The following is a 114,109-nucleotide window of genomic DNA, read 5'->3' as shown; positions in this document are numbered from 1 at the left end:
CAGGCTGAGGGCCGTCATCACCCCGGCGACGGCGGCGAACACCACCGCCAGCAGGGCCGGGGTGATGAACGGGGAGAGCAGCAGGTAGAGCACCACGGCGCCGACGGGCTCCGCGAGCCCGGTGAGGGCCGCCCATCCGAATGCGCGCGCCCGCGATCCGGTGGCCTGGCGCACCGGGACGGCCACGGCCACGCCCTCCGGCACGTTGTGCACGGCCATCGCGACGGCGAGCGCCACGCCCACGGCCGGGTCCTGCAGCGTGCCGGCGAACGTGACGAACCCCTCGGGGGCGTTGTGCAGGCCGATCGCCCCGGCTGTCATCAGGCCCAGACGGTGCAGCCGCCGGGCGTCGAGGGCCGGGGTGGACGCGTCCGCCCGCGGGGACGCCGCCGGGAGGTCGGCGGGGCAGGGGAGGAGGCGGCTGAGGAGAAGGACCACGCCGGCGCCGGCAAGGACCGCGGCGGCGGCCGCGGGGAAGGCCAGCGGGCCGAGGCTCGGGGCCAGGTCCGCGACGGACACGGGCACCATCTCGAGGGCGGACACGCCGACCATGACGCCCGCGGCCAGCCCCAGCGCGAAGCCGAGCCCACGCCCCGTGGGCGGGCGCCCGACGACGGCGAGCAGGCCTCCCAGCACCGTCGCGGCGCCGGCGAAGCACGTCAGGGCCACAGCGGTCCAGAAGGGATCCACCCGACGATCACCTCCTGCGGACGGGGCCAGCGGCGTGCGACCATCCTACGGAGACCGGGACCGGCGGCCCCGCCGGGAGCCCGGCGCCGCAGTCCGACGACCCGCACCGGAGGTCCCCGTGTCCCACATCGCCCCCACCCTCGGCACCGGCTTCGACCTGCCGGACGTCGACCCCGGCCGCGCAGTGGTGGTCGGCTCCGGCCCCAACGGCCTCACCGCGGCGGCCCTGCTGGCCCGCGCCGGCTGGGAGGTGGACGTCTACGAGCGCAATGCGGCGCCCGGCGGCGCCTCGGCCTCCGCGCCCGTGCTGGGGGAGGGGACCGTGGTGGACCTCGGCGCCGCCGGACATCCGTTCGGCGTGGTGAGCCCGGCCTTCCACGAGCTCGACCTCACGGCGCACGGGCTGCGGTGGGTGCACCCCGCGGTGCCCATGGGCCACCCGCTGCAGGACGGGCCGGCAGCCATCCTCCACCGCGACCTCGACGCCACCGCCGACGGGCTGGGCGAGGACGCGCGGGCCTGGCGGCTCCTCCACCGCGCGGTGGTGGGGCACCCCGCTGAGATCGTGGAGAACGTGCTGGGCCCCATGGTGCGCCCCTGGCCGCACCCCGTGACGATGGCCCGGTTCGGGGTGCGCGCCCCATGGCCCGCGGCCCTGCTGGCCCGGACGGTGTTCCGCACGGAGCAGGCCCGCGCGCTCTACACCGGCTCCTCCGTCCACGCCATGATGCCGCCCGGACGGCCGCTCACGAGCGCGTTCGGTGCCCTGTTCGGGGCCCTCGGCATGAGCACCGGATGGCCGGTGGCGGAGGGGGGCTCCGGCTCCATCGTGGCGGCGCTCGTGAAGGTGCTCGAGGCGCACGGCGGCCGCCTGCACCTGGGCCACGAGGTGACGGACCTGCGCTCCCTGCCCGAGGCCGACGCCGTCCTGCTCGACCTGACGCCCCGTCAGGTGCTGGGAATGCGGGGCGCGGACCTCCCTGCCTCCTACGCGCGCCGCCTTCGCCGGTGGCGCTACGGCGCCGCCGTGTCCAAGGTGGACTTCCTCCTCGACGGGCCCATCCCCTGGCGCGACGCGCGGCTCGGCGGCGCGGGCACCGTCCACCTCGGGGGGACGGCGGAGCAGATCCAGCACGCCGAGGCCGAGGCGGCGGCCGGCCGCATGCCCGAGCGGCCGTTCGTGATGCTGTGCCAGCAGCAGTCCGCCGATCCCTCCCGCGCCACGGGGGCCGCCGAGGGGCGCACGGTGGTGTGGTCCTACGCCCACGTGCCGCACGGCCATCCGGGCGACGTGCGCCCCGTGATCGAGGCGCAGATCGAGCGCCATGCTCCCGGCTTCCGGGACCGGATCCTCCGGGCGCACGCCACGCGTCCGGCGGACCTGGAGGCGTGGAATCCCAACCTCGTGGGCGGGGACATCGCGGGCGGATCCATGGGCGGGGCCCAGTTCCTCGCCCGCCCCACCGCGAGCCTGCGTCCGCACCGCGCGGGACGCCCGGGGCTCTACCTGGCCTCCTCCTCGACCCCGCCCGGGGCCGGCGTGCACGGCATGTCCGGCGCGTGGGCGGTGCGGACGCTCCTCAAAGAGCGTGGGGGTGCGGCGGCGTGAGCAGAGCCATTCCGGCGGGTGCCGAATGACACCCGTGTGACGGTGCTTTCGCATTCCGGCCCGATCCAGCTACAGTGTGGTGCATCTCACGGAGAGGCCCTGACTAGGGCCGGTCCGGAGGCCGTCTCGAACCCTGGAAGCCCCTTGCGGCGCACGAAGGGGGAGGCGCCCATTGCACCTTCTGATGATTGGAAGCCCCTTCCATGAAGTACACCAAGCTCTCCGCCGCCGCGGCCCTCGCCGCCGGCTCCGCCCTGATGCTCTCCGCGTGCGCCCCGGCCGGGCCGGCCGCCTCGGGCGACGGCTCCAAGGCCGCCGGCTCCGGCGACGCCTCCGCGTCCGGCTCCGGCGAGGTCCTGACGGGCGACAAGGGTCAGAAGCTCACCGCCAAGGCCGACGGCCCCTCCATGGCCGACCTCGGCGACGTCAAGACCGAGGACGGCTCGATCGCCTACTCCGTGGGCGCGGACGACTTCCTCTCCTACAACGGCGTGCAGTCCAACACGTACACCACGTACAACTCCGCCGTGGTCGACCGCATGTTCTCCAGCTTCTACTACTTCGGCACGGACGGCTCCATCATCCGCAACGAGGACTTCGGCAAGTACGAGAAGGTCTCGGACGACCCGCTCAAGGTCAAGTACACGATCAACGAGGACGCGAAGTGGTCCGACGGCACTCCTGTCACCGCCGCCGACTTCATCGTGCAGTGGGCCGCGGACAATCCCACCATCACCGATCCGAACGGCGAGAAGGACGAGGAGGGCAACCTGCCCCCGCTGTTCGACTCCATCACGGGTGACCCCGGCACCTACATCCCGGAGGCCCCGGAGGGCGAGGCGGACAGCAAGGAGTTCACTGTCACCTACGCCGAGCCCTACGCGGACTGGGAGATCCTCATCGGCTCCGCCCTGCCGGCCCACGTGATCGCCGAGCAGTCGGGCATGGAGCTCACCGAGCTCGTCGACGCCGCCAAGGCCAAGGACGCCGAGGCCCTCGCGCCGGCCGCCAAGTTCTGGAACGAGAAGTGGGACTTCAACCCCGGCGAGCTCCCGGACCCGGCGCTGACCCCCTCCATGGGCCCCTACAAGTTCAAGGAGAACGGCTGGCAGGCCGGCCAGAGCATCACGCTCGAGGCCAACCCGGAGTACTGGGGCACCCCCGCCGCCACGAAGGAGCTCGTGCTCCGCTTCGCCGACCCGAAGACCCACGTGCAGTCTCTGCAGAACGGCGACCTCGACGTCATCGAGCCGCAGGCCACCGTGGACACCCTGGAACAGCTCAAGGGCCTCGGCGACCAGGTCAACATCCAGACCGGCGACCAGCTGACCTGGGAGCACATCGACTACAACCGCGGCAAGGGCTCCGTGTTCGCGGACAGCCCGGAGCTGCGCGAGGCGTTCGCCCTCTGCGTGCCGCGCCAGGACATCGTGGACAAGCTGATCAAGCCCATCTACCCCGAGGCCAAGGTCATGAACGCCCGCGAGGTGTTCCCCTTCCAGGACACGTACGACGAGGTCATCGCCGAGTCCTACAACACCGAGCTGGACCAGCCGAACATCGAGAAGGCGAAGGAGCTCGTCGAGAAGTCGGGCGTGGACAAGCCGACCGTCCGCCTCGGATACCAGGCCGGCAACCCGCGCCGCACCGAGACCGTCGCGCTCATCAAGTCCTCGTGCGACCAGGCCGGCTTCGACATCCAGGACACGAACAGCACCGTGTTCTTCAAGGAGGTCCTCCCCGCGGGCGACTTCGACGCCGCGCTCTTCGCGTGGTCCGGCTCCGGCCAGAAGGCCTCCGGTGCCAACATCTACAAGACCACCGGCGCCCAGAACCAGATGAACTACTCGAACCCCGAGGTCGACGCCGCGTGGGACAAGCTCGCCTCCTCCCTGGACGAGGCCGAGCAGTACGAGCAGGTCAAGAAGATCGAGAAGCTGCTGTGGGAGGACTTCCAGGCCATCCCGCTGTACGCGCACCCCGGTATCGTGGGCCACAACGCGAACGTCGCCAACGTCCGCGACACCGCCGCCCAGTCGGGCGCGCTGTGGAACGTGGAGCAGTGGAAGCGCGTCCAGTGACGCGCGGCTGACGCCCTGCACGCGTGATGCCCTCCAGTGATGGGCACGCGCCGCAGACCCCGGTGAGAGCCCGGCCGTGACCCGGCCGGGCTCTCTCCGTGAACCGCGGCTCCGCCGCACCTCCTCTATCCTCCGCACGCGCACGGAAGGCCACCCCCTGTTGTGCTGAAATTCATCCTCAAGCGCCTCGGCAGCTCGATCCTCGTGCTGTTCGGCGCCTCGATCCTCCTCTTCTTCCTCACGGTCCACTCCGGTGACCCCCTCGAGGACCTGCGGGAGTCGCAGAGCAACAACCGCGAGAACCTGATCGCCACCCGCACCGCCTTCATGAACCTCGACCAGCCGTGGTACGTCCGCTACTGGGACTGGCTGAAGGGCGTGGGCGGCTGCGTCACGGGCAGCTGCGACCTCGGCACGAACCGCTCCGGCCAGCCGGTCGGCGAGCTGCTCAGCCTGGCCGCCGCCTCCACCCTGCGACTCGTCGTGCTGGCCACCGTGCTCGCCATCATCATCGGCGTCGCGGTGGGCATCATCACCGCCATCCGCCAGTACTCGGGCCTCGACTACGCGGTGACGTTCCTGATCTTCCTCTTCTTCTCCCTGCCCGTCTTCTGGGCCGCGGTGATCCTGAAGGAGTACCTGGGCATCCGGTTCAACGACTGGATCGCGGACCCGACGCTCAGCTGGCCGGCCCTGCTCCTGGCCGCGCTGATCGCCGGCCTGATGCTGCAGGCGGCCATGGCCGGCGACGCCAAGCGCCGGCTCTTCACCTTCGCCACCACCGCGGCCTTCGTGGTCCTGGTCGGCTGGCTGCTGTTCGCGATGGACTTCTGGCGCAACCCCCGGATGGGCCCGATCGTCCAGCTGCTCATCGGCCTGGCCGTCGCCGTCGGGGCCACCATCGTGGTCGCCGGCCTGCGCAACCGCTCGGTGCTCAAGGCGGCGCTCGTCACCGTGGCCCTGGGCATGGTCGGCTACTACGCCACCTACGGCCTGCTGATGACCAACCCCTCCGGGCTGCTGCTCGCGGGCCTCGGGGTGCTCACGATCCTGGTGGCCATCGTCGTGGGACGCCTCCTCGGCGGCTTCTCCAAGGGCTCCGCCGTCGCCGTCTCCATCGTGACGGCGCTCCTGATGGGCGTGGCCATCGTGGCCGAGCACCTGATGAACTACTGGCCGACGCTCCTGCGCATGAAGCCCCGCCCGATCTCCGTGATCGGCTCGGGCACCCCCAACATGGAGGGCCACTTCTGGGTGCTCTTCCTGGACCGCGGCGCGCAGCTCGTCCTGCCGACCATCCTGCTGACCATCATCTCGGTGGCCACGTACTCGCGGTACACGCGCTCCTCCATGCTCGAGGTCTCGCGCCAGGACTACATCCGCACGGCCCGGGCCAAGGGCCTGGGCGAGCGCCAGGTGATCCTGAAGCACGCGTTCCGCAACTCCCTCATCCCCATCACCACCATCATGGCCTTCGACTTCGCGGGCCTGATCGGCGGCGCGGTGATCACGGAGCAGGTGTTCGGCTGGAAGGGCATGGGTGAGCTCTTCGCCACCGGCCTGCGCGAGGTGGACCCCATGCCCGTCATGGCCTTCTTCCTCGTCACCGGCACCGCCGCCGTGCTGATGAACCTCGTGGCGGACGTGCTCTACGCCGTCCTCGACCCCCGAATCCGAGTGTGAGAGCCCCATGACGACTGACAACACCTCCACGCCGGTCTCGAAGACCGAGGCGCAGCAGATCTTCGACCTGGCCGAGGCCGAGGACGCCAAGCTGCGGCAGACCTCCGGCAAGTCCTTCTCGCAGGGCGCGCTGGTCCGGAAGCGCTTCTTCCGTCACAAGGCCGCGATGATCTCCCTCGTGGTGCTCGCGTTCGTGGCGATCATGGCCTTCACCTCCATCGGCTACGGCGGCCTGCCCGGCTGGTGGGACAAGACCTACACCGACGCCGCCCCGATCGTGAACGAGGGGCGCCCCACCATGTCGCTCGTCCCTCAGTTCCTGGGCGGCGAGGGCATCCGATGGGGCGAACACCCCTTCGGCCAGGAGTCGACGGGCAAGGACTACTTCGCCCTCGTGATGCGCGGCACCCAGCAGTCGATGATCATCGCGATCATCGTGGGCCTGCTGTCCACGGTGATCGGCGCGCTCATCGGCGCCGTCTCCGCCTACTTCGGCGGCTGGGTCGACTCGGTGCTGATGCGCCTGACCGACCTGATCATCGTCATCCCGCTGCTCGTCCTCGCGGCCGTGCTCGGCCAGATGGCGGCCGGGCTGAAGATGGGCATCTTCCCCCTCGCGGTGGTGCTCGGGCTCGTCTCCTGGACATCGCTGGCCCGCCTCGTGCGCGGTGAGGTGCTCTCCCTCCGGGAGAAGGAGTACGTGGCCGCGGCCACCGCGATGGGCGCCTCCTCGGGCCGCATCATCCTCAAGCACCTGCTTCCCAACACGATCGGCGTGATCGTGGTGAACGCCACCTTCGCGATCGCCGGCGCTGTGCTGCTGGAGACCTCGCTGTCCTTCCTCGGCTTCGGCGTGCAGCCCCCCGACACCTCCCTGGGCGTGCTCATCAGCCAGTACCAGAACTCCTTCACCACGCGTCCGTGGCTGTTCTGGTGGCCGGGCATGATCATCCTCGCCGTCGCCCTCTCCGTGAACTTCCTCGGCGACGGCCTCCGCGACGCCTTCGACCCGCGCCAGGCCGGCGCCGGGCGCCCCAAGCGCGGCCTCTTCGGCCGACGCGCCGCCGTGACCGAGGCCGGCGCCGTCACCGCCGGCGGCCTGCAGACCGCCCCGACGGCCCGCGCCGCCGAGGACGTCGATGCCGCCGAGGACGTCGCGCCGACCGAGGCCGACGCCCGTCGCGGCCGTGACGGAGGCGGCGCACTGTGAGCTCGAGCGCGAACGACAAGAAAGGCCGTTTCATGTTCGGCAAGAAGAAGAAGGACGTGGCCCCGGCCACCGAGACCGCGCTGACGCAGCCGGCCCCGACCGACGGCCCCGTCACCGCGGCGGACTTCCCCGAGGTGGGACCGCACGGCGTCGACGCCGCCGGGACGCACGGCTCCTCCGCCGTCGACCTCGACGCCGTGGGTGCCGCGGTGCCCGGCTCCTCGGGCACCGCGTCCGCGGATGCGGCAGACGTCCGCCCGGCCGCCCCCGTGGTCGGCGAGCGCACCGTCGTCGAGCCCGCGAGCGAGGGCGTCGTCGCGGGGCCGACCACGAGCGCGATCGGTGTGGTCACCCGCCACGACGACCGCGCCGGCGAGCCCGTGCTCGCGTTCAAGGACGTGGACGTGCAGTTCAGCACCGAGTTCGGCCCGGTCCACGCCGTGAAGGGCGTGACGTTCGACGTCAAGCCCGGCGAGGTCGTGGCGCTCGTGGGCGAGTCCGGCTCGGGCAAGTCCGTGACCAGCTCCACCGCGATGGGCCTGCTGCCCTCGAACGCGGACATCACCGGCTCGGTGCGCCTGGCCGGCCAGGAGATCCTCACGATGTCCCCGGGACGGCTGCGCTCGGTGCGCGGCAAGGACGTGGCCATGGTCTTCCAGGAGCCCATGACCGCCCTGAACCCCGTGCTCACGGTGGGCGACCAGCTCACGGAGGCCCTCGAGCTGCACGGGCTCGCCTTCGGCACGGAGGCGGACAAGCGCGCGATCGAGCTGCTCACCATGGTGGGCATCCCGGACCCGGAGAACCGTCTCAAGCAGTACCCGCATCAGTTCTCCGGCGGCCAGCGCCAGCGCATCGTGATCGCGATGGCCATCAGCTGCTCGCCGAAGATGATCATCGCCGACGAGCCCACCACGGCCCTCGACGTGACCGTCCAGGCGGAGATCCTGGAGCTGCTGCGCTCGCTGAAGAGCAAGATGAACACCGGCATCCTGCTGATCACGCACAACATGGGCGTGGTCGCGGACATGGCGGACCGCGTGTGCGTGATGCTCCACGGCGAGCTCGTGGAGCAGGGCTCCGTGCACCAGGTGCTCCAGCACCCGCAGCACCCCTACACGCAGAAGCTGCTCTCGGCCGTGCCCCGGCTGGGCGCCGCCTACCAGGTGGCCGAGCCGGAGCCCGTCACCTCCACGCAGACGCGGGCCCGGTACGCGATCGAGGCGGAGAACCTCAACCTCGAGTACGACCACCGGGGCAAGAGGAACCGCGTGGTGCACGACGTCAGCTTCACGGTGGCGCCCGGGGAGATCCTGGGCCTCGTGGGCGAGTCCGGCTCGGGCAAGTCCACGATCGCGAAGTCCGTGCTCGGGCTCCTTCCGATCGCCTCGGGTGCCCTGCGCATCCAGGGCGAGGACCTCGCGACGATCCCGAAGGCGCAGCAGAAGGCCCTGCGTCGCCGGATCGGCGTCGTGTTCCAGGACCCGGCGGCCTCGCTGGACCCGCGCTTCCCGATCGGCGACATCATCACCGAGCCCATGGTGGTCCACGGCGTGGGGGACCGGCGCTCGCGCCTGGCCCGCGCCGAGGAGCTCCTGGACGCGGTGAAGCTGCCGCGCAGCGTGGTGAACCGCTTCCCGCACGAGCTCTCCGGCGGCCAGCGCCAGCGCATCTCCATCGCGCGTGCGCTGACCCTGGATCCCGAGGTGCTGATCGCGGACGAGCCCACGTCGGCGCTGGACGTCTCCGTCCAGGCCGCCGTGCTCGACATGTTCGCCGAGCTGCAGCACCGCTACGAGTTCGCGTGCCTCTTCGTGTCCCACGACCTGGCGGTGGTGGACATGCTGGCGCACAAGGTGCTCGTGCTCAAGGACGGCAAGCAGGTGGAGCAGGGTCCCGTGGAGGAGGTGCTGCACCACCCGCGCGAGGAGTACACCCGCCGGCTCCTGGCCGCGGCCCCCGTGCCGGACCCGGACCAGCAGGCCGAGCGGCGTCAGCAGCGCCGCGAGTTCCTCGCCTCCCTCGGCGAGGGCGTGTACTGACGGACCGGACGGTCGCCCCGTCCGTCCCCCGGCCCGACGACGGCGGCCCCGGCGCGTATGATCGCACCGGGGCCGCCGTCGTCGTGCGCCCCGCCTCTTTGACTGCCGAACCGGACAGGACCCCCATGACCTCGACCGAAACCCGCCGCTCCGATCTGCGCAACGTGGCCATCGTGGCCCACGTGGACCACGGCAAGACCACCCTCGTGGACGCCATGCTCCGCCAGACCGGATCCTTCGCCGCGCACGGCGACGTGGCCGAGCGCGTCATGGACTCCGGCGACCTCGAGCGTGAGAAGGGCATCACCATCCTCGCCAAGAACACCACGGTGTTCTACTCCGGCCCGTCGGCCCCCGAGGGCGAGACCGTCACCATCAACGTGATCGACACCCCCGGCCACGCCGACTTCGGCGGCGAGGTGGAGCGCGGCCTGTCCATGGTGGACGGCGTCGTCCTGCTCGTGGACGCGTCCGAGGGCCCGCTGCCCCAGACCCGCTTCGTGCTGCGCAAGGCCCTCGCGGCCAAGCTGCCCGTGGTGCTCGTGGTCAACAAGACCGACCGCCCGGACGCCCGCATCGACGGCGTCGTCTCCGACTCCATGGACCTGCTGCTCGGCCTGGCCTCGGACCTCGCCGAGGAGGACCCGGACCTGGACCTGGACGCCGTGCTGGACGTGCCCGTCGTGTTCGCCTCCGGCAAGGCCGGCCGCGCCTCCGTGAACCAGCCCGAGGACGGCGCCCTGCCGGACGCCGAGGACCTCGAGCCGCTGTTCAAGGTGATCATGTCCAACATCCCCGCCCCCACCTTCACGGAGGGCGAGGTCCTGCAGGCCCACGTGACCAACCTGGACGCCTCCCCGTTCCTGGGCCGCCTCGCGCTGCTGCGCATCTTCAACGGCACCCTCAAGAAGGGGCAGACCGTGGCCTGGGCCCGCCAGGACGGCCAGCTGAAGAACGTCAAGATCACCGAGCTCCTCGCCACCCGCGGCCTCGAGCGGGTCCCCGCGGAGTCCGCCGGCCCGGGCGAGATCGTCGCCGTGGCCGGCATCGAGGACATCATGATCGGCGAGACGCTCACCGACGCCGAGAACCCCAAGCCCCTGCCGCTCATCACGGTGGACGATCCGGCCATCTCCATGACCGTGGGCATCAACACGTCCCCGTTGGCCGGCCGCGTCAAGGGCGCCAAGGTCACCGCGCGCCAGGTGAAGGACCGCCTGGACAAGGAGCTCATCGGCAACGTGTCCCTCAAGGTGCTCCCCACCGAGCGCCCCGACGCGTGGGAGGTCCAGGGCCGCGGCGAGCTCGCCCTGGCCATCCTCGTGGAGCAGATGCGCCGCGAGGGCTTCGAGCTCACCGTCGGCAAGCCCCAGGTGGTCACCAAGACCGTGGACGGCAAGGTCCACGAGCCCATGGAGCGCATGACCATCGACATCCCGGACGAGTTCATGGGCGGCGTCACGCAGCTCATGGCCGCCCGCAAGGGCCGCATGCAGGAGATGTCCAACCACGGCACCGGCTGGATCCGCATGGAGTTCCTCGTGCCCGCCCGCGGCCTGATCGGCTTCCGCACGCGCTTCCTCACGGAGACCCGCGGCGCCGGCATCGCCTCCTCCGAGGCCGCCGGCTACGAGCCGTGGGCCGGGGAGATCGAGTACCGCACCAACGGCTCGCTCATGGCCGACCGCGCGGGCACCGCCACGCCGTTCGCCATGATCAACCTGCAGGAGCGCGGCACCTTCTTCATCAACCCGGGCTCCGAGGTGTACGAGGGCATGATCGTCGGCGAGAACTCGCGCGCGGACGACATGGACGTCAACATCACCAAGGAGAAGAAGCTCACGAACATGCGCTCGGCCTCGGCCGACAACTTCGAGGGCCTCACCCCGCCGCACATCCTCACCCTCGAGGAGTCCCTCGAGTTCGCCCGCGAGGACGAGTGCGTGGAGATCACCCCGGAGTCGATCCGCATCCGCAAGGTGATCCTGGACGCCAACGAGCGCAACAAGGCCGCCCGCCAGCGCGCCCGTGCCTGACGCGTCCGCCGAGCGTCCCACCCCGCCGGCGGCGTCCGTCGTCGGCGGGGTGCTGCTCGGCCTGGGAGTCGGCGCCCTCGGCACCGCCACCCACCTGAACGTGGCCCCGCTCGCGGGCGCCTGGACCCTGCCGTGGGGCGCCGCCCTGGCGCTGCTGCTGGCGGGGTCCGCCCAGTGGTGGTGGATGCGCCGCACCGCCGACGCCGGCGGGCGGGCCCTCCCGGCCGGCGCCGCCGTCGCAGTGGGCGCGTTCACCGCCGCGCTCGCGCTCTGCCGCCTGCCGGCGACGGACCGCCTGGGCCTGCCGTGGACGCCGGACGTGTTCGCGGCGATGCCGGGCGCCGCACTGGCCTCGGTGGCCTGGATCGCGGGCCTGCCCGTGCTCGGCGTGGTGCTGCCGGCCCTCGCCGCCCGAGGCGGGCGCAGGGGCCCGCGTCGGACCGAGAGAGTACCCTGGGCGGAAGCCCCGAACCCCCATCACCGACGAGAGGTGGACGGTCAGTCATGACCTATGTGATCGCATTGCCGTGCGTGGACGTCAAGGACAAGGCGTGCATCGACGAGTGCCCCGTGGACTGCATCTACGAGGGCGAGCGCTCCCTCTACATCCACCCGGACGAGTGCGTCGACTGCGGCGCGTGCGAGCCGGTGTGCCCCGTGGAGGCCATCTACTACGAGGACGACACCCCCGAGGAGTGGGCCGAGTACTACAAGGCCAACGTCGAGTTCTTCGATGACCTCGGCTCCCCGGGCGGCGCGGCCAAGCTGGGCAAGATCGCCAAGGACCACCCCATCATCGCCGCCCTGCCGCCGCAGAACGCGGACGCCTGAGCGCCCATGCTCACCCTCCCGGACTACCCGTGGGACACGCTCGCCCCCTACCGTGAGCGCGCGGCCGCGCATCCTGACGGCACGGTGGACCTGTCCATCGGCACGCCCGTGGACCCCACGCCGGAGCTGATCCGGCGCGCCCTCACCGAGGCCGCCGACGCCCACGGGTACCCCACCACGCACGGGACCGCCGCGCTGCGCGGGGCCGTGGTGGACTGGTTCGCCCGTCGCCGCGGCGTCCCCGGGCTGGACCCGGCCGCCGTCATCCCCTCCGTGGGCTCCAAGGAGTTCATCGCGTGGCTGCCGACGCTGCTGGGCCTCGGTGCGGACGACGTCGTGGTGCACCCGCGCACCGCCTACCCCACGTACGCGATCGGTGCGCAGATCGCCGGAGCGCAGGCCGTGGCGGCGGACGACCTGGAGGAGCTGGACCCGGACGTGCGCGCCCGCGTGCGCCTCGTGTGGACCAACTCGCCGGCCAACCCGACGGGCGCCGTCCTCGCCGCGGACGCGCTGAAGCGGATCGTGGACCAGGGCCGCGCCCTCGGCGCCGTGGTGTGCGGCGACGAGTGCTACGCCGAGCTCGGGTGGGATGCATGGGAGGACACGCAGGTGCCGTGCATCCTGGCCCCCGAGGTCTCCGGCGGGGACCTCACGGGCCTGCTCAGCGTGTACTCGCTCTCCAAGCAGTCCAACCTGGCCGGGTACCGCGCGGCGTTCGCCGCGGGCGATCCCGCGCTCGTGGCCGCCCTGGTGAACACGCGCAAGCACGCGGGCATGATCGTGCCCGCGCCCGTGCAGCACGCGATGGCCGCGGCCCTGGCCGACGACGCGCACGTGGCCGAGCAGAAGGACCGCTACCGGCGCCGCCGCGCGCTCCTCAAGCCCGCGCTGGAGGCGGCCGGCTGCGCCGTGGACCACTCCGAGGCGGGCCTCTACCTGTGGACGCGCCGCGCAGACACCGACCCGTCCGCCGCCACGGAACAGGACTCGTGGGACCTGCTGGGGGCGCTGGCCGACCTCGGCATCGTCGCCGGGCCCGGCGTCTTCTACGGCCCGGCCGGCCAGGGCTACGTGCGCGTGGCGCTCACGGCCTCGGACGACGCCGTCGCCCGCGCCGCCCGCCGGCTCACCGAGCGCGCAGCCGCGCGGGACTGACACCGTCGCCGCCGCGCCGCCCCCGTGCCCCGCCGGGCACGGGAGTTGGTAGCGTGGGCCGCAGACGTCCCCACGTGCGGTGTGCCCCATCCTCGCGTGCTGCGCGGGGCCATCCATGAACCACGACGAGGGAGTTTCCCGTGACTGAGAACGAGTCCGTCCGGCTGAATGTCGGCGAGAAGAGCCTGGAGCTCGGCATCGAGCGCGCCACGGCCGGCAACGACGGCATCAAGATCGCCCCGCTCCTCAAGGAGACCGGCGACGTGACCTACGACCCCGGCTTCATGAACACCGCGAACGCCAAGTCCGCCGTGACCTACATCGACGGCGACCAGGGCATCCTGCGCTACCGCGGCTACGCGATCGAGGACCTCGCGGCGAACTCCTCCTTCATGGAGGTCGCCTACCTCCTGATCTACGGCGAGCTGCCGGAGACCAAGGAGGCGCTCGCCGACTGGGAGACCAACATCCTCCGCCACAACATGGTGCACGAGGACCTGAAGATGTTCTTCAACGGCTTCCCGCGCGACGCGCACCCGATGCCGGTGCTGTCCTCCTCCGTGTCCGCCCTCTCCACGTTCTACGGCGACTCCCTGGACCCGCACGACCCGGACCAGGTGCACATCTCCACCATCCGCCTGCTGGGCAAGCTGCCGGTGCTGGCCTCCTACGCGTTCAAGAAGTCGCTCGGCCAGCCCTTCATGTACCCGCACAACAACCTGAACTACGTGGAGAACTTCCTCCGCCTGTGCTTCGGCGTGCCCGCCGAGGAGTACGAGATCGACCCGGACATGGTCAAGGCGCTCGACCTGCTCCTCATGCTGCACGCGGACCACGAGCAGAACGCCTCCACCTCCACGGTGCGCCTCGTCGGCTCCACCGAGGCGAACCTCTTCGCCTCCGTCTCGGCGGGCGTCAACGCGCTGTACGGCCCGCTGCACGGCGGCGCCAACGAGGCCGTGCTGAACATGCTCCGCAAGATCCAGGCCGAGGGCACGAAGCCCGAGGACTTCATGGAGAAGGTGAAGAACAAGGAGGACGGCGTCCGCCTGATGGGCTTCGGCCACCGCGTGTACAAGAACTACGACCCGCGCGCGAAGATCATCAAGAAGACCGCCGAGGACATCCTCGCCAAGCTCGGCGGCAACGACGAGCTCCTCGAGATCGCGCAGCGCCTCGAGGAGAAGGCCCTGGCCGACGACTACTTCGTGGAGCGCAAGCTCTACCCGAACGTCGACTTCTACACCGGCGTGATCTACAAGGCCATGGGCTTCCCGGAGAAGATGTTCACCGTCCTCTTCGCCCTGGGCCGCCTGCCCGGGTGGATCGCCCAGTGGCGCGAGCTCATGGAGGATCCGGCCACCAAGATCGGCCGTCCCCGCCAGATCTACGTGGGCGAGCCGCTGCGCCAGTACCCGCAGCGCTGAACCGCACGCCCCGCTCGGGGGTCCGCCGGCCCGTCGTCCTCCTCGCGGAGGCGGCGGGCCGGCGTCGTCGTCGGCGCGAACCCGCGCCGCTCAGAAGGTGACGCGCACGCCCTCCACCGGAGTCTGATCGATCCCGGCCTCGGCGCGGCTGACGAACCCGCCGCCGCCCGACCGCTCCCACACGAGGTCCCCGGTCTCCACGGTGCGCACCCCGTGGGCGTCCGCGTTGACCACGGACCAGGCGGCGAGGGAGCGGGCCTCGGCATCGTCCAGGCCGCCCGTGCCGCCCGCGACCGCCACGGTCCTGCCGCTCGGCGAGTCCTCGGGCGGGCGGCTCCATGCGACGGAGGGGTGCTGGCGCGCCGCGGCGGCGAGGAAGCCCTCCGGGTCCGCCTCGCCCGGCGTGTCGAGGCGGCAGCGCAGCTTCTCGGTCCACTCGCCCGTGAGCGCGGCGGCCCAGGCGCGGGCCTCGACCTCGTGGTCCGCGTAGGCGTCCGGGTAGGCCGAGCGCTGCACCGCCTGGGCGGCCTCGGTGACGGCCATGTCCTGATAGTCCGGGGCGATGTCCTCCAGCGCGGCGAAGAACGCGTTCGCCGCGTACACCGGGTCCATGACCTCCTCCTGCGTGCCCCAGCCCTGCGAGGGGCGCTGCTGGAACACGCCGCGCGAGTCGGGGCCGGCCCGGTCCCCGTGGTCGAGGGCCCGCAGGCCCGACTCCTGGATGCCGGTGGCGATCCCGATCGTGGCCGCGCGCGGCGGCATCCCGCGCTCCTGCGCGGTCGCGGCGATCACGCCCGCGACGGCGGCGCGGTCCGGGGAGAGGCGGTGGTGCGCGCCGTCGTCGGTGATCACGAGGCACACCTCCGGGCCGAGCAGCGGGCCGTGGCCGGCCTCCGAGGCCCACCACGCGCCCGCCCCGAGGCCGCCGAGCACGAGCACGCCCGTGGCCGTGACAAGGGCGCGCCGCGCCAGGGACGGCCGGCGGCGCGGAGCGGCAGGGGCGCTCATGGTCAGCCGTTCGCGTGCAGCGCGGCGTTCAGCTCCACCGTGCGCCCGGCGCGCGGCAGGGCCTCGACGGCGCCCGTGCCCGAGTGGCGGCGGAAGAGCAGGTTCGGGACCCCGGAGAGGTCCACGGCCTTCACGACGGCGGGCTCCTCGCCCTCGCGGAGCACCGTGACGCGCGTGCCGGCCGTGACGTAGAGACCGGCCTCCACCACGCAGTCGTCGCCGATCGAGATGCCGACGCCCGAGTTCGCGCCGAGCAGCACGTGCTCACCGATCACGATCCTCTGGGTGCCGCCGCCGGAGAGGGTGCCCATGATGGAGACGCCGCCGCCGAGGTCGGAGCCGTCGCCGACCACGACGCCGGCCGAGATGCGGCCCTCGACCATGGAGTGGCCCAGCGTGCCGGCGTTGAAGTTCACGAAGCCCTCGTGCATGACGGTGGTGCCCTCGGCGAGGTGCGCGCCGAGGCGGACGCGGTCGGCGTCGCCGATGCGCACGCCGCTGGGCACGACGTAGTCCGTCATGCGGGGGAACTTGTCCACGCCGTGCACGGTGACGGAGCCGCGGGCGCGCAGCTTCGCGCGGGTCAGCTCGAAGCCGTCCACGGCGCACGGGCCGTGGTTGGTCCACACGACGTTGGCCAGCAGGCCGAACACGCCGTCGAGGTTGAGCTCGTTCGGGCGGACGAGGCGGTGGGAGAGCGCATGCAGGCGCAGCCACGCGTCCTCGGGGGAGGCGGGGGCGGCGTCCAGGTCGACCTCGAGGGCGACGACGGACTGCGTGGTGCCGCGGTCGGCGTCGTCCGTGGCGAGGCCGTCCAGCATGCCGCCGACGGAGGCGTCCGCCGACGCGAGCGGCCCGGCGACGGGCGCGGGGAACCACACGTCCAGCACCGTGCCGTCAGCGGCACGGGTGGCCAGGCCATGGCCGGCCACGAGGCGGGCGGAGCCGGAGGGGGCGGTCGAGGCGGTCGAGGCGGTCGAGGCGGGGGACGGGTGTGCGGCGGTCTCGGTCATGGGCCCAGCCTACCGATCGGGCCCCGCCGGACCCGGGGCGGGGGCCGACCGCGTCCGTAGACTGGACGCCATGACAGCCCTCGACGCCGCCCCCGCACTCCCGGATCTCACCGCCGCCGACCTGGACGTCGCGGAGCTGACCGCCACCCTGCTGGACATCCGCTCGGTCTCGGGGGAGGAGCGGCCGCTCGCCGACGCGGTGGAGACCGCCCTGCGCGGGCTCGGAGGCCTCGACGTGCGCCGCCTCGGTGACACCGTCGTCGCCCGCACCGAGCTGGGCCGGGACACCCGCGTGATCCTCGCCGGACACCTGGACACGGTGCCGTTGCCGACCGTCCCGGGTTCGCGCGGCACCGTGCCGAGCGCGTGGGACGGGGACACGCTCTACGGCCGCGGTGCGGTGGACATGAAGTCCGGGGTGGCGGTGCAGCTCGCCCTCGCCGGCCGCTTCGGCGGCGCCACGGACGCGCCGGGCGCACAGGCCCCCGTGCACGACGTGACCTGGGTGTTCTACGACAACGAGGAGGTCGCCTCGCATCTCTCCGGCCTCGGCCGCGTGGTCCGCGAGGCCCCCGAGCTGCTCGAGGGCGACTTCGCGGTCCTGCTGGAGCCCACCGACGGCGTCGTGGAGGGCGGCTGCAACGGCACGTGCCGCTACCGCGTCTCCTACGCCGGGGTGGCCGCCCACTCCGGCCGAGCCTGGCGCGGGGAGAACGCGATCCACAAGGCCGGCCCCCTGCTGGGTGCCCTCGCCGCGTACGACCCCGCCACGGTGACCGTGGAGGGCCTGGACTACCGGGAGGGCCTCAACGCCATCCGGATCGCCGGCGGCGTGGCCGGCAACGTCATCCCGGACGCGGCGCACGTGGACGTCAACTACCGCTTCGCCCCGGACAAGACCCTCGAGGAGGCGCACGCCCACGTGCGTCAGGTGTTCGAGCGTGCCGGGGTGGACTGGACGGCGCAGGTGGAGGTCATGGACGCCTCCGCCGCCGCCCGGCCCGGCCTGGACCGGCCCGCGGCGGCCGCGTTCGTGGCCGCCGTGGGCGGGGAGCCCAAGCCCAAGTACGGCTGGACCGATGTGGCCCGCTTCTCCGCCCTCGGCGTGCCCGCCGTGAACTTCGGCCCCGGCGACGCCCTGCTGGCCCACACCGACGACGAGCACGTGGACCGCGCCGCCGTGCACGCCTGCCTGGACGCGCTCTCGGGGTGGCTGGCGGGCTGACCTCGGCGGCCCCCTCCCCGACGACGACGGCCGGCCTCCCTGCCCGCGCGGGGCGGAGATGAGGCCGGCCGTCGCAGGGCGGATCAGTGCTTCGCGTGCACCGGGATGGCGACGGCCGAGGACCCCGCGGCGGGGTTGGTCCGGCCCGCGGTGCGCGAGGACAGCAGCCCGGAGAGACGGGACGCCACCCAGGTGAGCAGGACGTTGATCGCGATGAAGATGAGCGCGGCCACCACCAGTGACTGCAGGATGTTCCCCTGACCCGAGCCGAGCTGCCGGGCGTACTGGAGCAGCTCGAAGAAGCCGATCAGGTAGCCGAGCGCGGAGTCCTTGAGGATCACCACGAACTGGCTGAGGAGCGAGGGCAGCATGGCGACGAGGGCCTGGGGGACCTCCACGAGGCGCAGGGACTGGTTGGACGTCATGCCGATCGCCGCCGCCGCCTCGCGCTGGCCCTTGGGCAGGGACTTGACGCCGGAGCGCACCAGCTCGGCGATCACGGAGCCGTTGTACAGGGTGAGCCCGAGGATGACGGCGTAGTAGGGGCCGTCCTGGGCGGAGAGCACGCCGCTGCGCGCTGCGAGGGCGAAGGCCTGGTAGAAGAACACCATCATCAGGAGCACCGGCACGGCGCGGAAGAACTCGACCACCACGGCGGCCGCCGCCCGGACCGGCGCGAAGGGCGCCAGTCGGAGGAAGCCGAACACGAGGCCGAAGGCCACCGAGGTGACCACCGCGATCGCGGCCACCTGCAGGGTGAACTGCAGTCCGGGCACGTAGTAGTTGGACCACGCGTTCGCGTCGAGTGCCGCGCTCCAGCGGCGGGGTTCCAGCTGCCCGCGCTCGGCCATGCGGACGAGGACCAGCGCGGCCACCGCCACCACGGCCGCCAGCGCCACGAGGTTGAGGACCAGGACGCGCCGCCGGGCCACGGGGCCCGGGGCGTCGAAGAGGATGGAGGCCTGGGCGCTCATCGGCTCACCGCCCACTTGTCAGAGGCCCACGTGGTGAGCAGGCCGATCGGGATGACGATCAGGCAGAAGCCGATCGCGAAGGTCAGGAAGATGGCCACCATCATGTCCGGGCGGAACTCGATCATCGTCTTCATGAGCCCGGAGGCCTCGGCGACCGAGGCGGCCGCGGCGACGGTGGTGTTCTTCGTCAGGGCGATCACGGTGTTGCCGATCGGGGTGATGGCCCCGCGCAGGGCCTGGGGGAGGATGACGTGGCGCGCCGCTGGAAGGAAGCCCAGGCCGATCGCCCGGGCCGCCTCCGCCTGCCCGAGTGGGACCGTGTTCACGCCGGAGCGGATGGCCTCGCACATGAAGGCCGCGTGGTACAGGGAGAGCGCGATCACCGCATAGATGAAGAAGTTCAGGGTGAAGTCGCTCGCGAAGGTGACCTTCAGCTGGCCCCACACCGCCAGGACTCCCAGCAGCATGATGATGGTCAACGGGGTGTTGCGCACGATGTGGACATAGCCGGCGCCGAGCGCTCGCAGGGAGGGGACGGGGGAGATGCGGCACAGGGCGAGGACGACGCCCAAGACGAACGAGGCCAGCGTGGCCAGGACGGCCAGCCGGATGTTCATCCAGAACGCGAGCGGCACGGCCGAGCCGTACTGCTCCATGAGAGTGGACAGTGGTTCCATGGGTCTTCCGATGCCGTCTCTTCCGGGGGTGGAGGGGGCCGTGGCCTGACCGCCCCGGCCGCACACGCCCGGGTGGGCGGTGCCGCCGAGGCGGTCGGGTCAGGGGGTGATCAGGCGCAGGGCTCGAGCTCGGCGTCCTTGCCCGAGTTCAGCTCCTTGTCGTACTCGTAGCCGGTGCCCTCGGTGTTCTTCGTGAGCGACTTCTCCCACTCGCCGGAGTCCTTCATCTCCTTGACGGCGGTGTTGATCTCCTCGCAGCGGTCGGAGTCCTTCGCGATGCCGACGCCGTAGCGCTCGGTGGTGAACGGATTGCCCACCACCTTGAACTTGCCCTTGTTCGCGTCCGTGGCGGCGAGGCCGGCGAGGATGATGTCGTCCGTCGTGACGGCGTCCACCTGGCCGGACTCGAGGTAGGTCACGCACTCGGCGTAGCCGCCCTGTTCCACGAGGTTCACCCCGGAGGCGAACGTGTCCTTGATCTTCTGGGCGGAGGTGGAGCCGGTGACGGAGCAGAGGTTCTTGCCGTCGAGGTCGTCCGGGCCGGTGATGCCGGTCTCGTCGGTGCGGACCAGCAGGTCCTGGCCGGCCACGAAGTACGGCCCCGCGAAGTCGACGCGCTCCTTGCGGGCGTCGGTGATCGAGTAGGTGGCGAGGATCATGTCCACCTCGCCGTTCTCCAGAGCGTTCTCGCGGTTGGCGGAGGGGGTCTGCACCCACTCGATCTTGTCCTCGTCCACGCCCAGCTTCTGGGCCACGTAGCGGGCCACATCCGTGTCGAAGCCGGTGGGGGCGTTCGAACCCTCACGGAAGCCGAGGCCCGGCTGGTCGAACTTGATGCCGATGCGCAGCGAGTCGGAGGACCCCGCGGAGGCGCTGCCCGAGGCGGAGCCGGACGCGGAGGCGCCGGAGTCGCTCGACGCAGACGGGGAGCAGGCGGTCAGGGAGAGGGCGGCGGCCGCGGCGACGGCGGTGATGGAGGCGAGCTTCTTGGTGATCATGGTGTCTCCTGGGATCAGGTGCGGGTGGGGGAGGACGGGGAGGGCCAGGCGGCGTGGCGGGACCGCGGGTCGTCAGTGGGTGAGGATCTTGCCGAGGAAGTCCTTCGCCCGCTCGTGCTGCGGAGCCGTGAAGAAGGACTCGGGGTCGGTGTCCTCGAGGACGGCGCCGTCGGCCATGAAGATGACGCGGTCGCCGGCCTTTCGGGCGAAGCCCATCTCATGGGTCACGACCACCATGGTCATGCCCTCCTGGGCGAGCTGGACCATGACGTCCAGGACCTCCTGCACCATCTCCGGGTCCAGGGCCGAGGTGGGCTCGTCGAACAGCAGGGCCTGCGGCTCCATCGCCAGGGCGCGGGCGATGGCCACGCGCTGCTGCTGGCCGCCGGAGAGCTGGGCGGGCATCTTCTTGGCCTGAGGGGCCACGCCCACGCGCTCCAGGAGCTCCATCGCATGCCGTTCCGCCTCGGCCTTCTTCTTGCCCTTGACCCGGATCGGCCCGAGGGTCACGTTCTCGAGGATCGACTTGTGGGCGAAGAGGTTGAAGGACTGGAACACCATGCCGACCTCGGCCCGCAGACGGGCCAGCCCCTTGCCCTCGGTGGGCAGCGGCTGGCCGCCGATGAGGATGCGGCCGCCGTCGTCGTCGATGGTCTCGAGGCGGTTGATGGTGCGGCAGAGGGTGGACTTTCCGGAGCCCGAGGGGCCCAGGACGATCGCCACCTGACCGCGCGGAATGGCGAGGTCGATGTCCTTGAGCGCCTGGAACTCGCCGAAGTGCTTGTTGACGTGTTCGAGGCGGATGAGCGCCTCGGACGGTGCGCCGAAGGCCACCGTGCCGACGGCATGGGCGCCGTGGGCGGTGTCCGGGGTGTGGTGGGTCATGCAGAGAATATAGTCCATGTCACAGGACGCCGTGCGGCGCATCACGCTCCTGGCGGGCTGACGGCCTCGATCCCCGCCCGTCAGCTCACTGGGCGCCCTGCGCGGGGGAGCTGTCGCAGCGGTCGGGATCCGGGAGGGCGGCGAGCCGCAGCTGTGGAGACAGCGGCACCCCGCTGGCGCGCTCGAGAGCCTCGGCGGACCGGGCCCAGCCGCCGTCGGCGCGGTGCGAGGCGAGGGCCGCTGTGACGTCGTCGCACAGCGTGGAGTCCTCCGGCAGGCCGACGCCGTACTGGGCGGCCCCGAGGTCGGCGTCGAGCAGGCGCGCCTCCGGCGCCTCGTCCGCCCGGCTCAGCGCGCCCAGCAGAGGCTCGTCGCCCGCGATCGCATCCACCCGCCCCGTGCGCAGCGCCGGGAGGCACTCGGCGGCGCCGCCCTGCACGAGCAGCTCCACCTCACCGGGGACCTCGGCGCGGAGGGCGGCCGCGGCGGGGGAGCCGGACTCCACACAGACCGTGCCGCCCTCCAGGTCTGCCGGCTCCGCGACGGACGAGTCCGCCGGCACGAGCACGCCCAGGCGGGCGGACAGGTACGGGCCGGCCACGTCCATGGGCTCGTCCGGTGCCGGCGTCAGGGGCACCCCGCCGACCGCCAGATCGACGATCCCGGCGGAGAGGGCGTCGGCGGGGGCGCGCGTCCCGAGCCAGACCCACTGGACCTGACGCTCCTCGTAGCCGAGGAACATGGCCGTGGCGCGGGCGGCGTCGGCGTCGAACCCGTCCGGGGTGTCGTCCCTCTCGCCCGTGCTCAGGCCGGGCCGGTCGCCGGGCAGGGCGATCCGCAGCACGCCGTCCGCGCGCGGCCGGGGCGTGGGCGCGGCGGAGGCGCCGTCGGTGGCGTCCGTGGTGCTCGTCGTCCGGGCCGGCGTGGCGGAGCGCGGTGAGGAGGAGGTCTCGACGGGCGTCCCTGGCCCGGCAGGAGGCGTGGGGGCCACCGGCGCGGTGGTCTCGGGCCCCGCCGCCTCGGGCGGCTGCGGGGCCTCGGGCGCGGCCGGCGCGGAGCATCCGGACACCAGCGCCACCGTGGCGGCCAGGGCGGCCGTCGCCGCTGCCCGCCGGGCACGGGCGAGGCGGTGGCGGTCGGGGGACGCAGCGGACGGCACGGGGTCTCCTGGGGGTCGACGGCGCGCCGCGCTGGGCGGCGGATGTCACCGCAGGATATCTCCCGGGTGCGCGGGGAGCGCAGGCCTGCGCCACGGGGGCGACCAGAGGGCCCGACTGGCTAGGGTGGGGGCCATGGCCGACCAGACACACCCGTCCCAGCCCGCGGACCCCGATCGAGGGCCCGTGCGCCGCGGCGGGCAGATCCTGAGCGGCGCCGCGGCTGCCGCCCCCACCTTCGACCAGCTCCTGCTGGACACCCGCCAGTCGGGCATGACGGCGCCGCCGGTCTCGGACGTGGCCTCCACGACGTCGGACGCGTGGCGCGTGCTGCGCATCCAGGCGGAGTTCGTGGAGGGCTTCGGGACGCTGGCGCAGCTCGGCCCCGCCGTCTCCGTGTTCGGCTCCGCCCGAACGGGGGAGGGCACCGACGAGTACGCGCTCGCCCGCGAGGTGGGGCGTCGCCTCGCCGAGGCCGGCTTCGCCGTCATCACGGGCGGCGGTCCGGGGGCCATGGAGGCCGCCAACCGCGGCGCGCACGACGTGGGCGGCGTGTCCGTGGGCCTCGGCATCGAGCTCCCCTTCGAGACCGGGCTGAACCCCTACGTGGGGATCGGCGTGGACTTCCGGTACTTCTTCGCCCGGAAGGTCATGTTCCTGAAGTACGCGCAGGGCTTCATCGTGCTGCCCGGCGGCTTCGGCACCCTGGACGAGCTGTTCGAGGCGCTCACCCTCGTGCAGACCGGCACCGTGAGCCGCTTCCCCGTGGTGCTGGTGGACCGTGCGTTCTGGGGTCCCCTGGTGGACTGGATCCGCGGGGCCCTCGAGGCGCGCGGGATGATCTCGCCCGGCGACGTCGACCTGCTCTCCGTGGTGGACACCGCGGAGGAGGCCGTGGCGCTCATGGCCGCGGTCCAGCAGGGGGGCCGGGCATGAGCCAGCCGATCTGGATCGCCCTCGTCCTCGCCCTCGTGGTGGCCGTGGCCGCCCTCGTGGCGGCGGCGACGGGCCGCGCGACCCTGCGCGCGGACGCGCCCGCCGGCGTCGAGCACCGCCACCCCGTGCTCCTGCCCGCGGACCCCCGGGCCCAGGACGTGGACCACGTGCGCCTCGCCGTGGCAGTGCCGGGCTACCAGCGGGACCAAGTGGACGCGGTGGTGGCCGCACTGCAGGAGACCCTCGCCCGGCGCGAGCGCCGGATCGCCGAGCTCGAGGAGGAGCGTGCCGCCGCCGCTCCCGCCGGCTCGTGTGGCGACAGCCAGCGCGATCCGCGATAATGGGCGTGTGACCGGTCACGCCACGCCTCGCGTGCGGGGGCCGAAGGCACCGGGCCCGTCTGCGACATCCGCCGGCGGCGCCGACACGGGAACACCATCAGAAGGGAAGTCGCAATGGCCGCCATGAAGCCTCGCACCGGGGACGGTCCCATGGAAGTGACCAAGGAGGGACGCAGCCTGATCATGCGCGTGCCGATCGACGGCGGCGGGCGCCTCGTCCTGGAGATCAACGCCGAGGAGGCGCAGGAGCTCAAGGAGTGCCTGCAGGGCGTCACCCAGGGCTGACCGCCCCGAACGCCGCACGCCCCGCGCACCGCTGACCGGTGCGCGGGGCGTCGTGCTTCTCCGGGCTCCTCGGCAGGCGTCAGCGGCGCACGGCCAGCAGCATGCCCGTGCCCGTGGGGACCACGGCGGAGATCCACCGCTCGTCCTCGGCGATGCCGCGGTCCACGGCGCGGGCGGACACCGTGGAGGGCTCGCGCACCGCCGGACGCGGCACGCGGTCCTGGTCCAGGGCGTCGAGGACCACCAGCAGCCCGCCGGGGGCCAGCATGCGGGCGGCCTGGTCCACGTCGAACGCGCGGGAGGCCGGATCGCCGTCCACCACGACCATCTCGTAGGCGCCCGTGGTCAGGCGCGGCAGCACGAGGCGGGAGCGCCCCGTGATCATGCGGGTGCGGCCGTTCGGCAGGTGCGCCTCGGAGAAGGCCTCCCGCGCCGCATGCTGCACGTCCGCCTCCGGGTCCACGGTGGTCAGGACGGTGCGCTCGGGCAGCCCGCGCATCAGAGCGAGGCCCGAGACCCCCGCGCCGGTGCCGATCTCCACGACGGCGCCCGGCGCGCGCGTGGCCGCCAGCACGGTGAGCAGCGCCGCCGCGCCCTCGCTGACCGGCGCCACCCCGAGCTCGGCCGAGCGCTCCCGTGCCCGCAGCAGCACCGCGTCCTCCTCCAGCCGGGTCTCCGCGTACGTCCACGAGGCGTGCTTGGCGGTCGGCTGGGGGTGCAGGGCGGTCATGGGCGCTCTCTCCGGGGGTGGGCGGGGTGGTCCGGCGACGGCGGCGCCGCGGGCTTCCGCGGACGGCCGGCACCGGGCCGGATGCCGCCCCAGTGTACGGAAGAACCGGGGGGGACGATTCAGACTTCTCTCAGACGTGCCGTCCATGATGGGCGGACTGGACCGGCGTCGGCGTGGTCCCCGGCCCTCCGGTCCGGGAGTCGGCGCACCAGGAGGAGGTGGGGCGGGATGAGCCCTCATCACTCGCTGCGCCACCTGGACGCCTACCTCGAGGGCGTGCTCTCGCGCCCGGCGGGCCGCCGGCTGGCGGCCCATCTCTCCCGCTGCCCGGACTGCGCCCGGACCGCCCGTGAGCGGGCCCGCGTCCTGGACGCCGCGCGCTCCGTGGACGCCCGCCCCGCGGCCGTGACCCATCCCGTGCTCCCCGTGCGCGGCGTGTCCGGCCGCCTCGTCGTGCTGGCGCTGGCCATGGTCGTCCTGCTGGGCGGGCTCCTCGCGGCCGTGTGGGTGGCCGGCGCGCCGCGTGGCGTGGCCCGGGCGCAGGCCGGTCCGACGGACGCGCTGGGGGTCGTCCAGCGCCAGTCCGCCGCCGCGTCCTCCCCGGGGGCCACCGTGGAGGAGCTCCGCGGCCTCGGCTGGACCGTGCCGTCCCTGACCGGCGCAGGCCTGCAGCCCCTCGAGGTGCGCGGCGAGCAGGCGGCGGACCTGCTGGAGGTCGCGGTGGTCTGGGGGCGCGCCGAGCCGGCGGTCACGGTGCACGAGTGCCGCTCGCGCTCCGCGACCGCTGTGCCCCGCGGCTGTGCGTCGGGGCGCGAGGACGCCGCAATGCCGGGGAGGCGGCTCCCCGGCGGTGTCGCCTACCGGCTGACGGACGACCCGTCCGGAGAGGGGTGGATCGCGGACCTCGCGACGGCGCAGGCGGCCTACCGCGTGGAGTCCACGCTGCCACGCGAGCAGGCGGAGCCCCTTCTCACCCTCCTCGTGGTCTCGGACCGGTCCGGCCTCACCGAGCTGCGGCGCGACGACGCCGTGACGGACCGCCTCGAGCGCGGCCTCGAGCGGATCGTCGAGGCCGTTCCGAGCATGGGCCGGGTGGCCGGCATCCTCGCGGTGGGGCGTCGGTGAGCCTCTAGTAGAGTCTCCACCGTGGCAGGAATCAACGGATCCGAGTTCATCGTCCTCCTGGTGCTCGCCGTGATCATCCTCGGTCCGGAGAAGCTCCCGGAGTACACCCGCGCCTTCACCCAGTGGCTCCGCCGGATGCGGGACATGGCCGAGGGCGCCAAGACGCAGTTCAAGGAGGAGACGGGGACGGACTTCGACGAGGTCAACTGGCGCAAGTACGACCCCCGTCAGTACGATCCCCGCCGCATCATCCGCGAGGCCCTCACCGAGCCGGTGGGCGGCAGCGGCTCCTCCACCGCCGCGCACCGGGCCCAGGCGCTCACGGGCGTGGCCCCCGAGGACCTCCACGGCGGGCTGACCCGCCAGGACATCGCGGACATGGACCCCCGCTCCCTCTTCCGCCGCCCGGGCGGCACGGGCAGCAGCGCCGCCGAGGCCACCGACGTCGAGTCCACCGCCGTCGCGTCCGCCACGGGCTCCGCCGCCCCCGACGCCGAGCTCACCCCCGTGGCCGCCGCCGTCGTCCCGGGTGCCGGGACCGCCGTCGTGGGAGGCGCGGCCGTCGCCCTCATGGCCTCCGGCCGCGCCGAGGCCATGGTGGCCGAGGGGCGCCCGGCTCCGGTCCCGGCAGCCGCGAGCCCGGATCCGCTCGAGCTGCTCGGCCTGGCGCCCGCACCCTTCGACGTCGACGCCACCTGATCGCCGCGGTGATCCCGGCGCTCAGCGCGGGCTGAACGGCAGCCGGCGCCCGGCCAGGCTGCGGGGGCGCACCGCGAGCCGCTCGGCGATCGCCAGCAGGGCGCGCGCCGCTGGGCTCTGCGGTGCCGAGGCCACCACGGGGGCGCCGGTGTCCCCGCCCACGCGCAGGGCCGGATCCAGCGGCACCGAGCCCAGCAGGGGGACGTCCGCACCGAGCGCGCCGGTGAGCCGCTCTGCCACCTCGGCGCCGCCGCCCGTGCCGAACACGTCCAGCACCGTGCCGTCCGGCAGGGCCATGGGGCCCATGTTCTCCACCACGCCTGCCACGCGCTGGCCGGTCTGCTGCGCGAGCTGACCCGCGCGCGCGGCCACCTGGGCGGCGGCGTGCTGGGGGGTCGTCACCACCACGAGCTCGGAGTCCGGCAGCAGCTGGGCCGCGGAGATCGCGATGTCGCCCGTGCCCGGCGGCAGGTCCACGAGCAGCACGTCGAGGTCGCCCCAGTGCACGTCCGTCACGAACTGCTCCAGCGCCCGGTGCAGCATGGGGCCGCGCCACGCGACCGGTCGGTCCGCGTCCAGGAACATCCCGATCGAGATGACCTTCACGCCGCGGGCCACGGGCGGCAGGATCAGCTGCTCGAGACGGGTCGGGGAGGCATCCACGCCCAGGAGCCCGGGGATGGAGAAGCCGTGCACGTCGGCGTCGATCAGCCCGACCGCCAGGCCCCGCTCGGCGAGGGCGACGGCGAGGTTGGCGGTGACCGTGGACTTGCCCACGCCGCCCTTGCCCGAGGCGACGGCCAGGACGCGGGTGAGCGAGCCCGCGGCGAACGGGTTGGCGGGGCGCGCGCCGCGCAGCGAGTCCTGCAGGGCGCGGCGCTGCTCGGGGGTCATGACGCCCACGCGCACCGCCACGGACCGGCAGCCGGGCACCGCGGCGGCGGCCGCCGTGACGTCGGCCTCGATGGTCCCGCGCAGGGGGCAGCCCGTGATGGTCAGCAGCACCGCCACCTCGACCTCGCCCGGGGCGGTCTCGCGGACGGACTCCACCATGCCGAGCTCCGTGACGGGGCGGCGGATCTCCGGGTCGACGACGTCGGCCAGGGCCGCGAGCACGGCCCGCTCGAGCTCGGTGCGCACGGCGGGCAGCGGGAGGCCGGCGTCGGCCTGCGGGGACTCGGTCATCGCCGTCCGTCCGCCGCGCTCGATCCGGTGGCGCTCGGGCCGGTCGCGTCCGGGCCGGGGGCGGCGTCGCCCTCCCGGACGCGAGCGGCGGCCTCCTCGGCGGCCTCCTGGGCCGCGATGATCGCGAGCGTGGTGGTCTGGGCGTCGTCGGCGTCCCCGCCGGGCCGCGCGCCGCCGTCGCGGTCCCGGGACTTCTTCTTCGCCTTCTTCACGGAGCCGCCGGCGTCCCCGCCGTCCGAGGCGGGGGAGAGCAGGTCCGCGCGCATCTCGGCGCGGAGCTCTTCGCGGAGGGACTCGCGCAGCTCGCCGATCAGGTCCTCGTGCACGCCGCGCAGCTCGCCCCGCACGAAGTCGCGGGTGGCCACGTCCTGCAGCGCGATGCGCAGGCCCGAGATCTCCCGCGTGAGGTACTCCGTGTCCGCGAGGTTCCGCTCGGCCCGGTCGCGGTCCTCGCGCATGGACACCTTGTCCCGGTCGTCCTGGCGGTTCTGGGCGAGGAGGAGGAGAGGGGCCGCGTACGAGGCCTGGAGCGAGAGCATGAGGGTCAGCGCGGTGAAGCCCAGGGCCGCGGAGTCGAAGCGCAGGCCCTCGGGCCCGTAGCTGTTCCAGCCGACCCACAGGAGGCAGAACAGGGTCATCCACACGAGGAACTGCGGCGTGCCCATGAACCGGGCGATGCCCTCGGTGGCCTCCCCGAAGGCGTCCGGGTTGGGGCTGAAGCGGGGCACTCGGCGTCGACGCGCGCTCAGCGGCGTGTCCAGGCCCGTGCCTCGGGTCTCGCGAGGCTCCCTCGTGGTCTGCGACATGCTCACTCCTTCGGTGCGGTCCGTGCGGTCGATGCGGTTCGGGGGGTGGTGCGGGAGGGGTCAGCCGGCGGCGGCCGGATGGTCGTCCGGGTCCATCGCGCGCCAGTCGTCCGGGAGGATGTGGTCGAGGACGTCGTCCACGCTCACGGCGCCCACCACGCGGTGCTGGGCGTTGACCACGGGGATGGACGTCAGGTTGTACGTGGCCAGCTCGCGGGTGACGTGGGCCAGTGGGGCCAGGTCGGAGACCGGCTCGAGGTCCTTGTCCATGATGTTGCCGATCGCCTCGGGCGGCGGGTACCGCAGCAGGCGCTGGAAGTGCACGACGCCCAGGAACCGTCCCGTGGGCGTCTCCAGCGGCGGGCGGGCCACGATCACGAGGGAGGCGAGCGCGGGGGAGATCTCGTGCTGCCGGATGGTGGCCATGGCCTCGGCCACGGTCGCCTCGGGCGGGAGGATCACGGGCACGGGCGTCATGACGGAGCCCGCCGTGTCCTCCTCGTACTCGAGCAGGCGGCGCACGTCCTCGGCGTCCTCGGGCTCCATGAGCTCCAGGAGCAGCTCCTGCTGGGAGTCGGGCAGCTCGTGGAGGAGGTCCGCGGCGTCGTCGGGGTCCATCTCCTCGAGGACGTCCGCGGCGCGCTCGATGTCCAGGTGGGAGAGGATCTGGACCTGGTCGTCATCGGGCAGCTCCTGGAGGACGTCCGCGAGGCGCTCGTCCTGGAGCTCGTTGGCGACCTCCACGCGGCGCTTCTCCGGCATCTCGTGCATCATGTCCGCGAGGTCCGCGGCCTTGAGGTCCTCGTGGGCGGCCACGAAGCTCGTGGCCCCCTGCGGCTCGGCCTGCCCGGCCCAGCGGGCCTCGTCCCACGTGAGGAGCAGGTGCTCTCCCCGCGGGCGGCCGAAGGCGCCGCGGCCCGTGGGGCGCAGGACGTACATGTCCGAGACGAGCCAGTCGCCGTTGCGCTGCTGCTCCAGCCCGATGTCCTCGAGGACGGCCTCGCCCGAGCCGTCCGTGAGGCGCACGCGCCGGTCGAAGAGGTCGCCCGCGACGGTCTGCTCCCCGCCGCGGCGGGAGAAGCGGCGCAGGTTGATGAGGCCCGTGGTGATGATCTGGCCCGAGTCCATGGAGGTCACACGGGTCATGGGCACGAAGACGCGCTTCTTGCCGGGGACCTCGATCACCAGGCCGGTGGCCACGGGGGTGGCGACCCCGCCCCGGTCCAGGACCACGACGTCGCGCAGCCGGCCCAGACGGTCGCCCAGCGGGTCGAACACGTCCAGGCCCAGCAGGCGGGCCACGAAGATCTTGGGGGAGTTCACCGGGCCAGCCTAGTGGGTCCTCTCCGCGCCCGCCCGGTGGGGCGGGTGTCCGCAATGGGCGGACTCCCGGGCCTCCGCGCCCGCGGCCAGGCACAATGGGGACATGTCCTTCATGATGTCCAGCCCCGCCCCCGGATCCGGCGACACGGGCCTGCCCCGCGGAGAGCTCGTGGCCACCTACTCCACGTACACCGAGGCGCGCGAGCAGGTGGACCGGCTGGCCGCCACGGACTTCCCGGTCAGCGCCGTCTCCATCGTCGGCAAGGACCTGCGCGTGGTGGAGCGGGTGCGCGGCCGCCTCAACTACGCGCAGGTGGCGCTCGGGGCGGGCGTGCGGGGCCTGATGTTCGGCGCCCTGATCGGCGCGTTCCTCCTCCTGCTGGACCCGTCGGGAGGGCCGCTCCAGATCCTCACCTCGGCGCTGCTGGGCCTGGCCGTGTGGCTGCTGTTCGGGGTGATCGGGTTCGCGCTGCGCAAGGGCCGGCACGGCTTCGCCTCCTCGCAGGCCGTGGTGCCCGCCGGCTACGACCTCGTGATCGCCTTCGAGCACGCCGCGCGCGCCCGCCAGGAGCTCGGCCTCACCGCCCGCCCGGCCCCGGCGGCCCCCGCGCCGGCGGCTCCGGCCCCCATCACGGCGGCCCCGGACCAGGCCGCTCCCGCGGACCACGACGCCGGCGCGCCCGCTCCGTCGGCCCCGGCCGGCGCGCCCGCGGCCCCGGCCGGCCTCGATCGCTCCTACGGCGTGAGCCTGCCCCCCGAGGAGGTCGCGCGCCTCATCGAGGCACGCGGCGGCCGCCCCGGGCCGCAGCCTCCGGCCGAGGGCGGCTCCCACCGCGCCTGACGCGCCGCCCCGCACACCGCGGCCCGGTCCCCCCGAGGGGCCGGGCCGTCGTCGTCGGGGGACCGCCGTCCCGTTCAGAGGCTCCAGGACTCCAGCCGCCGCAGCATGTCCCCCTTCTTGCGGGTGTGAGCGCCCATGCGGGCGAGGATGTCGCCCAGCGAGGTGATCGCGTCCTCGATGTAGGGGCCCTTGTTCAGCATCGCGGCCTCCGCGCGCTGGGCCATCGCGGCGTCGGTGATCTCGGCGCGCGAGGGCAGGCCCTTCTTGGCCAGCGACTCGAGGATCTGCGTGGCCCAGATCGCGGGCACGTGGGCGGCCTCGCAGAGCCACAGGATCTCCTCCTGGAGCTCGGCCATGCGCTCGAATCCGGCCTCCACCGCGAGGTCGCCGCGGGCGACCATCACGCCCACGTCGTTCCACCGCATGGCCTCCAGGAGCATGAGCGGCAGCTGCTCGAACGCGGCCACCGTCTCGATCTTGAGGGTGACGTCCACGTCCTTCGCGTCCTGCTCCTCGAGCGCCTCGATGAGGCGGGCGACGTCGGCGGCCGAGCGCACGAACGACATGTTGACCATGTCCGCGTGGGAGGCCACGAACGGGATGTGGGAGAGGTCCTCCGCCGTGAGCGCGGGGATCTCGAGGGCGGTGTCGGGGAAGTTGATCCCCTTCTCGGCCTTCAGCTTGGCGCCCGCCGGCCCGGCGTTCGTGACCGTCAGGGTGATCTCCTCGCCGTCGTTGGCGGTCACCTCGCCGCCGATCCGGCCGTCGTCGATCCACACCCGCTCGCCCACGGAGACGTCCCGGAAGGCCTGCTCGAGGGAGCAGCCGATGCGGTAGGGCGGGGCGGCGACGGCGGGGCGCGCCTGCATCGAGCGGGTGAGCACCACGTCCTCGCCCACCTGCACCCGCATGCTCTGCTCGAGCGGGGGCAGCTCGCCGACCGTGAGGGACCCGTGCGGGGTGTCCACCCGCATGCCGGTCTCCCAGTACACGGTGCGGACCGTGCTCACGAGCAGTCCGGCGCCGCTCACGCGCTCCACCATCAGCGTGCGGCGGGATCCGCGCGCGTCCTTCAGGTCCACCTCGTCGCCCGGCTCGAGGGCGGCCAGCACCTGCACGTCCGGGTCCTGCAGGGGCACGACGACGCCGTCCCCCGCCGGGTGCTCCCCGGCCCCGTCCGGAGCGGCGCCGAGCCACACCCGGGACGGCTCCAGGACCTGGCCGCCGTCGTCGCGCGAGGGCTTCACCTTGAGCACCCGCGGCCCCGGCTCGAGCGGGCCCGTGCGCAGCTTGGGCCCGGCCAGGTCCATCGCGACGCGCGGTGCGGGGCGCTCATCCGAGCCGAGGCCGCGCAGCGTGTCGATCATGGCGGCCCACGCGTCCTCCCCGTCGTGGGCGCAGTTCACGCGGGCCAGGTCCATGCCCGCCGCCGCCATGCCGCGCACCAGCTCCGGGTCGGTGGCGGCCTCGCTCGGCATGGTGACCATCACGCGGGTCTGCCGGTCCTGGCGCATCGGGCCCAGCAGGGCGTTCGCGTTGCGCTCGAGGATCTCCCGCCCCACGGCGGGGGTGAGCGCGGACGGCGCGCCGTCGTCGGGCTCGGCTGCAGGCGCGCCGTCCAGCGCGCGGACCGCGCGGAGCACCGCGTCCAGGTGGCCGAGCACCCCCGCCTCCATGCGCCCGAGGGAGGAGAGCCCCACCTCGCTGAGCGAGTCCTGGAGGGGGCGCAGGTCCGTGCCGCGCAGGGCCACGTAGTGCACGAGGTTGCGGGCGGAGGGCCGGTGGCGCTCGCGCACACGCTCGATGAGGGCGGCGTGCTCGGCCTCGGCGTCGAGGAGGCGTTCCCGCAGGTCGGTGAGCTCGGAGACGAGGTGGGCGGTCATGCCCGCGAGCCTAGCCAGAGCCCCCCGCGCCGATCACCCCTGGAGGCGCGCCATCCAGGCCTCCACGTCCTCGGGGGCGCGGGGCAGGGCGGCGGAGAGGTTCTCCGCGCCGTCCTGCGTGACGAGGACGTCGTCCTCGATCCGCACGCCGATCCCGCGGTACTCCTCCGGGATCGCGAGGTCCTCGGCCTTGAAGTACAGCCCCGGCTCGATCGTGAACACCATGCCCGGCTCGAGCACGCCGTCGAGGTAGAGCTCCCGCTTGGCCTGCGCGCAGTCGTGCACGTCCAGGCCGAGGTGGTGGGAGGTGCCGTGCGGCATCCAGCGGCGGTGGTGCTGGCCCTCCTCGGACAGCGCCTCCTCGGCGGAGACCGGCAGCAGGCCCCACGCGGAGAGGCGATCCACGAGGACGCGCATGGCCTCCGCGTGGATCTCGCGGAAGCGGATGCCCGGCTTCACGATGGCGAACGCGGCGTCGGCGGCGTCCAGCACGGCCTGGTACACGCGGCGCTGCACCTCCGTGTAGGCCCCGTTCACCGGGAGGGTGCGGGTGATGTCCGCGGTGTAGAGGGAGTCGTCCTCCACGCCCGCGTCCAGGAGCAGGAGGTCGCCGTCGCGGACCTCCCCGGTGTTGCGGATCCAGTGGAGCACGGTGGCGTTGTTCCCGGCGGCGGCGATCGTGTCGTAGCCGAGGTCGTTGCCCTCCTCGCGGGCGCGGGCGAAGAAGGCGCCCTCCACGACGCGCTCTCCGCGGCGGTGGCCCACCGCGCGCGGCAGGGCGCGGACGACGTCCTCGAAGCCGGCGATCGTGGCGGCCACCGAGGCGCGCATGCGGTCGACCTCCCACTCGTCCTTCACGAGGCGCAGCTCGGAGCAGAACTCGGCGAGCTCGACGTCGGCGGCCTGGGCGGCCGCGAGGTCCTGGCCGGCCTCGGTGCGGGCGGCGGCCACTTGGGCGTCCACGTCGAGGTCGGACTCTGCCAGCAGGCGGACCTGCCCCTGCCCGGCGTCCTTGGTCAGGGCCGACTCGAGCTCCTCGAGGCCGGCGGTGCGCAGCCCGGTGCGGGCGGCCATCTCCGCCAGGGTGGGCCGGGGTCCGATCCAGAACTCGCCCGCGCGGGGGTCGGCGTAGAACTGCTCCGAGTCGCGCCCCGCGAGGGGGCGGAAGTACAGGGTGGCCTCGTGGTCGGCCCCGTCGTCGCCCACCCCGGGGTCCGTGGGCTCGAGGATGAGCACGGCATCCGGCTCGTGGTCCACGCCCAGGCCCGTGAGGTGCGCGAACGCGGAGTGTGCCCGGAAGCGGTAGTCGGTGTCGTTGGAGCGGACCTTGAGCCGGCCCGCGGGCACCACGAGGCGCTCGCCGGGGAAGCGGGCGGAGAGTGCGGCGCGGCGGCGCGCGGCGTGGGGGGCCACGGCGTCGGCGGCGGGCAGCTCCTGTGAGGCGGGCGCCCAGCCCGAGGCCATGAAGGCGCGGAAGGCGTCCGAGCTGGGGCGCTGGGAGCGGTTCTCCACTCGCTCGGCCAGGGGCTGGGGGGCCGGGCTGGTCTCGGCGGCGGGACCGCCCTCGGGAGCAGGGTCGGCGGGGTGCTGTGCGGAGTCGGTCATGCCCACCATCATGGCACCGCCTACGCTGGGGACTCATGGCGCGCTATGACCTGCACACCCACTCCACGGAGTCCGACGGCACCCAGCCGCCCGCCGACGTGGTGCGGGCCGCGGCCCGTGCAGGCCTGGACGGACTGGCCCTCACCGATCATGACACGGCCTCCGGCTGGGCCGAGGCCGCGCAGGCGGCGCTCGAGGAGGGACTCACGTTCGTCCCCGGGATGGAGATGTCCTGCATGGCCGCCGACGGCACGAGCGTGCACCTGCTCGCCTACCTCCACGACCCCGAGGACCCGACCCTGCTGCGCGAGCTCACGGCCGCGCGCTCGGCGCGCCTCACGCGGGCGCAGGAGATGGCTGCACGGCTGGGGGAGGACTACCCCCTCACGTGGGAGCTCGTGCAGGAGCACGCGGCGGAGGGCGCCACGATCGGCCGCCCCCACCTGGCCGACGCCCTCGTCACCCTCGGCGTGGTTCCGGACCGCTCCGCGGCGTTCGCCACGATCCTGACCGGCCGCTCCAAGTACTACGTGCCGCACCACGCCCCGGACCCGGCGGTCGCCGTCGAGCTCATCCGAGGTGCGGGCGGCGTGCCCGTGTTCGCCCACCCGCGGGCGACGATGCGCGGCCGGGTGGTGGGCGTGGAGGTCATCGAGTCCATGATCGAGGCGGGCCTGGCCGGCCTCGAGGCCGACCACCGGGACAACCCCGAGCCGGAGCGCGCGAGGCTGCGGGAGCTCGCGGACCGCCACGGCCTCATCGTCACGGGCTCCTCGGACTACCACGGGGCCGGCAAGCCCAACCTGATCGGCGAGTTCACCACCGGCGAGGACGTCCTCGCCGAGATCGAGCGGCAGGGGACCGGCGCCGCCGTCGTGCGGGGGTGAGCCCGACCGTCCCTTCTCACTCCCGGGGCCCCGGCCGCACCCGTGATCGACCCTGGAGCCGCAGCGACCCCTCCGCGCGCCGGATCGGCCGTCGGAGGGGTCGCGGGGGCGCCACGAGCGCTGCGGCGCCGGGCGGGGAGGCTCAGCGCGTGGTGCCGCGCTTGCGGGCCTCCATGCGGGCGCGGCTGCGCTCGCGGCGGCGGGCGTGACGGTCGCTCGTGCCCTCCGCGCGCCGCTCGGCGCGCTCCGTGCGCGGGGCACGCTCCGTGCCCGCGGAACGGGGAGCCGCGGCCTCCGCCGCGGGGCGCTCCGCACGGCCCTCGGACCGCGACTCGGCCCGGTGGCCGGTGCCCTCCGTGCGCGGGGCGCGCTCGGACCGCTCAGCACGAGCGGGGCTCTCGGCGCGCTCGGCGCGGGGCGCACGATCCGCGGAGCGCGAGGCCTTCTGCTCCGCCTGCTCGGGGCGGGGGCGCTCGTCCGCGCGGCCCTCGGCGGGGCGCCCGTTCACCGCGGCTCCCGCGGAGGGACGCCCGCCCCGACCGCGTCCTCGACCACGGCCGCCGTCGCGGGAGCCCTCCCGCTCGGCGTCACGGCCACCACGCTCGCCGTCCCGGCCGCCGCGGTTGCGGTCCTCGTCCCGGGCGCCACGGCCTCGACCGCCCTCGCGGGCGCCGTCGCGTCCGCCGCGCTCGCGGTCCCCGCCGCGGCCCGCGCGGGGCGTGGACTCAGGACCGCCGAGGTCCTCGAGGCGCTCGCCGCTCAGGCCCTCGAGGGTGCGCTTGTCCTTGGGCAGGCGGCCCTTGGTGCCCTTGGGGATGTCGAGGTCCTCGAACAGCCACGGGGAGGAGGAGTAGGTCTCCGGCGGCTCGGGCTGGCCCAGGCCCAGGGCCTTGTCGATCAGCTTCCAGCGCGGCAGGTCGTCCCAGTCCACGAGGGTCACGGCGATGCCCTTGTGCCCTGCACGGCCGGTGCGGCCCACGCGGTGCACGTAGGTCTTCTCGTCCTCGGGGGCCTGGAAGTTGAACACGTGGGTCACGTCGTCCACGTCGATGCCGCGCGCGGCGACGTCGGTGGCCACGAGGATGTCCACCTTGCCGTTGCGGAATGCGCGCAGCGCCTGCTCGCGGGCGCCCTGGCCCAGGTCGCCGTGCAGCGGGCCGGCGGCGAAGCCGCGGGAGACCAGCTCGTCCGCCACGCGGGCGGCGGTGCGCTTGGTGCGCGTGAAGATGATGGTGCGGCCGCGGCCGTTCGCCTGCAGCGCGCGGGCCACGAGCTCGTCCTTGTCCATGTGGTGCGCGCGGTAGACGAGCTGGCGGATGTCCTTCTTCGTCAGGCCCTCGTCCTCGCCGTCGGAGGCGCGGATGTGGGTCGGCTGCGTCATGTAGCGGCGCGCCATGGCGACGACGGGGCCGGGCATGGTGGCCGAGAACAGCATGGTCTGGCGCTTGCCCGGGACCGCGGAGAGCAGGGTCTCGACGTCCGGGAGGAAGCCGAGGTCCAGCATCTCGTCCGCCTCGTCCAGCACCACCGTGTTCACGTGGTCCAGGCGCAGGTGCTTCTGGCGCAGCAGGTCGATCAGGCGGCCGGGGGTGCCGACGACGACCTCGACGCCGCGCTGCAGCTCCTCGATCTGCGGCTCGTAGGCGCGGCCGCCGTAGATGGTGGCGATGCGCACGGGCCGCTTCGACGCGGCGAACACGAGGTCTCCGGCCACCTGGACGGCGAGCTCGCGGGTGGGGGCCACGATCAGAGCCTGCGGGGCGCCGGCGGTGCCCGCGGCCTCCAGCCTGTCCCAACCGGGCTCGCCCGGGCCGATGGCGCGCTGCAGCGCCGGCAGGCCGAAGCCCAGGGTCTTGCCCGTGCCGGTCTTGGCCTGGCCGATGATGTCGTGGCCGCCGAGGGCCACGGGCAGGGTCATCGACTGGATGGGGAAGGGGTGCACGATCCCCTTGCCCTCGAGGGCCTCCACCATGGCGGGGTGCACGCCGAAGTCGGCGAAGGTCTGCTCGGGGGCCGCCGGGACGGCGTCCTCGGTGAGCGTCTCGCGGGCGATCTCGGCGACCGCGGGGTCGACGTCGTCCGCGGCGGTCTGGGCGGTGTCAGGGGTGGTGTTCTCGGTCATGGTGACTCGCGATCGTCTCGTGCGTCGCAGCGACGGGCGGGTGGGCCCGGCCACGCCGTGCGCGCGGTGGTGGAGCCGATCGCGGAAGGGCGGGGGCGATGCCCCCTGGACTCGGTCTCGACCGCGCCGTGCGAAGGCGGGCCATGCCGGATCCGGCAGGTCGGTCACCCGCCGAGGAGCCTCGGACACGAGGGACCGTGGAGCGCTGCGGCGAGTGGGGTTCGTGGGTGATCAGATGCGACCGGTCATCCCAGGGGTCAGCGTGAGCTGTGGGGCCAGTCTACCCCGGTGGCCGTGACCTTCCCGGAGGCCACGTCCACCGCGTCGATCCGGATCCGCACGCGGGTGCCGGGCTCCGCCGCGGCCGGCACGCGCACGGCCACGGGGGGCTGGGCGAGCTGCACGTCCGCGGACTCCCCGCCGGAGCGCACGACGACGCCCTCCAGCTCGGCGCCGACGTGCTCCGAGAGCTCGGCCGCCTCCACGAGGTCGCCGGCCGCGCGGTCCGCGGCCGAGGCGCGCCGGCCGGCGTCCTGCATCAGGGCGGGGAGCTCGGGCAGCGCCCGGCGGGCCCACGCAGGCACCGGCGCGCCGCTCACGAGGGCGTGGCACACGGCCAGCACGAAGCGGTCCACGAGGCGCCGCAGGGGTGCGGTGGCGTGCGCGTAGGGCGCGGCCAGGGCGGCCTGCTCGGGATCCGCGGGGAGGGCGCGCAGGGCGGGATCCTCGGCCTCGGCGTCGAAGGCGGTGTACCCGGCTCCGCGGAACAGGGACGTGGCGGCGTGGAGGACGGCGAGGTGGCGCGGCTCGCGGGGGTCGACGGTGCGCAGGTAGGCCCCGTAGTCGGCGCCCTCCTCCCACGGATGCCCCAGCGCGCGGGTGCGGGCGCGGAACGCGGCGACCGCCTCGGTGTCCGGGGCGGGCATGGTGCGCAGGACGCCGACGCCGCCGTCGAGCATGATGCGGGCCGCCTCCATGCCCGTCATCAGGGAGAGCTGGGCATTGTGGTCCTCGGCCGGCAGCGGGATGCGCTGGCTGATCTCGTACCGGCCGTCCACCACGTGGATCTCCTGGTCCGGCATGTTCAGGGACGCGCCGCCGCGGGCGACCTCCTGCGCGGTGCGCCGTCGCCCGACCTCCGGCAGCAGGGCGATCGACGCGCGGAGCTCCTCCGGCCAGGCCGCCGCCTCGGGCGCGTCCGGGGAGTCCAGGAAGGCCTGCACCTGCTCGTACGTGAGCTGGGCCCGCGATCGCACGCGGGAGCGCACCAGCGCGGTGCGCTCCACGGCCCCGTCCACGGCGAGCGTGAACGTCCACACGAACGCGGGACGGTCGACGTCGGGCAGCAGCGACGCGGCGTCCTCGCTCAGCACCTCTGGGTGCAGGGGGACGCGGCCGTCCGGCAGGTACACGGTCTGGCCACGACGCCGGGCCTCGCGGTCCACCTCGCCCTCGGGCGCGACGAAGGCGGGCACGTCGGCGATCGCGTAGCGCACCGTGAGCCGACCGCCCTCGGCGGCCGCGATGTGCAGCGCCTGGTCGAGGTCCGTGGACCCGGATGGGTCCACGGTGACGAAGGGGACGGCCGTGAGGTCGTCCCGCTCCGCGTCCGAGCCGAGGGAGGCGAGCACCGCGGCGGCGGACTCCTCGGCCTCGGCGAGCACGGGCGCGGCGAAGCCGCCCGGCAGGTCGAGCTCGACCCGGAGGGCGGCCAGACGCTCGGTCAGCGCGGCGTCCTCAGACCCGCGCACCTCGACGGCGTGGTGGGGCATGGCGGCGCGGCCCGCAGATCAGGAGGCCGCGAAGCCCAGGGGGCCGGACTTCTTGGCGCCGATCTCCACGAACCCGATGTTCGAGCCCGGGACCACGACCTGGCGGCCCTTGACGTCCGTCAGGCTCAGGAGGGAGCCGGCGGCGAGGGCGGCGTCCACGAGGGCGCGCACCTCCTCGGCGGTCTGCTCGCTCTCCAGGACGACCTCACGGCCGACGTGCTGCACTCCGATGCGGATCTCCATGGGTGGACCTCACTCTTCCCTCGTGCGTGGACTCCTCGCTGCGCGGACACGCGTCCGCGCAGCGGATGTGCGGTCAGCCTACGGGACGGCCCTGTCGCCTCATGCGGCGGGGGCGGGGTTCACGCGCGTGGCGTAACCGGGCGGCATCCGCGGAGGCGGCGGCGCCCTCCCCGTCAGGCGGCGCGTCCGGTGGGCAGGTGGGAGAGCCCGGTCCACAGCAGGGCGTCCACGATCGCGGCCGTCCGCGCGGCGTCCGGGCGGCGACCCGCTTCGAGCCGGTCCGCCCAGTGGCGAGCGGCGCCGAGCACGTACGCCACGAGGCCGCGGGAGAGGATCTCCGCCTCGGCGTCGCCCACGCGCGTGTCCTCGGCGAGGATGCGGCTCACCTGGGAGGCCACGGCGCGCTCGACCGCCTCGACGCGTGCGCGCACCTCGGGGTCGTGCTCGGCGCCGGAGTCGAAGAGCAGCCGGTGGGAGCGCCCGGGGGATCCCATGTAGGCGAAGACCGCCTCCACCGTGGCGTGCACGCGGTGACGGTTGTCGCCGGGGGAGGACATGGCCGCCGTGAGGCGGCCCGTGAGGTCGGCCACCTCGGTGTCCAGCAGCTCGAGGAAGAGCTCGTGCTTGCCGAGGAAGTGCTGGTAGAGCACGGGCTTGGAGACGGCGGCCGCCTCCGCGATCTGGTCCATGGCCGTGCCGGCGTAGCCGTGCTCCACGAACACGCCGCGTGCGCACCCGAGGAGCTGGCGGCGCCGCTGGGCGCGCGGCATCCGCACGGTCCGCTCGCGCGGGCCCGCCCCCTCACCGGGGTGCACGCTCATGCGGTGCGGGCCGCGCCCGGCCCGTCCTCCGCGGCGCGGTGGGCCGGGCAGGCCTCCTCGGCGGGGGCCGGGGCGGGCGCGGCCGAGGGCGGGGCGATGTCGAACAGCACCTCGAGGGCGCGCTCGTACTCCTCGAGCCTGCCCTGGGCGGCGAGCTCCTTGGCCCGCACGCTCGGTCCGTGGAGGAACTGGTTCACCATGCGGCGCAGGGCGAACTCCACCTCCTCGGACGCGGCGGTGCACCCGTGGCGCGCCCGGACCCGCTCCATCTCGTGGTCGAGGGCTGTGAGGGTGTGGCGCCGCAGGGCCTTGATCGCGGCGTCCGCGCTGCGGCTGCGCTGGGCGGCCGAGTACTCGGCGACGGCGCCGTCCACGAGGGAGCGCGCCTCGTCCACGGCGGCGCGCGCCTGCTCGGGCGCGGCCAGGCGGACGGACTCGAGGGTGATCAGGTCCACGCCCTCCACCTCGGCGACCGCGGGGTCGAAGTCTCGGGACAGGGCCAGGTCCACCACCGTGAGGGGGTGCGCGGAGTCCTCGCGCAGCTGGGCGAGGCGCTCGGGGCTGATCTGCCGGTCCCCGCCGGAGGAGCCGATGATCACGTCGGCCTCGGCGACGGCCCCGGCCACGTTCTCCCCGCCGAGCGGGAGCGCCCAGCCGCCGCGGTCCGCCACGAACTGCTCGGCGCGCCCGGACGCGGAGTGCACGCCGACGGCGACGGCGCCGCGGTCGGCCAGCTGGGCCAGGGTCGTCCCGGCGTAGGCGCCGGTGCCGATCAGCAGGACGGAGGCATCGGCCCAGAAGGCGTCGCGCGCGTCGGCGTCGTGCAGGCCGCGCAGCTCCTCGGTGAGGTCCAGGGCCACGGAGACCACGGAGCGGCCGGTGGCGCCGAGCGCCGTCTGGGAGCCCACGTCCTTGGCGGTGCGCGTGGCGGCCTCGAAGAGGCGGACGAGCGAGCCGGAGGCCGTGCCCTTCTCTCGGGCGTCCAGGAGCGCGCGGCGCACCTGGCCGGCGATCTCCCGCTCGCCCACCACGGCGGAGTCCAGTCCCGCGCCGACCTCGAAGAGGTGGCGGGCCGTGGCATCGGCGCCGAGCACGCGGAACGCGCCGCGCACGGAGTCGTCCGGCAGGCTGCTGCTCTCGGCGATGGCGGCCACGAGGTGCTCCCGCGCCTCCTCCACCCGCCCCTCGGAGGCCTCCGCATAGACCTCCACGCGGTTGCAGGTGGCCAGCACCACCGCCCCCGCCGTGGCGGGGGAGGGCAGGGCGGAGCAGACGCCGGTGGTCCCCGCGCTCAAGCGGGCCACCGTGTCCAGGTCGAGGTCGTGGTGCGAGGCCACCAGGGAGAAGACAGTCACAGCGCCAGCCATCCTACGCGCCGGCGGCCGGATCGGCAGGGAACGCGGCCCGCGTCACAGCCGTCGCGATATGCCTGCGGGCGGAGCCGGTGCGAGGATGGGGTCATGTCCACTGATCCTCTGACTCCCGAGGGCGGCACGCCGGACGCCGGCGTCCCCGCCCCCGCGCTCCCCGCCGGGCACCCGCTCCGCACGGGCGACACCGCTCGCTCCACCGCGGCCAGCCCGCTCATCCGGGCGCTGCGCGGCCAGCAGCCCTCCCGCCGCCCCGTGTGGTTCATGCGCCAGGCCGGCCGATCGCTGCCGGAGTACAAGAAGGTCCGTGAGGGCGTCGGCATGCTCGAGTCCTGCCTCATGCCCGAGCTCGTCCGGGAGATCACCCTCCAGCCCGTGCGGCGCCACGACGTGGACGCGGCCATCTTCTTCTCCGACATCGTGGTGCCGTTGAAGCTCGCCGGCGTGGACGTCGAGATCCAGCCCGGTGTGGGCCCCGTGCTGGGCGCCCCCGTGCGCACCGCCCGGGACGCCGCGGCGCTGCCGGACCTCGAGGACTCCGCCCTGGACGTGATCCGCGAGGCCGTCGCCGCCACCGTCGCCGAGCTCGGGGACCGGCCGCTCATCGGCTTCGCGGGCGCCCCCTTCACGCTGGCCGCCTACATGGTGGAGGGCCGTCCCTCCCGAGACCACTTCGGGCCGCGCCGCATGATGCACGGCGATCCGCAGGCGTGGGCGGCGCTGGCCGGCTGGGCCGCGCGGGTCTCCGGCCAGTTCCTCCGTGCGCAGCTCGAGGCCGGCGCTTCGGCGGCCCAGCTGTTCGACTCGTGGGCCGGCTCGCTCTCCGCGGACGACTACCTCGAGCACGTCCAGGCGCACTCGGCCGCGGCCCTCGCCCACGTGGGCGACATGGCCGGCCCGGGCGTGCCCGGGGGCGCGCCGCTGCTGCACTTCGGCACCGGCACGGGCGACTTCCTCCACCACATGCGCGACGCCGGCGCCTCCGCCGTCGGCGTCGACCACCGCCTCACGCTCACCGAGGCCGATCGCCGCCTCCGCGCGAATCCGGGCGCCGACGGGCGCGGTGCGGTCCCGTTGCAGGGCAACGTCGACCCGGCCCTCCTCGCCGCCCCGTGGCCCGTGCTCGAGGCGCACGTGCGCGGCGTCGTCGCCTCCGGCGCGGCGGCCCCCGGCCACGTGGTGAACCTGGCCCACGGGGTGCCGCCCGAGACCGACCCGGACGTGCTCACCCGCGTGGTCGAGCTCGTGCACTCGATCCCCGCGACCCCGGGGGGGCGCGCGTGAGCGGGACGGCCCTCGTGGTGGGCGGCGGCATCGCCGGCCTGCTCTCCGCCCGCCGGCTGCACCAGGCGGGCTGGGACGTCACCCTCGCCGAGGCCACCTCGGTGCTCGGCGGCGCGCTGTCCTCCCGCTTCCTCGACGTCCCCTCGATCTCGCAGTCCGGGACGGGATGCACCCAGGCCCTGGAGCTCGACGGCGGCGCGGAGTCGTTCGCGGTGCGCGGAACCGCCGTGCGGGCCCTCCTGGAGGAGCTTGGGCTCGGCGGCCGCATCGTCGCGCCCGCCCCGCTGGGCTCGTGGCTCCACGGCCCGGAGGCCACGGTGCCGGCCCCCCGCCTGGGCCTCCTGGGCATCCCCGGCGACCTCGACGCCGACGACCTCGCCCGGGCCCTGAGCCCCGCGGGGCTCGAGCGCGCCCGGGCCGACGCGCACGCGCCGATGGACCGGTGGACCGAGGCCCTCGCCGCGGGCCGCCCCGTCACCGTCGCCGAACTGGTCGCCGACCGGATGGGGGAGGAGGTGCTCACGCGCCTCGTGGGCCCCGTGGTCGGCGGCGTGCACTCCGCCGACCCCGCCGTGGTGGACGTGGAGCGCGTGGCGCCAGGCCTGCTCGCGGCCGCGGTCGCCCAGGGCGGCCTCGCCGCCGGCGTCGCGGCCCTGCGCGGGGGCGCCACGCCCGGCGCCGCCGTCGCCGGCCTCGAGGGCGGCATGAACCGCCTGACGACACGCCTCGTGGAGTCCCTCCGCGAGGACGGGGTCGCCGTGCTCCGCGGCGTGCGCGTGGCCGCCCTCTCCCGCGTGGGTGAGGGGTGGTGGGCCCAGATCTCCGACCGCGACGACGAGGTGGTGCGCGGGCTCGACGTGGACCGCGTGGTCCTCGCCGTGGACGGGTCCACCGCATGGGACCTGCTCTCCCCGCTCTCCCACGGCGTGCTCGGCGAGGCTGACGGGCCGGCACTGTCCGACGGCGTCGCGCTCGCCACCTTCGTGGTCGACGCCCCCGGGCTCGACGCCGCCCCGCGCGGCACGGGCGTGCTCGTGGCCGAGGGCACCGATGTGGCGGCGAAGGCCCTCACCCACGCGACCGTCAAGTGGGACTGGCTGCGCGACGTCGTGGCCCGTCCCGGCGCCGACGGCGAGCCGCGCCACCCGCACCGGCACGTGCTGCGTCTCTCCTACGGGCGCCACGGCGGCGGGGACGAGCAGCTCGGCCCCCGCTCCGGGGATGAGGAGCTCCTCACCCAGGGCCTCGCCGATGCCGCCGCCCTCACCGGGGTGCCGCTGGCCGAGCAGGACGTGGTGGCCCGCGCCGTCACGCGCTGGCGCCACTCCATCCCGCCCCAGGCCGGGCCCGATCGGGAGGCTACCGACGCGCTGCTCGCATGGGCCGCGCCCGTGCCGGGCCTGGACGCGGTGGGAAGCTGGGTGCACGGGACCGGCCTGGCCGCCATCGTGGCCGGGGTGGAGGCCGTGTTCGCGGCCGACGGTGCCCGAGCCGATCTGGACGCAACGACGAAGAACGACGAGATGAACGAGGACGGAACACCATGACCCAGGACGCGACCACCACTCCTGCCGCCGCCGGCAAGGACTGGTTCACCACCTATACGATGTTCGCCCGCCCGCAGGGTGAGCCGGGCTGGCTGGACCTGTCCGGCAAGGAGGCGCGCAAGGCGGTCAAGGAGTTCGACGCCGTCGTCGAGGGCCTCGCCGGCCGCGGCGTGACCGTGCGCGGCACCTACGACATCTCCGGCATGCGCGAGGCCGGCGACGTCATGGTGTGGATGTACTCGCAGACCCCCGAGGACCTGCAGTCCGGCATCCGCGCCCTGCGCCGCACCCGCCTCCTGGAGCGCACCACCACGGTGATGTCCGCGATGGGTGCGGACCGGATGGCGGAGTTCAACAAGGAGCACGTGCCGGCCTTCGCGATGGGCCGCAAGCCGCTGGACTGGCTGTGCTTCTACCCGTTCGTCCGCTCGTACGACTGGTACCTGCTCGACCCCAAGGAGCGCGCCCGCATGCTGCGCGAGCACGGCAAGCTGGGCCAGGACTTCCCGCAGGTGTGGGCCAACACCACGAGCGCGTTCGGCCTCAACGACTGGGAGTGGCTGCTGGGCCTGGAGGCTCCGGAGCTGAAGGACCTCGTGGACATGATGCGCCACCTGCGCAACAACGAGACGCGCATGCACGTGCGCGAGGAGGTCCCGTTCTACACGGGCCGCCGTGTGGAGACCGCCGAGCTGCTGGAGGTGCTGGCCTGATGAGCGGACAGAACGCCGCGGGGGGCGCCCCCGCCGAGACGATCCCGTCCGGACCGATCGAGGTCGAGCGGGCCGAGCCGGGCCTCGACTACGACGCCGCGGGCGCCATGGCGCCCAAGGAGTACGACGCGCTGCTGCTCGCCTCCTTCGGCGGGCCCGAGGGCCAGGAGGACGTGATCCCGTTCCTGCGCAACGTCACGCGCGGCCGCGGGATCCCTGACGAGCGCCTCGAGGAGGTGGCCACCCACTACCGCGCCAACGGCGGGGTCAGCCCCATCAACGGGCAGAACCGGGTGCTGAAGGCCGCGATCGAGGCCGAGCTGGCCTCCCGTGGCATGGACCTGCCCGTCTACTGGGGCAACCGCAACTGGGAGCCGTACGTCCCGGACGCGCTGCGCCAGATGCACGAGGACGGCCATCGCCGGATCCTCACCGTCACCACCTCGGCCTACTCCTGCTACTCCTCGTGCCGCCAGTACCGCGAGGACATGGGCATGGCGATGGAGAAGACCGGCCTGGAGGGGAAGGTGGACCTGGACAAGACGCGCCAGTACTTCAACCACCCCGGTTTCATCGCCCCCTTCCGCGAGGGTCTCGCCGCCGACCTGGCGTCCCTGCGCGCGGAGCTCGGCGAGGACGCCCGGATCCACGTGCTGTTCGCCACCCACTCGATCCCCGTCTCCGACGCCGCCGCGGCCGGGCCGCGCGGCACCGCCGCCGCGCTCCGCGAGGCCGCCGGCGGCGAGCCGGGCGAGGTCGAGGGCGCGGACGTCTACTCCGCGCAGCACCTGGACGTGGCCCGCGAGATCCTCGCGGGCGTGCCGGGTGGCGAGGACGTCGACTGGTCCCTGGTGTACCAGTCCCGCTCCGGCCCGCCGTCGGTGCCGTGGCTCGAGCCGGACATCAACGACGCCATGGAGAACCTGGCCGGCCCCGAGGCGCCGGTGGACGAGACGGGCCGCGCGGTGGCGGGCTTCGTGGTCGTGCCGCTGGGCTTCGTGTCGGACCACATGGAGGTCGTGTGGGACCTCGACACCGAGGCGAAGGACACCGCGGCCGAGCTGGGCGTCGGCTTCCGCCGCACCCCGACCCCGGGGGCGGACCCGCGCTTCGTGGCCGGGCTCGTGGACATCGTGGAGGAGCGCCTGGGCCGCCGCGAGGGCCGCGCCGCCCAGGGCTGCTTCCCGGCCTGGTACGACGTGTGCCGTCCGGACTGCTGCTCCAAGGTGATGCGGGACGGCTCGGTGCGCCCCACGACGTCGGCCGTGGACGCGCCGGTGCGAGGGCTCGCCGAGCACCAGGCGGGGTCCGACGGCACCGCCGCTGACGCCGCCGTCGAGCCCCCGGAGGCCTGAGCCGTCATGGAGGCACTGCGCATCGGCACGCGTGGCTCGGCCCTGGCCACCACGCAGACCCGGCAGACGGCGGAGGCCGTGTCGGAGCGCGCCGGGCTGTCCCATGAGCTCGTGGTGATCCGCACGGAGGGCGACGTGACCACCGGATCGCTCGCCTCGCTGGGGGGCACCGGGGTGTTCGCGTCGGCCCTGCGCGCGGCGATCCTCGACGGCGCGGTGGACGCCGCCGTCCACTCCCTCAAGGACCTGCCGGCCGCCCAGCCGACGGGCCTGGAGATCGCGGCGGTGCCCGCGCGCGCGGACGTGCGCGACGCCCTGTGCGCGCGGGACGGCCTGACCCTGGAGACCCTGCCCGAGGGTGCGCGGGTGGGCACGGGCTCGCCCCGCCGGGTGGCCCAGCTCAAGGCGCTGCGGCCCGACCTCGAGCTCGTGGACATCCGCGGCAACGTGCAGACGCGCCTGGCGCGCGTGCCGGGGCTCGAGCAGCACGACGACGGCGCCCCCGCCGCGGCCGGAGCCCCCCGCGGCGACCTCGACGCCGTGATCCTCGCGTGCGCCGGGCTGGACCGGCTCGGCATGGGCGAGGTCATCACCGAGCGCATCGACCCGGACGTCCTCGTCCCGGCGCCGGGCCAGGGGGCCCTGGCCGTGGAGATCCGCGCCGACGAGCGGCCCCTGCTCGACGAGTCCCTGATGGACGGCCCGGCCGGGGGGCTCGCGGGCCTCGATCCGGACTCGGACGAGGCCGTCCTGCGGAGTGCCCTCGAGCTGGTGGACGACCTGCCCACGCATGTGGCCGTGACCGCCGAGCGGGCGCTGCTGCGCCGCCTCGAAGCCGGCTGTGCCGCGCCGATCGGGGCGCTCGCCACCGTGGAGGACCTCGACTCCGGGGCGCCTCGCATCGAGATGCGGGCGATGGTGGCCGCCGTCGACGGCTCCCAGGTGCTGCGCCGCACCTCCTCCGTGCAGCTGGACCCCGTGCCGGACGACGTCGCCGCCGACCCGGCCGAGGCCGCCGAGTGGATCGAGGACACCCTGTTCCTCGCCGCCGAGGCCCTCGGGGTGCACTTGGCGGAGCTGTTCATCGCGGAGGGCGCGGACCTGCTGCCCGGCACCGTGCGCGGCGTGAAGGAGTCCGCCGAGGACGTCTACGAGGGCGGCACCCCCGCCGACGTCGACGCCACCGGCACCGACACCGAGGCCTGACGTGCGCGTCCTGCTCACCCGGCAGCCCGCTCAGGCCGGAGCCCTGGAGGCCCGGCTGTCGGGCGCCGTCGTGGGCGGGGAGGCCGTGGAGGTCGCGTTCCTGCCGCTCGTGGACTTCGTGCTGACCGGCGGCGCGGAGGCGGACGCCCTCGGCAGGATGTCCATGCAGCTCATCGCCCCGGGTGCGCGCGGCGTGCTCGTGGTGACGAGCCCCAACGCCGTGCGGGCGCTGCGAGGACACGACTTCGGAGGCGTCGACGAGGGCGTGCGGGCGGTCGCCACCGGCCCCGGGACGGCGCACGTGCTGGTCGCCGCCTCGCCCGGCATCCGCGTCTGGACGCCCCCCGAGGACCGGTCGGCCCGGGGCATCCTGGCCGGGATGACCGGACCGACGGCGGCCCCGGAGGTCGTCGAGGGCCTCTGGCCCCCCGCGGCGGGGCATGCCGTGCCGATCGCGTGGCTGCCCCAGTCCGACCTCGCCCGGCCCGCGCTGGCCGACGGGCTCCGCGCGGCGGGCTGGGACGTGCGCACCGCCGTCGCCTACCGCACCGTGCCGTATCCCGGGACGCCGCCGTGGCGACGGCTGCTCGCCGAGGGAGAGGGATCCGTGGCCGCCTCGGACCCGGTCGTCGCGGAGGCGTGCACGGCAGCTCCCGACGCGCCCGTCGTGACGCCTGCCCAGCTGTCCGAGGCCGAGCCGGGCACGGTGGTGCTCCTCACGAGCTCCTCGTCCGCCGAGCAGTTCGCCGAACGGGGCCTGGGGCCGGCGGCGGGGGAGCGGGTGCGCCTGCTGGCCATCGGCGAGCCGACGCGCGCCACGTGCGTGCGCCTCGGCCTGCCGCTCGCGGGGACGTGCGCCACGCCCGACGCCGCGGGCTTGCTGGCCGCTCTCGCCGGGCTGGGCTGACGGAGCGCCGAGGCGTCAGAGGGTGCCGTCGCCGTTCTCGTCCTCCGGGCGCTCGCCCAGAGAGCCCAGGATGTCCACGCGGGGCTCGCGCAGGATGGCCACGGCGACGTTGGCGAAGCCCGTGTTGGACAGCAGCGTCGAGGCCTCCTCATCCGAGAGGTCATAGGCGTGTGCCAGCATGCGGACGTTCTCGGTGTAGAAGGCGTGCAGGCGGTCGACGCCGCGCAGGAACTCCAGGGTGTTGGCCATTCGACCATCTTAGAGGCGTTCGGGGACCGTCCGGTGGATCCGGGGTGAACACAAGGCGACGGCGGGCGGGCGGTGAGCCTGCCCACCGCTCGCCCGCCGTCCCCTGTCCGCGCCGCGGGGTGGGGGCGCTCAGCCCTCCGCGCGGCGGCTGCGGCGCTTGAGGCTGACCTCGATCGAGCGGCCCTCCGTGCGGGTCTGCAGGTAGGGCTGGTCCGCCACGAGCGTGGAGAGCTTCTGGTGACCGAAGTCGCGGGGGTCGAAGTCCACGTGGGTGCGGCTCAGGTGCTGGCCGATCAGGCCCATCGAGGCCCAGCCGTCGTCGGAGCTCGTGGCGGTCACGGCCTTGACGAGCGCGGACTGCAGGTTGATGCGCGGTGCGACGTCGTGGTCGGCGTCCGGCTCCGCGTCCACCGGCACCTCCGGCGGCGTGGGATCCTCGGCGATGGCCGCCTCCGATCCCGACGACGACGCACGGCGGCTGCGGCGACCGCGCGCGGCGGCCTTCGGCTCTGCGGGTGCGTCGGCCTGCTCGGCGGCGGACTCGTCGGTTCCGCCCGCGGCGGCCCCGGTGTCGGAGGTCTGGTCGACCGAGGCGGCGTCGTCGTCCTTCGCGTCCTTGTCCTCGGCGGAGCGGCCCCGACCCCGGCCGCGTCCGCGGCCTCGGCCTGAGCGCGAGGGCTTCTCGGCGCCCGACTCGTCGGACGCCTCGGAGGCGTCGTCGTCGGTCTCGACGTCGACGTCGTGGTCGTCCTCGGCGCCGAGCAGCTCGAGGTAGATGAACTGGTCCACGGCGTTGCGCAGCGAGGCCGGCGTCTTGCGGGCGCCGAGGCCGATCACGCGCTTGCCCGACTCGCGCAGACGGGTGGCGAGGCGGGTGAAGTCGGAGTCGGAGGAGACGAGCGCGAACGCGTCCACGTTGCCCATCCAGAGCAGGTCCATCGCGTCGATGATGAGCGCGGAGTCCGAGGAGTTCTTGCCCACGGTGTAGGCGAACTGCTGCACGGGCTGGATGGCGTGGTGGTTCAGCGCCTTCTTCCATCCGTTGAGGTTGGTGGTGGTCCAGTCCCCGTAGGCGCGCTTGATCGTGGGCGTGCCGTAGGTGGCGAGCTCCTCGAGGATCAGCGGGGCGTACTTGGGGGAGACGTTGTCACTGTCCATGAGGACGGCGATGCGCAGGGAGGCTGCGGTGGGTTCAGGCATGACTCCAGGGTAGCCGGGGGATCGTGGTGGGGAGGGGCGACTGCGGCGGCCCCGGGTGTGGGTGGTCAGCACGCGCCATGAACGGTGAGGCGGCGGAGGTTGTGGCGAGGTGGTTGTGGCGACGGTTGTGGCGTGTCCAGAGAGCTACGAGCACGCTATTCGGAGTCTCGTGGTGAGGACGCCACAAACGACCGAATGAGGCCGGTGGCCTCAATGGCTTCTGGGGCGTCCCAGGGAGCGAAGTACTCTGGCGGTCTCCTGCAGGTCTACTGACGTCGACGTCCTAGGTAGGGGCATCGTCCCTTGATCCTCTCGATGACGGGGGATCACCTGCAGATGAAGGTGTGGGATGTCTTGTCCAGCTTCTGCCCCGTCGGAGAGCGACAGGTTCACCGCTGGGGCGAGGGAGGCCCGGATATAGCCGCAGATGCTCGTGGCCAGGGCGAACATCGGGACTGCTGAAGGTTCGGTTGACACTTCGGGTGTGGTGGTTCAGGCCGCTTTCGTCGGCCAGTAGATGGTCTCAAACTCGACCGGTGTCGTCTTTCCGAGGGCGCGCTGCCGGCGTCGGCGGTGGTAGGTCCGTTCGATCCAGGTGACGATCGCCAGCCGCAGCTCAGCGCGGCTGCTCCACCGGCGGCTGTTCAGGACGTTCTTCTGCAGGAGGGCGAAGAAGGACTCCATCGCGGCGTTGTCCGCGCTGGAGGCCACCCGTCCCATCGACCCGACCAGTCCGGCCCGGTGCAAGGCGGTGACGTAGGGCCGAGCACGGAACTGGCTGCCCCTATCGGCGTGCACCACGCAGCCGGTGACCTCGCCCGGGCCGCGGCGGGCGACGGCCATCTCGAGGGCGTCAACCGCGAGGGCGGCCGGCATCCGGTCGCCGAGCGAGTAGCCGATGATCCGGCGCGACCACACGTCCTTGACCGCGCACAGGTACAGCTTCCCCTCGGCGGTGGCGTGCTCGGTGATGTCGGTCAGCCACAACCGGTTCGGGCCTGTCGCGGTGAAGTCCCGCTCGACGAGGTCTTCGTGCACGGGCGGGCCCGGTTTCTTCCACCGGCCACGAGTGCGGGCGTGGGCGGAGACGATCTGTGCTTGGGAGCAGATCTTCCACACCCGCCGCTCCGAGATCTCGTGCCCGGCCGCGGCGAGCTCGTCGGCGATGAACCGGTACCCGAACCCAGGGTCGTCACGGTGGACCTCGAACGCGGCGTTCATCGCGGAGGCGTCGACCAGGTCCCGCTCGCTGACCGGGCCGGCGCACCAGGCATAGAACGCCTGGGTCGAGAACTTCAGCACCCGGCAGGTCACCGTCACGGGGATCCCGTCGACGGCAAGGTCACGGACCAGCGGGTAGGTCATTTTGGGCTCTGACCCAGCCTCAAGTTCGCCTGCGACAGGTACGCCGCGGCGCGGCGCAGGACCTCGTTCTCCTGCTCCAGCAAGCGGATCTTCTTCCGCGCCTCGCGTAGCTCCTCGTTCTCGGCCTTGGTCACGCCGGGACGGTGGCCGTCCTCGACATCGGCCTGATGGAGCCAGTTGCGTAGGCAGGACTCGGAGATCCCGAAGTCCTTGGCGAGCTGAGCGATCGGGGCCTCGCCACGACGGGCGACCGCGACCACGTCGTCACGGAACTCCTTGGGGTGTGCTGCAGGCATGCCGACATCCTTCCAGCGGGGACCTCATGTCCCCACAGATCAGGTGTCAACCGAACCTTCAGCAGTCCCGAATGAGCTCGCTCGACGTACGGTGAAGGATCCCCTTACGGGCATGCGATCTGGGCTGACGCCTGTGACCGAGTGTTCAGTTCGCGCTGTATAGTTCAGTCCATGCTGACTATTGCTTCGCGTCTCGACGTGATGAACCGCCTGGGTCGTGCACTGGCCGACCCCACTCGATCCCGGATCATCTTGACCCTGCTCGACCATCCCGCTTACCCGGCGGAACTGGCCCGAGATCTGGACCTGACACGCCCGAACGTGTCCAACCACCTGGCATGCCTGCGCGATTGCGGGATCGTCGTCTCCGAGCCTGAGGGTCGTCGGACACGATATGAGATCGCCGATTCGCACCTGGCGCAGGCGCTGACGGCACTGGTCGATGCCACCCTGGCAGTGGACGAAGACGCCCCGTGCATCGATCCCGCCTGCTCGCTTCCCGGATGCGACGCAGCTGGGGAGGGCGCATGATCCTCACCTCGGTCTTGCAGGCGATGGGCCTGTTCGCAGCGACCAACATCGACGACATCATCGTGCTCTCCCTCTTCTTCGCGCGAGGGGCAGGCCAGCGCGGCACTACCGCCCGCATTCTGGCCGGCCAGTACCTCGGATTCGCCGGCATCCTCGGTGCCGCGGTCCTGGTGACCATCGGCGCCGGAGCATTCCTGCCCTCGGCAGCCATCCCGTACTTCGGTCTCATCCCTCTGGGCCTCGGCCTCTGGGCCGCATGGCAGGCCTGGCGCGGAGACGATGACGAGGATGACGACGAGGCCAAGGTTGCCGGCAAGAAGGTCGGCGTGTGGACAGTCGCAGGCGTCACCCTTGCCAACGGCGGCGACAACATCGGCGTCTACACCCCTGTCTTCCTCAGCGTGGAACCTCTCGCAGTAGTCGCCTACTGCATCGTCTTCCTCGCGCTCGTCGCGGTCCTGGTGGCCCTGGCAAAGTTCGTCGCCACCCGCCCCCCGATCGCCGAAGTGCTCGAACGCTGGGAGCACGTCCTCTTCCCCATCGTTCTCATCGGCCTCGGCATCGTGATCCTCGTCAGCGGCGGAGCCTTCGGACTCTGACGTAGCGGCAGCGATCCAAACGGCCCCGACCGGGCGCACCCCTCTCGGTTCAGACCGCGACACCTACCTGCAGCCAGTCCTGCGTGATCGCGGCAACAAGACCGCCACGGAGCGCTGCAAAAACCCCGCCACCAAGCGAACGAAGCCACACCAAACCGGGTCGTTAGACAGAAGTGTCGGAGGGTCTAAGACGTGGTTGGACAGACGGTGGCCTATGTGCGGGTGAGCTCGGCCGAGCAGAACCTGGACCGCCAGCTCGAGGCGGTGGGGGAGTGCGACCGGGTCTTCGAGGACAAGATCTCCGGCAGCTCCCGAGCCAAGCGCGCCGGATTGGCCGAGCTGATGAAGTACGTGCGGGAGGGGGACCTGGTGAAGGTCGCCTCGATGGACCGGCTCGGTCGGGACACCCGCGACTTGTACGCGATCGTGGATGAGCTCACGGACAAGGGGTGCGCGGTGCAGTTCGTGTCCGAGCGGATCACCGTGGACAAGTCCGGCACCTCTCCGGTGGACGGGCTGATGCTGGGCATCCTGGCCGCGTTCGCTGAGTTCGAGCGTCGAAGGATCAAGGGGCGCCAGGCTGAGGGCATCGCGTTGGCCAAGGCGAGGGGCAAGTATGTGCAGGCCCCGAAGATGTCGGACTTCGACGTGGAGCAGGCGCGGGTGATGATTCAGATGGGGATCCCGAAGGCCGAGGTGGCGCGTACGTTCGGGGTGAGCCGGCAGACGCTGTACACCTCGCTGGGTCGTGTCGCGCCGTAGTGACTGCCGCACGTGTCATCAACAACCATCTCAGTTGGGTCGCCGTGTGGCATGTGCGGGAAGCTGCGTATGCAATTTCTGGTCTGCCAATCGGGAAGTGGTACGTGTGCTTGCCTCGAGAACAGTCCCCAGCCTCGGAGGCGGGGGATTTTTCATACTGCTCAACGGGCGATGTTCGAGACGATCTTCTTAGACTTCTTAGACTTCTTAGACTTCTTAGACCTCTTAAACCTGTTAGTACCGTAGGCCCGGAGGGGTGCACCCTTCACCCGCGTCCACGGAGTGATTTCGAAAGGCTGAAGTGTGACCGGTCGTACACCAGACGAGGCGCGTGGCTGGGCTGCCCGGATGCTTCTGGCCGAGGATGCCCGCTGGGTTGGGGACGTTGTTCTCTCTGCCGCAGCAGACGAGCAGTCGCAGGCCTATCCTGCCTTACTGCTCGGGCATCATTTCGTCCGAATCGTCTATGAGGGAAGCTTAGCCCTCCAGTCGGCGAAGCCCGAGGTTGGATGGCCGCCCCTTGCAGGCAGACTGCAGCGCCAGTTCGCGGCGGTTACATCCCGGGCACGCCACGTGACGAAGTTGCTTGACGATAAGAAAAAATCCAAAGACCAGGTCATGGCCGAAATGATCAATGCAAAGGAGACTGCCCACAGAGCGCTGACGGGGAACGCGCACCCGTGGTTTCGGTGGGCGGAGAGCGACCTCGGCCTCTACCAGATTGGGTCCAGTGTCGTTGGAGCATCGATCCCGATGGCCTACCGGCTCGGCCTTGACCCAGGGGACCTGGACCGCATGGCAGGAGAGGATCTTCACGCGGTCGCGCACGAATGGGGCTCCACAGTTGCCGTGCTTGCCGGGGCCGCCCTGGATGCTTCGGAAATGCGGCCCACACTTGCGCTGGACGCACACATCAAGTACAAGGACAGGCTCGCGAGTCGCTACCTGAAGAACCGGTACGAGCCTGAGTTCGAAGATGGAGAGAAGCTGCTTCTACTAATGATTGAGGGAGATCTCAACACCAACCGCCTCTACCTTCCTCGCACTCAGTCCGGTCACGAGGGCCCCTGTTTACGTGCGCGTATCGTCACGACCTATCATTCCCTCAGGGCGCTGGATTACATTCTGAAGAGGCATTCTGGCCTCGATACGGCCGGTGCCCGAAGTATTCGCGGAATCCTCGCAGATCCGGTCGCGAAGCGGATCTGCTCCCGTGACGGCGAGATGCTTAGAAACCGGAGTGTCCACTACCAGATGGACGATCCGTCCATTATCCCGGACTTCAGCAAGCCCATGTTCGGGATTATCGAAGCCGTGGCGCCGATCTTCACCTGGGAAACTCTCAATACCGACCTTCGATTGGTCGAAGACCAGCTAGCGGATGCGCTCGGGCCATGGAGTCCAGGGAGCAAGTAGTCCCAGGGCGTGTTGTTTCCTTCCAAGGGGCGCTGTCGATGGCCCTTCCGTATCCGCTCTAGTGGAGTGCGGGCTCTAGTTGTAAGAGGTCATGACGTTGTTGACTCGCGCCGGGGCCAGTGAGGCCGGCGGGGCGTCCCCGCAGGAGGTATGAGGCCGATGGTAGTTGTAGTGGTTCACCCACACCGCCAGGGCCTCACGCCGGGCCGTCTCTGAGGAGTACGGGCGGGCGTAGAGGACCTCATCGACCATCAGCCGGTTGTAGCGTTCGACCTTCCCGTTATGGCGCGGGGTGTAGGGCCGGATCCGGTGGTGCCGACCCCCGAGCGAGACCACCTTCCGGGTGAAGTCCACGGCCCGGTAGTTGTTCCCGTTGTCCGTGACCACCCGGTCCACGGTGATGCCGTGGGCGGCGAAGAACGCCCGCGCCCGGCAGAAGAACCCGATCGTGGTCACCGTCCGCTCATCCTCCAACGCCTCGGTGTAGGCCAGGCGGGTGAACCCGTCGATCGCCGAGTGCAGGTACGTGTACCCGACCCGTCGGCCAGGCCCGCGCTTGGCCGCTCGCGCGTTCTCGGAGTCCCGTCCGTGAGCACGCCAGCCTCCCCCGTCAGGGATCTTCCCGATCTTCTTCACGTCCAGGTGCACCATGTGCCCCGGCCCCCGCGCGGTGATCCTCTGGGCCGGCTGCTGGCGCAGGTCTTCCCCGGCCGGGGTCAGGTCCCGTAGCCGGGAGAGCCCGGCCCGGTGCAGCCACCGTCCCACGGTACGAAGACACACCCGGTGGCCCTCGGAGACGAGGTGGTGATGGATCCGGCGGGCCGACCACTTCTCCCTGCGACGCAGGGTCTGGATCTGAGCCACCACCTCGGGGTCGAGCTGGGCAGGTGAACGGCGCGGACGGCTGGGCCGGTCGAGCAGCCCGGCCTCGCCCTCGGCGCGGTAGCGGGCTACCCAGGTGGCCACCGTGGGGCGGCTGACGCGGAACTCGGCGGCCACGTGCGCTTGGGGGATGCCGTCGTTCAGGTGGCGTTGGACCATCCTGAGACGGCCGGTGGGAGTCAGGGGTGCATTAGCGTGAGTCATGAGTGGGTCTCTTTGCGCGGATGGGTGGTGTAGGAACTTCCATCCTGCGGGAGAGGCCCACTCGTCTCATCTCAGCCCGGCCCTCGTGCCAAGAACCTCATGACCCACAACATCTAGTGAAAGGGCCAGGCGCTCTGGGCGGTCGGCATGGCAGGTCCTCGGGGTTGGGGTCCAGCGAACATGTATGAATACGTCCGTCTCCGGTACTCTTCTTGCATGACGCTTCTGACAGTGGGGGAGGCCGCCGAGCGCCTCGGGGTCTCTGACCGGCATGTGCGGCGCCTCGCCGAGGAGGGCGATATGCCGGCCCGCCGGCTTGGGGAATCCTGGTTCATCGATGAGCGCGCCCTGACCCGTCGTGTCCGCAGGGCACCGGGTACAGGCCGCACCTGGGCTCCGCAGACCGCCTGGGCCGCCGTCGACCTCCTCACCGGAGGAAACGGACGTGCCCTCCTCGACCAGCCGCGGATCTCCCGTCTGCGCTCCCGTCTGCGAACGCTCACCGCCCCCGAGATGCACCGACTGGCTGAGAACAGGGCCCAGCCCCACCGGTTCCACGCCTCGCCTCGAGCCCGGGTCAAGCTCGCAGACGTTCTCGTGGCCTCAGGGGTGTCCGCCCTGGAGCAACAGGACCTCGCTCGCCGCTTCGGGCTCGCCCCTGTCGAAGGGAGCCAGCGAGTGGAGGGCTACCTGCTCGGCGACTTCGAGGCTCTCCAGTCCCGGCTCCGCCTCGACCCCTCAGCGGAGGGGGAAGTGGTGATCCGCCACGTGCCCGTCCACGTGGATCCCTCCGCGCTGCTGGGCACGGAGACGGTCGTGGCGCTGGACCTCATGGACTCCGACGACGTCCGTGAGCGGGCCGCTGGGCGAGAAGTCCTCGATCGATTGCTGCATCGTGTCTGAGCCGCGCCACCTGAGCGTGGATGGCAGCCAGTGGACCGACCCGTGGCCGGCAGTCTTCGAACTGGCCCGGGCGGTCAGCTCCGATCACTGGGTGCTGATCGGCGGACTGATGGTTCAGCTCCACCATCGCCTCCACGACGAAGTGCCCACCCGCGCCACCCGGGACATCGACACTCTGGCACGTGTGGAGGTCACGTGGCGCCAACACCTCACGGCCCTGCGCAGCGGTCTTCATGCTCTGGGGTATGAGGACAAGGACTCGATCGACGCCTCGGCGCCGTTGCACCACATGACCCGCGCGGATGGTGCCGGGGACATGCAGGTGGACTTCCTCATCGCTGACCATGTGCCCCCGCCTGCCGAGCAAGAGCTGCCCCAGCCGCTGCCCGTGCAGGCACCAGGTGGCCGCAACGCGCTGGAGCGGCTCCTCTATGTCGAGGTTCTCACGACGCAGGGCCCTGTGGTCATCGCTGTCCCGGATCTGATCGGGGCATTGGAACTGAAGATCGAGGCCTACCGTGCGGACTCCCGTGACCGGGAGAGACACCTACAGGACGCCGTGGCATTGGCAGGCCTGCTTGACGATGCCGCACCGGACCCACCCCTGCACGGGTCCGCCGGAACTCGACTTCGCCGGTTCCTGGGGTGGATGGGCAACGATCACCGGCTGTCAGATGCCGGAATCAGCCGTGACGAGGCGACGGACGCGGCACTCGCCGTGGAGGACCTTCTGGGATATGAGGCGGGCCTCGATGCTGGAGATGGCCTGGGAGTGGCTAGCACGCGTGCAGCTTCCTACCGTCTCTTCCCCAGCTCCTGACCCTGCGTGTACGCCGTACGTGTAAGGGGATCGTGTCGTAGATGGCGCCTGGGTCGAAGTTATCTTCTACATGGACTTTGACGGCCTGTGCCCTGCCTGGGGGCGTGTGGTCGTCTTCGTGGGAGACTGTCAAGAGATAGACCGTTTGAGGCAAACAGCGTTCAGAAAGTGACTGTTACTCTGAACGTGCTGTGCATCACAGCGCAAGACCTGTGAGAGTGGAAGGGGTATTCCATGTGGGTAGGTGTGATCGGAGGTATCGGCCTTCTTGGGACGGCGGTAATGGTGTGGCTGGTGACGAGAGCGGCCGCTACAGGTGACCTGGCAAATAACAGCGCCATCGGCATCCGAACGGCAGCTACGACAGCATCCGAAGAGGCGTGGCGTCGGGGGCACCACGCTGCCCTGCCGGCGACGCGTTTTGTCTGCGCCGTGAGCACAGTTGCGGCGGCTGCCATGTTCGTCGCCGGGATTCTGTCGGGTTCCGACGAGCCGAGCCTGCTGGTGTTGGTGCTGTTCAGCGCGGGGTATGTATTCCTGCTCGGGGGAGTCTTCTGGATTGCGCGAGTGGCGAGTCGAGGCGCGCGTTTGACGGCGTGACCAAGTAGAGCGTGTGTGGAGTGTGGCCCGTTCTCCGTGCCCGCAGCGTCGTGCACATCACGAGGCCACGCACACCTGCACGACGGAGCCGAGACGCCACGGGCCATTCAAGGTCCGCGCCCGTTGTTCGTCCTCAGCCATCGCGTGTGACTCGCACCGATCAATCTCCGCCATCTCGGTGGGATCAACGCCCGGCGCGCGGCCAGGCACTAGACGAACTGACCGGGGCTGTCGCTCAGGCGGGATCAGTGGTCTGCGCGAGCAGGTCCCGGGTGATCTCCAGGTGCCCAAGATGCTGGGCCAGCTCCTCGATCACGTGCAGCAACACCGCCCGGCAATCTGCCAACTGGTACGCCGGCCGAGGCCCCTGCGGCAGGTCCGCAGGTGCAGCATCAAGGTCGGTGGCTTCCACGTCCCGGATGAAGGCCTCTCGCACCCGCGCGGCCTCGGCCAGCAGCGTGGGGAGCAAGCCACGGGCACGGAACTCCGCAGCGCGGTCCCGCGGAACCGGTCGGCCCAGATTCACCGTGCTCGACCAGCGGCGCATCATCCCCAGGCAGTGAGTCAGGATCACGTATGGGCTGTTCGAGCCGGCAACCGGCAACGCGGTGTTCGCGGTCTCATCATCCATCTGGCTGAGGATGGCCACGATGGTGTCGAACTTCTCCAACGCGTATCCCAGGATCACTTCGTACTGGCTCAACTGGCTCATGCACGCAGTGTGGCATGCGGTTCGCTCACCTCATGGAGCACTCTGTCCGACCAGGCCCGACCTCTTTGTGTCCCCCCGGGCGCACGTGCGGGCCGGCGCGCCCCGGAATGCGAGTGGTGGAGTAGCCACTGCCGGAAGTGGTGACGAGGGTTGTGGCGTGGATTCCGTTAGCCACAAACGACCGGTTGTGCCGCATCTGCCTAGCTGCTCTGTATGTGCAGCCCAATCCGTAGCGCCGTTACGGTTGCTTCCGGGCTTGTCGGGGTCGAGGACGGGGGCAGGTGGATCGACACCTGATCGTCGCGGTGGCGAGGGATCACGTGCGGGTGAGCATGGGGCACGTCCTGTTCGGCTTCAACGCCGTCTGATAGGTGCAGGTTCACCGCGGGAGCCAGGGTCCTACGGATGACGCCGGCCACTCGCGTGGCGAGGGTGAACATCTCGGCGCCTTCCTCGGGTCGGAGGTCGGAGAGTGTGGGGACATGGCGCCGAGGGGTGATGAGGCAGTGACCGTCTGCGACCGGATAGAGGTCAAGGAAGACGAGCGAAAGCGCAGCTTCGGTGACCACATGGGCGGGGGTGCGCCGCTCGGCGGCTTCGCAGAAGGGGCAGGAGATTCCCATCGCCCGACTATAGGAGGGCCTGCACCGCCGGGAGGAGAGATGCGTGAGCTGGCGAGCCAACTGGCATGGATCTCGCCCGCAGCAAACGACCGTTCGCGGCTGCGCTTCCACGAGCGCGAGACCAGCCCCTCACACTCCGAGCGTCTCGCCCTATCTCCACTGCGCCTCTGCACTGCTATCTTCCTAGCCATGTTCACTCTCTGACGGCATCGCGCTGAACACCCCACCATCACGAGAGGAACAACTGTGCCCACTGACCTTCTGACTCTTCACTTGCCGCAGCTCTACCCTGCTGGCCAGCTCCCTGGAGGACTCGACTTTCGAGGATTGGACGCTGGGATGGCCGACGATCTGGCCCAGTGCTATCTCATGAGCTACCCACCCGACGTCGCCGCCTCCGATCTAGACGAGGCGTGCGAGGAGATGAACGCGACCTTCCGCGGTGACTACGGTGGATACGGAAGTCTCGTCCGACACCGCTTGTAGGCGAGTTCGAGCACCGACGTGGATCCATCGAGTCAGCATGTTGGCGAGAGTCGACACCACCGGACGCCAGCCCAGATGCCTGGCCGTGCACGCCGCGACCTAGCCAGGGTGCCGCGCATGTTTCCCAACGGCTCGCGTGATCCGGTCCAGGTCACCGCTGAGGCGTTCCCAGTCGAGCTCGCCGACCGTGGCGACCACTTCCGCGACCCACGCGCGGTGAGCGCTCTGGATCGCCGCGAGTGCGCTTTTTCCGGCTGCCGTCGTGACGAGGAGTCGGGACCGCTGGTGGCGTGGGTTGTCCTCGTAGCGCGCAAGACCGTCTGCTACGAGCTCGTCGGCGACGCGCTGGACGCTCTGCCGCTGGAGCCCGAGCCGGCGGGCGATGTCCGGAACGGTCGCGCGGTCGCCGGCGGCCTGGAGGACCATGCGCCGGGAATGCGTTTGACTTGCCGCCGCGGACACTTGCTCCCCGGCGTCGCGCAGGAGCCGGTTCACCTCGAAGATGGCATGCAGTGCCGAGTCGGCGTCGGCGTTCACACTTCTATGCTTTGACAGCACGCTGTCATACTCCTAGGGTGGCGATGTGACAGCATGCTACCAACTTCTCGTGGGTGCACTCGGGGCTCCCGAAGCGGGCTTCGAGTCGCTCCGAAGCCGCTTGAGTCAGACGCGGTGGCCGGTGCTGCCCTCGTCGGAGGCGGGGGTGCGCGGTCTCGCGCCGTCGATCGTGGAGCAGTATGCGGCTGAGTGGGACCAGTGGCTTCAACAGGAGAGCCGCGATGGATTGGGTGAGCACGTCGACCTCAGGATCGGGGGTGCCCGCGTCCATGCCGTCAGGTTTCGCGGATCAGGGCGCGTGCCGATGCTGCTCCTGCACGGCTGGCCCACCTCGTTCCTGGCCTTCCATCGCGTGATCGAGCCCCTCCAGGCCTTGGCCTCCGAGATCGTGCTGGCGTCCCTTCCCGGATTCGGCACCTCGACGCTGCCACCAGGTTCATGGTCGATCACCGACTCAGCGCGCCTACTGGCTGAGGCCATGTGGGCGATGGGCCACGACCGGTTCCTCGTCCATGGACAGGACTGGGGTTCCGTCGTCGCTCGAGCCATCGCCGCAGTCGAACCTGGGCGAGTCATCGGTGTCCACGTGAGCGCAGGGCTACGAGGCTTCATGGCCGAGAGCGCGGACGACCAGCCTGCTTGGAGCAGGCTGAGGGGGTTCGCCGTCGACGGCGGCGGATACCTTCAGCTGCAGAGTCGTCGGCCAGACTCGCTGGCGTTCGCGTTGTCGGACTCGCCGGTGGGACTGCTCGCCTGGCAGCTCGACAAGTACCAGCTGTGGCAGGCCGCACTCGGGACTGACTTCGGCCTGGGAACCGACTTCATCGTGGCCAACGCGACCCTCTACTGGCTGACAGCGAGTGCAGGCACCAGCATGCGGATCTACTCGATGGACGCTCCCGACCTGGATGCCGCTGCTGGCGGCGTGCCGACCGCAGTGAGCGCCTTCGGCCACGGGGACTACGCCGCCCGCTCGGTGTCGTCCCGAGAGAACAACCTCGTTGCCTGGTGCCCGCATGACAGCGGCGGCCATGTCGCCTCACTCGATTCGCCCGCCGAGCTTGTCGACGACCTGACCGACTTTATCGACCGCATAGGAGCAGACACATGACCGCGAGCAGCCCCATCGTCCTTATCGGAGGTAGCGGACTTGGCCCTTGGGCCTGGGAACGCGTCACACCGATCCTGCACGACCACGGATTCCACACCATGACCCCGCAGCTGCGCACGACGGGTGACGACGCGACGCCCGCGGCCGCCGTCGGGCTGGATGACTGGGTCGAGGACGTCCACGAATCCCTCACGGACCAGGCGGATGCCACTCTCGTCGCTCACTCATTCGCTGGCTACGTCGCCGCGGCAGTACTCGAAAGACGATCGCACAGCATTCGCCGACTCATCCTCATCGACGCCGCTCTGCCGCAGCCGGGCAGGTCGTGGTTCGACGTGATGGGGGCCGACGTCGCCGCGTTCATGACGAGCCTCGCCAACGACGGGGCGATCCCGTGGTTCTCCCGAGAGCAGCTCGACCAGCTCTACCCGGGCAACGGCATCGGCGACGCCGACTTCGCGTGGATGCAGCAGCACCTGACCGCGCAGCCGATCGGCACCTACATGCAACCTGCGATCAACGAGCCGCTGAGCGCAGCGGGCGTGCCCGTAGCCTACGTCCGCTGCCTCCGGACCAGCCCTCCAGCCGTCGAGGTGTCGGCGGAGCACCTCGGATGGAGCTACCGCACGCTCGATGCCGGCCACTGGCCGATGATCACCCGGCCGGCGGAGACGGCGCGCGTCATCGTGGAGCTGGCCACTTCATGATCACCGTCGCCTTGTTCCGCAACCTCAACCTCGGCCACCCAGGCAGTCCCACTGGTGACGAGCTCGTCGACGCGTTCGGCGGTCCGGCGGCCGCCCGCAGCTTCCAAAGCAACGGAACGGTCGCTTTCGAGTCTATCGATCCGGAGAAGACATCGGCCGAGGCGATCCTCAAACTGCGGGCCACGGGATATCAGCAACCTGTCGTCATCCGGGCGCTGGAGCAGATTCGAAGTGCGGTCGAGGATGTGCCTCCGGTAGATCCCGGCGAAGGCGTCTACCGCTCGATGATTTCGTTCTATGACGTGCGCCAGCTCCCGGCTGTCCGCTTGCCGTTCCGCAGCCCAGATGGTCTCGTAGAGATCCGCGCCCTGGAGCCCGACTACGCCCACAGCGTCTGCTGGAAGCCGCGCCAGACCGCAGGCAACGTCACCGGGGGCCTCGAGCAACTGCTGTCCGTGCCGGTCACGACGCGGACCTTGGCGACGATTCAGCGACTTCTCGGGACAATTTCGGCCGGCATCCACTGAAGCCGCCATAGCGGATGCCGGGCAGTGAATCGAATCGAGCTGTACGCGGCGATTCGGCGCGACGCCCGCGCGGGGATTTCGAATCGTGCGCTGCAACGCAAGCACGGCGTCGGCTACCGGACCGTGGTCGCCGCTCTGGAGTCGGCCTGGCCGAAGGAGCGGAAGCCTCCCCCGAAGCGCGGGTCACGGCTGGACCGATACCGAGGAGTCATCGACGACTGGCTGCGTGCCGACCTAGACGCACCCCGCAAGCAGCGGCACACCGCGAAGCGGATCTTCGACCGGCTCCTGGATGAGCACCACGCCACCGATGTGTCGTACTGGATGGTGCGCGAGTACGTCGCTACCCGAGGCCGGGAGATCCGGGTCGAAGCGGGTCGGGAACCCGCGAACACCTTCATCCCGCAGGAGCACCTGCCCGGCCGCGAGGCCGAGGTCGACTTCGGCGAGGTCGCGATCCGGCTCCGTGGCGAACTCGTCACCTGCACATTGTTCAGCCTGCGGCTGTCCCACTCCGGCAAGGCCGTGCATCGCATCAGTACGTCCGCCGGGCAGGAAGCCTTCTTCGAGGGTCATGCGCACGCGTTTCGGGTTCTAGGGGGCGTCCCGGCCGGGAAGGTCCGCTACGACAACCTCAAGGCCGCCGTCGCCGGCGTGATCGGGTTCTCCCGCCAGCGAGTCGAGGCAGACAGGTGGACCGCGTTCCGCTCCCACTACGGCATCGAGGCCTTCTACTGCCAGCCCGGCATCCAAGGTGCGCACGAGAAGGACGGAGTCGAGGGGCAGATCGGCTGGTTCCGCCGCAACCACCTCGTACCCATCCCAGAAGTCGACTCCATCGCCGAACTCAACGCCATGGTCGACGCCTGGGACGACGCCGACGACACTCGGCGGATCGGATCCCGCGCCCGCACCGTCGGGGACCACTTCGCCACCGAGCAGCCACTCCTCGCGCCCCTGCCCAACGAGCCGTTCGAGACCGGCCGCTGGTTCACCCCACGCGTGGACAGATGGGTCTGCCGTGAGTTTGGTTGACATCTGATCTGTGGTCCCGGGAGGGACTGCTGGAAGGACGTCCCCATGCCCGCTGCATACCCCCGAGAGTTCCGCCAGGACGTGGTCGCGATCGCCCGTAAGGGTCAGATTCCGATCGCGCAGGTCGCGAAGGACTTCGGAGTCACCGCCTCCTGCCTGCGTCGCTGGCTGGCCCAGGACGATGTCGAGGCCGGGATCCGGCCCGGCGTCACCAAGGCTGAGAACGAGGAGCTGAAGGCGCTCAAGCGCCGCAACCGTGAATTGGAGATGGAGAACGAGGTCTTACGCCGCGCCGCCGCGTATCTGTCGCAGGCGAACCTGAAATTGGGCCAGTCCCCGAAATGACCTATCCCGTCGTGAAGGACCTGGCCCGCGACGGGATCCCCGTGAAACTCTCCTGCCGGGTCCTCGGGTTCTCCCGTCAGGCCTACTACCAGTGGCTGGCCGAACCTGTCAGCGCGCGGGAATGGTCCGACGCGCATGCCGCCAATGCCGTCCTCGATGCCCATGCTGATGACCCGGAGTTCGGATACCGGTTCCTGGCTGAGAAGCTCCGCGGCCGTGGCTTGTCCGTATCGGACCATCAGGTGTTGAAGGCCTGTCGGCTCGTGAAGGTCCGCTGCTGCCACTGGTTCCGTCGCGGCTCGGGCAAGCGTCCTGGCCCTGCCGTTCATGATGATCTGGTTCGTCGTGAGTTCCGCGCTGAGAAGCCGAACCAGTTGTGGCTCACGGACATCTCAGAGCATTGGGCCGGGGACTTGCAAGCTCTATCTCTGCGCGGTCACGGACGTGCTCTCGAACCGGATCGTGGGCTACTCGATCGACCGGCGGATGAGTTCGAAGCTGGCCGTGGACGCCCTGCAGATGGCTCTGGCCCGGCGCGGAGGCAAGGCCGGAGTCCAGGGCTGCCGGGTGCATTCGGATCGTGGGTCGCACTTTCGGGCCAGGCGATTCGTGGAGACGCTGCGGGTCAACGGCTTGGTCGGGTCGATGGGCCGGGTCGGTGCTGCTGGGGACAACGCGGCGATGGAATCCTTCTTCGCGCTGTTGCAGAAGAACGTGCTGGACCGGCGTCGCTGGCAGTCCTTTGCCCAGCTCCGGCTCTCGATCGTGAGCTGGATCGAGCGGACCTATCACCGGCGTCGTAGGCAGGCCCGTCTCGGGAGACTCACCCCCGTCGAGTTCGAGATGGTTCAATCAGTCCAGGCGGCTGCCGCCGCCTGATAACTCGTGTCAACCAAACTCACGGCAGACCCGCCCTAAGGGATGGCCCTCCTGTCGTCGAAGCAGGGGCCGGCCTCACCCAGGGCGGCCCATCATCCGCTGACGGCACCACACCTCCAAGGACGGCCCGTCCACCGAACGGGCCCTCCTTGGGATTGTGGTGCGGCGATGCCGGTCAGGTCGCGGGCAGCTCCTGAAGCATCTGTTCCATCTCGGTGATCTCGGCCTGCTGGTCCGCGACGACCTTTTCGGCCAGGGCCACGGCCTGCGGGGTCTGCCCGCCCTCGACCTCGTCCTGGGCCATCTCGATGGCGCCCTGGTGGTGGGCGGTCATCTGCTCCAGGTACAACCGGGCGGCCTCGGTGCCCTGGGCCTGCTCCAGGGCGGCCATGTCCTCCTCGGACATCATCCCGGACATCCCGCCGTGGTCCATGCCCTCCATACCGCCCATGTCTCCCATGTCCACGGGGTCTTCACCCCAGGCGGTGAGCATGGCGTTCATGCGCTCGATCTCCGGGCCCTGGGCGTCGATGACCTTCTGGGCGAACTCGGCCACCTCGGCCGGGATCTCATCCTTGGCCAGCAGCATCTCGCTCATCTCCACCGCCTGCTGGTGATGCGGGATCATCATCTGAGCGAACATCACGTCCGCGTCATTGTGCTCGGCGGAGACCTCCTCGGCCGAACCGGTGGCCGAGCTAGTAGCCGATTCCGTGGCGGACGGTGTCGCGGTGTCCGTGGCCGCAGGGGTGGCGGCGGGGGCGGAGCCGGTCGCGGTGGCCGAGGCCTCAGCGCCGGCGTTCTCGTCCTGGGCCCCGGTGCCGCAGGCGGTCAAGGTCAGGGCGGAGGCCAGGGTCAGGGCGGTCAGCGTCATGGTGCGTTTCATGGTGGGTCCTTTCATGGTGGGTTGAGGGTTCACATCAGGGTTCACGCCAAGGGGCGAGATCAGGAAACCGCAGCCGGCTGAAGGGCAGCCTGCGACCGGGGGTGCTCGAGAGGAGCCAGGTGCTCCGGGTCCAGGTCGGTGCGGCGCAGCAGCTGGGCGTTGAGGGCCACCACGATGGTGGAGACGGACATCAGGATCGCGCCCACCGCGGGGGAGAGCACGAAGCCGATCGGGGCCAGCACGCCGGCGGCCAGCGGGACGGCGAGCACGTTGTATCCGGTGGCCCAGACCAGGTTCTGGATCATCTTGGTGTAACTGGCCTTGGACAGGTGGATCATGGATAGCACGGCACGGGGGTCATTGCCGGCCAGCACCACGCCGGCCGATTCCATGGCCACGTCGGTGCCGGCGCCGATGGCGATGCCGACCTCGGCCCGGGCCAGGGCCGGGGCGTCGTTCACGCCGTCCCCGACCATGGCCACGGACAGGCCCCGGGCCTGCAGTTCGGTGACCTTGGTGTCCTTGTCCTGGGGAAGGACCTCGGCGAAGACCTCGTCGATGCCCAGATCCCGCGCCACGGCCTCGGCGACCTGGCGGGCGTCGCCGGTGATCATCGCGACCTTGACCCCCCGGGCGTGCAGGGCGGCCACGGCGGCCCGGGACTCGGGGCGGATCTTGTCCTCCACGGCGACCGCGCCGATAACGGACCCGTCGCGGACCACATGCAGCACCCCGGCCCCCCGATCCGTCCAGGCCCGGACATCGGCGGCCAGTGCCTCGGGGGTGTCCAGGGTGAGCTCGCGCAGCATGTTCGGCCCGCCGACGAGGACCTCGGCCCCGGCCACGGTGGCCGTGACCCCGCGGCCGGTGGCGGCCTGGAATCCGGTGCCGCGCAGGCCCAACCGGGCGGCCTCGGCATGACTGGTGGCGGCGGTGACGATGGCCCGGGCCACCGGGTGCTCGCTGTCGGCCTCGGCCGCGGCGGCGTAGGCCAACAGCTCGGCCTCGGAAATGCCGGGCGCCGCGGCGACACCGGTGACGGCGTGGGCGCCCTCGGTCAGGGTGCCGGTCTTGTCAAAGAGCACCACGTCGATGGTCCGCATCTTCTCCAGGGCCATCCGGTCCTTGATCAGCAGCCCGGCCTTGGCGGCGCGTTCGGTGGAGATCGCGATCACCAGCGGGATGGCCAGGCCCAGGGCGTGCGGGCAGGCGATCACCAGCACGGTCACGGTGCGGGTGACCGCATCGGTGGGCTGACCGATCACGGTCCACACGATCGCGGTGATGATCGCCGCCCCCAGGGCGAACCAGAACAGCAACGCGGCGGCCCGGTCCGCCAACGCCTGGGCCCGGGAGGAGGACTCCTGGGCGTCGGCGACCATCCGCTGGATCCCGGCCAGAGCGGTGTCGGCGCCGACGGCCTCGATGCGCACCCGCACGGTGTTGTCGGTGGCCACGGTCCCGGCCACCACCCGCTCCCCGACGGTGCGGGCCACGGCCCGGGATTCGCCGGTGATCATCGACTCGTCGAACTCCGCGGCGCCTTCCAGGATGGTCCCGTCGGCCGGCACGCGGGCCCCGGAGCGCACCAACACGGTGTCCCCGACCGCCAGCTCGCCGACGGGCACGGTCACGGTGTCTCCGTCCACGATCTTCTCGGCCTTCTCCGGCAGCAGCGCGGCCAGGGCGTCCAGGGCGGAGGATGCCGCGCCGAGGGCGCGCATCTCCATCCAGTGCCCGAGCAGCATGATGGTCACCAGCAGGGCCAGTTCCCACCAGAAGTCCAGCATCAGGTCCCCGATGCCCAGGGAGGTGATCCAGGAGGCGACGAAGGCCACGGTGATGGCCATCGCGATCAGCAGCATCATCCCCGGCTGGCGGGAGCGCACCTCGGTGAGTCCGCCCTTGAGGAAGGGGGCGCCGCCGTAGAGGTAGATCACGGTGCCCAGCACCGGGGCGATCCACGCCGAACCGGGGAACTCAGGGACGTGGTAGCCCAGCAGTTGTCCGACCATGTGGCTGAAGAACACCACCGGGAGTGACAGCACCAGCGAGACCCAGAACCGGTTCTTGAACATCGCGGTGGAATGCCCGGCGTGCTTGCCGTGGTCATGGACCTGGTGCTCCTCGTCCAGGGCCGAGTGGGCGTGGCCCTGGGGCATGGCCTGCCCGTGGGTGGCCGCGTCCGCGGGGTGGTGGGCGGCATGGTCGGTGTGGTTGGCGTGGCCGGCGTGGGGGTTCGGGTCTGGGTGTTCGGCGGTCTGGTCGGTGGGGTGATCGTGGTGGTGCGGGGTGCTCATGGTGTTCCTTCTGCTCGGCGGTCTGTTCGGCGACCGGCTCGGCGGTGGGGCGCCGACCTCGAGGGGATGTGTCGGTTAGATCCGGACGCGGTAGCCGGCCGCTTCGATGGCCGTCCGCACGGAGTCCGCGGAGGCGGGCCCGGTCACGGTGACGGGGGAGGCCCCGCCGGCGACCAGTTCGACCCGGACATCGTCCACCCCGTCCAGGGCGCTCACGGCCTCGGTGACGGAGCCCACGCAGTGTCCGTAGGTCATGCCCTCCACCTGGTAGGTCGCGTCGCCGGCGCTCGTCCCGGTTGAGTCGGCACTCTGGCGCCCGGCGGGGGCGGTGGCGTCGGCGGCTGGGGCGCAGCACGAGCAGCCGTTGGTGGCCCCCGGCAGCGGGGTGCGGGCGGATTCGGTCATGACGGTCTCCTTCAGGTCTGAGGGCGGCGCCGGACGGCGCCTCTCCTCTTGGTATATACCCCCCGGGGGTATTATTCAAGGGGTGGAGCGCCGGTGTTCACGGTGGATAAACGGGTGCGCCGGTAGGTGGGCTGGTCGGGGGGCTGCTTGGTGGGCAGGTCGATGGTGAACGTCGCCCCGTCCGTGGTGGAGGTGGCGCTCAGGGTGCCGCCGTGGGCCTGGATGAGAGCTCGGGAGATGGCCAGGCCGACCCCGGAGCCGCCGTGGTCACGGTCGCGGGCGGTGTCCCCGCGGTAGAAGCGTTCGAAGACGTGCGGCAGGTGCTCGGGAGAGATCCCCTCCCCGGTGTCGGTGACGCTGAGCGTGACCCCGGACGGGCTTTGTCGGGCCTCGAGGGTGACCCGGCCCCCGGCCGGGGTGTGGCGCAGGGCGTTGGTGAGCAGGTTGCCCAGGACCTGGCCCATGCGCTGGCGGTCCACGTCCACGGCCAGGCCCGGATCGGCGTCCATGGTCAGGGCCACGCCCTTGGTGGCGTAGGCCTCCTTGTGGGCCTCGGTCGCGGCATGCAGCAGCCCGCTGACCCCTTGGGGGCTGCGGTCCAGTTCGATCCGGCCCTCCTCGGCGCGGGAGACGTCGTTGATGTCCTCCACCAGCCGGGTCAACCGGGCCAGCTGCTCGCCCATCAGCTCACCGGTGGGCTCGTCCCAGTGGGACACCCCGTCTTGCAGGGCCTCGTGGTAGACGGTCAGCACGGAGACGGGGGTGCGCAGCTCGTGGGCCAGGTCCGAGAGCATCCGTCGACGGGTGTCCTCGGTGCGCTGAAGCCGTGCGGCCATGGTGTTGAAAGACCCTGCCAGCTCCTCCACCTCGGTGCCGGCGCCCATGGCCGGCACGCGGGTGTCGTACCGTCCACCGGCCATGGCCTTGGCCGCCTGGGTCAGGGCGTTGATCGGACTCTGGATCCGGCGGGCGACATGCCAGGTCAATGCCAGACAACAGATCAAGGCCGTGGCCAGGGCCACGCCCAGGGTCCAGAAGTTGGCGTCCCGGTAGGCCTGCTCCACGTGCAGCACCTGGGCTGCATCGTGTCCGGCCCCGGCCTGTTCCAGGTGCTCGTGGAACAGTGGTGGGCCGGCCAGGGAGGCCACCACCACCGCGGCCAGCACGCTGGCCCCCACCACCAGCAGCTGGGCGAAAAAGAACCGGGCCGCTAATCCTTGGTAGCGCCGCCGGCCGGTCATTGCTCCGCCATCCGGTAGCCGACCCCGCGGACGGTGTCGATATAGCGGGCCGGGTCCGCGTCGAGCTTGCGGCGCAGGTTCTTGATGTGCACGTCCACGAGCCGTTCATCGCCCACCCAGGCCGGGTCCCAGACGATATCGATCATCTGGCGCCGGGAGACGGCCTGGTGCGGGCGCCCCGACAAGGCGGCCAGCAGGTCGAACTCCGTGCGCGTTAGTTGCACCACCTGGCCCGACACGCGGGCCTCGTGGGCGGCCAGGTCGATGACCAGGTCACCGCAGACCCGTTCCGGTTCGGGGGCTGACACCGTTGTGCGCGGCCGGCGCATGACCGCCCCCACCCGGGCGACCAGCTCCCGGACGCTGAAGGGTTTGGTGATGTAGTCATCGGCCCCCACCGCCAATCCCTCCAACCGGTGGTGCTCATCGCCGCGGGCGGTGAGCATCAGCACATAGCACTCGGAGAAGGCCCGCACCCGCCGGCACACCTCGATCCCGTCCAGCCCGGGCAGGCCCAGGTCCAGGACCATCACGTCGGGCTCGTGAACCCGGGCGGCCTGCACTGCGGCCGGGCCGGTGTGGGTGAGGGCCACCTCGTAGCCGGCCCGCTCCAGGTAGGTGGCCACCATGCGCGCCAGCGGCTTCTCGTCATCGACCACCAACACCCGGCCGGCCGCCGGACCAGTCCCAGTGTCAGTCCCAGTGCCAGTGCCAGAGTTCATGGGTCCAGTCTCGCTCTGTCTCGCGCCCCGGCGGCTCAGAACGGTGCCGGGGCGGGGAATCTTCATCGAATCTTCAAGGCAAACCGCCCCATCCCGGCGCGTCACCGGCCGACAATGGTAGAAGCCCCGCCTTTTGGCCCGGGGCGGAAAGGCTCCATGACCCCCCTGACCCGCAGAACCCTGATCGCCGGCGGGCTGACCCTGCTCGGCGCTGGCACCCTCACCGCCTGCGCCGCGCCGAACCCCGCGACATCCCCGGCGGCCGGCACCGGCACGCAGGGCACCGGCACGGCCATCACCCACGTCCATGCCCTCACCCGGGACCCCGAGTCCGGTGAGGTGCTGCTGGCCACCCACCAGGGCCTGTTCCGGCTCCAGGACGGGGAGCTGACCCAGGTCGGTCCGGTCGTGGACTTCATGGGTTTCACCCTGACTCCCGAGGGCCGCTACCTGGCCTCGGGTCACCCCGCGCCGCGCACCGGCCTGCCCGAGCCGCTGGGCCTGGCCGAGTCCACCGACCGGGGCCAGAGCTGGACGGTGCTCTCCCGCGGCGGCGCATCCGATTTCCACGCCCTGGCCGCCGGCCCGAACGGGGTCCTCGGCTTCGATGGGCAACTGCGCGCCAGCACCGACGGCCTCACCTGGCAGAGCCTTGAGATCCCCGTCGCCCCGGCATCGCTGGCGATCTCCCCCCAAACCGGGACCGTGCTGGCCACCACCGAAACCGGCATGTTGCGCTCGACCGACCACGGCGCGACCTGGACCACCCTGGACACCCCCCAGCTGATGCACCTGGTCGCCTGGGCCGATGACACCACCGCCGTGGGCGCCGGCACCGAAGGACACCTGCTGACCAGCACCGACGCCGGCGACACCTGGACCGCCAGCGACCGCCCGGTCGGCACGGCCACCGCCCTGGGAACGGGCATCACCGACGACGGGCAGACCGAAGCACTGCTGGTCGTCGGCTCGACCGTGCTGTCCACCACGGACGGCGGGAACACCACCGAATCGCTGCTGTGACCTCCTCCCGCCGCCCCCTGTCCGGCTGGCCCGCCCTTCGAACCGTTCTGGGCACCCTCGTGTTGATCCTGGGCCTGCTCGGGATGCACGCTGGTACGGGCACCAGCGCGGCTTGGGCCGCCACCGGTACGGCCGCCGCCACAACTGTTCATCACCTCGGGCCGGGGGCCATCGGTCCGGCCGGCATGGTGCCCGAGGTCGTGCTCCCGGCCGAGCCTGCCGGGGATGAGGCAGCCGACCCCGGGCTGCCGGTCTGTGCCCTGGAGGCCGTGGACGATACCTGCGCCTCGGCCCTGACCAAGGCACCTGTCGTGTCCCACTTGGCCTCCCGGGCCCTCCTGCCTAGCCCCGGTGGGGGACTGACCGCACCACCCCTGCCCTGGGTTGCCCATTTCCGGCCCCTGAAGCGCCCTGGGTTTCGTTCCGATCCCAACGAAGGAGAATCGGAACATGCCCAAGAAGTTCAGCCCCGAGCTGCGTGAGCGCGCGGTCAGGATGGTCCTGGAACGCCAAGCCGCCCAGGGAGGGCCCCGTTCACATTCCATCCGGGCGGTAGCCCCGCAGCTCGATGTCAGCGAAGAGACCTTGCGGATGTGGTGCCAACGCCACGGCCACGAAGTAGCCCAGGCACCGGCCTCAGAGACCCCCGCGGAGGAGATCCGCAGGCTCAAACGCGAGCTCGCCGAGGCACGGCGCGCGAACGAGATCCTCAAAGCCGCCTCGGCTTTTTTCGCAGCGGAACTCGACCGCCCCACGACGAGATGATCGCGTTCATCGACGAACACCGCGATCAGTTCGGGGTCGAGGCCATCTGCCGCACCCTTCGTGCGACGGAATGTGGGTTCATCACCTCGACGTGAGCTACCGCGCCGCGAAGACACGACCCAGGTCTTCGAGAACGCTGCGGGACTCAACTGAGGTCTTTGCCGAGCAGCTACGCTCGCTCACGACGAACGGTGTTGCAACGACCGGTTGAACCCGCCCAGTACGTCAGCTTGGCCTACTCGGATGCGCTCATCACGGCGGGGGTGAGCGCCTCGGTGGGCACCGTGGGCGACTCCTACGACAACGCTCTGGCTGAAACCGTGAACGGGCTCTACAAGGTAAGAGCTCATCCACTCCCAGCGGATCTGGGAGTCCGTCGAGGCGGTCGAGCTGGCCACCATGGGGTGGGTGCACTGGTGGAACACCGCCCGCATCCACGAGGCCCTCGGCTACCGCACTCCCGCAGAGGTCGAGGCCGCCTACACTCACGATCAGGATTCAGCGCCCGTTGCGTCCTGACCTCGGAACGAAACCCAGGGCGCTTCATCCATTGCCGCGTTGTCCCCAGCAGCACCGACCCGGCCCATCGACCCGACCAAGCCGTTGACCCGCAGCGTCTCCACGAACCGCCTGGCTCGAAATTGCGATCCTCGATCCGAATGCACCCGGCAACCCTGCACCTCGGCCTTGCCTCCACGCCGGGCCAGAGCCATCTGCAGGGCATCCACAGCCAGCTGCGAGCTCATCCGCCGATCGATCGAGTAGCCCACGATCCGGTTCGAGAACACGTCCTTGACCGCGCAGAGATAGAGCTTGGAATCCCCGGCCCAATGCTCTGAGATGTCCGTGAGCCACAACTGGTTCGGCTTCTCAGCGCGGAACTCACGACGAACCAGATCATCATGAACGGCAGGGCCAGGACGCTTGCCCGAGCCGCGACGGATCGAGTGGCAGCAGCGGACCTTCACGAGCCGACAGGCCTTCAACACCTGATGGTCCGATACGGACAAGCCACGGCCGCGGAGCTTCTCAGCCAGGAACCGGTATCCGAACTCCGGGTCATCAGCATGGGCATCGAGGACGGCATTGGCGGCATGCGCGTCGGACCATTCCCGCGCGCTGACAGGTTCGGCCAGCCACTGGTAGTAGGCCTGACGGGAGAACCCGAGGACCCGGCAGGAGAGTTTCACGGGGATCCCGTCGCGGGCCAGGTCCTTCACGACGGGATAGGTCATTTCGGGGACTGACCCAATTTCAGGTTCGCCTGCGACAGATACGCGGCGGCGCGGCGTAAGACCTCGTTCTCCATCTCCAATTCACGGTTGCGGCGCTTGAGCGCCTTCAGCTCCTCGTTCTCAGCCTTGGTGATGGCCGGCCGGATCCCGGCCTCGACATCGTCTTGGGCCAGCCAGCGACGCAGGCAGGACTCGGCGATGCCGAAGTCCTTCGCGACCTGCGCGATCGGCATCTGGCCCTTGCGGGCGATGCTGACCACGTCCTGGCGGAACTCTCGGGGGTATGCAGCGGGCATGAGGACATCCTTCCAGCAGCCCCTCTCGGGACCACAGATCAGATGTCAACCAAACTCACGGCAGACCCTCGCCGCGAGTCAAAGGTGAGCACATCCAGCGCGAGCCGAGCGCGACAGACAAGACCGTTTCGGGCCGAGGCGACACTGTGGTTCCAGCACGACGGGGCCACGGGGGCGGAGGTGGCCCTCGACGAGTCGTGGGGGTCGGGGGAGGATGGTCCGATGGAAGCGAGCACACAGGCACTGCTGGCCGGTCCGCGGGGGCGGCGCCCGTCTCGTGTGGGCTGTCCACGAGGGCCGCCGCGTCCCGGTCTCGCCTCCGACGGTATCCCCGGACGAGGTGGCAGGGGCCCTGACCGGTCTCGACCTCTCGGGCCTCTCGGACGACGTGGTCCAGTCGGCTCTGGTCAGCGCCGTGGAATCGGCCAGGTACTGGCAGGAGCCCGACGGGGAGGACGTGCTGGCTGGGCAGTCGGTCATCCGCGCCGCCCTGGCACCCGTGGCCGCCGCCGTCGTGGCCTCACCCGCGTCCCGGCCCTGGGGACGTCCACGCCAGCCGGTGCAGTGGGTCGCCGACTGGCGGGATTTCGAGGATCCGACCCGGCTGACCCGTCACCCGGGTCGCGTCCTGTCGGAATGGGCCCAGGAGGAGCGGTTGCAGGAGGCTCGCGCCACCGTCGAACGCCCGGCCGACCCCACGGCGAACTGGTCCGGGAGCTGGTGGTCGATCCCTCAGGGAGTCACTGCTGGCTTCGGGCAGATCCCCACCGGGTTGGACCTCGTCGAGGACGCTCTCGGCGCGGAGGCGGCCACGGTGATCCCGGTGCAGGGGGCGGGGAGGACGTATGAGATCCACGCCCCCGGTGACTGGGTGCGGCTGTGCCGGGAGTTCCCTCTGGAGGTGAGTGCCTCACGCCGGCACGACTGGTACCGGGTGACGGGCCGGTCCGGCCGTTGGGTCATACCGGACTGGGAGCAGGTCGCCTCGGAGTGGGACGCGGTGCATCTGACCACCATGGGCTATCTCAGCTCAGCCACCCGGGCGCTGTCCGTAGACGCTGATGCGGCCACGGTCCTCGCCGGGTGGGGCCCGGACACCACCGTATGGCTCACCGACACGGTGCGCGAGTCGGACGAGCCCAGGCAAAGCTGGCACCGTGGGCCCGGCGGCGGATGGATCCGCCGCGCGACTGCCGCTGATATCGGCTCCGCGGGGCCGGCACGGGCGGGTGACCGTACTCAGAAGGGGGAGAGGTGAGCACCCGCAGGCCGTCCTCTTCCGGATCGATGCCCTCTATGGAGGCGGTGTGCAGGCTTGTCGTCGAGCTGGAGCGGCGGCACTTCAGCCGAAACCGCTGTGCGTGGCTCCTGGATGCTGACGTGATCGCGGGGGTCCTCACGGTGGTGCCCTGGCAGGGGCGGCCGCCACCGGCGGACCCGGGACGGGTGACCGGGCAGCGGACGGACCTGAGCCGACTGCTTACGAGATGCCCGGGCGATCTTGAGGCGGTGCTCATGGACGTGTTGCGAGGCCAGGTCCATGAGTCGAGCGCGCCGGGCAGGACGGCGTCCGGCGCAGAGCCGGCGTGGCTGCTGGAGCGATAACCGGGAGCCACCTGGTACGGGTGAACGCTCGGCGCCGCACGCAGGGCGCCAGGGGTCGGCGGCGAGGGCGCTCGGGATGCCCACGCGCTCCGTCTCGATGCCCAGCGTCATGGCGCGAAGCGGCTCGGCCAGGAATGACCGGCTTCCCCCTGCCGAACGGGTCGGAATCCGAGCCGCCGATAGATCCCCATGGCCGCTTTGGAGGTGCCTTCGCCGAAGCGCAGGCTGAGGGCGGGGTCGCCGGCGGCGGAGCAGGCGTCGACGGCGTGCTGTACCAGGGCGCGCCCGACCCCCTTCCCGCGCGCGGCGGGATCGGTGAAGAGGTCGATGATGAACGGCCCCGCGAGGTCCGCGTCCCAGATCGAGTGCGTGACGACCATGACCGCCCCGGCCCGGCGGCCCTCCACCCACGCTGAGGCGCTCGCCTCGGCGCGCAGCTCCCCGTAGTCGCCGCGTAAGGTCGCGTCCATCTCCTCGCGCGCCTCGGCCAGGTCGGAGGCGGCGACGCCCGGTGGGTAGCTGGCGAAGTAGCACCGGGCCAGCTCGTCAGCCGTTTCGACCTCCAGGCCTCGCAGCTCGAGGCCGCCGGGCACGTGCTCGCCAGGCCGCGCCGGCGACAGGTGGAGGGTTAGCAGGTCGGTGGGCACGGGGTTCCTCTCCTCATGGCCGGGACGGCCCCGTCCGCGACGGCGACGGGTCCCTCCCAGCGCTGCTCGCCGTCGACGAGGTGTCCGGTGGGGCGCAGGCCGAGCCGCCGTGCCACGGCGGCCGAGGCAGCGTGGTCGGGGTGGATGTCGGCCACGACCTCGGGGACCCCGCGCCGGGCGAGCTCGTCGAGCAGCAGGCGCGCCGCGGCGGTCGCATGGCCCCGGCCCTGCCAGGGGACGCCGATCACCCACGCGATCTCGGCGGGCCCGCCCGAGACGGGCACGGTGGCCTGCACGTAGCCGACGGCTTCCCCGGTGTCGTCGAGTACCACCAGGTGGTTGAGCCACGTCTCGCTGCGGTCGTCGGAGTGGCCGCGGGCTTGGACGGCGTACTGGCGGGAGAGGCCCTCCCGGGCGGGAGGCTCGCCGCCCGTGAACGTGTACAGGGCCGGATCCGAGAGGACGACGACCATCTCGTCGGCGTCGTCCGGGCGGAGGGGGCGCAGGTGGATCGGGGGAGTCATGGGCCCCACGGGATCGGGTCGGCGTGCGGATGTCAACACCGCCCCGGCGGGTCGGCGGGCGCGCCGGCGTCGTCACCGGCACCATGGGCCCCATGGCAACGGTGATCGAGGGAGGCGACCGGCCCTGGCTGTGCGTGCTCGCCGGACGCGCCGGGACGGGCAAGACCACGCTGGCCCAGGCGCTCGCGCGGGCGACAGGCGCCTGCTGTCTGCGGGTGGACGCCGTCGAGACCGCACTGGGACGGGTCCAGGACCACGTGGGCGCTGCGGGCTACGCCGTCGTGCACGAGCTCGCGGTCTCCAACCTGCTGCTGGGCCACGACGTCGTCGTCGACGCCGTCCATCCCGTCCCCGCCTCCCGGGCCGGCTGGGCGGGGACCGCGTCGCGGGCGGGCGCGCGGCTGGTGGTCCTGGAGACGGTCCTGCCTGACGAACGGGAGCATCGCCGCCGGGTCGAGACGCGCGCGGCCGACATCCCCGGACACCGGGTCCCGACCTGGGATGACGTCCAGGCGGACGGCTGGGTGGCGTGGGACGTCGACCGCGACGGTCCCCGGACCGTGATCGACACGACCACCCGCGCGGCCGCGCTGCGCGACGCGCTGGCGGCCCTGCCCCGCCGGTGACGCGCGCCCTCGCCGTCGGCGGCCCGGGCGGCGTCCTGAGGGGGACCGCGCACCCGTGCCGCGTCCGGCCCACGGCCTAGACTCGAGGCCATGTCGTTCCCCCACCAGCGCCCCCGCCGTCTGCGCCAGTCCGCCACCATGCGCCGCCTGGTCGCCGAAACCCGCCTCCACCCGGCCGAGCTGATCCTGCCGGCCTTCATCAAGGAGGGCGTGGCCGAGCCGCAGCCCATCGCGTCCATGCCGGGCGTGGTGCAGCACACCACCGACTCGCTCAAGGCGGCCGCGGCCGAGGCCGCCGAGCTGGGCCTGGGCGGCATCATGCTGTTCGGCGTCCCGGCCACGCGCGACGCGACCGGCTCCGCCTCCCTGCACCCTGAGGGCGTGCTCAACGCCGCCATCCGCGACGTGAAGGCCGAGGTGGGGGACGCGCTCGTCGTCATGTCCGACCTCTGCCTGGACGAGTTCACCGACCACGGCCACTGCGGCGTGCTCCGCGAGGACGGCGCCGTGGACAACGACGCCACCCTGGAGATCTACGGGCGTATGGGCGTCGCGCAGGCCGAGGCGGGCGCCGACGTCGTGGGCCCCTCCGGCATGATGGACGGCCAGGTGCGCGTCATCCGCGAGGCCCTGGACGACGCCGGCCACGAGGACACCGCGATCCTCGCGTACGCCGCGAAGTACTCCTCCGCGTTCTACGGCCCCTTCCGCGACGCCGTCGACTCCGCCCTGCAGGGCGACCGCAAGACCTACCAGATGGACGCGGCGAACCGCACCGAGGCCATGCTGGAGGTGGCGCTCGACCTCGAGGAGGGCGCGGACATGGTCATGGTGAAGCCCGCCATGAGCTACCTGGACATCGTGCGCGATGTCGCCGAGATGGCCGACGTGCCGGTCTCCGCGTACCAGATCTCCGGCGAGTACGCGATGATCGAGGCCGCCGCCGCGAACGGCTGGATCGACCGCCGCGCCGCGATCACCGAGTCCGTGCTCTCCATCCGGCGCGCCGGCGCCGACACCGTGCTGACCTACTGGGCGGCCGAGCTCGGCCGCTGGATGAAGGAGGGCTCCCTGTGAGCACCCGCACCCCCCGCACCACCAACGCCGCCGCGTTCGCCGCGGCCCAGACCGTCATCCCCGGCGGCGTCGACTCGCCGGTGCGCGCGTTCGGCTCCGTCGGCGGCACGCCCCGCTTCATGGAGCGCGCGCAGGGGCCGTACCTCTACGACGTCGAGGGCCGCGAGTACGTGGACCTCGTCTGCTCGTGGGGTCCCATGCTGCTCGGCCACGGCCACCCGGCCGTGCTGGAGGCCGTGCACGCCGCCGTGGACCGCGGCCTCAGCTTCGGCACCTCCACCGAGTCGGAGACCGCGCTCGCCGAGCTGATCGCCTCGAAGGTCCCCGTGGAGCGCGTGCGCTTCGTGTCCACCGGCACGGAGGCCACCATGACCGCCCTGCGCCTCGCGCGCGGGGTGACCGGCCGCAACCTCATCGTGAAGTTCGCCGGCTGCTACCACGGCCACTCCGACGGCCTGCTGGCCGCCGCCGGCTCCGGCGTCGCGACGGCGGCACTGCCCGGCTCGGCCGGCGTCACCGAGGCCGCCGCCTCCGAGACCCTCGTGGTCACGTACAACTCCCGCGAGGAGCTGGAGAAGGCGTTCGCCGAGCGCGGGTCCGAGATCGCCGCCGTGATCACCGAGGCCGTGCCGTGCAACATGGGCGTGGTGGAGCCGCAGGACGGCTTCAACGCGTTCCTGCGCGAGATCACGCAGCGTCACGGTGCGCTGCTGATCTGGGACGAGGTCCTCACCGGCTTCCGCGCCACGAGCCGCGGCGCGTGGGGCCTCAGCGGGGAGCCCGAGGGCTGGACCCCGGACATCTGGTGCTTCGGCAAGGTGATCGGCGGCGGCATGCCCGTCGCCGCGCTCGCCGGCTCGGCCGCGATCATGGACCACCTGGCCCCGCTCGGCCCGGTGTACCAGGCGGGCACGCTCTCCGGGAACCCGGTGGCGATGGCCGCCGGGTACGCGACGCTGAGCAGCGCCGACGACGCCGTGTACGCCGCCGTGCAGCGCGCCTCCGACGCGGTCCGCGAGGGCCTCGTGGCCGCGCTCGACGCGGAGGGCGTGGACCACTCGATCCAGCGCGCCGGGACGCTCTTCTCCGTGGCGTTCGGGACGTCGAAGGGCGGCGTGAAGGACTACGCCGACGCGCAGGGCCAGGAGGTGTTCCGCTACGCCCCGTTCTTCCAGTCGATGCTGGAGTCGGGCGTGTACCTGCCGCCGTCGGTCTTCGAGGCCTGGTTCGTCTCGGCGGCGCACGACGACGCCGCGATCGGCACGGTCCTCGAGGCCCTTCCCGGCGCGGTGAGGGCGGCCGCGGCCGCGACGCCGCAGGGCTGAAAGCGGTCCGAGCTCCGAGGGTCAGGTGCCGGGCTCGACCGGCCACTCCCGCGAGACCGTGGCCGCCGGATCCTTCCGGCGCAGGTACTCCTCGAAGCTGGCGGCCTGCTCGGCCTTCCACTGGGCCTGCCTCGCGTGCAGCTCCGACAGCTCGATCTGGACTGCGGGGTACTTGCGGGCCAGGTGGTCCGCGACCTGGACGGCGGCGAGCGCGTCCGCGGCCGAGGTGTGCGCGTCCTCCAGCTGCACGCCGTAGTGCTCCGAGACGGCGGTGAGAGTGCGCTTGCCCTTGCGGTAGCGGTCCAGCTGCTTGTCCAGCACGTAGGGGTCGATCACGGGTGCGGCGTCGAGCGGGGTCAGGCCGTGCCGCCGCGCCTCACGGTCCATGACCGTGAAGTCGTACACCCCGTTGAACGCGATCACCGGGATGCCGGCAGCGAAGAGGTCCCGCAGCGTCTCCGTGATCTCGATGACCCCCTGCGCCGCGGGCATGCCCTCGGCGCGGGCCCGCTCCGTGGTGACACCGTGCACCTGCGCCGCCTCGTCCGGGATCGGGACGCCCGGGTCCAGGAGCCACTCGGCGGCGGACGCGGCCGCGCCCGAGGCGTCCACCATCACGATGGTGGCCGTCACGATCAACGCCTGCTGGGGGTCTCTGCCCGTGGTCTCGAGGTCGAACCCGGCTCGGATCTGCTCATGCCAATTCACGTCCGCCACGCTACCGCCGGAGCCGGACGCGCGAAGCACCCTCAGGCGGGCGGGCAGGATGGGCTCGTGTCCTCCGCCGCCGTCCCGCGCCCCGCTCCGCCGCGCCGCGCTCCTCCCCTCCCTGCCGCGCCACCCGAGGGTCCGCTGACGGTGGCGGAGGCGCTCGCCGCCGTCGCGTGCCTCGTGCCCCCGGGGCGTGCCGTGTCCTATGGGGCGCTCGCGCGGATCCTGGGCCGCGGCGGCGCGCGACTGGCCGGACGCGCGATGGCCGAGGCGGATCCGGGTACCCCGTGGTGGCGCGTCGTGCGGGCCGACGGGTCCCTGCCCGGGGACCTCGCCGCCCGCGCCGCGCCCGAGCGCGATCGCGAGGGCACGCCGCTGCGCCCGGCCGCCGGCGGGCTGCCGCGTGTGGACCTGGCCCGTGCCGCCTGGGATCCCCACGACGACGGCGACGGCCCCGCGCTCGCGGCGATCGCCGACCTCGCGGCGCGCGTGGACCACGGCCGCGGGAGCATCAGCCCGGCAAGCGGGCGCACCCCTTAACCTGTCCCGCGCCGATGGGAGGATGACCCCATGAGCGCACACGAGCACGCCGCAGCCGCCCCGGACGGGGCGCTCGAGGAGGCCGCGATCCTCGCGGCGGACGAGGCCGAGGAGCCCGTTGCGCCGCCCGTGCACGCCCTCCTCGTCCGCGAAGGGCGGCAGCGGGCGGAGACGGTCGAGCTCACCCCCGCGCAGGAGGCCGTGGCGGGCCTCGCCCCCGGGCACGGGGCCGTCCTCGTGCTCGGTGCGCCCGGCACGGGGCGGAGCACCGCGGCCGTGGAGTACGCCGCGCGGCGGCTCGAGGCGGGGACGGATGCCGAGTCCCTCCTGGTCCTCGCGCCGAGCCGGGACGCCGCGGCCCGTCTGCGCGACGCCCTGACCGAGCGCCTCGAGGCCACGGGGCACGGCACGCGCGCCGTCACGCCGGTGCGCACGTGGGCGTCCTACGCGTTCGACCTGCTCCGCCGCGCCCGCGTCACGGGCCCCCTCCGGCACCTGGCGAACGCCCCGCGGCTGCTGTCCGGCGCCGAGCAGGACACGGTGATCGCCGAGCTCCTGGAGGGCTATGCCCAGGGCCACGCGGCAGGTCCGGAGTGGCCGGCCGACGTCGTCCCCGCTGTGGGCACGCGGGGGTTCCGCCGTGAGGTGCGCGAGCTGGTGGACCGCATGAGCGAGTTCGGGGTGGAGCCCGGCCGCCTGCAGGAGCTGGGCGAGGTGCACCGGCGGCCGGCGTGGGAGGCGGCGGCCGTCCTCGTCCAGGACTACCGGGACCGCCTGGACCTGGGCATGGCGGAGGCCTTCGACCCCGCCGGCCTCATCCGCGCCGCCGTGCTCGTCCTGACGGAGCGGTTCCCGGAGGACCCGGAGCGGGACCGTGCCGGCGTCGAGTTCGCCCGGGCGGAACGCGCCCGGCTGAGCGCCCTCGTGGTGGACGACCTCCAGGAGGCCACCCCCGCCGTGCACGATCTCCTCCGCGTCCTCGGCGTCGGCAGGGACGTCCTCCTCACGGCGACCCCCGACACCACGGTCGAGGGATTCCGCGGCGCCCGCCCGGACCTCGTCCGCGAGTACCCCACCGCCCTGGACCCGGCTCCCGTGCCGGGCGCCCCGGCGTCGCCGACGCCGGGGGAGCGGACCGTCGTCCTGGCCCAGGGGCACCGCATGGCGGCCGGCGTGCTCGAGGGATACCTGCGGGTGGCCCGGCGGGTCCGGCAGCGGCACGAGCCGGTCGAGCGGGCCCGGCGCACGGCGCTGCCGGCACAGGAGGGCGGCGAGGTGCGCGGCCACGTCGTGCGCTCGCGGGCGGACGAGGACCAGTTCGTCCTCGAGCGGGTCCTGCGGGTGCATCACGAGGAGTCCGTGCCGCTGGACCGGCTCCTCGTGGTGGCCCGCTCCGGCTCCCGCGTCGCGGCGCTCGCCCGGCATCTCGAGGCGGAGGGCGTGCCGGTCACCCGCGACGCGTCGGGCACCGTGCTCAAGGAGGAGCCGGCGGTGGCCCCGCTGCTGACCCTCCTGGGCGCCTGCGCCACCCTGGCGGGGGACCCCCAGACCGACGTCGTCTCCGTGCTGGACCCTGAGGAGCTCGTCGGCCTGCTGACCGGGCGCTACGGAGCGGCCACGGCGCTGCACGTGCGGCGGCTGCGCCAGGACCTGCTGCGGGCTGAGCGGGCGCGCGGCGGGCGGCGCTCGTCGGACGAGCTGCTCGTGGCCGCCCTCGCGGATCCGGCGCTCGCGGGAGAGGAGGCCGGGCGGCATCGTGCCCTGCGGCGCGTGGCGTGGATGTTCCGCGCCGGCCTCGAGGCGGCCGCCGCTCCCGGGGCGACGGCCGAGACCGTGCTCTGGGCCCTGTGGTCGGCCTCCGGCCGGGCCGACCGCTGGCGCTCGATCGCCCTCGGGCGGGTGGACGGGGCGGACACCCGCCGGGACGCGCGGCGGGCGGACGCAGACCTGGACGCCGTCGTGGCGCTGTTCCAGGTGGCGGAGCGCTTCGTGGACCAGTTCCCCGGATCCTCGCCCGAGGACTTCCGCGGGTACATGGAGTCCCAGGACCTGCCGATGGACACCCTCGCGCGCCGCGCGGAGACCGGGGACGCCGTCCACGTGCTGACCCCTGCCTCCGCCGTCGCCGCCGGTCGCGACTGGGACACCGTGATCGTCGTGGGCCTGCAGGACGGCGTCTGGCCCAACACGCGGCTGCGCGGCCAGCTGCTCGGCGCCACGGACCTCGCGGACCTGCTGCTCGCGCCCGACCCCTCCGCGTGGCCGACGGACCACCGCACCCGGTTGCAGGAGACGCGGCAGGACGAGCTGCGCATGCTGGCGGCGGCGGTCTCCCGGGCGCGCCGCCGCGTCCTCGCCACCGCCGTGCGGAACGAGGACGAAATGCCCTCCGACTTCCTCGACCTCCTGGCCCCCGCGGAACCCGGCGACGATGAGAGCGGCGTCCGCCCCCTCACGGAGGTGGCGCCGCCGCTGACGGCCGGCGCGCTCGTCGCGCGGCTCCGCCGCGCCCTCGAGCAGGGGGAGGAAGGCGCCGGGGCCGTGGATCCGGCGGCGGCCGCCGCGGCCCTCGCCCGGCTGGCCGCGGACGGCGTGGAGACCGCAGACCCCGCGCACTGGTGGGGCCTCGCGCCGCTGTCCACAGAGGAGGCCCTCACGGACGTGGCCCACCACCCGGTCCGCCTCTCGCCGTCCCGCGTGGAGACTGCTCTGACCAATCCCCTCAACTGGCTGCTCTACCACGTGGGGTCCCAGGCTGGAGCGACGCTGGCGCAGTCCGTGGGCACCCTCGTCCACTCCGTGGCCGAGCACCACCCGGACGGCCCGCCCGAGGCCGTGCGCGCCGAGCTCGAGCGTCGCCTGCCGGAGCTGGGCCTGCCCGGGGGGTGGGTCAGCGAGCTCGAGCACGCCCGGGCCCGCGAGCTGGCGAAGGCCTACCTCGGCTACCTCTCCGTCGTGCGGGCCGCGGGGCGGCGCGCCCTGGCCCAGGAGGTGCCCATGCGGGCCGAACTCACGTGGGCGGGACTGACGGTGCTGATCAACGGCGTCATCGACCGGCTCGAGGTGGACGCGGCCGGACGCCCGTACATCGTCGACCTCAAGACGGGCCGCCGCGCGCCGTCGGCGGCCGAGCTGCCCCGCCAGCCGCAGCTCGCCGCCTACCAGGTCGCCCTGCGCGCGCACGGGGTGGCGGTGCTGCGGGATGACCCGGAGGCCGACCCGGCGCTGCGGGCCGCCCTCGCGCAGCTGGCGGAGCCGTCCGCCCCGGCCGGGGCCGCGCTCGTCCAGCTCGGCGCGGGCACCCAGAAGACGAAGGTGCAGGAGCAGGCCGCGCTGACCGACGAGGACCGCTGGGCCCTCGACCAGGTCTTCACGGCCGCCCGCCGGACCGTCGGGCCCCGCTTCCTCGCCCTCCACGACGGGTCCGCCGGCTGCGCCCTGCCGTCCGTCTGTCCCCTCTGCGCCGAAGGAAGGCAGGTCACCGAATGGAACCGCTGAACATGGACGTCCCCGCCGCGGTCCACGCGCCGGAGGACATCGCCGCCCGCCTGAAGGTGCATCCGCCCACGGACGAGCAGGCCGAGGTCATCACCGCTCCGCTCACGCCCCGGCTCGTCATGGCCGGCGCCGGCTCCGGCAAGACCGCCACGATGTCCGACCGCGTGGTCTGGCTCGTGGCCAACGGCCACGCGCGGCCCGACCAGATCCTCGGCGTCACGTTCACGCGCAAGGCCGCCGGCGAGCTGGCCCACCGCATCAACGACAAGGTGGACGCCCTGCTGCGCTCCGGGCTCGTGATCCCCGGGTTCGACGGCGAGCCGGAGGACCTCGGCCGCGCCGCCGTGTCCACGTACCACTCCTACGCGGGCGCGCTCGTGCGCGACCACGGGCTGCGCATCGGCGTGGAGCCCGAGGCTGTGCTGCTCGGCGAGGCCGACGCGCACCGGATCATGGCCGGCGTCGTGGAGTCCCATCCGATCGTGGCGGACCGCCTCGGCGTCCGGCCCTCCACGCTGATCTCCCAGGCGCTGCGCCTCGCGGGGGACATGGCGGAGCACCTCGTGGCCCCCGAGGACGTCCGTGCGCACCTGGAGGCGCTCGTCGCCCAGGGCCGGGGGCTCCCGCTCCCGGCCCGCATGAAGGAGCCCTCCGGCGTGATCCTCGAGCTGATCGGGGCGTTCGAGGACCGGGCCCTCATGGCCGACCTCGTGGCCCGCTACGACGAGGCCAAGCAGGAGCGCGACGCGATGGACTTCGGCGACCTGCTGAGCCACGCCGCGCGGATCGCCCGGGAGGTGCCCTGTGCGGGGGAGCAGGAGCGCGGTCGCTTCCCCGTCGTCCTGCTGGACGAGTTCCAGGACACCTCACACGCCCAGATGCAGATCTTCGCCGGGCTCTTCGGCCCCACCGGCCCCGAGGCGGACGCGCCCGGGCTCGGGCACTGCGTCACGGCCGTCGGCGACCCCCACCAGTCCATCTACGGCTTCCGCGGCGCCTCCGCCGGCCAGCTCTTCGCCTTCCCGGGCACCTTCCCGCGGGTCCAGGCGCTCCCCGACGGCGGAGCTCGGCGCGTCAACGCGGACGTCTCCCACCTGACCGTCGCGTGGCGCAACGACGAGGCGGTGCTGGAGGCGGCCAACACAGTGGCGGCTCCGCTCGTCGTCCATGCGGAGGCGGGGGCAGGCTCGCCCATCGAGCTGCGACCCCTCCGCCCCCGCCCCGGAGCGGGCGAGGGGGAGGTGCGCATCGACCGGCACGTCACCCAGGACGAGGAGGCGAGGGCGCTCGCGGAGCGGCTGGCGGCGCTGCCGGACGTCGCGCCCGACGGCCGGACCCGCCTCACGCGGGCGGTCCTGTGCCGCACGCGCGCGCAGTTCGTCCCGGTGCTCGCGGCCCTCGACGAGGCGGGCCTGCCCTACGAGGTCCTCGGCCTCTCGGGACTGCTCTCCCTTCCCGAGGTCTCCGAGGCGCTCGCCGTCCTCCACGTCCTCGCCGACCCCTCCCGCAACGACCACGTGGTCCGCATGCTCACCGGCCCCCGGTGGCGCATCGGCCCCGCGGACCTCGAGGTGCTCCACGAACGCGCCCGCTTCGTCTCCCGCCTGCGGGCCGCCGGAGCCGAGGGGGCGGCGGACGTCGAGGCCGCGGACGTGAGCCCCGAGGAGGACACCGACGCCCCCGCCCTGCTGGAGGCCCTCGACTCGCTGCCACGGGAGGGCTTCGACTGGACTGGCTCCCGCGGGCGCGGCTTCTCGGACGAGGGCCTGCGCCGCCTGCGCGAGGCCAACCGCCTCCTGCGGCGCCTCTCCGCTCGTGCGGACGCGGAGCCCGCCGAGCTCATCGCCGAGGTCGAGCGGGAGATCGGCCTGGACGTGGAGGTGGCCCTGCGCCCCGACGCGTCCGGGGCCTCCGCCCGCCGCCACCTCAACGCGTTCCAGGACGCGGCACGCGGCTTCGCCGCCGGCACGACGGCGGCGGCGGGCCTCTCCGCGTTCCTCGCCTGGACGGCGTCGGTGGAGGAGCACGAGAAGGGCCTCGGCATCGAGGCCGGGGAGCCCGCCCCCGGGGTGGTCCAGGTGCTCACGACCCACGCGTCCAAGGGACTGGAGTGGGACGTCGTCGCGGTGCCGGGGCTCATGGAGGGCTCGTTCCCCTCGGCTCGGTCCGACCGCTGGACCGCGCCCGCGAACGGCGCGCTGCCGTGGGCCCTGCGCGGTGACGCGGCCTCACTGCCGCAGTGGGACGCCGGATGGGCTGAGAACATGCGCGACTGGGCGCAGTCGGCCGGCAGGACCTACACGTCCAAGGATGCCGAGGGGCTGCCCGAGCCCTACCAGATCGCCGTGGACGCCCACGGGAGGCGGGAGGAGCGGCGGCTCGCGTATGTCGCGTTCACCCGCGCGCGGAGCCGGCTGTGGCTGAGCACCACCCGCTGGAAGGGGACGAACAAGAACCCCGCGGCGCCGTCCGAGTTCCTTGAGGAGGTCGCCGCGCTCGCCGGCTCGTTCCCCGGGATCGAGATCGGCCACGAGCCGGACCCCTTCGAGCTGACGGAGGAGAACCCCGTGGCCGGCCGCCTGCTCGCCGCCTGGTGGCCGTTCGACCCGCTGACGGGGCCGGAGGTCGCCGTCGCTGACCCGGAGGACCCCGAGGACGAGGACCGCTGGGAGAAGCTCCCGTCCCGCTCCCGGCCGCGGCGCGCCGCGGTCGAGTCCGCGGCCGCGCGCGTCCGAGGCGCGGCCCCCGAGGACCTCGAGGCGGACCCGGAGATCGCCCGGGAGCTCGCCTGGGTGCTGCTGCGGCGCCGGGACATCGCCGGGACCGGGGGCCAGGTGGCGCTGCCGAGCCACGTCTCCGTCTCGCTCTACGGTGAGCTGGCGGCGGACCCGCAGGCGGTGGCCGAGCAGCTGCGCCGGCCCATGCCGCGTCCGCCCGCCCACGCGGCGCGCCGCGGCACGGCGTTCCACGCCTGGCTCGAGGACCGGTTCGGCGCGACGGGCATGCTGGACATCGAGGACCCCTCGGACGCCGCCGACCAGTGGGTGGACGACGCCCTGGACCTCGCCCCGATGCAGGAGTGGTTCCGGTCCTCGCGCTGGGCGGACCGGACCCCCGCGTTCGTGGAGGCGGCGGTGGAGACCACGGTCGCCGGGATCACCCTGCGCGGGCGCGTGGACGCCATCTACTGCTCGGGAGCTCGCGAGGGGATGCCCCTCGATCCCGAGGCCGGGTGGGAGCTGGTGGACTGGAAGACGGGCGCGGTGCCGTCGGACCGCGACCTCGAGGTCAAGGGCCTGCAGCTGGCGGTCTACCGGCTCGCGTGGTCACGCCTGCACGGGATCCCGCTCGAGAACATCAGGGCGAGCTTCGTCTACGTCGCGCACGGCGTCGAGCGCTCGCTCGCCCACCTGCCGGGGGAGGATGAGCTCGAGCGCATCGTCACCGAGGCGCTGAACCGCCCGTGATCCCGTCGCCGGGGCTCTGCGCCCGGCGAGCACCCCGGGCGGCGGCCCGGTCCGCTTCCCGGCCCGGAGCCGGCACCACGGTGAGGGCGGCGGTCTGGTCGTCGGCCTCGTCCGGCTCGCGCTCGCGGCCCGCGTCGTCACCGTCGGCGTCCTCGTCGTCGGCATCCATCGCGTCGCCCGCCGGCTCGCCGTCGGCCGCCTCGCCGTCGGCGTGCTCCGGTGCGCTCCCGTGCGTGCGGCCCCGGACGGCGTCGGCCAGCTCGGCCAGCATGTCCTCCGCCTCGGCGATCATGTCCGCGTCGTGGCGGTCCACGCCACGCACCAGCCACTGGGCCAGCGCGAACTCCGCGAGGAGGGAGGCGCGGCGCATCAGGTGCTCGTCCCCGTCGTCACCGGCTCCGGCGTCGGCGCGCCGCCCGCGGTAGGCGTCCAGCACGCGCTCGGCGAAGTCGGGGTCCTCGGCGGCGGCCAGCCACGCGAGGTCCACGGCGGGATCGCCCACGTGCAGGTCGGTCCAGCCGGTCACCCCGACCACCCGGCCGCGCTCCACGAGCAGGTTGTCCTCGTGCAGGTCTCCGTGCACCGGCACCGGGGAGAACGACCACAGGGCCTCCTCCTCCATGGCCTCCTCCCAGCGGCGCAGCAGCACCGGGGGGATGCGACCCGTGGTGGCGGCCTGGTCCAGCTCATGCAGCCGGCGGTTGCGCACCTCCTCCGCCGTGTAGACCGGCAGGTCCGCGAGGTCCACCACGGAGGAGGGCAGGGTGTGCACGGCCGCGATGACGCGGCCGACGTCCTGCACCGCGGGCTCGCCGAGCGGGACGAGGTCCTCGAGGGGGAGGGGACGGCCCGGCATGTCCTGGTACACGAAGGTGCGCAGGCCACCCAGGCGCACCGCGCCGGCTACGGAGGGCGTGCGGAAGGGCAGGGCCGCGCGCACGCGCGGGGTGAGCGCGGCGAGCACCTGCAGCTCGGTCTCCAGGCGGATCCCCGCCTCCGGGGTGCGCGGGGAGCGCACGCGCCACCACTGGCGCTGGGCGTCCACGACGACGGCGGCGGAGAAGTCCGCGGGGTCGTCCGGGCTGGCGACCACCGAGACCGGGGTCAGGCCGGGGACGGCCGCGGCGGCCAGGGCTGCGAGGTGGAGGGACTGACGGTGCACGGGGTCCACCCTATGCGCGCCCACGCCCGAGCGCGGTGGGGCGCACCGGCGTCCGCGGGTTGGTACGGTGGGACGTCGCCGGACGCGCAGACCCTGGACACCGAGGAGGACTCGTCCCGCATGAGCACTCCCGATGAGATCCTCCGCGGGCTCGACGCCGAGCAGCGGCAGGCCGCCACCGCCCTCCGGGGCCCCGTGTGCATCCTGGCCGGTGCCGGCACGGGCAAGACCCGCGCCATCACCCACCGCATCGCCTACGGCGTCGCCTCCGGGGTGTTCGACCCCCACCGCACCCTCGCGCTGACGTTCACTGCGCGCGCGGCCGCGGAGATGCGCACGCGCCTGCGCGACCTCGGGGTGGACGGCGTCCAGGCCCGCACGTTCCACTCCGCCGCGCTGCGCCAGCTGCAGTACTTCTGGCCGCAGGCCGTCGGCGGTCCGATGCCCACGCTCGTGGAGAACAAGGTGCGCCTGCTCACCCAGGTGGCCCAGGGCATGCGCATGAGCGTGGACCGCGCCGGGCTGCGCGACCTCGCCGGCGAGATCGAGTGGGCCAAGGTCTCCCTCCACGCTCCCGAGGGATACGCCGAGGCGGCCAAGGAGCGGGAGATGCCCTCGGGCTGGACCGCCACCACCGTGGCACGCCTCTACACGGGGTACGAGGAGGCCAAGACCGCCCGCAACATGATCGACTTCGAGGACGTGCTGCTCATCCTCGTGGGCATCCTCTCCACGGAGCCGCGCATCGCGGCCACGATCCGGGACCAGTACCGCGTCTTCGTGGTGGACGAGTACCAGGACGTCTCCCCGCTGCAGCACCGCCTCCTGGACCTCTGGCTCGGGGACCGCGCGGACCTGTGCGTGGTGGGTGACTCCTCCCAGACGATCTACTCGTTCACGGGCGCGACCTCCCGCTTCCTCACAGGCTTCCGCGAGCGCCACCAGGAGGCCACCGTCGTCAAGCTCGTGCGCGACTACCGCTCGAGCCCCCAGATCGTGGAGGCCGCCAACCGGCTCCTCGCGGCGCGCACGGCGGAGGGGCAGCGCGACCGCCGGCTCCCGCACTGGCCCGAGCCGCTCCAGCTCACCTCGCAGCGCCCCGCGGGGCCCGACGTCGTCTTCGCCGAGTGCACGGACGACGAGGCCGAGGCGGGCTGGGTGGCCCAGCGGATCCGCGAGCTCGTGGACGGGGGCACTCCGCCCGCCGAGATCGCGGTCCTCTTCCGCACGAACGGCCAGTCGGAGGCGTTCGAGACCGCTCTGTCCGCGGCGGGACTGGGCTACCAGCTGCGGGGCGGCGAGCGCTTCTTCTCCCGCCGCGAGGTGCGCGACGGCATCCTGCAGCTGCGCGCCGCGGCACGCGCCGACCCGGGCCTCACAGGGGAGGAGGTGACCGCCCGTGCACGGGACGTCCTGGCCTCCCTCGGGTACTCGGCCGAGCCGCCCGCCGCCACGGGCGCGGCGCGCGAGCGCTGGGAGTCGCTGCACGCGCTCGTGAACCTCGCCGACCAGCTGGCCGCCGCCCGCGGGGCCGAGTTCACGCTCACCGAGCTGGTGGCCGAGCTCGACGAGCGCGCCCAGCACCAGCACGCCCCCACGGTGCAGGGCGTCACGCTCGCCTCCCTGCACTCGGCCAAGGGCCTCGAGTGGGACGCGGTCTTCCTGGTGGGGCTGTCCGAGGGGCTCATGCCCATCTCCTTCGCGGACACGCCCGCCGAGATCGACGAGGAGCGCCGCCTGCTCTACGTGGGCATCACGCGCGCCCGCCAGCATCTGTCGCTGACGTGGACGCTCTCCCGCGGCACCGGCGGGCGCGCCTCGCGGCGGGCCTCCCGCTTCCTGCGGGACATCGACCCGACCCTCGGCGGCACCCGCGAGCACGCCCCCGCCGCCGCGTCCGGGGCAGGCGCACCCCGCGGTCGGCGGCGCGGCGCCACCGTGGCCACGTGCCGCACGTGCGGCAAGGCCCTCGAGACGGGCGCCGAGCGCAAGGTCGGCCGCTGCCTGGACTGCCCGGCCACCTACGACGAGGCCGTTCTCGACACCCTGCGGGACTGGCGCGCCAGCACCGCCCGCGCGGGGAAGGTGCCCGCGTTCGTGGTGTTCACGGACGCGACCCTCGTGGCGATCGCGGAGGCCATGCCGGCCACCCCCCTCGACCTCATCAAGGTCCCGGGCGTGGGCAAGGCCAAGCTGGACCGCTACGGCCCGGACGTGCTCGAGCTGCTCCACGGCACCGCGCCCGCCTGAGTCACCAGGTCCGCCTGAGGCACCATGCCCGCCCGAGATGCCGGGGGGTCGGATCACGCGCCCGGGTCAGACCCCCGACGAAGGCTCCCCGAGGTCCGGCGGCCCGCCGAAGCCGGGCAGCACCCCGAACTCCTGGTGCAGCTCCCCGCTCAGCTCCCGGGTGAGCGCGGCCAGGTCCGCCGCCATCCCGTCCGGGTCGCACGGGCACCCGTGCCGCGGGCGGACGCCCTCGGTGGTCTCGTCCAGCGCATAGGCCCAGCTGCGCACGACGCCCTGCCATGCGGGGGAGGAGGAGCCCGCGACCAGCAGGTCGTGGACGAGGACGGCGGTGCGCAGTGCCCCGAGCACACTCTCCGGATCCTCCTCGCCCGGCCCGTCCTCCCACGCCGCGTCGCGGCTGCGGCCGGTGGCGGCCTCCTCCGCCGGGCGGCGGACGTGCTCGCACAGGGCGCACCCGGGGGATCCGGCGATCGTCCAGGGCCCGACGGCCGACTCCTCGTCCACGACCACCGGCAGGAGCGGGTGCTCGGCGGCCAGCGCCCGCGCCACGAGCGATTCGTCGATCCGTCCGCGCGTCACCGAGACGGTGGCCGTCCCCATGAGCACGGCCTCCGGCCCATGGTGGGCGAACACCTGCTCGCGCGGGTGGAGTTCGCGGATCCGCCGCTCGGCCGCGACGGCACGGGGCCGGCCGAGGTCCGCCGGCCGGTAGCCCGTGCCGAGGTCCGACGCCCCCACGGGCGTGGGATCCCACAGGGCGAGCGGGCCCATGCCCCGGCTTGCCAGGAGCAGGGCGATCGCCAGCCCGGTGCGGCCGAGCCCCGTGACGTGGACGCCGTCGGGGAAGTCCACGGGCGGGCCGTGAGGAGGAGCGGAGGAGGTGGGACGGCCTTCGCCGTCGGGAAGCGGGAGGGGGCGGGGCATGGAGGTCTCCGATCGCTCGACGTGGCCCCACGGTGTCACGAGGGAGGCGCCGCGGGGGCCTCATCCACAGGGATCCGCGGAGCCGTCGCGCACAATGGAGTGATGCCGCCGCGTCGCCCCGCCTCCCGCCCGGTCCGCGAGACCGTCGACCTGGACTGGGAGGGCACGCCGGTGCGGCTCGTGCGCTCCACCGCGCGCACGCGCACCGTGTCCGCCGTGTGGCGCGAGGGCCGCCTGCAGGTCTCCGTCCCCGCCCGGCTCTCCCGCGCCGAGGAGCGGGAATGGATCTCCCGCATGGTCGAGCGCGCGGGCGCGGCCCCGGCGCCCGCGGGTCCCACGCCGCCGACCGACGGAGGCGCCGGGCCTGATCCGAGCCGTCCCCGCACGTCCACGCCCGGGGCGTCCTCGCCCGCCACGCCCGACCCCGGGGCCTCCGCCCCGGGCGACGCCGCCCTGCTGGCCTGGGCGCGCCGCGTCTCGGCCGAGCACTACGGGGGCGAGGCGGATCCGGTGAGCGTCACGTGGTCCACGCGGCAGCGGCACCGCTGGGGATCGTGCACCCCGGCTCGGCGCACCATCCGGCTCTCGGCGCAGCTGCACGGCATGCCCGACTGGGTGGTGGAGGCCGTCCTGGTGCACGAGGTGGCCCACCTGCTCGAGTCCGGCCACGGGCCCCGCTTCCAGAGGCTCGTCGCCCGCCACCCCCGCTACGCCGAGGCCATGGCGTTCCTCGCCGGCGTCACCTACGCGCAGGGCCGCGGCCTCGCCGCCGGGCCCGCTTCCGCAGACGACGACGTCGCCGCCCCGGGCTGGAGCGACGACGTCGAGGGGGGCTGAGGCAGGCGCGGGGCTCAGCCCTCCTTGGGGGCCTCGCCGAAGCCGCCGTCGAGTAGCCGCTGCAGCTCGTCGTCGAGGGCGTCCGTGGAGGCGTCCGCGGCCGTGCGGCGCTCCGCGTAGCCCGTGGGGTCGTCGAGGTCCTCGCCCGTGGGCTGGCGCTCGGGATGGCGCCAGATCGCCTCGCGGTACTCCTTGCCCTGCTCGGCCGTGACGTGCTCCCAGAACGCGGCCGCCTCGCGCAGGCGGCGCGGGCGCAGCTCGAGGCCCACGAGGGCGGCGAACGCCTGCTCGGCGGGTCCCCCGGAGGCGCGCCGACGGTTCATGGTCTCGCGCAGCGCGCTCGCGGACTCCAGCGGCGTGGCCGCCTCGGCGACGACGACGTCGACCCAGCCCTCCACGAGGGCGATGAGCAGCTCGAGCTGCTCGAGGGCGGCGCGCTGGGTGGCATCCGGCTCGGCGATGAACGAGGCGCCGTCGAACACGGCCTGCATGGACTCCGGGTGCATGGGGTCCACGGACTCCGCGGCCCGCTCGATCCCGCTCACGTCCAGACGGATGCCGGCCGCGTACTGCTCGATCGCGGCGAACAGGTCCCGCTCGAGCCACGGGGAGTGCAGGAAGAGGCGCATGCGGGCCACCTCGCGCAGCGCGAGGTACAGGCGCACCTGGTCGTCCGGGACGCTGAGTCCGTCGCCGAACTCCTCGATGTTCACGGGGATCATGGCCAGGCGGTGGCCGGCGATCGGCAGGCCGATGTCCGTTCCCGAGAGCACGTCCTTGCCGAGCGCGCCCACGGCGCCGCCGAGCTGGAGGCCGAACATGGTGCCGCCCATGTTCTTGAGCATGGGCTGCAGGCCGCCCAGCATCGAGGGGTCCATGCCCTCGGGCAGCTGGCCGGGCAGCTGCTGCTCGATGGCGGCGGACATCGCGTTCGCGAGCGAGACGGCCACGGGGCCGGTCATCCGTTGCCAGTTCTCCATGGTGGCCTCGACCCACTCGGCGCGGGACCACGCGGCCCCCATCTGCCCCGTGGACTCCGTGTCCGTCACGCCGTCCAGCCAGAGCTCGGCCAGGCGCAGGGCCTCGTCCACCTCGCGGCGAGCGAAGGAGCCCACGGCGGGGTCCTCGCCCGCGACCGCCTGGCGCGCGGCCTGCTTGGCCAGGGTCCAGTTGACCGGGCCCTCGGAGCCCGCGCCCGGGTTCATCATGGCCTGGAACTGCGCCATGGCCTGCTGCATCATGGCGGGGTCCAGCCGGGAGGGGTCGAAGGGCATGCCGCCGGTCCCGCCCATGCCCTGCATGGCGCGGCGGATCTCCTCGACGTCCGGGGCCTGCCCGCCGAACATCTGCCGGAGCATGTCCTCCAGGGGGTCGCGGCCGTCGTCGGATCCGGGGGTCTGCGGGTGGTCAGTCATGCCGAACAGCGTATCCGCGGGCCTCGCGCCAGGCCCACGGATGGACGGCGCGGCGCCGCGGTTCGCGCAGGGCGCACGACGGCGCTCCGGCCCGGCCCCGGCCGCGGCGGCCCCGTAGACTGGTGCGACCGTCCCCCCGCCAGCGCGTCCGCGCCTGCGGCGACGGCCCCTGATCCAGGACCACGGCAGGAAAGTCGGTGTCGCGTGCCCGCAGTGCCCCGCGCAAGGAGCCGCCGCGGCGCCGCGCGCCCGTCGGTCTCCGCATGGATCGCCGCCGCCTCGGCGGCCACCGCCCTCGCGCTGCCCGCGCCGTACCTGCTGGAGGGGCCCGGCCCGGCCATCGACGTGCTGGGGGAGGCCGACGGCCACCCCGTCCTCACCGTCGACGGCGCCTCCCGGGCAGACCCGGGGGAGGGCGCCCTGGACATGACCACCGTGATGGTCTCCGGCCCGCCGACGGGCTCCACCTCCGTCCTCGAGCTTGCGAGCGCGCTCGTGGACCCGAGACGCGACACCACGCCGCGCGAGCTGGTCTACCCCACGGGCGTGTCCGCGGACCAGGTGAGCGAGTCCAACGCGGGGGCCATGACCGCCTCCCAGGACCTGGCGACGGCGGCCGCCCTGCACGAGCTCGGCCGCGACTACGGCCGCGGGCTCGCCGTGCGGGAGTTCGCCCCGGACAGCCCGGCCCGCGACGTGCTGCGTGCCGGCGACGAGGTGCTCGCGGCGGGCGGGACGCCCGTGGACGACGTCGCCGCCCTGCGCTCGGCGGTCGACGCCGCCGGCCCCGGGCCGGTCGCCCTGCGTGTGCTCCGGGACGGCGTCGAGACGGACGTGGAGGTCCCCGTGCGCGCCGCGCCGGAGGGCGCGGGCCAGGCGTGGCAGATCGGCGTGTTCCTCGAGACCGTGTACGACTTCCCGGTGGACGTGGAGATCAGCCTCGAGGACATCGGCGGTCCCTCCGCGGGCACCATGTTCGCCCTCGCCGTCCTGGAGCGCCTCACGCCCGGCGCGATGACGGGCGGCGCGCACATCGCGGGCACCGGCACCATCACCGAGGAAGGCCAGGTCGGTCCCATCGGCGGCATCGCCCAGAAGGTGCGCGGCGCCGCCGACGCCGGAGCGGCCGTGTTCCTGGCCCCGGCCGCCAACTGCGCGGACCTCGACGGCCGAGTGCCCGAGGGCATCGCCGTCTACGCCGTGGACACCCTCACGACCGCACGTGGCGTGGTCGAGGCCGTGGGCCGCGGCGAGACCCTCGACGGGGTGCCCACCTGTGGGTGATCCCCCCGCCCTTCGACATCCCGCGCGTCCCCTCCGTGGCCGCGGCGGACGACCCCGGACCCCAGACGCCCGTGCCGCCCGGCACGGCGCCGACCGCAGACCCCGCCCCCGGCGGGGAGAGGAGAGACAGTGAGCTTCGGACAGGGAAGCGGCGGGCCCTTCGGCGGCCCGCCCCGTGACGGCGGCGGATCCGCCGGCGCGGGGGGCTCCGGCCCCTTCGGCGGCTTCGGCCCCTTCGGCGGCGCCCCCATGGGCCCGGGCGACGGCGGGCCCGCGAGCCCCGGCAGCGGCGGTCCCAGCGGGCCCGGCGACGGCAACGGCAGCTCGGCGGCCGGCCGGCCCCGGCCGGCGACCCCCGGCCGCCCCAGTGCGCTCGTGCTCACGATCGTCTCCGTGGCGATCCTGGTGGGCCTGTTCGTGCTGTTCACCAACGTGTACACGGACGTGCTCTGGTTCTCCCAGGTGGGCTACGAGGACGTCTTCTGGACCGAGGTCCTCACCAAGGCGGCCCTGTTCCTGATCGGCGCGCTCCTGATGGGCTCCGCCGTGTGGCTGGCGATGCGGCTCGCGTGGCGCCATCGCCGGCAGGACGCCCCCGCCGACGCGCGTGACTCGCTCAGCCAGGCCCAGCGCCAGCTCGAGCCCATGCGCCGCCTCGTGTTCCTCGCGGTGCCGGTCATCCTGGGCCTCTTCGCGGGCTCGGCGGCCATGAACGGCTGGACGACCGTCCAGCTGTTCCTCCACCAGGTGCCCTACGGCCAGACGGACCCCGAGTTCGGCCTGGACCTCATGTTCTTCCTGGCCACGCTCCCGTTCCTCACCCTCGTGGTCGGGTACCTCGTCTCCGTGGTGCTCGTGGCGGGGATCGCCGGCCTGATCATCCACTACCTGTACGGCTCCGTGCGGGTGGAGGACTCCGGGGGACTGTCCGTCACGCCCTCCGCGCGGGTCCACATCGCGGTGACGCTGGCGCTGTTCCTGCTCCTCCAGGCCGTCACGTTCTGGCTCAACCGGTACCGCGCCACGCAGTCGCAGACCGGCTCGTGGGCGGGCGCCATGTACACGGACGTCAACGCCGTGATCCCCACCTCCGCGATCCTCGCGGTCACCGCCCTGATCGTGGCCGCGCTGTTCGTGTGGACCGTGTTCTCCGGACAGTGGCGCCTGCCGCTGGTGGGCACCGCCGTGCTGGTCATCACCGCCCTCGTGGTGGGCACGGCCTACCCGTACCTGGTGCAGCAGTATCAGGTGCAACCCTCCGAGCGCACGCTCGAGGCCGAGTACATCGATCGCAACATCCGGATGACCCGTGAGGCCTACGGCCTCGACGACGTGCAGGTCACCACCTACGAGGGCAGCGTCGAGGCGCAGGAGGGAGCCCTCGCCGGCGAGGAGGCCAACACGGCCAACGTGCGCCTCATGGACCCGAACCTCATCTCGCAGACCTTCGGGCAGCTCCAGCAGTTCCGCCCCTACTACTCGTTCCCCGGCACGCTGCACGTGGACCGCTACGAGGTGGACGGCGAGTCCCGGGACACCATCCTCGCCGCGCGCGACGTGAACGTGGAGGACTCCCAGTCCTGGGTGAACCGCCACGCCATCTACACGCACGGCTACGGCATGGTCATGGCTGACGCCTCCGAGGTGGCGGCCGGCGGCCGTCCCTCGTTCCTGCTCTCCGAGATCCCCTCGCGGGGCCCGCTCACCGACGACTCCCAGTACGAGCCGCGCATCTACTTCGGGCTCAACTCGCCCGAGTACTCCGTGGTGGGCGCGCCGGAGGGTGCCCCCGCCGTCGAGCGCGACCGCCCCCAGACGGCGGACTCCGGGGAGGACACGGCCTACACCTTCGCCGGCGACGGCGGCCCGGCCGTGGGCGGGCTCTTCAACAAGCTCGCCTACGCCGTGAAGTTCGGCTCGCCCGAGCTCCTGCTCTCCTCGGATGTGAACAGCGCCTCGCAGATCCTCTACGACCGCCATCCGGAGGAGCGGGTCCGCAAGGTGGCCCCGTACCTGACGGTGGACACCAACGCCTACCCGGCGATCGTGAACGGGCGCGTGAAGTGGATCGTGGACGCCTACACGACGTCCGACCAGTTCCCCTACTCCACGTCGCAGCGCCTCGGCGACGCCACACAGGACGCGCTGAACCGCGACCAGCGGGCGCTGCTGACCGGCCAGGTGAACTACATCCGCAACTCCGTGAAGGCCACCGTGGACGCCTACGACGGCTCCGTGGAGCTCTACGCCTGGGACGAGGAGGACCCGCTGCTGAAGGCGTGGCAGGGCGTGTACCCGTCCTCGCTCAAGCCCTACTCGGAGATGAGCGCCGCCCTCCTGGACCACGTGCGCTACCCGGAGGACATGTTCAAGGTGCAGCGCGAGCTGCTGGGCCGCTACCACGTGACCGACGCGGACGACTTCTACGAGAACAACGACGCCTGGTCCGTGCCCGCCGACCCCACGCAGGACGACCCGAACGTCAAGCAGCCCCCGTACTACATGACCCTGCAGGTGCCCGGCCAGGACGAGCCCGCGTACTCGCTGACCACCACCTACATCCCGCAGATCACCGAAGGCTCGCAGCAGCGCAACGTCCTCTACGGGTTCCTCTCGGCCAGCGGCGACGCCGGCACGGGCAGGGACGGTGAGCGGGCCGAGGGCTACGGCACGCTCCGTCTGCTGGAGCTGCCGCGCCAAACCACGGTCCCCGGGCCGGGCCAGGCGCAGGCCAACTTCGACTCCAACGCCGGCGTCTCCCAGGAGCTGAACCTGCTGCGCCAGGGCGCCTCCGAGGTGCTCAACGGCAACATGATCACGCTCCCGGTGGCGGGCGGCATCCTCTACGTGCAGCCCGTGTACGTGCGCTCCTCGGGCGCCACGTCCTACCCCACCCTGCGCAAGGTGCTGGTCTCCTTCGGGGACAAGGTGGGCTTCGCCGACACCCTCCAGGAGGCCCTGGACCAGGTCTTCGGCGGCGACTCCGGGGCCGTGACCCCGGAGGAGAACCAGGGCGACGGCGAGGGCGAGCCCGGCCAGGGTGAGCCCGGGGAGCCGAAGCCCGCGGACCAGGAGCTGAGCGCCGCGCTCGCGGAGGCGCAGGACGCCATCGCGCGCGGCCAGGAGGCCATGGCGGCGGGCGACTGGGCCGCCTACGGCGAGCAGCAGAAGCGCCTCGACGAGGCGTTGAAGCGGGCGACGGCGGCCGACGACGCCCTGCGCGGGACCCCGCCCGCGGACGGGGCGGAGGAGGCCCCCGAGCCCCAGCCCGCGGGCTGATCCGACCACGCCCCCGCCGTCTCGGATGGCGGGGGCGTGGCCGTCAGGTGACGGGCGGCTGTCCTCGATTTGAACGCACTGCTCCGGGTGTGTATAGTCATACGAGTCGCCGCGGGGTGGAGCAGTTCGGTAGCTCGCCGGGCTCATAACCCGGAGGTCGCAGGTTCAAATCCTGCCCCCGCAACGAGAGAAGGCCCCCAGCATCTGCTGGGGGCCTTCGTGCGTGTCCGGGAGGACCCCGGCTGAGACGACGGCGGCGTCGGGCGGACCTCCACCGCTCGTGGTGGGGGACCGCTCGACGCCGCCGTCGGAGTGCGGGAGGCTCAGGCCTTCACGGCCGCCCGGCGCGCCGGATCCGTGCGCCGCAGCCAGATGGAGACGAGGATCGCGGCGACGGCGATCGCGCCCCAGATGCCCACCACCGACCAGGCCAGGCCCGCGATCAGCAGCAGCGGCACGAAGGAGACGGCGGCGATCTCGACGGGCACCACGGGAATGTAGGCCACGCCGAACTGCTCCATGGTCCCGGACTTCAGCTTGGGGTCCACGATGCGCAGCATGGCCACGCCGGTGGCGACCGCGCCGGTGGCCCAGCCCCACGTGAACAGCTGCTTCTCGAACCACGAGTCGGTCATGACGCGCGGGGCCACGAAGGTGCCGAGCGCCAGCGCGAGGGCCAGGCCCACGACGAAGAGCACGAGCAGGGGCTGCCAGTACTCGACCACCACGGTGGGGGCGATCGAGGCGATGCCGCACACGATGAGGATGTCCGTGGCGGTGCCCGAGACCGAGTTGAGCGAGGCGGAGTCCAGGAACTTCGCGGTCCGCGTGGCCTGGAACAGCACGCGCGCGACCAGGCCCATGATGAACGCGATCGCGAACGCCGGGATGATCAGCTGGGGCCCGCCCTCGCCCACGACCTGCGGCCACACAGCGGTGATCCACGTGACGACGCCGTGGGCGGCGGCGGCGATCATGGCGACGATGCCGACCTGGAATGCGAGGGACTCCACGGAGGCGGCGGAGAAGGTGTGGCGGCCGATCACGGGGCGCTCCTCCACCTGGTTGAGCACGCCGGTGCGCAGCTCGTCCGGGATGGACGTCAGGCCGGCGAACTCCTGGGCGTGCCCGCGCTGGGCGCCGATCTTCGCCTGGATGATGCCGCCCACCACGCCCACGATCATGCCGACGGTGGCGGAGGTGTACGCCAGGGACGTCACGGTCGCGTCCCCGTTCGCGGCGTATGCCTGGCCCACGGCCGCGGCCGAGCCGAAGCCGCCGGCCCAGCCGGCGAACAGCAGGGCGGCGAAGGAGTCCGGGGTGCCGAACAGCGGCTTGAGCACCACGAGCGCCACGAGCGCGCCGAGGGCCACCTGGGACGCGTAGATCAGCACGCCGTAGGCCGCGAACGAACCCACGGGACGGCCGATCTTGCGCACGTCGAAGTCGTCCGTCAGCGCGATGCAGACGAAGACGATGACGATGAGGATCGACCCGTAGGTGCCCAGCTGCGAGCTGAAGGGCAGCCATCCGGCGCCGTTCGGGCCCAGGGCCAGCCCCAGGATGCCGGCGATCACCGAGGCGGGGATCATCAGGGTCTGGAGGGGCTTGATGAGGGCGCGGCCGAGCGTGCCGACGGCGAGCAGCGCGCCGATCAGGCCCGCGTCCACCAGGACGGACCACGCCGTGAACTGGTCTTGCATGTGGAGGTACCCCTGTCGGGTGCGAGGGAGGAACGAGGATCCCCCGAGGGATGCGGGGGACTGGGGGACCCTAGCAATCCGCCCCCGCAGACGCGAAAACGGCGACGCCGGGCACCCGGGAGGGGTGCTCGACGTCGCCGTCGTCGAGGGGCGGACGCGGCCGCGGCGCGGCCAGCGTCGTCCCGCAGGCGATCAGGCCTGGGCCTGGGTGGCCGTCTCGTCCTCGGCGTAGTCCAGCTGGAGGTTCTGGCCCTCGGCGGCGGAGGACTCGATCTGGGCGGGCGACTGGCCGGCCTTGAGGGCAGCGAGGCGCGCCTCGACCTCGGTCTGCTCGCCGAGGTCCTCGAGGGACTCGAACTGGGCGTCCAGGGAGGAGGAGGCGAGCTCCTGCTGGCCGCGCACGCGGGCCTCCTCACGGCGGACCTTCTCCTCGAAGCGGTTGACCTCGGAGGTGGGGTCCAGCAGGTCGATGGACTTCACGGCGTCGGCCACGGCGGACTGGGCGTGGGCGGACTTCGCGCGGGCCGTGAGCTCGTCCCGCTTGGAGACCAGCTGCTGGCGCTTGACCTTCATCTGGTCGAGGCCGGTCTTGAGGCGCTCCACGATGTCGCGCTGGGAGGTGATGGTCGGCTCGGCCGACTTCATCTGGCGCTCGGCGTCCATCTGGCGCTCGATGGCGACCTTGGCGAGGTTGTCGAACTTGTCCGCGGAGGCGGTGTCGCCGCTGCTGCGGAAGTCGTCGGCCTTCTGCGAGGCGGCGAGGGCCTTCTGGCCCCAGCTGCGGGACGCGTCCTGGTCCTCGCGGTAGTCGTCCTCGATCATGCGCAGGTTGCCGATGGTCTGGGCGACGGCGGCCTCGGCCTCCGCGATGTTGTTCGTGTAGTCCCGGACCATCTGGTCCAGCATCTTCTGGGGATCCTCCGCCTTGTCGAGCATGGCGTTGATGTTGGCCTTGGCCAGGGTGCTGATGCGACCGAGGATGGACTGCTTGACCATGATGTCTGCCTTTCGTCGGTGTTCCACTTCCCGCGGGCCGGCGGCCCGCGGTGGTTCGTGCGTCCCGGCCGGCCCGAGGGCGGACGGGTCCCGTGCCGGTCAGGACCGGGCCGGGGCCGGCGCGTCGACGCCGGAGTCGTGGGCGATCAGAAGCCTCCGCCGCTGATGTCGCCGAAGCCGCCGAAGTCGCCGCCGCCGAGCCCGCCGCCGTCGAATCCGCCGAAGCCGCCGCCGCCCCACGAGTCGTGGTGGCCGCCGCCGAGCATCGAGTTCATGAGGATGCCGCCGAGCAGCGCGCCGCCGAGTCCGCCCGCGAAGCCGCCGCCGACGCCGCTGCGCTGGTAGCCCATGCCGGGGCCGTAGCCCATGGTGCCCATGCCGCCGCCGTAGCCGAAGCCGCTCACGTCCTCCTGCGCGAGCTCGCTCGCGCGGTCGGCCAGCTGGGAGGCGCGCTGCGCGTGCTGCAGGGCCGTCACGGGGTCGGAGCCGCCCAGCTGCATGGCGGTCTGGAGGGCGCGGTCCGCCTCCGCGAGCCGGGTGCGCGCCTCGGATCCCACGGCGCCGCGGCGAGCGCCGATGAAGGAGGCCGTCCCGTCGATCTGCGCCTGGGCCTGGACGATCGCCGCCTGGAGCATCTGCGCGGCCTGGCGGGCCTGCTCGCGGCCGTCGCGCACGCTGGAGAGCGGCACGTCGAGCTGTCGGTGCGCGGCCTCGAGACGGCGCAGGAGGTCCAGCGGGTCAGGTCGTCCGGAGGCGAGGGAGGAGCGGACCGTGGTGAGGGTCTGCTTCATGCCGGCCACGGGACCGGCGAGGTCGGAATGGGCGCCGGAGCGGACCACGGCCTCGGCCTCGGCCACGTCCTGTTCGGACTGGGCGATGCCGGTGTGCACGTTCTGCAGCATCGTCCGCAGGGACTGGTCCGCACCGTCGACGGCCGCGGTGAGCGTGTCCACCTGGGCGAGGGACTCCTCTGCGGCGCGCACGGCCAGGGCGGCGGTGGAGCGATCCCCGGAGTTCCAGGCCTCCTTCGCCTTCGCCTCCGCGGTGCGGACGAACTCGATGCGCTGGCGTGCCTGGGCGGCGTTGTCCTTGACCTCGGCGAGGGCGGACTCGGCGTATGAGCCGTGCAGGGCGACGAGCGCGGACTCCGCCCGCCGGACGCGCTCCTCGGCCGCCGGGACCTTGGCGGCGATGCCCTCGAGCGCCTCGGGCACGCGGTTCTCGAGGTCCCGCAGGGAGTTGAACTCCTTCTCGTGGGCGGCCAGCGCCGCGCCGACCTCGTCGCAGCGCGCGATGATCTCCTTGAGCCACGAGCGCTGGTCGGCCTCGGTGTCCGGGATCTCGTCGTCGAGCTGGTGCTGGAGCTGGAAGGAGGCGCGCATGTGCTCCTTCGCCTTGTCCAGGTCCTCGCGGAACGTCCCCACGGACTTCTCCCCGTAGGAGGCCATCGCGAACCCGAGCTCCTGCTCGGAGGAGCGGATCGCGTCGTCCGCGGCCACCAGCTTGGAGCCGGCCTTCGTGCGCAGCTCCTCCACCGGGAGCGCGTCCAGGGGGTCGCGCGGGGCAGCGGGACCGGCCGCGACCTCGCGGCCGCGGGCCTCGCCCCCGTCCTTGCGCTTGCGGCCCCGGGCCACCGCGACGCCGCCGGCCACCGCGGCGGCCACCGCGCCGGCGCCGAGCAGGCCGGTCAGCGGGCCGCCCGCGCCGTCGGAGGGGGCGGCGTCCTGCTGCCCGGAGTCCTGCCGGGCGGCGCCGCCGGCCCCGGCGCCCGCGGGGAGCGGGCCGCCCGGATCGAGCTGCGCGCCGCTGGCCCCCCGGCCGTCGAGCGCGCCGTCGGCGGCGTCGTCCACGCCCGCGATCGCGGCCTCGGCCGGGGCGAGCCAGTCGGCCGGGTCCGACGTCGGCAGGGCGGGACCGATGTACGCCGAGGTGATGTCCCCCTGCATCCGGTTGAGGGCGCTGCCGGCGTCGAAGCCGTAGAGGCCCTCCTCCACCGCGATCGCCAGCACCTGGTCATTCGAGCCCAGGGGGCGGGACGCATTGACGTCCTCCACCACTCCCTGGGAGCCCCCGGCGCCGAACTGGTCCACGTACACCACGTAGAGGTTCTGACCGGTCTCGCGGCGCATCTGCTGGATGTCCTGCGTGAGGCGCTGCTCCTCGGAGGAGGAGAGGACGCCCGCCTCGTCCACCACCTGCACGCCCGGCGGCACGGCCACCACGGCGTGGGCGGCGGGGGCCGCCAGCGCGGCGAGGCCGAGGCCCACGCCTCCCGCGGTCACGGCGCGGCTGAGCCGGCCGACGTGCGTGGTGGGGGCGGGGATGGCCATGCAGGCGCTCCTTCGGTGGGCGTGCGGAGCGGACGCCGCCAGGAGGGCGGCGCCCGGGGGAACCTGCGCTCGAGTGTAGGGGCCGCCCGGCGGGGGAACCAGGGGTCCCGTCCGCCCCGCCCTGCTTCGTCCCGCATGTGGAGGGGACGTCCAGGACACGTCCAGGCGGAGGGGGAACGATGGGGGCGCCGCCGGGGCAGGACCGACGCGCGGAGGGCCCGGGTCCGCTCGCAGAGCGTGGCCCGCACCGGGCCTCCAGGCAACGAGCAGCAGAGGCAGGACGCCGTGGACGAGACCACGCGGGGGCCGCAGACCGCCCCCCTCCAGGACGCGACCCTCCACCAGGGCGCCACCCCCCATCATGAGCCTGAAGCCGGCACGCGCTCCGGCGCGGCGGCCGTGCGTCCGGCGCGCCGCGTGGGCATGGGTGCGTTCGCCGCGGCCGTGCTGGCCGCCGGGCTCGTGGGCGGCGGCGTGGGCGCCGGCGTGAGCCGCCTCGCGGACGACGCCCCGGCCGCCGTCGCCGGCACCGCCCAGGAGGGCCAGGGCGGTGCGGGGCAGGGAGAGCAGGCCCAGGCCGGCGCGACGCCCGTCGACTCCGTCCCGCCCACGGGGGCCACCGCGGTGGGGCAGGCCGCCGGGAAGGCGCTGCCCTCCGTCGTGACGATCTCCGCGACCTCGCCCCAGGGCTCCGGGTCCGGCTCCGGCTCGATCCTCGACGCCGAGGGCCACATCCTGACCAACACCCACGTGGTGACCCTGGGCGGGCAGGCGGCCGACCCGTCCCTCACGGTCCGCACCTCGGACGGCACGGTGTACGCCGCCACGGTGGTGGGGACGGACCCGCTCTCCGACCTCGCGGTGCTGAAGATCGACGCCGAGGGGCTCACCCCCATCGAGCTCGGCTCCTCGAAGGACCTGAAGGTGGGCGACGACGCGATCGCGATCGGCGCGCCCCTGGGCCTGCCGAACACGGTGACGGACGGCATCATCTCCACGCTGGACCGCACGATCGCGGTCGCCTCCTCGGAGGCCCCGAAGCAGGACGCCGCCGCCGGCGCACCCGGCTCGGAGCGCTTCCAGTTCGAGCTGCCGAACTCCGCGCAGCAGGCCCAGAACGGCGAGGTGTACATCAACGTGGTGCAGACCGACGCGGCCATCAACCCGGGCAACTCCGGCGGCGCCCTCGTGGACGGCCAGGGCCGCCTCGTGGGGGTGAACGTGGCGATCGCCTCCGCGGGCGGCGCCGGTGGCTCCGGGGAGGCCGGCAACATCGGCGTGGGCTTCGCCATCCCGGTGGACTACGCGCACCGGATCGCGCAGGACCTGATCGAGGACGGCGAGGCCACCCACGGCATGCTCGGCGTGAGCGTCACCCCCGAGCCCGCGCAGGCCAAGGGCGGATCGGAGGACTCGGCGGCCGTGTTCAGCGCCGGCGCGCGGGTGCGCGACGTCGTCGCCGACTCCGCGGCCGCGAAGGCGGGGCTGGAGTCCGGCGACGTCATCACCGCCGTGGGGGAGCGCGCCGTCTCCGACGCGCAGTCCCTCACCGCCGTGGTCCGTGAGCAGCGCGTGGGCGACACCGCCACCGTGCACTACCGCCGTGGCGGCGAGGAGAGGACCGCGGACGTCACCTTCGCGGACGGGGGCGCCGCGTGACGCCCGCGACGAACGCGGCCGCGACCGCCCTGGTCACCCCCGCGGCGCTCGCCCGGCAGCGCGGCTGGCGCACCGTCCTCGCCGTGGGCGCCCACCCGGACGACCTCGACTTCGGCGCCGCGGCGACCCTGGCGGGCTTCTGCGCGGCCGGGCTGCGCGTGGTCCTGTGCGTGGTGACCGACGGCGACGCCGGCGGCTTCGACTCCGCGGGGCCCGAGGCCATGACGGCCCGCCGGCATGCCGAGCAGCGCGCGGCCGCCGCCGCGATCGGCGTGGAGGACGTGCGGTTCCTGGGGGAGCGGGACGGCCACCTCGAGCCGGACCACCGGGTCCGCAGGGCGCTCGTGCGCCTCATGCGCGAGGTGCGCCCCGACGTCGTCCTCTCCCCGCACCCCGAGCGGGACTGGGAGCGCATGCAGGCCGCCCATCCCGACCATCTCGCGTGCGGGGAGGCGGTGGTCCGCGCGGCGTACCCCGCGGTGGAGAACCCGTACGCCTACCCGGAGCTGGCCGAGGCCGGCCTCGAGGCGTTCCGCATCCGCCACCTGATGCTCTACACGGCGCCCGCCGAGCGGAGGAACCTCGCCGTGGACGTCACGGGGCTGGAGGACGTGAAGCTGCGCGCCCTCGACGCGCACCTCTCCCAGCACCCGGACCTGGAGGGGATGCGCCGGCACGTGCGGGGGATGCTGGCGGAGAACCACCGTGCCGCCGCGGGCCCGGCCGGCCCCGCGGGCTCGGCCGAGGCCTTCCACCTCGTCACCGTCAACGGCCCCGGCACGATCGCCGGCTTCTGACGGCCGCGGCCCCCGCCCGAGAGGAGCGGGGGCCGCGATCGATGCGGGTCGGTGCGTCTCAGCCGTGGCCGGAGGGGCGTCCGCCGTACTGGGGCCCGGTGTGCGAGCCGGGGTCCAGGCTGATGCTGACGAGGGGCTTCGAGGTGGGGACGGCGGGAGAGTCGTCCGCCTCCTCGGTGAGGGAGAGCGCGGCGAACCGGTCCAGACCGCGGAACGCCAGCGGGTCCCCGAAGTCGCCGGAGCCGTACTGCCCGAGCGAGGAGGGGGCCGAGCCGTCCTTCGGGTAGAGCCACACCTGGTAGGCCCTGCCCTCGGGAAGCCGGGGCATGCCGTTGACGGTGACGAACCCGCTGTTCTGATCCGTGGAGAGGAACGCCTGGAGCGTCCCGCCCTGGCGCCCCGGATACGTGGACGTGGTGTAGAGGTCCTGGGCCGACTCCACACGGTGCACGATCCCGGGACGGGAGAACTGGTCCCAGGCCACCCACGCGCCCGCGGCCACCACGAGCAGCGTCAGGAGGGCCAGCAGCGCGATCTTCAGCGGTCGCCGCCGGTCCCGGGGCGGACGGACGGGTCTGCCGGCCGCGTCCTCCGCGGCCGGAGCGGGCAGGCGGTGGAGCAGGTCGTCCAGCAGGGCCGAGGGCGGCTCCGCCACGACGCCGCGGAAGGCCCATGTCACGGCGCGGCGGGCGCCGTCCACGCGTGATCGCCACACCGCCAGGTCACCGCCGCCGCGGCGGCGCACGGCGTCGACGGCCGCGGCGTGGTCCTCGGGGCTCAGGGCATGGAGGGCGGCCAGGTCCGCCAGTTGGGCGCCGCGGCCGGCTTGGAGGTCCTCGGCGGTGGTGGCGCCGAGGGGGACGTCGGTCGTGCGGGCCGCGTCCGCGTCGGCGGGCTGGTCGAGTCCGCGGGTCAGCGTGCGGTGCGCGGCTGTGAGCTGGCGGACGCCGGTGCGCACCAGGGTGCGGGCCGTGTCGCGCGGAAGGCCCAGTCGCTCGGCGAGCTGGGCGTCGGTCAGGCCGCCGAGCCACGCACCGCGGACGGCCTCGAAGGCGGCGGGATCGACCCGCCCGCTGAGGTCCTCCGGAGGTGCGTGCCGGTCGGAGGCGGCCGGCCCGGCGCCGTCGGGGAGGCGGCCCCGACCGGGCTCCGCCTCCTCGCGCAGCAGTCCGGTCATCACACGGTGGGCCAGCACCTCCAGCCACGCGAACACGAGGCGCTCGCGGTGGGCGGCGTCGTCCTTCTCGCTCAGGTCCAGCTCGGCCTCGGGGGCCGCCTCCCACGCGGCGAGGTAGGTCTGCAGCGTCGCCTCGGCCGCGTCCCGCGGGGAGCGGAACATGGCCGCCGCCATCCCGTGCACCCACGGCACGGTCGCGTCGTAGAACGCGGAGAAGGACGCGCGGTCCCCCCGGGCGCTCTGACGCAGCAGGGCGTCCACCGTGAGCGGGTCGGAGGGCGAGCGCCCGCCCTGCTCCTCGAGCGCGGGGGCGGGGGTCTCGTGCGCGTCAGTCGTGTCCATGGTGACCTCAGTGTAGGGAATCGCCGTCCGGGGCCGCGGAGCCCGCGAAGCCGTGCTGCCGCCACGCCTCGAACACGGCGACCGAGACGGCGTTGGCCAGGTTCAGGGAGCGCCGGGACGGCTGCATCGGCAGGCGGACCGTGGCGGTGACGCGCGGGTGGGCCAGCACCTCCGCGTCGAGTCCGGTGGACTCGCGCCCGAACATCAGCACGTCCCCCGCCTCGTAGGCCACCTCGTCGTGGCGCACGCCGCCCCGGGCCGTGAACGCGAAGACCCGCGCGGGGCCCAGCGCGGCGAACGCCGCCTCGAGGTCCGGGTGCACGGTCACGACGGCGAGGTCGTGGTAGTCCAGGCCCGCCCTGCGCAGGTGGGCGTCCTCGAAGCCGAAGCCGAGCGGCTCCACGAGGTGGAGCTCCGCACCCGTGATGGCGGCGAGCCGGATCGCGTTGCCCGTGTTGCCGGGGATCTCCGGGGAGTGCAGGAGGATCCGGAACCCGGGCGTGCCGGGGGCGGGGCCCCGCTCCGCTGCGGCATGGGGGTTGAGGGGCGCGGACGCGGGGAGATCGGGCACCCGCCCATGGTAGTGCCGGGCCCGGTCAGTGCAGCCGGGCGACGAGCGCGCCGAGGACCCGGCGGTCCACGAGGTCGCGGTGCTCGCCCGAGCCGAGGAAGAGCAGCAGGTCCCGCAGGAACGTCTTGCCCGCGGCCGGCGGCTCGGTGAGGAGGTCCTCCTGCGCGGCGGGGTCGTCCGCGCCGCGGGCGTGCCGGATCACGGGCGTGTGCATGGCGTCCCGGTCCGTCATGACGAGCACGAAGCCGCCCACGGTGACGTGCGGCAGGGCGTGCTGCCACGCCATCATGGCCGGCCCCAGCAGCGGCGGCGCGACGGGGCGGGTCCCGGCCCGCAGGTCCGTGCCGTCCCACGTGTAGACGCCGTCCGGCACCTGGACCGATCCGATCAGCGCCAGGCGGTGCCCGCAGAGCACCGCGTGGTCCACGTCCAGGGGCCGGCCCCAGCGGCCGGCCAGGCGCAGGCCCGTCAGGATGCGCGCGGCCGGCAGCGCGTCGAGGACGTGGCGCATCAGCAGGTCCAGGGTCCGGGCCTGACGCAGCACGCGGTGCTCGTCCGGCAGGAGGCCCCGGGGCCGGGGCGCGCCGTGCACGCGCTGGCTCGATCGGGCCAGGTCCAGCACGGCCAGGTCCGCGGACGCCTCGCCCGGCGGCGGGTCGTAGCGGACGGGCGTCGCGCCGGGCCGTTCGGCCGCGCGCGCGGACGGTGCTCCCGCCCCCGGCCCGGCGGCGCCCCGCGCGGGGTCCGTCGGGAGGGACAGGTCATACCGCCGGCGGGCCTCGGGGTCCCCCAGGGTCTCCCATGCCCTCGTGAGCGCGCGGAAGGCCGCGGGGTCCCCGCCGACGTCGGGATGGGTCTGCCGGGCCGCGCGGCGGTAGGCGCGGCGGACCGCCTCCTCCGTGGCGGCCCGGGGCACGCCCAGGACCTCATACGCGGTGCGGTGGTCCCCGTCGTCGTGCGCCATCGCACCATTGTGTCGCACGCCTCGCGCCGGGAATCGCGGGAGTGCTCCGCGTGGCGCCCCACGCGGGTGTAGACTCCCGGCTCGTGCCCATGCCCTCAGCGCCACGCATGCCCGGCCGTCCGCGGCTGCGTCCCGTGCAGGCGGTCGTCCTGTCCTTCCTCGTCGTGATCGCGCTCGGCACCGCCGCCCTGCGGCTGCCCGCGTCCTATGCCGGCCGCGCGCCCACGCTCCTCGAGGCGGCCTTCACCGCCACGAGCGCCACCACGGTGACGGGCCTCGGCGTGGTGGACACCGAGACGTTCTGGACGGGGTTCGGCCAGGTCGTCATCCTATGCCTGATCAAGCTCGGAGGCCTCGGCGTGATGACGTTCGCCTCCCTGATGGGCCTGCTGGTGATGCGTCGCCTCGGGCTGACCCAGCGGCTGGACGCGGCCGCCTCCTCGCGCACCTCCGGGATCGGGGACCTGCCCGGCGTGCTGCGCCTTCTCGTGACGGTCTCCGCGGCGGTGGAGCTGAGCGTGGCGGCGTGCCTGACCCTGCGGTTCTGGCTCGGCCACGGCCTGCCGCTGCCCACCGCGGCGTGGCACGGGCTCTTCCACGCCGTCTCCGCGTTCAACAACGCCGGCTTCGCCCTGCACTCGGCGAACCTCATGGACTTCGTGGCCGATCCGTTCGTGTGCCTGCCGATCGCCGCCGCGATCATCGCCGGCGGCCTGGGCCTGCCCGTGTACGTCACGTTCGTCCGGCACTTCCGCAGGCCAAGCCGCTGGCCGCTCACGGCGCGCATCGTGGTGGTCGGCACCGTGGCGCTGCTGGCCGCGGGCACCGCGATGTACCTCGTGATGGAGTGGAACAACCCGCGCACGCTGGGTGCCCTGGACCCGGCCTCCCGCGTCCTCGCCGCGTTCTTCCAGTCGGTCACCACCCGCACCGCCGGCTTCAACTCCCTCGACTACGGGCAGATGCACCCCGTCACCCTCATGGCCACGGACCTGCTGATGTTCATCGGCGCCGGCCCGGCCGGCACGGCGAGCGGCGTGAAGATCACGACGGCCGTGGTGCTGGGCGCCGTCGTCGTCACCGAGCTGCGCGGCGACGCGGCCGTGAACGTGATGGGCCGCCGCCTGTCCCGCTCGACGCATCGCGAGGCGATCACGGTCATCATGCTCTCGGCCGCCGCGGTGATCACGGGGACGGTGCTGCTCATGGGCATGACGTCCTTCACCACCGACCAAGTGCTCTTCGAATGCGTCTCCGCGTTCGCCACCGTGGGGCTGTCCACCGGCATCACCGCCCAGCTTCCGCCGCTGGCGCAGCTGGTGCTCATGGTGCTCATGTTCGTGGGGCGCATCGGCCCGGCCACCGTGGCCGGCGCCCTGGCCCTCAAGACCCGCACGCGCCACTACGAACTCCCGAAAGAGAGGCCCCTGATTGGCTGATCCGCTCCGCTCCCTGTTCTCGGCCAAGCCGTCCACCGGCGCCCTGGGCTCCACCGTGGTGGTGCTCGGCCTCGGCCGCTTCGGTGCCTCCGTCGCCCTCGAGCTCATGGCCTCCGGCCGTGACGTGCTGGGCGTCGACCACGACCCGGCCGTCGTCCAGTCCCTCCATGGCCGGCTCACCTACGTGGTGCGCGCCGACACCGCAGACGAGGAGGCCATGCGCGAGCTGTCCGTGCACGAGGCCGACCACGTGGTGGTGGCGATCGGCGGAGACCTCGCGGGGTCCGTGCTGACGACCTCGCTGATGCTGCGCTTCGGCGTCACGCATCTGTGGGCCAAGGCCAACGACCCCCGGCACGGCGCGATCCTCCAGCAGCTGGGCGTGGCCCACGTGGTCCACCCCGAGCGGGACATGGGCCGCCGCGTGGCCCACCTCGTGCTCAACGCCCTCGACGACTTCGTGGAGGTCGAGCCCGGCTTCGCGATCGTGCGCACGTCCGCGCCTCAGCGCCACCTCGGGCAGGACCTGCGCTCGGCCGGGTTGGCGGGGGAGACCGGGGTGCGCGTCGTCGCCCTGCGCAGCGGCGACGGATGGGCGTACCCGCCCGGCCATCACGTGCTCGTGCCCGAGGACACGCTGCTCGTGGCCGGCCCCACGCGCGCCGTGGAGGCCTTCGCGGCGCTGCGCTGAGGGGCGGCGGCGGCGTCCGTGCCCGCGCTCCGTAGACTCGCCCCGTGCCCGAGACCCGCCCCGTGACCACGCCCCGACGCGTCTACCTGGACCACGCCGCGACGACCCCGGCGCGGCCCGCGGCGCTCGCGGCGTTCGCCGGCGCGGCCGGGGAGGTGGGCAACCCCGCCTCGCTGCACGCCACGGGCCGCCGCGCCAAGCTGGGGCTCGAGGAGTCCCGCGAGCGCATCGCGGCCGCCGTCGGGGCGCACCCGTCCGAGGTGGTGCTGACCTCCGGGGGCACGGAGGCGGACAACCTCGCCGTCCAGGGGCTCTTCCGCGCGCGCCGCGCGGCGGACCGGGGCCGCACGCGGATCGTGCACACCGGGATCGAGCACCACGCCGTCCTGGACACGGTCGACTGGCTCGTGGCCCATGAGGGCGCCGAGTCGGTGCTCGTCCCGGTGGACGACGACGGCGCCGTCGACCTCGGCGCGTGGGCGGCGGCCCTCGCGGAGGCGCCGCACCGCACGGCACTGGCGACGCTGATGTGGGCGAACAACGAGATCGGCACGGTGCAGCCCGTGGCGGAGGCGGCACGGATCGCGGCGCAGCACGGGGTGCCTATGCACACCGACGCGGTGCAGGCCGTGGGCGCGGTGCCCGTGGACTTCGCAGGGTCCGGGCCGGCGACGCTCGCCCTGTCGGGGCACAAGCTCGGCGCCCCCGTCGGCGTGGGGGCGCTGCTCGTGCGGCGGGACGTGTCGCTCGAGCCGGTGGCGCACGGCGGAGGGCAGGAACGGCGCCTGCGCTCCGGGACGGTGTCGGCGGCGCTGGCGGCGGCGCTGGCGGCCGCCGTCGAGGAGGCGGTGGCCGAGCAGTCGGGCGAGGCCGAGCGCCTCGGTGCGCTGCGGGACGAGGTGATCGCCGCCGTCGACGCGGTGGGGGGCGTGACGCTCACCGGGCCGCGCGATGTGGACCCGGCCACGGGGGAGCGGCTGCCCGCCGGGACACGGCGGCTGCCGGGGAACGTGCATGTCACCGTGCCGGGGAAGAGCGCGGATGCGCTGCTGTTCGGCTTCGACATGGCCGGGCTGGACACGTCCTCCGGCTCGGCGTGCACGGCCGGCGTCGCCGAGCCGTCCCACGTGGTGCTCGCGCTGCCGGGGCGGACCGAGGCGGATGCGCGGGCGACGCAGCGGTTCACGCTGGGGCACACGAGCACGGCGGAGGACGTGGCGGCGCTCGTGGGGGCGCTGGGGCGGCTGCGTCCTTCCGGACGGTGAGCAGTCGATGAAGCCCCTCGTCCTGGGGGCGCTGAGGTGATCGTCTGCCCTGGGGTCGCGTGAGCGCGCGGCAGATGGAGGGGACATGCCGACGGGGACGGCGTCGAGTGCAGAGGCGTGCCTGTCGTCACCGAGCGGCCGGGACGCTCTTCTGGTGGGGGTTGGGCCTCTCTGCGGTGCTGGCGGCTGCGCTCCTGATCCCCCCCCGCGCCTTCGCGGCAGGAGGACCCATCGGGCGGCGGCGACCATGCACGGTCTTGGGGCCGGCTCGGTAGACTGTCCAGCCCTGCTCCCCGTCGAAAGGCATCCCCATGAAGGTCCTCGCCGCCATGTCCGGGGGAGTGGACTCGGCCGTGGCCGCCGCGCGGGCGGTGGACGCCGGTCACGACGTCGTCGGGGTGCACCTGGCGCTGTCTCGCATGCCGGGCCTGCTGCGGACCGGCTCGCGGGGCTGCTGCACCATCGAGGACGCGCAGGACGCGTGGCGTGCGTGCGAGCGGCTCGGCATCCCCTTCTACACGTGGGACTTCTCCGAGCGGTTCCAGGAGGACGTGGTGGACGACTTCGTGGCCGAGTACGCCGCGGGCCGCACGCCCAACCCGTGCCTGCGCTGCAACGAGAAGATCAAGTT

The 114,109-nt window shown here is 72.9% G+C and carries 98 protein-coding genes, 1 tRNA gene, 3 pseudogenes and 1 other annotated feature (2 of these 103 only partly in view); of the genes and pseudogenes, 57 read left to right on the top strand and 45 right to left on the bottom strand.

Annotated elements, in window-relative coordinates:
- On the bottom strand, positions 1-690 hold the 5' portion of the coding sequence (locus tag AAG742_RS08040) for a ZIP family metal transporter (RefSeq protein ID WP_298711974.1). 108 nt of this gene lie to the left of the window's left edge; only the first 690 of its 798 coding nucleotides appear in the window; its start codon is at positions 688-690; its stop codon lies off the left edge, out of view.
- Between the two features lie 127 nt (positions 691-817).
- Between AAG742_RS08040 and AAG742_RS08035 the strand changes: the two genes are divergently transcribed.
- The 10 genes from AAG742_RS08035 to AAG742_RS07990 all read left to right on the top strand — a co-directional run bounded on the left by AAG742_RS08035 (position 818) and on the right by AAG742_RS07990 (position 14,767).
- The gene (locus AAG742_RS08035) at positions 818-2,299 is read left to right on the top strand and encodes an NAD(P)/FAD-dependent oxidoreductase (protein WP_343282424.1); all 1,482 of its coding nucleotides are present in this window, start codon (positions 818-820) and stop codon (positions 2,297-2,299) included.
- A 203-nt stretch (positions 2,300-2,502) separates the two neighbouring features.
- Entirely contained in the window at positions 2,503-4,380 is a 1,878-nt protein-coding gene (locus AAG742_RS08030; RefSeq protein ID WP_298711983.1) for an ABC transporter family substrate-binding protein, read from the top strand.
- A 162-nt stretch (positions 4,381-4,542) separates the two neighbouring features.
- Entirely contained in the window at positions 4,543-6,063 is a 1,521-nt protein-coding gene (locus AAG742_RS08025; protein WP_298711986.1) for an ABC transporter permease, read from the top strand.
- Between the two features lie 7 nt (positions 6,064-6,070).
- A complete protein-coding gene (locus AAG742_RS08020; protein WP_343282012.1) occupies positions 6,071-7,273 on the top strand; it encodes an ABC transporter permease in 1,203 nt (400 codons plus the stop codon).
- Positions 7,270-9,315, top strand: coding sequence for an ABC transporter ATP-binding protein (locus tag AAG742_RS08015; protein ID WP_343282010.1), 2,046 nt, complete (start codon positions 7,270-7,272; stop codon positions 9,313-9,315). Before AAG742_RS08020 ends, AAG742_RS08015 begins: the two co-directional genes overlap by 4 nt.
- Positions 9,316-9,440: 125 nt before the next feature.
- Complete coding sequence (gene typA / locus AAG742_RS08010; protein WP_248117568.1) at positions 9,441-11,351, top strand: translational GTPase TypA; 1,911 nt, start codon at positions 9,441-9,443, stop codon at positions 11,349-11,351.
- Entirely contained in the window at positions 11,344-11,859 is a 516-nt protein-coding gene (locus AAG742_RS08005) for a hypothetical protein (protein WP_343282008.1), read from the top strand. The genes typA and AAG742_RS08005 overlap by 8 nt, the downstream gene beginning before the upstream one ends.
- Entirely contained in the window at positions 11,856-12,182 is a 327-nt protein-coding gene (gene fdxA, locus AAG742_RS08000) for a ferredoxin (protein WP_248117572.1), read from the top strand. Before AAG742_RS08005 ends, fdxA begins: the two co-directional genes overlap by 4 nt.
- 6 nt (positions 12,183-12,188) lie before the next feature.
- Positions 12,189-13,340 carry a succinyldiaminopimelate transaminase gene (dapC, locus tag AAG742_RS07995; RefSeq protein ID WP_343282007.1) on the top strand — a complete coding sequence of 384 codons (1,152 nt, stop codon included), beginning with the start codon at positions 12,189-12,191 and terminating at the stop codon, positions 13,338-13,340.
- A gap of 164 nt (positions 13,341-13,504) precedes the next feature.
- Positions 13,505-14,767: a citrate synthase gene (locus AAG742_RS07990; RefSeq protein ID WP_248117665.1), complete on the top strand. Its 1,263-nt coding sequence runs from the start codon at positions 13,505-13,507 to the stop codon at positions 14,765-14,767.
- Between the two features lie 90 nt (positions 14,768-14,857).
- Here the strand turns inward: AAG742_RS07990 and AAG742_RS07985 are convergent, their stop codons facing one another.
- Both AAG742_RS07985 and dapD read right to left on the bottom strand, forming a co-directional pair.
- Positions 14,858-15,775: a hypothetical protein gene (locus AAG742_RS07985; protein WP_319076452.1), complete on the bottom strand. Its 918-nt coding sequence runs from the start codon at positions 15,773-15,775 to the stop codon at positions 14,858-14,860.
- 2 nt (positions 15,776-15,777) lie between these two features.
- Positions 15,778-16,788, bottom strand: coding sequence for a 2,3,4,5-tetrahydropyridine-2,6-dicarboxylate N-succinyltransferase (gene dapD, locus AAG742_RS07980; RefSeq protein ID WP_343282006.1), 1,011 nt, complete (start codon positions 16,786-16,788; stop codon positions 15,778-15,780).
- 70 nt (positions 16,789-16,858) lie between these two features.
- Between dapD and dapE the strand changes: the two genes are divergently transcribed.
- Entirely contained in the window at positions 16,859-18,013 is a 1,155-nt protein-coding gene (gene dapE, locus AAG742_RS07975) for a succinyl-diaminopimelate desuccinylase (protein WP_298987524.1), read from the top strand.
- A gap of 83 nt (positions 18,014-18,096) precedes the next feature.
- On the opposite strand, the gene AAG742_RS07970 is transcribed toward dapE, so the two are convergent.
- From AAG742_RS07970 to AAG742_RS07950, 5 genes are all read right to left on the bottom strand, one after another.
- On the bottom strand, positions 18,097-18,987 hold the full coding sequence (locus AAG742_RS07970) for an amino acid ABC transporter permease (protein WP_298712006.1): 891 nt from the start codon (positions 18,985-18,987) through the stop codon (positions 18,097-18,099).
- On the bottom strand, positions 18,984-19,664 hold the full coding sequence (locus tag AAG742_RS07965; protein WP_298712011.1) for an ABC transporter permease subunit: 681 nt from the start codon (positions 19,662-19,664) through the stop codon (positions 18,984-18,986). The genes AAG742_RS07970 and AAG742_RS07965 overlap by 4 nt, the downstream gene beginning before the upstream one ends.
- A gap of 110 nt (positions 19,665-19,774) precedes the next feature.
- Positions 19,775-20,662, bottom strand: a complete 888-nt coding sequence (locus tag AAG742_RS07960) for a glutamate ABC transporter substrate-binding protein (protein WP_248117586.1) — start codon at positions 20,660-20,662, stop codon at positions 19,775-19,777.
- Positions 20,663-20,734: 72 nt separating this feature from the next.
- The gene (locus AAG742_RS07955; protein WP_248117588.1) at positions 20,735-21,547 is read right to left on the bottom strand and encodes an amino acid ABC transporter ATP-binding protein; all 813 of its coding nucleotides are present in this window, start codon (positions 21,545-21,547) and stop codon (positions 20,735-20,737) included.
- A gap of 85 nt (positions 21,548-21,632) precedes the next feature.
- Complete coding sequence (locus AAG742_RS07950; protein ID WP_343282005.1) at positions 21,633-22,706, bottom strand: transporter substrate-binding domain-containing protein; 1,074 nt, start codon at positions 22,704-22,706, stop codon at positions 21,633-21,635.
- 133 nt (positions 22,707-22,839) lie between these two features.
- Here AAG742_RS07950 and AAG742_RS07945 point away from each other — a divergent pair, with 133 nt between their 5' ends.
- From AAG742_RS07945 to AAG742_RS07935, 3 genes are all read left to right on the top strand, one after another.
- Positions 22,840-23,640 (top strand): TIGR00730 family Rossman fold protein, encoded by an 801-nt coding sequence (locus AAG742_RS07945; protein WP_298712019.1) that lies wholly within the window; start codon positions 22,840-22,842, stop codon positions 23,638-23,640.
- Positions 23,637-23,981 (top strand): cell division protein DivIVA, encoded by a 345-nt coding sequence (locus tag AAG742_RS07940; protein WP_343282004.1) that lies wholly within the window; start codon positions 23,637-23,639, stop codon positions 23,979-23,981. Before AAG742_RS07945 ends, AAG742_RS07940 begins: the two co-directional genes overlap by 4 nt.
- Positions 23,982-24,095: 114 nt before the next feature.
- Positions 24,096-24,266 (top strand): DUF3117 domain-containing protein, encoded by a 171-nt coding sequence (locus tag AAG742_RS07935; RefSeq protein WP_248117596.1) that lies wholly within the window; start codon positions 24,096-24,098, stop codon positions 24,264-24,266.
- Between the two features lie 79 nt (positions 24,267-24,345).
- On the opposite strand, the gene AAG742_RS07930 is transcribed toward AAG742_RS07935, so the two are convergent.
- Positions 24,346-24,996 (bottom strand): class I SAM-dependent methyltransferase, encoded by a 651-nt coding sequence (locus tag AAG742_RS07930; protein WP_248117598.1) that lies wholly within the window; start codon positions 24,994-24,996, stop codon positions 24,346-24,348.
- A 228-nt stretch (positions 24,997-25,224) separates the two neighbouring features.
- On the opposite strand from AAG742_RS07930, the gene AAG742_RS07925 reads away from it, so the two are divergent.
- A complete protein-coding gene (locus AAG742_RS07925; protein WP_248117600.1) occupies positions 25,225-26,121 on the top strand; it encodes a zf-HC2 domain-containing protein in 897 nt (298 codons plus the stop codon).
- A 21-nt stretch (positions 26,122-26,142) separates the two neighbouring features.
- Positions 26,143-26,820 (top strand): twin-arginine translocase TatA/TatE family subunit, encoded by a 678-nt coding sequence (locus AAG742_RS07920; RefSeq protein WP_343282003.1) that lies wholly within the window; start codon positions 26,143-26,145, stop codon positions 26,818-26,820.
- A gap of 21 nt (positions 26,821-26,841) precedes the next feature.
- Here AAG742_RS07920 and AAG742_RS07915 read toward each other — a convergent pair whose 3' ends face one another.
- Genes AAG742_RS07915 through AAG742_RS07905 form a run of 3 tightly spaced genes read right to left on the bottom strand, consistent with a single transcriptional unit; the run spans position 26,842 to position 30,134 of the window.
- Positions 26,842-28,005, bottom strand: a complete 1,164-nt coding sequence (locus AAG742_RS07915) for a P-loop NTPase (RefSeq protein WP_248117604.1) — start codon at positions 28,003-28,005, stop codon at positions 26,842-26,844.
- A complete protein-coding gene (locus AAG742_RS07910; protein ID WP_343282002.1) occupies positions 28,002-28,811 on the bottom strand; it encodes a DUF1003 domain-containing protein in 810 nt (269 codons plus the stop codon). Before AAG742_RS07910 ends, AAG742_RS07915 begins: the two co-directional genes overlap by 4 nt.
- A 60-nt stretch (positions 28,812-28,871) precedes the next feature.
- Positions 28,872-30,134, bottom strand: a complete 1,263-nt coding sequence (locus AAG742_RS07905) for a CBS domain-containing protein (RefSeq protein WP_248117614.1) — start codon at positions 30,132-30,134, stop codon at positions 28,872-28,874.
- Between the two features lie 103 nt (positions 30,135-30,237).
- On the opposite strand from AAG742_RS07905, the gene AAG742_RS07900 reads away from it, so the two are divergent.
- Complete coding sequence (locus tag AAG742_RS07900; protein WP_343282001.1) at positions 30,238-30,975, top strand: general stress protein; 738 nt, start codon at positions 30,238-30,240, stop codon at positions 30,973-30,975.
- A 74-nt stretch (positions 30,976-31,049) separates the two neighbouring features.
- Here the strand turns inward: AAG742_RS07900 and AAG742_RS07895 are convergent, their stop codons facing one another.
- Together AAG742_RS07895 and AAG742_RS07890 are read right to left on the bottom strand one after the other, a co-directional pair.
- Positions 31,050-32,858 (bottom strand): pyruvate kinase, encoded by a 1,809-nt coding sequence (locus tag AAG742_RS07895; protein ID WP_343282000.1) that lies wholly within the window; start codon positions 32,856-32,858, stop codon positions 31,050-31,052.
- 33 nt (positions 32,859-32,891) lie between these two features.
- Complete coding sequence (locus AAG742_RS07890) at positions 32,892-34,463, bottom strand: aminopeptidase P family protein (RefSeq protein ID WP_343281999.1); 1,572 nt, start codon at positions 34,461-34,463, stop codon at positions 32,892-32,894.
- A gap of 35 nt (positions 34,464-34,498) precedes the next feature.
- Here AAG742_RS07890 and AAG742_RS07885 point away from each other — a divergent pair, with 35 nt between their 5' ends.
- Positions 34,499-35,350, top strand: coding sequence for a PHP domain-containing protein (locus AAG742_RS07885; RefSeq protein ID WP_343281998.1), 852 nt, complete (start codon positions 34,499-34,501; stop codon positions 35,348-35,350).
- A 142-nt stretch (positions 35,351-35,492) separates the two neighbouring features.
- Here AAG742_RS07885 and AAG742_RS07880 read toward each other — a convergent pair whose 3' ends face one another.
- From AAG742_RS07880 to AAG742_RS07860, 5 genes are all read right to left on the bottom strand, one after another.
- Positions 35,493-37,472, bottom strand: coding sequence for a DEAD/DEAH box helicase (locus tag AAG742_RS07880; RefSeq protein WP_343281997.1), 1,980 nt, complete (start codon positions 37,470-37,472; stop codon positions 35,493-35,495).
- 257 nt (positions 37,473-37,729) lie between these two features.
- Entirely contained in the window at positions 37,730-39,244 is a 1,515-nt protein-coding gene (locus AAG742_RS07875; protein WP_343281996.1) for an RNB domain-containing ribonuclease, read from the bottom strand.
- A gap of 18 nt (positions 39,245-39,262) precedes the next feature.
- Positions 39,263-39,487: a DUF3107 domain-containing protein gene (locus AAG742_RS07870; protein WP_248117628.1), complete on the bottom strand. Its 225-nt coding sequence runs from the start codon at positions 39,485-39,487 to the stop codon at positions 39,263-39,265.
- A gap of 173 nt (positions 39,488-39,660) precedes the next feature.
- Positions 39,661-40,308, bottom strand: a complete 648-nt coding sequence (locus AAG742_RS07865) for a TetR/AcrR family transcriptional regulator (RefSeq protein ID WP_248117630.1) — start codon at positions 40,306-40,308, stop codon at positions 39,661-39,663.
- Positions 40,305-41,663 (bottom strand): glutamyl-tRNA reductase, encoded by a 1,359-nt coding sequence (locus AAG742_RS07860; protein ID WP_343281995.1) that lies wholly within the window; start codon positions 41,661-41,663, stop codon positions 40,305-40,307. The genes AAG742_RS07865 and AAG742_RS07860 overlap by 4 nt, the downstream gene beginning before the upstream one ends.
- Positions 41,664-41,768: 105 nt before the next feature.
- Here AAG742_RS07860 and hemE point away from each other — a divergent pair, with 105 nt between their 5' ends.
- The 6 genes from hemE to AAG742_RS07830 all read left to right on the top strand — a co-directional run bounded on the left by hemE (position 41,769) and on the right by AAG742_RS07830 (position 48,690).
- Positions 41,769-42,962: a uroporphyrinogen decarboxylase gene (hemE, locus tag AAG742_RS07855; protein WP_343281994.1), complete on the top strand. Its 1,194-nt coding sequence runs from the start codon at positions 41,769-41,771 to the stop codon at positions 42,960-42,962.
- On the top strand, positions 42,959-44,509 hold the full coding sequence (locus tag AAG742_RS07850; protein WP_343281993.1) for an FAD-dependent oxidoreductase: 1,551 nt from the start codon (positions 42,959-42,961) through the stop codon (positions 44,507-44,509). The genes hemE and AAG742_RS07850 overlap by 4 nt, the downstream gene beginning before the upstream one ends.
- Entirely contained in the window at positions 44,506-45,222 is a 717-nt protein-coding gene (gene hemQ, locus AAG742_RS07845; protein ID WP_298712069.1) for a hydrogen peroxide-dependent heme synthase, read from the top strand. Before AAG742_RS07850 ends, hemQ begins: the two co-directional genes overlap by 4 nt.
- A gap of 107 nt (positions 45,223-45,329) precedes the next feature.
- Positions 45,330-46,577 carry a ferrochelatase gene (locus AAG742_RS07840; RefSeq protein WP_343282423.1) on the top strand — a complete coding sequence of 416 codons (1,248 nt, stop codon included), beginning with the start codon at positions 45,330-45,332 and terminating at the stop codon, positions 46,575-46,577.
- 6 nt (positions 46,578-46,583) lie between these two features.
- Positions 46,584-47,783 carry a hydroxymethylbilane synthase gene (gene hemC, locus AAG742_RS07835; RefSeq protein ID WP_343281992.1) on the top strand — a complete coding sequence of 400 codons (1,200 nt, stop codon included), beginning with the start codon at positions 46,584-46,586 and terminating at the stop codon, positions 47,781-47,783.
- A 1-nt stretch (position 47,784) separates the two neighbouring features.
- The gene (locus tag AAG742_RS07830; protein ID WP_298712075.1) at positions 47,785-48,690 is read left to right on the top strand and encodes a uroporphyrinogen-III synthase; all 906 of its coding nucleotides are present in this window, start codon (positions 47,785-47,787) and stop codon (positions 48,688-48,690) included.
- A 15-nt stretch (positions 48,691-48,705) separates the two neighbouring features.
- Here AAG742_RS07830 and AAG742_RS07825 read toward each other — a convergent pair whose 3' ends face one another.
- The 3 genes and pseudogenes from AAG742_RS07825 to AAG742_RS07815 form a co-directional block, all read right to left on the bottom strand.
- Positions 48,706-48,939: a hypothetical protein gene (locus AAG742_RS07825; RefSeq protein WP_298712077.1), complete on the bottom strand. Its 234-nt coding sequence runs from the start codon at positions 48,937-48,939 to the stop codon at positions 48,706-48,708.
- A gap of 129 nt (positions 48,940-49,068) precedes the next feature.
- On the bottom strand, positions 49,069-50,139 hold the full coding sequence (locus AAG742_RS07820; protein ID WP_248117646.1) for an NYN domain-containing protein: 1,071 nt from the start codon (positions 50,137-50,139) through the stop codon (positions 49,069-49,071).
- A gap of 492 nt (positions 50,140-50,631) precedes the next feature.
- Positions 50,632-51,800 (bottom strand): annotated as a pseudogene (locus AAG742_RS07815) (IS3 family transposase).
- 171 nt (positions 51,801-51,971) lie between these two features.
- On the opposite strand from AAG742_RS07815, the gene AAG742_RS07810 reads away from it, so the two are divergent.
- The 4 genes from AAG742_RS07810 (at position 51,972) to AAG742_RS07795 (ending at position 55,108) form a co-directional block, all read left to right on the top strand.
- Complete coding sequence (locus tag AAG742_RS07810) at positions 51,972-52,331, top strand: metalloregulator ArsR/SmtB family transcription factor (RefSeq protein ID WP_006590980.1); 360 nt, start codon at positions 51,972-51,974, stop codon at positions 52,329-52,331.
- Entirely contained in the window at positions 52,328-52,930 is a 603-nt protein-coding gene (locus AAG742_RS07805; RefSeq protein ID WP_343281991.1) for a cadmium resistance transporter, read from the top strand. The genes AAG742_RS07810 and AAG742_RS07805 overlap by 4 nt, the downstream gene beginning before the upstream one ends.
- Positions 52,931-53,122: 192 nt before the next feature.
- Positions 53,123-53,692, top strand: coding sequence for a recombinase family protein (locus AAG742_RS07800; protein WP_343281990.1), 570 nt, complete (start codon positions 53,123-53,125; stop codon positions 53,690-53,692).
- 348 nt (positions 53,693-54,040) lie between these two features.
- A complete protein-coding gene (locus tag AAG742_RS07795) occupies positions 54,041-55,108 on the top strand; it encodes a hypothetical protein (RefSeq protein WP_343281989.1) in 1,068 nt (355 codons plus the stop codon).
- A 75-nt stretch (positions 55,109-55,183) separates the two neighbouring features.
- Here AAG742_RS07795 and AAG742_RS07790 read toward each other — a convergent pair whose 3' ends face one another.
- Positions 55,184-56,194 (bottom strand): IS481 family transposase, encoded by a 1,011-nt coding sequence (locus AAG742_RS07790; RefSeq protein WP_298987955.1) that lies wholly within the window; start codon positions 56,192-56,194, stop codon positions 55,184-55,186.
- Positions 56,195-56,410: 216 nt separating this feature from the next.
- On the opposite strand from AAG742_RS07790, the gene AAG742_RS07785 reads away from it, so the two are divergent.
- The 3 genes from AAG742_RS07785 (at position 56,411) to AAG742_RS07775 (ending at position 58,517) form a co-directional block, all read left to right on the top strand.
- The gene (locus AAG742_RS07785; protein WP_343281988.1) at positions 56,411-57,097 is read left to right on the top strand and encodes a helix-turn-helix domain-containing protein; all 687 of its coding nucleotides are present in this window, start codon (positions 56,411-56,413) and stop codon (positions 57,095-57,097) included.
- Entirely contained in the window at positions 57,045-57,917 is an 873-nt protein-coding gene (locus tag AAG742_RS07780; RefSeq protein WP_343281987.1) for a nucleotidyl transferase AbiEii/AbiGii toxin family protein, read from the top strand. The genes AAG742_RS07785 and AAG742_RS07780 overlap by 53 nt, the downstream gene beginning before the upstream one ends.
- Before the next feature lie 234 nt (positions 57,918-58,151).
- Entirely contained in the window at positions 58,152-58,517 is a 366-nt protein-coding gene (locus AAG742_RS07775) for an SdpI family protein (RefSeq protein ID WP_343281986.1), read from the top strand.
- A 235-nt stretch (positions 58,518-58,752) separates the two neighbouring features.
- Here AAG742_RS07775 and AAG742_RS07770 read toward each other — a convergent pair whose 3' ends face one another.
- The 3 genes from AAG742_RS07770 to AAG742_RS07760 form a co-directional block, all read right to left on the bottom strand.
- Complete coding sequence (locus tag AAG742_RS07770; protein ID WP_343281985.1) at positions 58,753-59,229, bottom strand: DUF664 domain-containing protein; 477 nt, start codon at positions 59,227-59,229, stop codon at positions 58,753-58,755.
- 200 nt (positions 59,230-59,429) lie between these two features.
- Positions 59,430-59,852: an HIT family protein gene (locus AAG742_RS07765; RefSeq protein ID WP_343281984.1), complete on the bottom strand. Its 423-nt coding sequence runs from the start codon at positions 59,850-59,852 to the stop codon at positions 59,430-59,432.
- A gap of 585 nt (positions 59,853-60,437) precedes the next feature.
- Positions 60,438-60,875 (bottom strand): MarR family transcriptional regulator, encoded by a 438-nt coding sequence (locus AAG742_RS07760; protein ID WP_343281983.1) that lies wholly within the window; start codon positions 60,873-60,875, stop codon positions 60,438-60,440.
- A gap of 46 nt (positions 60,876-60,921) precedes the next feature.
- On the opposite strand from AAG742_RS07760, the gene AAG742_RS07755 reads away from it, so the two are divergent.
- The 5 genes and pseudogenes from AAG742_RS07755 to AAG742_RS07735 all read left to right on the top strand — a co-directional run bounded on the left by AAG742_RS07755 (position 60,922) and on the right by AAG742_RS07735 (position 65,500).
- A complete protein-coding gene (locus AAG742_RS07755) occupies positions 60,922-62,007 on the top strand; it encodes an alpha/beta fold hydrolase (protein WP_343281982.1) in 1,086 nt (361 codons plus the stop codon).
- Positions 62,004-62,714, top strand: a complete 711-nt coding sequence (locus AAG742_RS07750; RefSeq protein ID WP_343281981.1) for an alpha/beta hydrolase — start codon at positions 62,004-62,006, stop codon at positions 62,712-62,714. The genes AAG742_RS07755 and AAG742_RS07750 overlap by 4 nt, the downstream gene beginning before the upstream one ends.
- Positions 62,711-63,241 carry a DUF1697 domain-containing protein gene (locus tag AAG742_RS07745; protein WP_343281980.1) on the top strand — a complete coding sequence of 177 codons (531 nt, stop codon included), beginning with the start codon at positions 62,711-62,713 and terminating at the stop codon, positions 63,239-63,241. Before AAG742_RS07750 ends, AAG742_RS07745 begins: the two co-directional genes overlap by 4 nt.
- 24 nt (positions 63,242-63,265) lie before the next feature.
- Entirely contained in the window at positions 63,266-64,276 is a 1,011-nt protein-coding gene (gene istA / locus AAG742_RS07740; protein ID WP_343281979.1) for an IS21 family transposase, read from the top strand.
- A gap of 45 nt (positions 64,277-64,321) precedes the next feature.
- Positions 64,322-65,500: pseudogene (locus AAG742_RS07735) on the top strand (IS3 family transposase).
- Positions 65,501-65,675: 175 nt separating this feature from the next.
- Here the strand turns inward: AAG742_RS07735 and AAG742_RS07730 are convergent.
- The 5 genes from AAG742_RS07730 to AAG742_RS07710 form a co-directional block, all read right to left on the bottom strand.
- A complete protein-coding gene (locus AAG742_RS07730) occupies positions 65,676-66,386 on the bottom strand; it encodes a DUF305 domain-containing protein (protein WP_041290833.1) in 711 nt (236 codons plus the stop codon).
- A gap of 59 nt (positions 66,387-66,445) precedes the next feature.
- The gene (locus tag AAG742_RS07725) at positions 66,446-68,464 is read right to left on the bottom strand and encodes a copper-translocating P-type ATPase (RefSeq protein WP_248117271.1); all 2,019 of its coding nucleotides are present in this window, start codon (positions 68,462-68,464) and stop codon (positions 66,446-66,448) included.
- A gap of 297 nt (positions 68,465-68,761) precedes the next feature.
- Positions 68,762-69,091 carry a heavy-metal-associated domain-containing protein gene (locus AAG742_RS07720; protein WP_343281978.1) on the bottom strand — a complete coding sequence of 110 codons (330 nt, stop codon included), beginning with the start codon at positions 69,089-69,091 and terminating at the stop codon, positions 68,762-68,764.
- A 71-nt stretch (positions 69,092-69,162) separates the two neighbouring features.
- Complete coding sequence (locus tag AAG742_RS07715) at positions 69,163-70,332, bottom strand: HAMP domain-containing sensor histidine kinase (protein ID WP_343281977.1); 1,170 nt, start codon at positions 70,330-70,332, stop codon at positions 69,163-69,165.
- A complete protein-coding gene (locus AAG742_RS07710; protein ID WP_343281976.1) occupies positions 70,329-71,054 on the bottom strand; it encodes a response regulator transcription factor in 726 nt (241 codons plus the stop codon). Before AAG742_RS07710 ends, AAG742_RS07715 begins: the two co-directional genes overlap by 4 nt.
- Before the next feature lie 156 nt (positions 71,055-71,210).
- Between AAG742_RS07710 and AAG742_RS07705 the strand changes: the two genes are divergently transcribed.
- The 3 genes and pseudogenes from AAG742_RS07705 to AAG742_RS07695 form a co-directional block, all read left to right on the top strand.
- Positions 71,211-72,077: a F510_1955 family glycosylhydrolase gene (locus tag AAG742_RS07705; protein WP_298713843.1), complete on the top strand. Its 867-nt coding sequence runs from the start codon at positions 71,211-71,213 to the stop codon at positions 72,075-72,077.
- 450 nt (positions 72,078-72,527) lie between these two features.
- A complete protein-coding gene (locus AAG742_RS07700) occupies positions 72,528-72,842 on the top strand; it encodes a transposase (RefSeq protein ID WP_319076283.1) in 315 nt (104 codons plus the stop codon).
- Positions 72,800-72,931: a sequence feature (AL1L pseudoknot), on the top strand. (Overlaps the previous gene by 43 nt.)
- Positions 72,932-73,060: 129 nt before the next feature.
- A pseudogene (locus tag AAG742_RS07695) lies at positions 73,061-73,361 on the top strand (integrase core domain-containing protein); the annotation flags it as partial.
- Here the strand turns inward: AAG742_RS07695 and AAG742_RS07690 are convergent.
- Together AAG742_RS07690 and AAG742_RS07685 are read right to left on the bottom strand one after the other, a co-directional pair.
- A complete protein-coding gene (locus tag AAG742_RS07690; protein WP_343281975.1) occupies positions 73,334-74,077 on the bottom strand; it encodes an IS3 family transposase in 744 nt (247 codons plus the stop codon). The pseudogene AAG742_RS07695 and the gene AAG742_RS07690 overlap by 28 nt on opposite strands.
- Positions 74,074-74,373 (bottom strand): transposase, encoded by a 300-nt coding sequence (locus tag AAG742_RS07685; RefSeq protein ID WP_343281974.1) that lies wholly within the window; start codon positions 74,371-74,373, stop codon positions 74,074-74,076. Before AAG742_RS07685 ends, AAG742_RS07690 begins: the two co-directional genes overlap by 4 nt.
- 340 nt (positions 74,374-74,713) lie before the next feature.
- Between AAG742_RS07685 and AAG742_RS07680 the strand changes: the two genes are divergently transcribed.
- A complete protein-coding gene (locus AAG742_RS07680) occupies positions 74,714-75,631 on the top strand; it encodes a hypothetical protein (RefSeq protein WP_298987316.1) in 918 nt (305 codons plus the stop codon).
- 454 nt (positions 75,632-76,085) lie between these two features.
- Here the strand turns inward: AAG742_RS07680 and AAG742_RS07675 are convergent, their stop codons facing one another.
- Together AAG742_RS07675 and AAG742_RS07670 are read right to left on the bottom strand one after the other, a co-directional pair.
- Positions 76,086-76,625: a GNAT family N-acetyltransferase gene (locus AAG742_RS07675; RefSeq protein WP_343281973.1), complete on the bottom strand. Its 540-nt coding sequence runs from the start codon at positions 76,623-76,625 to the stop codon at positions 76,086-76,088.
- Positions 76,607-77,149 (bottom strand): GNAT family N-acetyltransferase, encoded by a 543-nt coding sequence (locus tag AAG742_RS07670; protein ID WP_298987320.1) that lies wholly within the window; start codon positions 77,147-77,149, stop codon positions 76,607-76,609. The genes AAG742_RS07675 and AAG742_RS07670 overlap by 19 nt, the downstream gene beginning before the upstream one ends.
- Before the next feature lie 92 nt (positions 77,150-77,241).
- Between AAG742_RS07670 and AAG742_RS07665 the strand changes: the two genes are divergently transcribed.
- The 3 genes from AAG742_RS07665 (at position 77,242) to hemL (ending at position 80,177) form a co-directional block, all read left to right on the top strand.
- A complete protein-coding gene (locus AAG742_RS07665) occupies positions 77,242-77,775 on the top strand; it encodes an ATP-binding protein (protein WP_298987325.1) in 534 nt (177 codons plus the stop codon).
- 90 nt (positions 77,776-77,865) lie between these two features.
- Positions 77,866-78,852, top strand: a complete 987-nt coding sequence (gene hemB / locus AAG742_RS07660; RefSeq protein ID WP_298713820.1) for a porphobilinogen synthase — start codon at positions 77,866-77,868, stop codon at positions 78,850-78,852.
- Positions 78,849-80,177 carry a glutamate-1-semialdehyde 2,1-aminomutase gene (hemL, locus tag AAG742_RS07655; protein WP_298713817.1) on the top strand — a complete coding sequence of 443 codons (1,329 nt, stop codon included), beginning with the start codon at positions 78,849-78,851 and terminating at the stop codon, positions 80,175-80,177. Before hemB ends, hemL begins: the two co-directional genes overlap by 4 nt.
- 21 nt (positions 80,178-80,198) lie before the next feature.
- Here hemL and AAG742_RS07650 read toward each other — a convergent pair whose 3' ends face one another.
- The gene (locus AAG742_RS07650; protein WP_298713814.1) at positions 80,199-80,885 is read right to left on the bottom strand and encodes a 3'-5' exonuclease; all 687 of its coding nucleotides are present in this window, start codon (positions 80,883-80,885) and stop codon (positions 80,199-80,201) included.
- A 66-nt stretch (positions 80,886-80,951) separates the two neighbouring features.
- On the opposite strand from AAG742_RS07650, the gene AAG742_RS07645 reads away from it, so the two are divergent.
- Genes AAG742_RS07645 through AAG742_RS07635 form a run of 3 tightly spaced genes read left to right on the top strand, consistent with a single transcriptional unit; the run spans position 80,952 to position 88,393 of the window.
- Positions 80,952-81,428, top strand: coding sequence for an MGMT family protein (locus tag AAG742_RS07645; protein ID WP_248117239.1), 477 nt, complete (start codon positions 80,952-80,954; stop codon positions 81,426-81,428).
- Between the two features lie 30 nt (positions 81,429-81,458).
- Positions 81,459-84,926 (top strand): UrvD/REP family ATP-dependent DNA helicase, encoded by a 3,468-nt coding sequence (locus AAG742_RS07640; RefSeq protein WP_298713811.1) that lies wholly within the window; start codon positions 81,459-81,461, stop codon positions 84,924-84,926.
- Positions 84,914-88,393: an ATP-dependent DNA helicase gene (locus tag AAG742_RS07635; protein WP_298713808.1), complete on the top strand. Its 3,480-nt coding sequence runs from the start codon at positions 84,914-84,916 to the stop codon at positions 88,391-88,393. Before AAG742_RS07640 ends, AAG742_RS07635 begins: the two co-directional genes overlap by 13 nt.
- On the opposite strand, the gene AAG742_RS07630 is transcribed toward AAG742_RS07635, so the two are convergent.
- Entirely contained in the window at positions 88,368-89,555 is a 1,188-nt protein-coding gene (locus AAG742_RS07630; protein WP_298987336.1) for a macrolide 2'-phosphotransferase, read from the bottom strand. The genes AAG742_RS07635 and AAG742_RS07630 overlap by 26 nt on opposite strands.
- A 120-nt stretch (positions 89,556-89,675) precedes the next feature.
- Between AAG742_RS07630 and AAG742_RS07625 the strand changes: the two genes are divergently transcribed.
- Positions 89,676-91,805: an ATP-dependent DNA helicase UvrD2 gene (locus AAG742_RS07625; protein ID WP_298713798.1), complete on the top strand. Its 2,130-nt coding sequence runs from the start codon at positions 89,676-89,678 to the stop codon at positions 91,803-91,805.
- Between the two features lie 66 nt (positions 91,806-91,871).
- On the opposite strand, the gene AAG742_RS07620 is transcribed toward AAG742_RS07625, so the two are convergent.
- Positions 91,872-92,657, bottom strand: a complete 786-nt coding sequence (locus AAG742_RS07620) for a ThiF family adenylyltransferase (RefSeq protein ID WP_298987339.1) — start codon at positions 92,655-92,657, stop codon at positions 91,872-91,874.
- A gap of 174 nt (positions 92,658-92,831) precedes the next feature.
- On the opposite strand from AAG742_RS07620, the gene AAG742_RS07615 reads away from it, so the two are divergent.
- Entirely contained in the window at positions 92,832-93,566 is a 735-nt protein-coding gene (locus tag AAG742_RS07615) for a M48 family metallopeptidase (protein WP_343281972.1), read from the top strand.
- 14 nt (positions 93,567-93,580) lie between these two features.
- Here the strand turns inward: AAG742_RS07615 and AAG742_RS07610 are convergent, their stop codons facing one another.
- The gene (locus AAG742_RS07610) at positions 93,581-94,981 is read right to left on the bottom strand and encodes a zinc-dependent metalloprotease (RefSeq protein WP_298713792.1); all 1,401 of its coding nucleotides are present in this window, start codon (positions 94,979-94,981) and stop codon (positions 93,581-93,583) included.
- 204 nt (positions 94,982-95,185) lie between these two features.
- Here AAG742_RS07610 and AAG742_RS07605 point away from each other — a divergent pair, with 204 nt between their 5' ends.
- The 3 genes from AAG742_RS07605 to AAG742_RS07595 all read left to right on the top strand — a co-directional run bounded on the left by AAG742_RS07605 (position 95,186) and on the right by AAG742_RS07595 (position 99,728).
- A complete protein-coding gene (locus tag AAG742_RS07605; protein ID WP_298713789.1) occupies positions 95,186-96,265 on the top strand; it encodes a S16 family serine protease in 1,080 nt (359 codons plus the stop codon).
- Between the two features lie 129 nt (positions 96,266-96,394).
- Entirely contained in the window at positions 96,395-99,544 is a 3,150-nt protein-coding gene (locus AAG742_RS07600) for a UPF0182 family protein (protein WP_343281971.1), read from the top strand.
- A 110-nt stretch (positions 99,545-99,654) separates the two neighbouring features.
- A tRNA-Met gene (locus AAG742_RS07595) sits at positions 99,655-99,728 on the top strand.
- 139 nt (positions 99,729-99,867) lie between these two features.
- On the opposite strand, the gene AAG742_RS07590 is transcribed toward AAG742_RS07595, so the two are convergent.
- The 3 genes from AAG742_RS07590 to AAG742_RS07580 all read right to left on the bottom strand — a co-directional run bounded on the left by AAG742_RS07590 (position 99,868) and on the right by AAG742_RS07580 (position 104,573).
- Complete coding sequence (locus AAG742_RS07590; RefSeq protein WP_343281970.1) at positions 99,868-101,247, bottom strand: sodium:glutamate symporter; 1,380 nt, start codon at positions 101,245-101,247, stop codon at positions 99,868-99,870.
- Positions 101,248-101,439: 192 nt separating this feature from the next.
- A complete protein-coding gene (locus AAG742_RS07585; protein ID WP_343281969.1) occupies positions 101,440-102,243 on the bottom strand; it encodes a PspA/IM30 family protein in 804 nt (267 codons plus the stop codon).
- 146 nt (positions 102,244-102,389) lie between these two features.
- Positions 102,390-104,573, bottom strand: coding sequence for a TPM domain-containing protein (locus AAG742_RS07580; protein ID WP_282442708.1), 2,184 nt, complete (start codon positions 104,571-104,573; stop codon positions 102,390-102,392).
- A gap of 237 nt (positions 104,574-104,810) precedes the next feature.
- Between AAG742_RS07580 and AAG742_RS07575 the strand changes: the two genes are divergently transcribed.
- Positions 104,811-106,232, top strand: coding sequence for a trypsin-like peptidase domain-containing protein (locus tag AAG742_RS07575; RefSeq protein WP_298713786.1), 1,422 nt, complete (start codon positions 104,811-104,813; stop codon positions 106,230-106,232).
- The gene (locus AAG742_RS07570; protein WP_248117213.1) at positions 106,229-107,029 is read left to right on the top strand and encodes a PIG-L deacetylase family protein; all 801 of its coding nucleotides are present in this window, start codon (positions 106,229-106,231) and stop codon (positions 107,027-107,029) included. Before AAG742_RS07575 ends, AAG742_RS07570 begins: the two co-directional genes overlap by 4 nt.
- 58 nt (positions 107,030-107,087) lie before the next feature.
- Here the strand turns inward: AAG742_RS07570 and AAG742_RS07565 are convergent, their stop codons facing one another.
- The 3 genes from AAG742_RS07565 to AAG742_RS07555 all read right to left on the bottom strand — a co-directional run bounded on the left by AAG742_RS07565 (position 107,088) and on the right by AAG742_RS07555 (position 110,083).
- Positions 107,088-108,548, bottom strand: a complete 1,461-nt coding sequence (locus AAG742_RS07565) for an anti-sigma factor (protein WP_248117211.1) — start codon at positions 108,546-108,548, stop codon at positions 107,088-107,090.
- A gap of 7 nt (positions 108,549-108,555) precedes the next feature.
- Positions 108,556-109,035 carry a tRNA (cytidine(34)-2'-O)-methyltransferase gene (locus tag AAG742_RS07560; protein WP_248117269.1) on the bottom strand — a complete coding sequence of 160 codons (480 nt, stop codon included), beginning with the start codon at positions 109,033-109,035 and terminating at the stop codon, positions 108,556-108,558.
- Between the two features lie 109 nt (positions 109,036-109,144).
- Positions 109,145-110,083 carry a DnaJ domain-containing protein gene (locus AAG742_RS07555; RefSeq protein ID WP_248117209.1) on the bottom strand — a complete coding sequence of 313 codons (939 nt, stop codon included), beginning with the start codon at positions 110,081-110,083 and terminating at the stop codon, positions 109,145-109,147.
- An 89-nt stretch (positions 110,084-110,172) separates the two neighbouring features.
- On the opposite strand from AAG742_RS07555, the gene AAG742_RS07550 reads away from it, so the two are divergent.
- From AAG742_RS07550 to mnmA, 4 genes are all read left to right on the top strand, one after another.
- Positions 110,173-111,522 carry a potassium transporter TrkG gene (locus AAG742_RS07550; RefSeq protein WP_248117207.1) on the top strand — a complete coding sequence of 450 codons (1,350 nt, stop codon included), beginning with the start codon at positions 110,173-110,175 and terminating at the stop codon, positions 111,520-111,522.
- A complete protein-coding gene (locus AAG742_RS07545) occupies positions 111,515-112,213 on the top strand; it encodes a TrkA family potassium uptake protein (RefSeq protein WP_248117205.1) in 699 nt (232 codons plus the stop codon). Before AAG742_RS07550 ends, AAG742_RS07545 begins: the two co-directional genes overlap by 8 nt.
- Before the next feature lie 44 nt (positions 112,214-112,257).
- Positions 112,258-113,478 carry a cysteine desulfurase family protein gene (locus tag AAG742_RS07540; protein WP_248117203.1) on the top strand — a complete coding sequence of 407 codons (1,221 nt, stop codon included), beginning with the start codon at positions 112,258-112,260 and terminating at the stop codon, positions 113,476-113,478.
- Between the two features lie 311 nt (positions 113,479-113,789).
- Positions 113,790-114,109 carry the 5' end (the start) of a tRNA 2-thiouridine(34) synthase MnmA gene (gene mnmA, locus AAG742_RS07535; RefSeq protein ID WP_248117201.1) on the top strand. 817 nt of this gene lie beyond the right edge of the window, so the window shows 320 of its 1,137 coding nt (coding positions 1-320); its start codon is at positions 113,790-113,792; its stop codon lies off the right edge, out of view.

The sequence above is a fragment of the Micrococcus sp. 2A genome, assembly GCF_039519235.1.
GTDB lineage: Bacteria > Actinomycetota > Actinomycetes > Actinomycetales > Micrococcaceae > Micrococcus.
This window is presented reverse-complemented; position numbering and strand designations above follow the sequence as displayed.

Coding starts and splice junctions, on each gene's coding strand:
- AAG742_RS08030 (WP_298711983.1), top strand. CDS start 2,503: ATGAAGTACACCAAGCTCTCCGCCGCCGCGGCCCTCGCCGCCGGCTCC.
- AAG742_RS08020 (WP_343282012.1), top strand. CDS start 6,071: ATGACGACTGACAACACCTCCACGCCGGTCTCGAAGACCGAGGCGCAG.
- typA (WP_248117568.1), top strand. CDS start 9,441: ATGACCTCGACCGAAACCCGCCGCTCCGATCTGCGCAACGTGGCCATC.
- fdxA (WP_248117572.1), top strand. CDS start 11,856: ATGACCTATGTGATCGCATTGCCGTGCGTGGACGTCAAGGACAAGGCG.
- dapC (WP_343282007.1), top strand. CDS start 12,189: ATGCTCACCCTCCCGGACTACCCGTGGGACACGCTCGCCCCCTACCGT.
- AAG742_RS07985 (WP_319076452.1), bottom strand. CDS start 15,775: ATGAGCGCCCCTGCCGCTCCGCGCCGCCGGCCGTCCCTGGCGCGGCGC.
- dapD (WP_343282006.1), bottom strand. CDS start 16,788: ATGACCGAGACCGCCGCACACCCGTCCCCCGCCTCGACCGCCTCGACC.
- dapE (WP_298987524.1), top strand. CDS start 16,859: ATGACAGCCCTCGACGCCGCCCCCGCACTCCCGGATCTCACCGCCGCC.
- AAG742_RS07970 (WP_298712006.1), bottom strand. CDS start 18,987: ATGAGCGCCCAGGCCTCCATCCTCTTCGACGCCCCGGGCCCCGTGGCC.
- AAG742_RS07965 (WP_298712011.1), bottom strand. CDS start 19,664: ATGGAACCACTGTCCACTCTCATGGAGCAGTACGGCTCGGCCGTGCCG.
- AAG742_RS07960 (WP_248117586.1), bottom strand. CDS start 20,662: ATGATCACCAAGAAGCTCGCCTCCATCACCGCCGTCGCCGCGGCCGCC.
- AAG742_RS07955 (WP_248117588.1), bottom strand. CDS start 21,547: ATGACCCACCACACCCCGGACACCGCCCACGGCGCCCATGCCGTCGGC.
- AAG742_RS07945 (WP_298712019.1), top strand. CDS start 22,840: ATGGCCGACCAGACACACCCGTCCCAGCCCGCGGACCCCGATCGAGGG.
- AAG742_RS07940 (WP_343282004.1), top strand. CDS start 23,637: ATGAGCCAGCCGATCTGGATCGCCCTCGTCCTCGCCCTCGTGGTGGCC.
- AAG742_RS07935 (WP_248117596.1), top strand. CDS start 24,096: ATGGCCGCCATGAAGCCTCGCACCGGGGACGGTCCCATGGAAGTGACC.
- AAG742_RS07930 (WP_248117598.1), bottom strand. CDS start 24,996: ATGACCGCCCTGCACCCCCAGCCGACCGCCAAGCACGCCTCGTGGACG.
- AAG742_RS07925 (WP_248117600.1), top strand. CDS start 25,225: ATGAGCCCTCATCACTCGCTGCGCCACCTGGACGCCTACCTCGAGGGC.
- AAG742_RS07915 (WP_248117604.1), bottom strand. CDS start 28,005: ATGACCGAGTCCCCGCAGGCCGACGCCGGCCTCCCGCTGCCCGCCGTG.
- AAG742_RS07910 (WP_343282002.1), bottom strand. CDS start 28,811: ATGTCGCAGACCACGAGGGAGCCTCGCGAGACCCGAGGCACGGGCCTG.
- AAG742_RS07900 (WP_343282001.1), top strand. CDS start 30,238: ATGTCCTTCATGATGTCCAGCCCCGCCCCCGGATCCGGCGACACGGGC.
- AAG742_RS07895 (WP_343282000.1), bottom strand. CDS start 32,858: ATGACCGCCCACCTCGTCTCCGAGCTCACCGACCTGCGGGAACGCCTC.
- AAG742_RS07890 (WP_343281999.1), bottom strand. CDS start 34,463: ATGACCGACTCCGCACAGCACCCCGCCGACCCTGCTCCCGAGGGCGGT.
- AAG742_RS07885 (WP_343281998.1), top strand. CDS start 34,499: ATGGCGCGCTATGACCTGCACACCCACTCCACGGAGTCCGACGGCACC.
- AAG742_RS07880 (WP_343281997.1), bottom strand. CDS start 37,472: ATGACCGAGAACACCACCCCTGACACCGCCCAGACCGCCGCGGACGAC.
- AAG742_RS07875 (WP_343281996.1), bottom strand. CDS start 39,244: ATGCCCCACCACGCCGTCGAGGTGCGCGGGTCTGAGGACGCCGCGCTG.
- AAG742_RS07870 (WP_248117628.1), bottom strand. CDS start 39,487: ATGGAGATCCGCATCGGAGTGCAGCACGTCGGCCGTGAGGTCGTCCTG.
- AAG742_RS07865 (WP_248117630.1), bottom strand. CDS start 40,308: ATGAGCGTGCACCCCGGTGAGGGGGCGGGCCCGCGCGAGCGGACCGTG.
- hemE (WP_343281994.1), top strand. CDS start 41,769: ATGTCCACTGATCCTCTGACTCCCGAGGGCGGCACGCCGGACGCCGGC.
- hemQ (WP_298712069.1), top strand. CDS start 44,506: ATGACCCAGGACGCGACCACCACTCCTGCCGCCGCCGGCAAGGACTGG.
- AAG742_RS07840 (WP_343282423.1), top strand. CDS start 45,330: ATGGCGCCCAAGGAGTACGACGCGCTGCTGCTCGCCTCCTTCGGCGGG.
- hemC (WP_343281992.1), top strand. CDS start 46,584: ATGGAGGCACTGCGCATCGGCACGCGTGGCTCGGCCCTGGCCACCACG.
- AAG742_RS07825 (WP_298712077.1), bottom strand. CDS start 48,939: ATGGCCAACACCCTGGAGTTCCTGCGCGGCGTCGACCGCCTGCACGCC.
- AAG742_RS07820 (WP_248117646.1), bottom strand. CDS start 50,139: ATGCCTGAACCCACCGCAGCCTCCCTGCGCATCGCCGTCCTCATGGAC.
- AAG742_RS07810 (WP_006590980.1), top strand. CDS start 51,972: ATGCTGACTATTGCTTCGCGTCTCGACGTGATGAACCGCCTGGGTCGT.
- AAG742_RS07805 (WP_343281991.1), top strand. CDS start 52,328: ATGATCCTCACCTCGGTCTTGCAGGCGATGGGCCTGTTCGCAGCGACC.
- AAG742_RS07795 (WP_343281989.1), top strand. CDS start 54,041: ATGCTTCTGGCCGAGGATGCCCGCTGGGTTGGGGACGTTGTTCTCTCT.
- AAG742_RS07790 (WP_298987955.1), bottom strand. CDS start 56,194: ATGACTCACGCTAATGCACCCCTGACTCCCACCGGCCGTCTCAGGATG.
- AAG742_RS07785 (WP_343281988.1), top strand. CDS start 56,411: ATGACGCTTCTGACAGTGGGGGAGGCCGCCGAGCGCCTCGGGGTCTCT.
- AAG742_RS07775 (WP_343281986.1), top strand. CDS start 58,152: ATGTGGGTAGGTGTGATCGGAGGTATCGGCCTTCTTGGGACGGCGGTA.
- AAG742_RS07770 (WP_343281985.1), bottom strand. CDS start 59,229: ATGAGCCAGTTGAGCCAGTACGAAGTGATCCTGGGATACGCGTTGGAG.
- AAG742_RS07765 (WP_343281984.1), bottom strand. CDS start 59,852: ATGGGAATCTCCTGCCCCTTCTGCGAAGCCGCCGAGCGGCGCACCCCC.
- AAG742_RS07750 (WP_343281981.1), top strand. CDS start 62,004: ATGACCGCGAGCAGCCCCATCGTCCTTATCGGAGGTAGCGGACTTGGC.
- AAG742_RS07745 (WP_343281980.1), top strand. CDS start 62,711: ATGATCACCGTCGCCTTGTTCCGCAACCTCAACCTCGGCCACCCAGGC.
- AAG742_RS07730 (WP_041290833.1), bottom strand. CDS start 66,386: ATGAAACGCACCATGACGCTGACCGCCCTGACCCTGGCCTCCGCCCTG.
- AAG742_RS07725 (WP_248117271.1), bottom strand. CDS start 68,464: ATGTTCAAGAACCGGTTCTGGGTCTCGCTGGTGCTGTCACTCCCGGTG.
- AAG742_RS07720 (WP_343281978.1), bottom strand. CDS start 69,091: ATGACCGAATCCGCCCGCACCCCGCTGCCGGGGGCCACCAACGGCTGC.
- AAG742_RS07715 (WP_343281977.1), bottom strand. CDS start 70,332: ATGACCGGCCGGCGGCGCTACCAAGGATTAGCGGCCCGGTTCTTTTTC.
- AAG742_RS07710 (WP_343281976.1), bottom strand. CDS start 71,054: ATGAACTCTGGCACTGGCACTGGGACTGACACTGGGACTGGTCCGGCG.
- AAG742_RS07705 (WP_298713843.1), top strand. CDS start 71,211: ATGACCCCCCTGACCCGCAGAACCCTGATCGCCGGCGGGCTGACCCTG.
- AAG742_RS07700 (WP_319076283.1), top strand. CDS start 72,528: ATGCCCAAGAAGTTCAGCCCCGAGCTGCGTGAGCGCGCGGTCAGGATG.
- AAG742_RS07690 (WP_343281975.1), bottom strand. CDS start 74,077: ATGACCTATCCCGTCGTGAAGGACCTGGCCCGCGACGGGATCCCCGTG.
- AAG742_RS07685 (WP_343281974.1), bottom strand. CDS start 74,373: ATGCCCGCTGCATACCCCCGAGAGTTCCGCCAGGACGTGGTCAGCATC.
- AAG742_RS07670 (WP_298987320.1), bottom strand. CDS start 77,149: ATGACTCCCCCGATCCACCTGCGCCCCCTCCGCCCGGACGACGCCGAC.
- AAG742_RS07665 (WP_298987325.1), top strand. CDS start 77,242: ATGGCAACGGTGATCGAGGGAGGCGACCGGCCCTGGCTGTGCGTGCTC.
- hemB (WP_298713820.1), top strand. CDS start 77,866: ATGTCGTTCCCCCACCAGCGCCCCCGCCGTCTGCGCCAGTCCGCCACC.
- AAG742_RS07640 (WP_298713811.1), top strand. CDS start 81,459: ATGAGCGCACACGAGCACGCCGCAGCCGCCCCGGACGGGGCGCTCGAG.
- AAG742_RS07635 (WP_298713808.1), top strand. CDS start 84,914: ATGGAACCGCTGAACATGGACGTCCCCGCCGCGGTCCACGCGCCGGAG.
- AAG742_RS07625 (WP_298713798.1), top strand. CDS start 89,676: ATGAGCACTCCCGATGAGATCCTCCGCGGGCTCGACGCCGAGCAGCGG.
- AAG742_RS07615 (WP_343281972.1), top strand. CDS start 92,832: ATGCCGCCGCGTCGCCCCGCCTCCCGCCCGGTCCGCGAGACCGTCGAC.
- AAG742_RS07610 (WP_298713792.1), bottom strand. CDS start 94,981: ATGACTGACCACCCGCAGACCCCCGGATCCGACGACGGCCGCGACCCC.
- AAG742_RS07590 (WP_343281970.1), bottom strand. CDS start 101,247: ATGCAAGACCAGTTCACGGCGTGGTCCGTCCTGGTGGACGCGGGCCTG.
- AAG742_RS07585 (WP_343281969.1), bottom strand. CDS start 102,243: ATGGTCAAGCAGTCCATCCTCGGTCGCATCAGCACCCTGGCCAAGGCC.
- AAG742_RS07580 (WP_282442708.1), bottom strand. CDS start 104,573: ATGGCCATCCCCGCCCCCACCACGCACGTCGGCCGGCTCAGCCGCGCC.
- AAG742_RS07565 (WP_248117211.1), bottom strand. CDS start 108,548: ATGGACACGACTGACGCGCACGAGACCCCCGCCCCCGCGCTCGAGGAG.
- AAG742_RS07555 (WP_248117209.1), bottom strand. CDS start 110,083: ATGGCGCACGACGACGGGGACCACCGCACCGCGTATGAGGTCCTGGGC.
- AAG742_RS07550 (WP_248117207.1), top strand. CDS start 110,173: ATGCCCTCAGCGCCACGCATGCCCGGCCGTCCGCGGCTGCGTCCCGTG.